We start from the raw sequence: 115,343 nt of genomic DNA, 5'->3' as shown, positions 1-115,343 counted from the left end.
TACAATGCGGAATGGGAATTAAACGTAAAAGGGTACTACTTGCTATGCATGTTCTTAATTATCATCACCAGTATCGCGACCCAAAAGGTGGTCAGGGACAATGCCGAGGATAAGGAGCTAAGAAACGAAAATCCAAAGCACCGCATGCGTAACACTCCCGCTTTCACAGGAATGGCAGTCGCAGGGTTGGTCATCGGATTCGCTATGTTTTTCATCGGTTTGTTTAACGCGCCGTTCGAACTGAACGTAAAAGGCTACTACATTGCCGTTATGCTGCTGATTTCCTACAGTGCGATCGGGGTACAAAAGGTGACCCGCGATAACGCCGAGGACAAAGAGATTTTGGATAATCAAAATATGAATGGCTAATATTTAATAGATATGTTAAACCCGCCTGCAACGATAGGCGGGTTTTTCCGCCTTCGGCACCATGTTGAATTGGCGGCGGCTTCCCGGGCTTGGGCAACGAAACATGAATCCTTTGGCATTCCCGCTGGAGATTAAAAAATGCTAAAATGGAATATAGTCCCAAATTAATGAGGGGCGAAGGAGGCTGAATGAATCATGGCACGTATTTTATTTATGAATGGCGGGGCGGAAGGACATGTGAACCCCACGGTAAGTGTCGTGCAGGAGCTGGTTCAGCGCGGAAATGAGGTCGTTTATTTCACAACGGAAAATTTCAGAGAGCGTCTGGAGAAGGTAGGGGCCGAGGTGCGGGCCTATGATTTTTTCCGTTTCTTCGAGGGATTCATGAGACCTGACAACCATATGCTCGGCAGAGTGGGCGGTATGCTGGAAGGGGCGGAGGCTCTCGTTCCCTTAGTCTTGGAGGAGGCCAAAGCCAAACCGTTCGATTATATCGTACACGACTCCATGTTCGGGGGCGGGCGGCTGATGGCTCATTTGCTGCAATTGCCGGCGATCAACTCCAGCACGTCTTTTGCGCAGACGGAAGCGCATTTTCACCGCTTTATAGAGCAGCTCGATGCTGCTTCTTCTTCCGGTTCGGCCGAACAGGCGCAAGCGGAATTCGACCGCTTGACGGCCAAGCTCCAGCACGACTATGGCTATGTTGTCCGCTCGCCTTATGAGGCGTTCTTCAACCCCGAGCCGATGACGATCGTATATACCTCCCGATTGTTCCAGCCGAGGGGAGAAGACTTCGACGACAGCTACAAATTTGTAGGCCCTTCCGTGTCTGCGCGTCTGCAGGCGGAGCCCGAGATGCCTGAGCTTGCGGGAAAATCGGTCATTTACATTTCGCTGGGGACGGCGTTCAACAAGGATATTGATTTTTACCGAAATTGTTTGAAAGCGTTCGGCGGTTCCGGCAATACGATCGTGATGTCGGTCGGTCGGGAGACCGAGATCGAGTCGCTCGGCGACATCCCGGACAATTTTATCGTCCGTCCTTATGTGCCTCAGCTTGAAGTGCTTCAGCACGCCCATTTATTCATTACCCACGGCGGTATGAACAGCACGAACGAAGGCTTGTCGCACGGGCTGCCGCTGGTGCTGGTCCCGCAAGGAGCCGATCAGCCGAAGGTGGCCGAACGTGTGGCCGAGCTCGGAGCGGGCGTTGCGCTTAATAAATCGGAGCTAACGGCCGAACTGCTGCGCGATACGGTGAACCGGGTGCTGGGGACGCCTTCCTACCGCGAAGCGGCGGCACGGGTCGGCCAATCGCTCTCGGGTGGCGGGGCCCGGGAAGCGGCGGACGAGATCGTGAAGTATATCTCGCAGGTAAAAGTAGGGTAAGACGCTGGAAGGAAGGGGGACTGTACTTATATGCAAAGGAGCTTCTCGGTTGTCACACGGGAAGCTCTTTTTTACTTTCCACTTCACGTGGAAGAGTTTTGAAGGTTTGGTAGAGGAACAGGGCCGAGCATGTTATAATCGACTCTATGGACTATGGATAGTGGTGGATGTTTTCGGACCACGGCGCAGCCTCCCGAAAGGGGGTGAGGCCGATGGTCATCCTTGTGGCGTTTTATGATGTGCTGCGTTGGATCGTGACGGTGCTAAGCCTTGTGTTTGGTATCCGTAAGCTCTACCGCTGGACGCGTCGTAAGTTTCGTAACAAGCGAAAACCCACCGTGTAATAGGTTGACCGCCTACGGTGGGTTTCGCTGAACTAAGATTTTGTTTTGGCGCGCCGTGGTGATCCACAGCCTTTCAGGTCCTAAGAGTCTTTACCGTTCGCAGCGGTGAAGGCTCTTTTTAGTATACGGATGAACTCGATTTTCTTATACAGTTAGCTTCAAAACTACATTGACGTTATCCTTATTTTATCACGGCATTTCACGTCATGCAACGTATAACTCCCTGTGTCTTGTGCTTCTCCGCTGTTATCGGGGAAGCTCCTTTTTTACGCTTCTTATTTGCCTTCAGGTTCATAGTCAATTAAGTCGGACAAAGTGCATTGGAAGGTATCGCACAGCTTAAATAACGTTTCTAGCTTTGTTGTCTCGATATTCGTTTCCCGGTATAGCTTATTGATCGAATTTCGACTGATTCCCGATAACCTCATTAAATCGGATATATCATCGATTCGATGCTCCGCCATGAGCTTTCTCAAGTTACATTTCAACACTTCACTCGCCCCCTATGGTTATATAATGACCTCGTGAGGTTAATTTCGTTGTGAAAGGAGGTTAATATGGTTAATTCAATAGGAAATTCCCTTCAACAATTCATTGGTCATCGTGTGAATGAAATTACGGAATATCTTATGGCAACAAATTCAACCTACAAAACGCTTTCAAATCAATGTACCCAACACTTTATACAAATACAAGAATACCTGCCAAGCGATCTTCAACAAACTATGTTGCAGTATGAAGAGACATTGCTCCTGCTTCAAGCCGTCATTGAAAATCATATTTATACACAGGGTTTAAAGGACGGGATAGATTTGCGCAGTTTGTTAAAATAAAGAATTATTCTTGAGCCGGAGGTTATGCCATGCTTGTCCCGCCATATGAAAACCCCTGTCTATCAAAGCATGGCAAGCCATAACTCCGATAGACAGGGGTTAAGTAAGTATTACCGCAGCCTCCGTACGCGCTCTTTGCGTAGCAAATAGACGAAATAGGGAGCGCCGATAATCGCGGTCATGATGCCGACCGGCACTTCCCGCGGAATCACGATGATGCGGCCGAGGCAGTCGCCGAGCAGCATCAGGTCGGCCCCGATAAGCGCGGCGAGCGGAATGAGCCACTGATGCCGGCCGCCAACGAGGCTGCGGGCCATATGCGGCGCGATCAGCCCGACGAACCCGATGGCTCCGACCGCCGATACGGAAATCCCGGCGAGAGCAACCGCCAACAGCAGGAGCCAGAAGCGCTGACGAACGACGTTTAAGCCGAGGGAAGCGCTCGTCTCATCCCCCAATTGAAACACATTCAGCTTCGCAAAGCTCCCCCAGGCGAGCGGCAGGAGCACGGCGATCCAAGGCAGGAGTGAGATTACCTCCCGCCAGCTCCGGCTCCACAAGCTGCCCGACATCCACAGCAGCGCCATGTTGACGTTGGTCGGGTGGGTCACGATCAAGTACTGGATGCCGGCCTGAAAGACGGCGCCGACGGCTACGCCGACCAGAGCCAGAGACGCGGGGCTTAGCGTCAATCTGCGGCTCAGCAGCATGAGGATAACAAAGGTCCCGATCGCTCCGGTGAAAGCCGCTGCCGGAATGACGTACCCTGGCGATTGAGGAAACAGGAAGATGACCGCCGCCGCCGACAATCCGGCGCCTTTCGTAATTCCGATCACGTCGGGACTGGCGAGCGGATTGCGGACCAGGCTTTGGAAAATGACGCCGCTGACCGCAAGCCCGAACCCTGCCAGAATGCCCACGATCACCCGCGGCAGCCGAACCTCATGAACGATAAAATAAAACGGACCGTTTGCGGACAGCAAGCTCGATCCGATATCCCGCACGGGAACGGAGACGGCTCCGACCGCAATGGATACCACAGCCAACAGGATCATGATCAGCAATGCGGCGCCAAGAGCGATACCTTTTCTCACCGGTGGGTCCCTCCTTTGCGCCGGGCCAAATAAACGAAGAATGGACCGCCGATCACTGCCGTGACAATGCCTACGGGGGATTCGAACGGAAACGCGATCATGCGGCTGAGCAGGTCGGCATAGACGAGCAGCGAGCCGCCAAGCAGCGCGGTGAGCGGTACGAGAACGCCCAGACGGCTGCCCACCAAGGCGCGGGCGATGTGGGGAACGATCAGGCAGACGAACCCGATCGGCCCGCATACCGCGACCGCCGATCCGGCCATGAGCAGGACGAGCAGTACGGCGATGCCTCGGACGATCGCGACCCGTTGACCTAATCCGGCGGCAATTTCATCGTCGATCAACAGCAGGCGGAAGGAAGGGAGCATGACGGCCAGTAGCATCGAACTGCCGAGGAAGAACGGCAGGATCATGCGTACTTCGGGCCATCCCGCCTGATTCACCGACCCGACGAGCCAGAAGATCATGCTCTCCGTCGAATACTGATTCAGGATAATGAGACCTTCCGTCAAGGACGCGAGCAGAAAATGAACCGTAATCCCCGCCAAAGCCAAGCGGACATACTGCTTATGCTCGTTGCCGGTCAACGACCAGACCAGCAGCGCCCCGGCCGCCGTTCCTGCAAAAGCGAACAGCATTGAGCCGATAATCGATAGCTCCGCGACCGCCAGCAATCCGAAGACGACAGCCAAGGACGCTCCGGCGTTAATGCCGAACACATGCGGGGACGCCAGCGGGTTTTTCGTGGCGAGCTGGGTCAGCAGCCCGGCCAACGCCAGCAGCATGCCTACGATGCATGCCGTCAGCGTGCGGGGCAGGCGCAGCGTTTGGATGTAGAGATGATTTTTGTCCTGGCCTTGATAGGTCAGCGCTTCATAGAGCGTGCGCCACGAGATGGAAGCCTGTCCCCATTTCAAGCTGAACAGCAGTCCTGCGGCCAAGATGAGAATCGAAATGGAAAAAAGGAAGAGCAGAAACCGGGTCCGGCTCTGCTGCTTCATGGGTTGGATAGTGCGATCCATTCAAGTTATTCTCCCAATTGCTTCACGATATCTTCCGCGATTTTCTCCGATCCGAGCATGCCTCGGGACAGCGACCAGTCGCGTCGTTCCACCGTAAACACTTTGTTGCCCGCGACGGCGTCGATTTTTTTCCATAGCGGGTTGCTCTCCCATTGATTCACGATCGTTACTTTATCCGTAGGCATCAGGAACAGCACTTGCGGGTTCGTTTCGACAAGCTGCTCCAAGGTCAGCTGCGGATAGGCGGCGTCGTTTTTGACGGGATCGGCGAAGCCGAGCATTTTTACAATGGAGCCGGTGTAAGAGTGGTCCGAATGGGCGAAGAAGCCTTTCGGATTCACGACAGCCGGGAGTACGGTCGATGCAGCGCGGCTGATCTTCTTCTTGGCCTGCTCCATTTTTGTCTGATGCTCCTGCAGGCGCTTTTTCCCTTCCTCTTCTTTGCCAACCGCTTTGGCTGCGATCATGTAGTTTTTCAGCATTTGGTCGTAATCGGCTTGAAAATCGTTCAGCACGAGAATCGGCGCGATGGCTTTCAGTTGGGTCAGCGCATTTTTGTGCTTGTTGATATCGACGATAATCAGGTCGGGCTTCAGCGAGCTGATCAATTCGATGTTCGGCTCGTAGCGGGACCCGACCGATGTATATTGTTTCAGCTGGCTTTTGACGGAGTCCATAAACAGCTCGGGCGTACCGTCGTCGGCAATCCCGACCGGCTGCACGCCAAGCGTCACCAGCATATCGGTGAAGCTGAAATCCATCGTCACGATGCGTTCGGGCTTCATCGGCAGGGTGACGGTTCCGGTCGCGTCCTCTACGGTGATTTTTTCGTCTTTGGGAGCAGCGGATTGTCCGCCGGCTTGGCCCGATTGAGCTTGATTCGAAGCCGGTTGGCCGCAAGCGGCAAGCGCGATGACGAAGACGAGCAGCAAGGTGGTGCGCAGAGTGCGGTTGATCCAAAGGTGCATGTTGCTATCCCCCATGATAATGATAATTATTCTCAACTTATTGTAGTCGCATCTTCATTCTTAGGCCATGTCCAATTTTAGGATGGGACATGTTATATTTTTAGATTTCGGACCGGTTTCGTTGAAAGGCCGTCGGGGAACAGCCCACTTCCTGCTTGAAAATGCGGCTGAAATGAAAATAGTCCGCGAAGCCGACCCGCTGCGCAATTTCTTTGGCGGGCAGACGGGTTTGCAGAAACATCTGCTGCGCCTTCCGGATACGGAGACGGCGCAAATAGTGGGTCATTGTCGTTCCGGTATGCTTTTTGAACAACACTGTGTAATGTCCGTCGCTCATTCCGGCCCGCTGGGCGAGCATCGGGAGCGTGAGCTTCAGCATATAGTGCTCGTTGATATAGGAGAGGGATTCCTTGATCGCGAGGTCGGACGACGGCTCCTCTTGTCTCATGTGCGTTTCGTACAGAAATATAAACAAGATCCGCTCCAGAATGAGACGCTTTCGGAACAGCTGCACGGCTTCCTCCTCTTCGGAGTCGGTGCGGATCTCCTCGGCGGTGCGGATGAGCTCGTCCAGCATGTATTTGATCTTCACTTCACTGTGCGTGCGAAGCGGGCCATGCAGCGTCCAGGCGCTATTTTCCGGGAATATGCGGTAGGTGATGACAAAGTACTCGGCCTCCTTCGTCTTCGGCACCTGAAGGTCGAAAGGGCTGTGCGCCGGATGGCAGGCGAAGCCCTGCGTGACGACGACCGGCTCTTGGCCTTGGGCTGACAAAGTAACGTGTCCGCGGAGGACAATGATGATCTTGTGGTTATCTGGGCCGCAGTCGATGAGCCGGGAAGCCGTAGAGGATTCGACGGATTCGAACACCGGAATCATCGCGGCAAGTTGTTGAAAATGCATAGAGACGCAGCCCTTTCCCGTCAAAGTTTATTTCGCAAAGCCGGCTACCCTTGATATTGACATATTTCTCAGGGGAGATACAAGTGGGGGAGGATGGAAGGTGGGGGACTTTCATGGTATAAAAAGTTAAGTACGATTATTTTGCTGACAAAGGAGAAAGACAAATGGATACGTCCATGTTTAAGCCAACATTCCATGTTGACGATACATCGGATAAAGACATTCATGCAGCGATGCGCCAAGCGCAGGCTAGTCTGGCTATCGAAGGGCTTGCAGTGCCAGGAGAGGGTCAGGAATTAGTCCGGAAGCGACTAAGGGGGGAGATTTCTCAAGCTGACTTCTTGAAGGCGGCTCTTGAGATCGCTACCCGTGAATGATTTCGTTCAATCCAGATGCACTAATTATTTATATAAGGTTAAAAATTAGTACGGTGAAGCAATCGAAAATAAGTCGATGTTAAAGGGATAGGCCGCCGATTTGGTAGGCCTTTTTTCGTTTTTGCCCCGATGGGATCTGAAGGGAGTTCATGAGCAATATCATTCATTAATATGGTTTATATTCAATATTAGGTATTTATAGCAAATAAATACCAAGCGTGCTACAATGAAATCGAACATCGGAGAACATGGAGGTATTGAAGACAGGGAGGATGAGGAATGAACGTAACGCCTTCAGGAACGTTTCCGCTGACGCAAGCGCAGAAGCGGATTTGGTTCATGCAAAAGATGCATCCCGATTCCGGTTTCATGAACTTTGGTTTGTCCGTTAAATTTTCGACGTGCGTTTCTCCCGAGTTGTTGAAGAAGGCCGTCGCCCAATTTATTTTGGAAAACGATTCCGTCCGGCTCTCGATCACAACCTCTGCTTCGGACGATCCCGGCATGCCTCGACAGTATATCAGCCCGGACGATCCTCCCGACATCCCGCTTCTTGATTTCCGCAACGAGCAGGCGCCCGATCAAGCGGCACGCCTGTGGATTGACGCTGCGACCAAACAGCCTTACCCGCTTGAAGCTTCCCGACTCTATGACTTTGCTCTCCTCCGCCTTTCCGACACCGAATCATGGTTGTATCTCAAATGCCATCATATCCTTGGAGACGGTACCGCTCTCGTACAAGCCGGGGCCGACGTCGTAGACCTTTATTTGTGCTTGGCCCGAGGGCAGGCACGGGATTTTCAAAAGAAGCCTTCCTATCTCGAAGCGATCGACCGGGAACACGCGTATCTGGAATCGGAACGGTATGCGCAGGACCGTCAATATTGGGACGACAAGTTCCGGACGCTGCCGGAACGGATTTCTTTGGCCCGGACCGGGAATCCGACAGGGAATATGGAAAGCGGCCGCTACGGGTTCTCGATCGACGGCAGCAGGAGGGCTCGCGTCGATGCTTTTTGCCTGGAATCGGGCGTCACGCCTTCAGCTTTCTTTCTTGCCCTTTTCTACGCCTATTTGTACCGGATGACGGGCCAAAGAGACATGGTGCTCGCCAGTATAACGGGGAATCGGACGAGCCCCCGGGACAAACACACCTTCGGCATGTTCGCGGGTGTGGCCGCTTTTCGCTACGAAGTCGATCCGCAGCATGCTTTTACATCTCATTGCCAAGCCTTTGCGAAAGCCTATACGCGCATGCTGCGCCACCAAAAATACCCCTACAATCAGCTCGTGGCCCGAACAAGAGAGCGTCATCCGAACGCAGGGGCGTTGTATCATATCGGGACGGAGTTTCAAGTGATGAATTTTCGCAAGGACGACGAGATCGGCGTAACGAGTGAAATTCATTTCAGCGGCTCGATCGCGGATGAGTTGCTTTTTCACGTTAAGGATCATAAGGATTCGGGCACGTACCGGCTGGATTTCGAATACCAGCGGGCGCTGTTCGGCGAAGACGAAATCGCGACGCATGGCGAGCGGTACATGAATCTGCTGGACGATGCGCTGTCCCATCCGGAGCGGACCGTGGCAGACCTGCGCCTTCTATTGGAAGTCGAGGAGAGGCGGATTTTGAACGATTTCAACCGGACGGAGCGGGATTTCGGGCCGCAGCGGACGTTTGTCGAGTTATTCGCCAGGCAGGTCCGGCGGACGCCCAATGCGGTTGCCGTCGAATTCGGCGGCGAACGCCTGACGTACCGCGAGCTGGAACAATGGACGCGCCGGCTGGCGCACGGCTTGCGAAGCCGGCGCGTGGCGGCGGAAAGCGTCGTCGCGGTGATGCTGCCCAAGGGGCCGGAGCTTATCGCGGCGATGATCGCGGTTCTTCGCGCAGGCGGAGCGTATTTGCCGGTCGATCCGGATTATCCGGCGGAACGGATCGCTTATATGTTGAACGATTCGCAGGCTCAATTCCTTATAACAAAAGGGGAGATCGGGCAAATCGTCGCAGGCAGGACATGTCAGGTCATTCCTGTTGAACCGAAGGAAGCGCAGGAAGGTGCGGCTGAAGAGCTTTCGGACATTCATTGGCCTTTCCCTGTAGAGAGCGATCTCGCATATATCATCTATACCTCCGGCTCCACCGGGCAGCCGAAGGGCGTCATGATCGAGCACCGGGGACTCGGCAACCTCATTCATGCGATGAAGGAGAGGCTGGAGCTGTCCGGCCGTACGAGAATCTTGCAGTTTTCGTCGTGCAGCTTCGACGCCTCCGTGGCGGAAATTTTCCCCGTGCTGTGCAGCGGGGGAACGCTTGTGGCAGACACCCGCGAGGCGATGCTGCCGGGCAAGCCGCTGGTCGAGTTGATCGGTCAAAAAGCCGTCAACGTGCTCATGCTTCCGGCATCCGTGCTCGCGATGCTGTCGGAAATCCCGGGCAGTGCCGCCGCCTTGCGGACATTGGAGACGGTCATCTCGGGAGGCGAGCCTTGTCCTTCCGAAGTGGCTGCCGCATGGAGCATCAACCGGCGCTTCATCAACGCCTACGGCCCGACGGAAGCGACGGTATGGGCAACCGATAGAACGTTCGACGGCGGCCGGTTGCCGCCGGATATCGGTCGGCCCCTTGCCAATACGCAGGTATATGTGCTGGACGAGAACCGGAAGCCGGTTCCGGTCGGCGTCACCGGCGAGATGTATATCGGCGGAGCGGGATTGGCCCGCGGGTATTGGAACCGTCCCGGGCTGACGGCCGAACGGTTCGTGGAGGTGGAGCTTGGCCTGGCTGAGCCGGGAGTCGTCCGTTTGTACCGTACGGGAGACTTGGCCCGCTATTTGCCGGACGGAAATTTGGAATATATCGGGCGAGCCGATCATCAGGTGAAAATTCGCGGCCACCGCATCGAGCTGGAAGAGATCGAAACCGTGCTCGGCCTGCACCCGGAAATCCGGCAAGCCGTGGTTGTCGTGCATGACGACGGTAGCGGCCGGCGGCTGGTTGCTTTTGCGGTCCCGGCGGCGGGCGGGACGGACAAGCCGCAAACGGCGGAATTGCGCGCCTACTTGCAGGAACGGCTTCCCGCATTTATGGTGCCGCATTTCGTCCGTGTGATCGACCGGCTGCCGCTGATGCCAAGCGGCAAAGCGGATCGGTCGGCTTTAAGCAAGCTCGGCTTTGAAGAGTCGGCCTCGATGGGAAGCGCAGCTCCGCTCAATCCGGCGGAAGAGGCGCTGACGCGGATCTGGAAAGAGGCGCTCGGCTTGTCGCGGGTCGGCGTTCAGGATCACTTTTTCGACTTGGGCGGGGATTCCTTCCGGCTGCTGCGCGTGCATCAGAGCGTCAGGGAGGCGCTGGACGATTCCGTGACCGTCGTCGACCTTTTCCGGTTTCCCACGATTCGTGCGCTGGCTGATCACTTGAACCGGAGCCGGGGGATAGCAGGGGAGGAAGAAGTGGCCGGAAGCGGCGGCAGAAGCACAAGTGCGTACCGCATGGCGTTCCAGCGAAAGGAAGAAATGGAAAGGCAGAAACGGCTTAGAAGACCGTTAAATTAAGTAGCGAAGAGAGCGGAATCGTTCTGGAGAAGCGTCAGCGGTCGCCTTTGTCTCCGGCTTCTACCCGCCTGAGGGGTTATTGAATCGAAGAATCCGGGGACAACAGCGATCGGAAGAACGATCCGCTCGTGCAGCGGCCTCTTATTCACCGGTCTCTTAAAAAGCAGGGAGGTAAAAGAACTTATGGAAGCGATTGCAAAAGACGCGGAACTGCGGGGAATTGCGATTATCGGGATGGCGGGACGATTTCCGGGAGCCGGGGATTTGGAGCAATTTTGGACTAATCTGCGAGACGGGCGGGAGTCAATTACCTCCTTCAAGGCGCCGGAGAAGAACCGGGTCCATGCCGCGGGGATTCTGGAGGCAGCGGCCGACTTCGATGCCGTCTTCTTCGGGATGACGCCGCGGGAAGCGGAAATGACGGACCCGCAGCACCGGTTGTTTCTGGAATGCGCCTACGAAGCCCTGGAGTCGGCGGGATATCCTCCGACGAGGTGCCCCGAACGGGTCGGGGTGTATGCGGGCAGCGGCCAGTCGGATTATCTCCAGCATGTGCTGAGCCATGACGAGCTTGTGGAATCGTTTGGGCCGTTCCAGATCGGTATCGGCAACCACCCGGACTTTCTCGCCACCCGCGTCTCGTACAAATTAAACCTGAGCGGCCCGAGCGTCGCGGTGCAAACGGCCTGCTCCAGCTCTTTGGTGGCCGTCCACATGGCGTGTCAGGCCTTGCTTACATATGAATGCGATATGGCGATCGCCGGAGGCGTGTCGGTCAAAGCGGACCAAACGGGGGGCTTCGACTACCAGGAAGGGGGCATTCTGTCGCCGGACGGGCGCTGCCGCGCGTTCGACGCCAAGTCCCAAGGCACGGCGGTCGGGAACGGAGCCGGGGCCGTCTTGCTGAAGCGGCTGGATGAAGCCGTGGCGGACGGGGATACGATTCTGGCCGTGATCCGCGGTTCGGCGGTCAATAACGACGGGGCGCAGAAGGTCGGCTATACCGCCCCGAGTGTGACGCGGCAGACCGAGGTCGTCAGGGAAGCGCTCGCCGTCTCGGAGATCGATCCGGCGACGATGACGTATATCGAGGCTCACGGCACCGGCACCGCGCTGGGCGATCCCGTCGAAGTGGCCGCCTTGACGGAGGCTTACCGCGAGACTACGAGCCGGACGCAGTACTGCGCCATCGGGTCGGTCAAAACGAACATCGGCCATCTGGACAGCGCCGCCGGGATTGCCGGACTGATCAAAACGGTGCTGTGCCTGCAAAATAAAATGCTGCCGCCGAGTCTGCACTATACGGAGCCGAATCCGAAAATCGATTTTGCGAACAGTCCTTTCTATGTGAACGACCGGCTCAGGGAGTGGAAGACGGACGGGCATCCCCGCCGGGCCGGGGTAAGCTCGTTCGGCATGGGCGGCACGAATGCGCATGTTGTGCTGGAGGAAGCGCCCTTAGTGGAAGCGGCACGGCATACGGAGGCCGGGGCCGGGCCGGGAACGGAGATGGGGGCCGCCGATTGGAACATTATCGTTTTGTCTGCCAAAACGGCCGCGGCCTTGCGGCGGAAGACGGAGCGGTTGATCGGCTATTTGCAAACGAACCGGGACGTTCCCTTACCCGATGTGGCCTATACGCTTGCCGCAGGCAGAGAAACGTTCGCCCGGCGGCTCGCGGTGGTCGGCCGCGATCACGGGACGGTCGCAGACGAATTAAAAGCGAAGCTCGCGGACCTGTCGTCACCGTCCGGCCGGAGCGCGGCGCAGGAGTTCGCGGACGGCGGCGAACCGTCGCTGGGCGTAACTTTTATGTTTACCGGACAGGGGGCGCAGCACATCTATATGGGTGCCGAGCTGTACGAATCCGCGCACGTGTATCGCGAGCAGGTGGACCGGTGCGCCGAACGGCTGCAACCGCTGCTCGGCCTGGATCTGCGCAATGTGCTGTATCCGCCTCCGTCCGAAGCGGAGGAAGCGGCTTCCCGGCTGCGCCAAACCGCCCTGACGCAGCCTGCGCTGTTCGTCCTCGAATATGCTTTAGCCAAGCAGTTGGAGGCTTGGGGAGTTCGCCCGCAGGCGATGATCGGCCACAGCATCGGCGAGTATGTGGCCGCTTGCTTGGCGGGAGTCATGACCTTGGACGATGCCTTGACCGCTGTTGCCGCTCGCGGAAGTCTGATGCAGGAGATGGACCGCGGGGCGATGCTGGCGATTGCGCTGTCCGAAGCGGAGGTGCGGGAGCTGTTGGCCGATGTGTCACCGGGGCTGTCCGTGGCTGCCGTGAACGGTCCGATGTCCTGCGTGGTATCGGGAACCTTCGAGGCGATCGAACGGCTGGAGCAGGCGCTCGCACGCAAGAACGCCGTATCGAAGCGTTTGGTGACCTCGCATGCTTATCATTCGGCGATGATGGAGCCGATGCTCGAACGGTTCGCCGGGGTCATGCGGGGGATCGCGCTGCATGCGCCGCAGCTTCCGTATGTCTCGAATGTGACGGGAACGTGGATTACGGCGGAGCAAGCGACGGACCCGATGTATTGGGTTCGGCATTTGCGGGACACCGTCCGCTTCGCAGACGGCATCCGCCTGCTGTCGGAAACGGGCCGGGCGGCCTTTCTGGAGATCGGCCCGGGGCAGTCGTTAACCTCGCTGGTCCGGCAGCAAGTCGCCCGGAGCGCGACTCACGGGGCGCTGGCGGTGAACGCGCTACCCCCGGCGGCAGCGGGCAAATCCGCGTATGCCAGCGTCCTTCAGGCGCTGGGCGAGCTGTGGTCCGCAGGCGCCGATATCGATTGCGCCGCATGGCATGAAGGGAAAGCGCGCAGGCGCGTGCCTATGCCGACGTATCCGTTCGAGCGCTACCGCTACTATTTGGAGAAAAAGGTTCCTGCCGATGCGGCCGCTGCCGTGGGACAGGTGCGCCAGGCGGACATGGCCGATTGGTTCTACGCTCCGGCATGGAAACAAACGTTCCTGCCTCCGCAGCCCCCGGCCTCCGGGGATGCAGCGTCGCACAAGCGGACGTATTTGCTGTTCCACGACCGGTATGGGCTGGCCGAAGCCTTGAGCGAGGGCTTGAAAAGCGAGGGGCACGATGTCGTCGCCGTGCTCGAAGGCGGCGGATTCCGGCAGGTGGAGGAGGATGTCTTTACGATCCATCCCGCACAAGGCCGGTCCTATGAGGAACTGCTGCATGCTTTGGCGGCACAGCAGCGTTTCCCGGACGCCGTCGTCCACCTATGGAACGTCGTCGAACCGGAATCGGAGGAGGAGGATGCCCCCGTCCCTATGGCACAGCGTTACGCCCGGTCGCAGCAGCTTGGGCTCTACAGCTTGATGCATTTAGCCCAAGCGATCGGCATGCAGGCGGCGGCGAAGCCAACGGAGCTGATCGTGCTAACCGGCAGCCTGCAATGGGTCGCCCATGAGCAGGTGCGCGGCCCGGAGCGGGCAACCTTGTTCGGGGCGCTGCGGGTCATTCCGCAGGAGTACGCGCACATTCGGGCACGCGCCGTCGACGTGAGTCTGACCGATCTTGCTTCGGCTTCCTCCGGGCGCTTGGTCCGGCAGCTGCTTCAGGAGATCGAGCATGGGGGAGAGGACTTTGTCGTTGTATACCGGGGGCTGCAGCGCTTCACGCAACTCTACGAAACGGTCAAGCTGCCGGAAGCCGATCCTGCGGACGCCGCCTTCCGCGACGGAGGCGTGTACCTGGTGACGGGGGCCACGAGCGAAATCGGCTTGCGGCTGTGCGAGGAAATCGCCCGGACGGCGAAGGTTTCTTTCGTGCTGATCGGGGAGGCATCGTTCCCGGGCGCCCGCGAGTGGGAGCATTACTTGCGGCATAACGGGGAGTCGGACGATACGGCCAAGATCATTAAGCGAATTCACGGTCTGGAACAAAATGGAATCCCCCTGCTCTACGCCAGCGCCGATCTGACGGATGAAGCCGGGCTGCGGGACATTGTGCGGGAAGCGGAGCGGCAGTTCGGCGCGATTCACGGCGTGCTGTTCGCTCAGGAGCCGTACGGCTCGGGCTTGATTCAGTTGGGCGACCGGGAACGGTCCGAACGGGTCATCGCGCCTCAGGTGCTCGGGCTGCTCACGTTGGAATCGCTGCTTCGCTCCCATCCGCTGGAGCTGATGATCGTGTTCTCACGCACCATCTCGTTTACCGGCGGCGTCGGACTGATGGATCAGTGCGCGTCCCATCAATTTGTCGATGCGTTCGCCAAGTGGCATGCGGCCACCGGAGGCCGGACCGTTTCCGTCAACTGGGGCATGTGGCAGGACGACGTTTGGGTCCGGAAGCAGACGGAGCTCCCGGCGGACGTCAAGGAGCATATGCTGCAAATGCAGGCGAAATTCGGCATTACCGGAGCGGAAGGGCTTGAGGCGATCCGGCGCATCGCGGCCAGCGGTCTGTCTCAAGCCGTCGTGTCCACGCAAAGCATTCACGATGCGGTGGGCAGCGGATGGCTGCATACCGCAGGCCACGCTGCCTCGGATAGCCGAAATAGCCGGACGGACACCGAGCACCGGGATGGCGAACCGTCTCAAGAGCCGCCGCAAACCGAGGCGGAGCACAAGATCGCGGCCATCTGGGAGACGCTGTTCGGGATTCCTGACATCGGCAGACAGCAGAGCTTTTTTGATCTGGGCGGCAACTCGCTGCTTTCGATCCAGCTTGTCGCCCGGATGCGCCAAGCGTTTCACGACGACATCCCGATGGATGTTATTTTCCAGTCGCCGACGATTGCCGAGCTGGCCGAGTCGATTGCGCAGACGCAGGTCAAGCCGGAGGAGCTGGACGAAATCGAACGCTTGCTCAGCGAAATCGAAAATATGCCGCAGGACGAGCTAATGCAGCTATTAAGCGGCGAGGGGTAAGGAGATGAGAAAATGAGCGGTATTCAAGATCGGCTGGCGGCGCTATCGCCCGAGCAGCGGGCGCTGCTGGAGCGGCGTCTCAAGCAGCAGGGGCTCGCGGCGCCGGATACGGCAAGCAGCGCGAAGCCCGGGCGGGGACCGGCTGCGGCGGAAGCGGCCTTTGTTCCAAAGCGCAGGCGCAGCGAAGCGACCATGGATTTCAGTTTGTTTTTCTTCTCTGGCGACGGCTCGACCATGGACCGACATAAATACGGGCTGCTGATGGAATGCGCAGCGTTTGCGGATCGGCACGGGTTCAAGGCGGTGTGGACGCCGGAGCGGCATTTTGAGGAGTTCGGTGGGCTGTACCCGAATCCGTCGGTGCTCAGCGCGGCGCTGGCGGCAGTCACCGAGCGGGTCGAGCTGCGGGCGGGGAGCGTCGTGCTCCCGCTGCACCACCCGGTCCGGTTCGTCGAGGAATGGTCGGTCGTGGACAACCTGTCGGACGGGCGCGTATCGGTCGCTTTTGCTACGGGCTGGCATCCCGCCGATTTTATCCTCGCCCCGATGCAGGACCCGGACTACTATGTCCGTCGCAAGGAAGAGCTGTTCAAATCGGTCGAACAGGTTCGGGCTTTATGGAGCGGGGAGGAGGTGCCTTTTACCGACGCCAGCGGGGCGGTGCACCGAATCAAGACGCTCCCCCGGCCAATCCAAAGCGAGCTGAACCTGTGGATCGCGACGAACGGCAATGAGGAGACGTACCGGCAAGCCGCCGAGATCGGAGCTGGCATCCTGACCGGCATTCTCGGGAACGGTTTTGCCGAGCTGGAGGGCAAGATCGAGCGGTACCGCGAAGCACTGCTGAGGCATGGCTACGATCCGCAGGCGAAAAAGGTCGCGGTCATGCTTCATACCTGCCTCGGGGAGAACGACGAAGCGGTTCGGGCGAAGGTGGAGCGGCCGCTGAAGGAATATCTCAAGACTTTTTTAAGCCAGCAAAGGCAAATTCTCGCCGACTACGACGGCATGACCGACGCGGACTTCGAGGCGATCGTATCCCGCGCTTTCGATAAATATTACCGCGAAAGCTCCCTGCTCGGAACGCCGGACAAGTGCGCGAAGCTGGTGGAGACGCTCCGCGACATCGGCGTCGGGGAGATTGCCTGCTTGATCGATTTTGGCGTGGACCGGGAGACGGTGATGGAAAGCTTGGCATTATTATCCGAATTGCAGCGGAAATTCGCTTTTGACAAGGAGCTGATCCCATGAAGAATCTGACCGACCGTATCCAATCGCTGACGCCGGAGCAGCGGGCGCTGTTCGAACAGCGGCTTAAGCAAAAAAACTTGAATGCGCAGCAGCTAAGCCCGAATCCGGCGGCCGCAGCGATTCCCCGGCGAAACCATACAGACCCGAGCCCGCTCTCCTTCGATCAGGAGCGGCTTTGGTTCTTTAACCGGATGCACCCTGAGTCGCATGCGTACAACGTGTACGGGGCCGCCCGTTTGAGAGGAAAGCTGCATCATGGGGCACTAGAGTACGGCATCAACGAAATCGTCAAGCGCCACGAGGCTTGGCGGACCGTATTCGGACGCGTCGATCCCGTGCAGACCGTGCTGCCCGAGCTCCGCGTCGGCGTTCCCGTCGTGGATCTGCGGGATATCCCAGAGGAAGAGCGGGAAGCCGTCGCCCAGCAGCTCATGCGCGAAGAGGTCCAGCAATTGTTCGATCTGGCAAAAGGGCCGCTCATCCGCTTCAAGCTGTTTACGCTGTCGGATACGGAATGGACGCTCGTCTTAACCATCCATCACATTGTTATCGACCGGCTCACCTTCTCGATCTTCTTCGAGGAACTGATGGCACATTACAAGGCCGCGCTTGCAGGCGTCCCCGCCGAGCTTCCGGAGCTGCCGATCCAGTACGCGGATTATGCCGAATGGCAGCGGAATTATTTGCAGGGCGAGATCCGGGAGAAGCTGCTTGCCTTCTGGAAGGAGCAGCTGAAGGATTGCGACTATGTCCTCGACATCCATACAGACTTCCCCCGGCCGCCCGCAATCACTTACCGGGGAGCGCGCGTCTTCCTCCGGTCGTCGAAGGAGATTTTGGACGGGCTGAAAGCGATCGCTAAGCGGGAAAACGCTTCGACCTTCATGATCGTGATGGTGGCGTTCAAGGCGCTGCTCTACCGGTATACCGGGCAGGCCGACATTCTGGTCGGGACTCCGCTCGCCAACCGCAACCGGATCGAGATGGAAAAAGTGATGGGCTACTTCCTGACGATGGGGACGCTGCGTTCGCATATGTCGGGGGAGATGAGCTTTATCGACCTGCTGCGGCAGGTGCGCGATACGGCCAGGGAGGTCTACAAGCATCAGGAGCTGCCGGTCGGTCTGCTGCTGGACGAGCTGCGGGTTCCGATCGATCCGAGCCGCAACCCGCTGGTGCAGGCGGTATTTGTGTATGTGGATGTGCCGGAGGAAAAGTTCGCGCTTCCCGGACTGGAAGCGGATATTCAGATGATCGACGGGGAGACGGCAAAATACGATGTCACCATCGGCCTAACCGAGACGGAAGACGGACTGGATGGCTTTCTCGAATATTCGCCGGATCTGTTCCGCCGGGAGACGTTCGAGCGCATGAGCCTGCATTGGGAAACCCTGCTGCAGAGCATCGTGCGCAATCCACAGCAATCCCTTCACGAGCTGGGGATGCTGTCGGACGAAGAACGGCATCAGCTCTTAGACGAGTGGAACGAGACGGCACAGCCGTTCCCGGACGATTCGTGCATTCATCGTCTGTTCGAGAGACAGGCCGAGCTTACGCCGGACGATCCGGCCGTCGTGTGCGGCGGCGAATCGATGACGTACCGGGAGCTGAACCGGCGCGCCAATCAGGTCGCCCATGCTTTGCGGAAGCGGGGAGTCGGCCGGGAGAAGGTCGTCGGCTTGATGATGGAGCGCTCGTTCGAAACGATTGTGGGCCTGCTCGGCATTCTGAAAGCGGGGGGCGCGTACGTCGCCATCGATCCGGCTTATCCGGCCGAGCGGATTCGCGCCATGATTGACGATTCGGGAATCGAAGTTCTGCTGATTCAGCCTAAGCTGGCGGATGCGGGAGCGGAGTCGGTCTCGGCGGTGCGTCATAAGCTCGTGCTTGACGGTGGCGCATGGCAATCGATTTCGGAGGAAAATGCGGACAATCCGCGCATCGAAGTGGATGCGGGCGATCTGGCCTATGTGATGTATACGTCGGGATCGACGGGCAAGCCGAAGTCGGTAGCGATCGAACACCGCAGCGTCTGCAACGCGGTGGAAGCGGCTATCGGGCTGTTCGGCTTGTCCAGAGGCAGCCGGATGCTGCAGTATGCGTCGACGACGTTCGATACGTCGGTCTTGGAGATTTTCGCGACGCTCGCTTCGGGTGCGGCACTCTGCCTTGTCAGCCCGGAAGCGACGGCGGGAGGCGAGGCGCTGCACCGGCTTCTGGAGGAGCAGCGGATTACGGCGATGGTGCTGACGCCGTCCGTCTTGTCCACGCTCACCCCGGAGCGGCTGCCCGATTCGCTGCGTATCGTAGGATCGGGCGGGGAAGCATGCACGCTCGACATCCGCGCGTGGCTGTCGGATTCCAGACGTTTGCTGAACCTATACGGCCCGACGGAGGCGACGATTTTTGCGACCGCTCACGAATTCGACGCGGACAGTCTATCTGCTTGCATCGGGCGTCCCGTCGCTAACACGCAAATTTATATTTTGGACGAGAGCTTGCAGCCCGTGCCCGTTGGCGTGCGCGGGGAAATGTATATCAGCGGAGCGGGTCTGGCCCGGGGCTACCGCAACAATCCCGAACTGACAGCCGAGCGGTTCGTGGATCATCCGTTTCGGACGGGCGAGGTCATGTACCGGACGGGCGACTTCGGCTGCCGACTGCCGGACGGAAGCGTCGAGTACCTTGGGCGGCGCGACGATCAGGTGAAGCTGAACGGCATCCGGATCGAAATGGGAGAGATCGAAGCCGCATTGAACGGGCATCCGGCGGTCAAAGAAGCCGCCGTTCTGGTCCGGCAGATCGCCTCTGCCCCCGCATCCGGCAAAGCTCTCTGCGCCTATTACGTCGCGGATCGGGAATTGGATGCTGCGGAGCTGCGCGCGCTGCTGTTGGGCCGGCTGCCCGCTTACATGGTCCCGGCTCATTACGTGGGGCTGGAAGCATTTCCGCTGACGTCCAGCGGCAAGCTGGACCGCAAGCGGCTCCCGGAGCCTGCAGCGGTAGGCGGTCCGGCAGCAGAGTTCGTCCCACCGGAAGGCGAGCTGGAAGAGCTAATGGCTTCCGTATGGCAGGAGGTGCTTGGAGCAGAAGCGGTCGGGCGAGAAGACAACTTTTTCCATCTCGGAGGAGATTCCATTAAGGCGATTCAGATCACATCGAGATTGTACCGCAGAGGCTGGGACCTGGAGATGAAGAAGATCTTTTTGACTCCGGTGCTGAAGGAGCTTTGCCTCGATCTCAAGCCGGCCGACGGGCAGGTGCAGATCTCGCAGGACGCCGTGGAAGGACCTATAGAGGATACGCCGATCGTCCGGTGGTTTTTCGACCGTGACTTCGCTTCTTCGGCCCATTGGAATTTGGCGGTGATGCTGCATTCGGAGAGCGCTTTGGACGAAACCGCCTTGAAGCGGGCGCTGGAAAAGCTGGCCGGGCATCATGACGTGCTGCGGTCCGTGGTGAGGGACGAAGGGGGCCACAAGCTGCTGTATAGCCGGGGACCAGCGGAGCAGCCGCTAATCGGTTTCGAGATCGTGGCTCTGGACGGCGGCGATTCGATGGAATCGGACGTTCTGGCGCACGCCAACCGGCTGCACGAGAGCATCGACTTAGTGAACGGTCCGCTGATGAAGACCGCCTTGTTCCGAACGCCGCAGGGGGATCATTTGCTGCTCGTCGCTCACCACTTGGTGATGGATTGGGTGTCGTGGCGAATTGTGCTGGAAGATTTGGAAGCGGCTTACGAGCAGGCGCTGACCCATGAGGGTGACATCGTCATGCCGTCCAAAACGCATTCGTTCCAAGCTTGGGCGGAAGCCGTGCAGCAGTACGCCCGGAGCGGCGAAGTACTGCGCGAGGCCGATTATTGGGCAGCCGTCGAGAGCACGCCGTGCGTGCCTGTACCAAAGGACTTCGAGGCGACGGGCAATCTGACGAAGGACGAAGCCCAAGCGATGTTCACACTGCCGCCCGAAGAAACGGAGCGGCTGCTGAAGCAGGTCCACCGCGCTTACCATACGGAAATCAACGATATTTTGCTGACCGCCTTGGGCTTGACCTTGAAGGAATGGATGAACACGAACCGGATCGTGATTCAACTGGAAGGACACGGCCGGGAGAACGTCGTCAAGGCTATGAACAGCACCCGCACGGTCGGCTGGTTTACGTCGCAGTTTCCGATTGTGCTGCCGATGGAGCCTACGGACGATTTGGGTTACCAGATCAAATCGGTCAAGGAGCATTTGCGGCAGCTGCCGAATCACGGGATCGGCTACGGCCTGTTGAAATATATTACGCCCCGGGAGAGCGTGCCGGGCTTGACGTTCACGCAGCAGCCGGACATCTGCTTCAACTATATCGGCCAGATCGATACCGATCTGCGCAAGCGGTGGTTCGGCCCGTCACCATGGCCGGTCGGCCGTCTGACAAGCCCGGAAGCCGAGCGAACGGCTTCGCTCTTCATCACGGGCTATGTGCAGGACCGGCGGCTTCATATCGCGATAGATTACAACCGTACGCATCACCGTCACGACACGATCGCCGCTTTGCTGGACAAGCTCCAAAGCCGCCTGCTGGACCTCATCCGCCACTGCGGGGAGCAAAACGCCGCCGAAGCCACGCCCAGCGACCTGGGCTATAACCGGCTGACGCTGCAAGAGCTGGACCAGCTCTACGATCTGGTCGATACGATCGAGTAGCCTTTTTTACGGCTGCGGCGCAACAGGAGGAACTGCCTATGAATTCCAAGGACAAAATCAAAAAAATCTACCCGCTGGCTCCTTCGCAAGAAGGGATGTATTATCTCTGGCTCTCGGATAAGGAGTCCCGGCAGTCTTTTGTACAGATCGAGGCGGTGCTGCGGGGAGAGCTCGACGTCTCCCGGCTGGAGCAAAGCATGGACGCCCTCGTGAAGCGCTACGATATCCTGAGAACGGTATTCGTGCACGACAATTTGCCGCGTCCGCTGCAGGTGGTGATGAAGGAGCGGAAATTCCGCCTGCATTTCGAGGACGTGTCGGAGCTGGCGAAGGAACGGCAGGAGGCGCATCTGCGCCAATGGAAGCAGGATAACAAGGCGCGGGGCTTCGACCTCAGTAAAGATCTTCTCGTTCGAATGGCCGTGTTCCGGACAGGTCCGCAGGAATACCTCTGGATCTGGTGCAACCACCATATCATTTTGGACGGCTGGTCGTTCTCCCGGGTGTTCAAGGAACTGCTTGACAATTACCGCCTGCTGCAAGACAAACGGGAGCCTGTGACCGTAGAAACCTCCCCTTACAGTCATTATCAGGAATGGCTGGAGAAACAGGACAAGAAAGCGGGAATCGCATATTGGCAAAAGACGTTGGCCGGATTGGAGCGCTCCCGGGGCGGTTTTCCTGTAATCGCACAGGCCCATTCTTCCGCTTCGGACCCTTCGGTCAAGCCTGTGGTCATGAACGTCAACGCGGAGCTGGGCCAAGCGCGGATGGACCGGCTTCAGCAGCTCGCCAGAGCCTGCCAGGCGACGATCAATTCGGTGTTTCAGGCGGCATGGGCGATCGTGCTGCGGCAGTACATGCAGAGCGACGACGTCGTGTTCGGCTCCATCGTGTCGGGACGGCCCGCCGAGGTGAAGGGGATCGAGGAGATGGTGGGACTTTTCCTCAATACGATCCCCGTCCGTATCCGGTTGGACCCCGGACAGCCCTTTGCCGAATGCCTCAAGCAGGTGCAGCGGCAAGCGCTGGAGTCGAAGGCGTACGATTTTGTCCCCTTGCAGGAGATGAATCAGGCGACCGATGTGAAGCATCGTCAACTGGATCATCTGATGATCTTCGAAAATTTCCCCTTCGACCGGAGGTACGTGGACAATGTCGAGTCGAAGGACGGCTTAGGCTTCGAGTTCGCGGATATTCGCGCCGAAGAGGAGACGGAGCAGTTCAATATCTACGTCTATCCGCAGGATGCCGCCATGAAGTTCAACTTCAATGCGTCGCTGTATGAGCCGTGGCTGATGGAGCAGCTTATGGACCAATTCATCGGCGTGCTGGATCAGATCATGGCGGACGAAACGGTGCCCGTTGACCGGATCGAAGTGCTGACGCCGGAGGATAAGCGGAAGCTTCTGGAAGGGTTTTTCCAGTCGGTCCGGTACGAGCAGGCGGATCGGACGCTTCATGCCTGCTTCGCGGATCAGGTCCGCAAAACGCCGGATCACCCGGCCTTGATCTGCGGCACTCGCACGCTGACGTACCGCGAGCTGCACGAGCGTTCCAATCAGCTGGCCCATGTGCTGCGGCGCAGAGGGGTGCAGCCTGACGACCGCATCGGCCTGCGCGCCGAACGTTCCGTGGAGATGATCGCGGGCATGCTGGGCATCCTGAAGGCGGGCGCGGCCTTCGTCCCGATCCCGCCGGACTATCCGGCCGACCGGCAAGCCTATATGATTGCCGACAGCGGCATGAAGCTGCTGCTGACGACTTCGCCGTTGGGGGAGGTTCCTTTTGCCGGGGAATGCATCGATCTCAGGGACCCGGAGCTTGACCACGCCGACCGTGAGGAGTTGTTGTCGCTTTCGGGGAGCCGCCATTTGGCTTATGTCATTTATACCTCCGGGACGACCGGGAAGCCGAAAGGCGTCCTGATCGAGCACCGGGGAGCGGTTAATACGGTTCTGGCCCGCCGGGCGGAATACCCGTTCGACGGGACGGCCCGGGTGCTTCAATTGTACTCGTATGCGTTCGACGCCTTCCTGTCCTGCCTGTTCACCCCGCTGCTGTCGGGCTCGACGGTAGTGCTGGTTACGGATGAGGAAGCTCGGAATCCGCTGGCGCTCCGCGACCATATTCGCGACCGGCAGGTGACGCATCTCGACTGCGTGCCCAGCGTGTATACGGCGCTGGTCGAATGTCTCGGCGAGGAGGACGCCAGTTCCCTGCGCGTGGTGACGTTGGGCGGGGAGCGGCTGCCTGCCAAGCTGGTGAAGTGGAGCAGGGAGCAGTTCCCGCATATCGAGCTGGTGGACGAATACGGTCCGACGGAGAATAGCATCGTGACGACGCTGGAGCGGAACGTCGTGCCGGAGCGACCCTTATCTATCGGGAAGCCGCTGCCGAACACCCGCGTCTATGTACTGAACGACGACCGCGGCTTGGTCCCGGTTGGCGTGAAGGGCGAGCTGTGGATCGCGGGCAGGGGACTGGCGAGAGGCTATCTGAATCTCCCGGAGCGGACGGCTGCGTCGTTCGCGGACGATCCGTTCCATCCCGGGGATTGCATGTACCGTTCGGGAGATCTGGCCCGCTGGCTGCCAGACGGACGGCTGGAATATTTGGGGAGAAAAGACGAGCAGGTCAAAATCCGGGGCTACCGCATCGAGCTCGGGGAGATCGAAAGCGTGCTTCGGAGTCATGAGCGGCTGAGCGAAGCGGCGGTGACGGCCTGGGACGGGGCGAGCGGCGACACCGTGCTGTGCGCCTATTACGTTTCTGCTGCGCCGGTCTCTGCGGAAGAGCTTAAGGCGTTTGCTGCGGTACGGTTGCCCGCTTTCATGGTGCCGTCTCACTATACGGAGCTTAGCGAGATGCCGCTATCGTCCAACGGCAAAATCGACCACCGGGCGCTGCCGCAGCCCGATGCGACGGCTCGGGAATCGGCGGAGGCGCGGGCACAGGCCGTCCCGAGCAATCCGTGGGAGCATCGGCTGGTGGCCGTGTGCAGGGAGATTTTGGAGAGGCCGGAGATCGGCGTCACGGACGATTTCTTCGAAGCGGGCGGCAGCTCGCTCCATGCGATGCTGCTCGTGTCGCGGGTTCAGCACGACTACCGGGCCGAGCTTCCGCTGCACGTCATTTTGGAATCGTCGACGATCCGGGGCATGGCCGCCTTTTTGATGGATAACAGCAAGGCGGAGCCGCAGCCCATTGTGCGCTTAAACAAAAAGGAGCGGCGCAAAACGCTTTTCTGCTTCCCGCCGATGGGCGGTCTCGGGATCGCGTACTATGAGTTCGCCAAGCAGATGGACGACTGCACGATCTATGCGCTGGATTATATCGATCATCCCGACCGGATGGAGCGCTATGTCAAGCTGATCTCCGCTGCGCAGAGGGAAGGCGATTATACGTTCTTGGGCTACTCCGCCGGAGGGAATCTGGCGTTCGAGGTGACCAAAGCGATGGAGGCGGCCGGGTACCGCGTGTCCGATGTGATCATGCTGGACGCTTACCGGAAGACCGAGCCGGAGCCCGTGACCGACGAAGACCTGCAAGCGATGTGGGAGAGGTATATCGCCACCCCCGTGATTCGCGAGTTCTATAAAAACTTTCGCATCAACGAACAAGATCTGGAGCGCTTGAAGCAATATTCGTTCTATATTTATTTGCTGGATAATATCGGCACGGTCCATGCCGACCTGCATGTCGTTCATTCCTCGCAGCCGGGGGACGAGCCTAGCCATTCGCCGAAGGATGAGGCCGAGCACCAGTACCTTACTTGGCAAGGGGCCACTTCGGGTCGGGTGGCGTATTATCAGGGCGTCGGGGGACACGAACGGATGCTGGACCCCGAGCATATGGATGCGAATGTGGAGATTATCAAGGGTATTTTGGGTTCGGCGGTTGTGCGGTAACGTGTAGGGCACGCTTGAAGGCTCGTATCGGGGGTTCGTTCCCGGTGCGGGTTTTCTTTTTACGGGGGCGCGGGCTACATGAGCCCGTTTTCCCGTAGGCTGAAATGCCTTCCGTCCGCGACAATAATATGGTCCAGCAGCTCGATGCCGAGGATTTCCCCGGCGTTCTTGAGATGATTTGTGACTGGGTATCTTCGGTCGACAGCATTGCAATTCGCGTGGATAATTATGGGCACGAGAGGGAGGGCCGTGCTGCTGAGGAGTGCGGTATTGAAACATTTCTGTTTTCTTTTAAGCAATCCCTCAAGGGCCATCGTAAACTTGTTATAGATAGTGTGAATATCTTAGTAAGTAACAGTGATGGTTTTCAAAGGAAAATTTAATTGAATAGAGGGATTAGTAATAGTAAGATATAGGAAATAATATCTATAGAAGGATGACGGCAAAGTGGCAAAGAGAGTATTTTATGCGTCCAAAGTCAATGTACATGCACACATTTTTTCACAAAATCTTGATGATATCATATCTATTCATATACCAAGGGTTATTAAAGAAGCTCCAAGTATTAAAATTGGATCTTATAATTGGTCCATTACCGATGTTAAAACTATATCGTATAATAATGATGTTTTCATTATAGGGAATCTGACCAAGTCTAAGCAGGTTAAGTTAAAGATGAGAGTAGGTGCTAGTACAGAAGATGTGACCACAGATTTTGAGGTTGCTAGAACCTCAATGTTTGTATATCACTCGTTAAGTGAAATACTTGTGCATGAAGTTAGCAGTTATATTGACGAAGTAGATTTTATTAATGTGTTTGAACGCTTGGTTGGCAGGGATCCATACGTTGGTGAAGTAAAAGTAATAACAATTCCTGAACCTCATAAAATTAGAACAGAAATGTTATCTATGCAGAAAATAAGTAGCGTTCATTTTCATCTAATTCACCCTAATCCTGGAAAAAAAGAATTTAATATTTATAACAGTCTAATCGATCAACATGATTTAAAAGAATTGGATTTAAGGATGGCTAATAGGGATGGTATGAATATTAAAGAAGATGCGGAAAAAGAAAACTTTACTGAAACAATTGAAAGTGGCATTGAACTCGTTGAAACCGGTTATGGTGCTGTAGATATAAAAGGGTTTGACGAGCATAAGATAAAAGGAAGAAGAAAGGATAAAATAGTAAGAAAACAGAGATCCTTTTTTTCAAAACGCTCAGTTAGGAGAATTATTGTAAACGAGTTTGGCGAAGAAACTCTAATGTCCCGCATACGAAGTTTTATAAATGATGTCAGAGCTAAAATAGTTAAGGATGATAAGGATGAACCCAACATCTCAATATAAATTGACCTATGAGCAAACAACTTTTTTGGGGTTACTTAGAATATATGGCTATAAAGTAGTGATCAATTGGTCTTTCTTTTGGGCTCTAATTTTTTCTGCATTACCAATGTCATATTCTATTTTCGTTAGTAAATCATTTACAGAAGATTTTAATACACTTTCCAAGGCATTAACCACGACTTTTCTTGCTGCATCTGCCGGTGTACTGGGGATAGTTATTGCTGCTTTAACGGTAACCTTAACTTTATTTCATAATTCACTTCTCTCAAAAATGTTAGAAACAAAGTTGCTTCATACATTTTTGTTCCCATATTGGTTCGCTGCTACATTATGGGGGTTAAGTATAGTAATCTGTACAGGTATTGTCATTTTAGATGTATTTAAGCTTACGGAGATTCTTCCATTCTGTTTTGTATTAGAATTGTTACTGTTTTTATTCGCAACATTTTTCACTATTAAGTTAACGGGTTTGATAATACGTCTAGCTTTACAACGATCTCAAATAAATAGCTGATCTTTAAGTAAAATTCTAGCAAGTAATGGAGACTGCTTCGTAGTGGCCAACTTTAGTGTCCACATAGGCCCAAGTGTACGATATTTTCGGGATCATTTTTTTAGCATCTTGTAGGACTGTCCTTATTCCAATAGCCCGCTATAAATCTAAATCTTACTTCTATGAATACCCAGAATGGATTGCCTTTCTTGGGGATCGTCTTTTTCAGTGTAAGGATTAAGCAGAACAAATTTCGTTAGCGGCGGCTTTCCAACCTCGATAAACATTCTGTTGAGGAAGACAGTGCTAGGCGAAAGCGTCGCTATAGGCATGGACAAAGCAGCATCACTTCAGCGATACCGCCAGACTAAAACCATCTTCATCAATCATGAGCTCGGACTCCCTGTAGCGATATGATAGGTTATGTATACTGATTTTTTGCACGGAGTGTAGTAAAGGTATAATTTCGTCAATGCTCTGCACGGTTGTTTCGTGAATTGATTCGTCTGGAAGTAGCCAAATTATTTTAATTTGGGGCTTTTTTCGGGTATGAAATTTAAAGATTATAACAACAATTAGTGAAATGAGACTCATGATTCCAAACCAGACAAGATAAATCATAGTACCATCTCCAATACAATTTTTTAAGGCATACAAAACTTGACGATACTTCAATATTATAAATAATAATTGAATTTTCGTCAAATTCATTTTGAAGAAAGTTCAAGTTTCGTATACTTGAACTCAGAGGTGGGGCCGATGACTTTCGGAGAGCGGTTAAAACAATCCAGAAATCGAAAGCAGATGACACAGGAGCAAGTATCCCAAAGAATCGGGATCGATTTTACCACAATATCCAAGTATGAAAATGATAGATCGCAACCCGATAACGAAGTGCTGCAGAAGCTTGCGCAATTGTATGGCGTGTCGATTGATTGGCTTTTGGTAGGAAGTTTGAATGAACCCGGGGACAAGAAAAAGATAAACCGACTGATAATTGACGGGGAACCGGAAGAGCTGACCGCAGATGAAGCCGGGCATTTGAAGGATAGTCTGGAAATGTATAGATTGCTCAAGGAAAAGCGAAGTAAAGATGCTAAAAATTGAAGATAAATGACATCATGATCGACTCGGCTTCAGAGAAGGTGGATACATGATGTCATTTTTAGTTTGGTGACGCAAAGCAACATATTTTTACTGGATTTATGTCCTCACCATTCATTTATATTAACGAAGCCATTATATAAAGAACAAAAAGGACGCGATCGGGTGCTGGATTTATTGAGTTTATTTTTAAAGATTACATAGAGATCAAAATACTGATGACAAAATCCAATGAGTACGAAGTGAAGGATTTGGTGGGTATTTGTTTTTATAAGGAGTTTCTGAAAATTCCATGGTTTAACCAGCCTCTGGCACAAAAGGTTATTGCGCATTTAAGATTATGCAGGGGAACCGTATCATAGGTGAGGCGAAATTTAGTGAAACAGATCGTCTCGTCATATATTCCCCCTGTTCCTTACCTACGTATTAAATGATAATTACTATAAAGCAAGCCCATACCTACGAAAATGGGAAACATTATCGTATTTGTATTACTGAGAAATATCTCTAAAGTTCGTTTTTTATTAGTAAATTTAATGTAAATCTATACGTCTTTTTTCGCCTTCCCTTTAGAGAAATTCGTAAATATGAGTTTAAGCAAAAACTACCTGTAAGAGTTTAACAACGAGGTGAAAGTAACTTTTATGCAAACTATAAATCAAAAAGTTGAAGTTATACTCCCAATTTTTTTCATCATTTCCAATTGATAAGGAATTCGATGAAATCATTAATCAAGCTATTGATGAGCTAGTATCTACAACTTTTTTATTTCCATTAGTGGTGGATGAATTGAAGATAAATGAAGTTAAAGTAAAGTTTAAGATATTGAATGACAATGATGAGAGAAGGAATTTGTTGAAGAAATCTGTTCGAAAAAGAATTATTATTTCAGCGTATACTGAATTGGGGATTATTGATAAACCGATTGAAGGAATAGAATGGAATGTCCCTTCCATTCATTTCTGGAGTAAAATTTCGGTTGATTATTTTGTTAAACGGATTTATGACTTCATAATTAGTATAAACATTGCCCGAGTTGGTTCTTTCCAAGTTGATCAAGGACTCATTTTTATTGACGATCAATTATATGATAAAACACAGATGATGATCAGTGATTTCTATTCAGTGTTTTTATTTACACAGAAAACAAGATGGCCAATTCTCGAAAACCTAGAAATCAACACTGTTTAGAACTGGATTACAGAAAAAGATGGTTTTCTAGATGGGGTGGGTGGTACCCCTGTTGAAAGGGCACTTTCAGCACTTACATATCTGTTTGGTACTAGTGGTGAATCTACTCAAGGAATAGATTTATTTTTTACAATGATAGCCTTAGAAGCACTTTATTGTTCGAGTAATAATGGAATTAAAGAACAATTGCTGGAAAAATCACAGGTTTTTTTAGGTGTCCAAAATGAATATAAGAAATTATTCAAAAGTATGTATGATTATAGATCAAAGTTTATACATGGAGGTTTAAATTTTCCTGGCAAATACCATCATTTTGATGCAAGTGACGATTTTGAAAAATTTACAAAAGAAACTAATGATGTTATCTTAATGGCTCAATCAGTATTAATCGCGACATTACAGCAACTCTCCAAACTAAATATGCATGAGCTAAATTTTAAGTATTCATTAGAAAAAAATTAATTATTATCAAAGTATTCAAGGCTATTAGCAGCTCAGGTATTTCAAAGGCTTTGAACCTTAAAGAGTGACCGAGAGTTCGTGGTGGCAAACAGTGATCGTGTCCGATTGCAGAATCAGATTATTTGATGACTTGATACTCGAATCGTTGCTAAAAGTGATAAAGAGTCTAACTTTGCTCTGCAAAATTGCATATACCATATACATTGATAAATTAATCATGCTTACTGTCTCATTATATGGAAGACCTGGGGCACTTACAGCGTCGCGGCCGACAACTAAAGCTGCCTTGAGGTTCTCGGGTTCATGAAGACAAGAATGTTATAATAGTACAAACTACTGGGAGAATCAAATGATGACAAATAAAGAATACAAAGAGCTCATAGAGACCAAATACGGCAAATCTTTGAAAGAAGTAATGTATGAACTATGTGTAGAAAGAGGTTTAGATCCATGGGAGGGATCTGAAGAATTAGGAGTGCCAAAGAAAACATTTGTTGCATGGAGAACTCAATTTCGCTTTGGCCCCGATCAGAGAAGATATGATCGAGCAGAGCAGATGCGGAATGAAACTGTTAATGAATATAAAAAGCAATTAGAAAATATAGATATTAGAAGGGAGTTTGTCTACGGAGGGCAGAAATCATTAAAAGGGTTTAGGGAGATGATTGAAAGGAAATTGGAATTGGAAAAGTTAAGAAGATCAAAAATGGAAGATACCGATTCGTTCGGGGATATGTCAGTAATGCTAAGAATAGGGATTTTTGAAGGCGTGATAGATTATTTAGATGAATATGAAAATATGGATAAGAGCATAGCAGAAAGTTTTTCACGGGACATAGAGATTTTGGAATTATTTCTAAATATGAAGATTTAAATGTAAGTGGTTTTATCAGAAGGGGATAGCCACACATTGATGAATAATTGTCTACTTTTTTGGGAGAGTTGAAATTTCTGCGAATTTAATAATAAGTTTGAGAGGTATTCCTGACCACTGCTCAGTTGTTTGAACCCTTGTCCATGCAAATAATGGACAGGGGTTTATTTACGTACTATTTTAAATTAATTATGTCAGTTCCTCGGTAACGTCTTCACGACGTTTTGATACTTCCGGAGGATATAGTGCAAAAGCAGTTTGTGCAGTTCCTTCAAGAGGAATTGCAAGTACCGATTGAAATGATAGAATTGGAAGTCCCCGTATCTTACTTTTTAGAAAATGCACGAGGAAGGCTAGACAAATTTGTTTATTGCCAAAATGAAGATCAATTACTTCCGGTTCTTATTATTGAATTAAAGTCTCAAAATGTCCAACTAACAGATGAAGTTTATGAGCAGTTTTTTTAAATATCATGATCTCATTTATGTAATGAAAATGTATTTTCTTTCATGCTCAAGAGCAAAGTAAGCGTGAAACCATGCACACCTTCAAAATAATAACAAAAGATTATGTTACATCCACAAACTCCCTCAGCATCACCCGTCGACGAATTGTGGTTTGCATTGCCACGGTTCGCTGCACCGAACTCCTTTCCGTGAATAAAGGCGCCTTTACTGAGGGGGACACAAATGAGGCGAAATTTCGGCGCGCGGCGCACGAAGTTTCGCCTTTGAAATGATATGTAGAACCATATCATAAGTAACGGCGAAAAATCGTATGTCGAGGAACAAAGACATGTAGAAGTGGTGGAGGAAGTTACTATAGAGATTACGTGACTAATTACCGCGGTTTTCCAAATTCATGGTATGATTGTGGTAAAAGTAATTTCTGTCTAAGAAATATTTATTATTTTTTGTGTAAGTGTCTTTCGCAAATAATACGTTATTCGGAAATTAATTTAATAGGGGGAGAATAGATGAGTAAACCAAAAAAAGATCAATTTCTCAATAATTATAACATCACTGAGGGAGAATTCTCTCGTACCAATTTAAAATGGGCTGAACTTTTAAAAATATATGACGATCATTTAAAAAATTATAGAATACAGGTTAATATTTCAAATTATATTTTTGAAACATTATCTGAACTTGAAAATGTACATTCAATAAGAAAGAGAATAAAAGATCCTGAACACTTAATGGAGAAGATAATACGAAAATCTTTAAGTAAGCCTGAGTCAGAGATATCTTTAGAGAATTATACTGAAAAAATTACAGACTTAATTGGAGTTCGTGTACTTCATCTATATAAAGATGACTGGTTAGAAATTCACAATAAAATTCTTAGTACTTGGAGTACGGTCGAGAAACCCACAGCAAACATACGCAGAGGAGATAACGAAGAAGTTTATCTTGAAAACGGTTGTGAGATAAAAGAACATCAATATGGTTATCGCTCAGTTCATTATTTAATAGAGTTTCCATATACTAAGGATTCTAAAATGATTGTAGAAATCCAAGTTAGAACTTTATTTGAAGAGGCATGGAGTGAAATAGACCATAAGATTCGTTATCCTTATGATATAGATAACCCAATTTTAGCAGGTTATTTAGTGGTATTTAATAGTTTAGCAGGTAGTGCCGATCAGATGGGGTCATTTATAAAAATATTAAAACAAGAGTTGGATCTGAGAAATCAACAAATTGAAGAAAAAGACATGATAATAAGAGAACTAAAAGAAGAGATTAATAAATCAAAGCTTGATAAACAAGATAAGGAAAGAATTAATAAGTCATTAAATAAAATTTTCATTGATAATTTTGATACAACCAAAATCACAAAGGCATTATCACAATCAATAATTTCCATGAATTCTCTAAACATAAACTCAGATTTATTTAAATTATCAACCGAAGTTGCAAACGCATTTAAGAAATTAAATAACATAAATATAAACCCAGCAACTATTGAAAACAATAAAAATACTAAAAATGAGATTGCAATAACAAGCGAAAAAAAAGAAGGCGAAGAAGAAAATTAACTTCCGATAACCCAGCAATTCATGCACCGGGTGTATGCCCTGATAAATTAATAATTAGGTTCCTTATACAAAACTATAAGGCCATTCTCAAGTAGGATGGCCTTATAATGTATTTAATTTTCACTTAAAATTAAACTATTACTTGCTGAGGTAGATTTTCGAATCTCATTTGAGCCCTCTTGATGGCTCTTTTCTTAGTTCAAATATTTAAGTTCTTTCCTTCATAGCCAGTATTTCAGACTCAGGCAGTCCCGAAGCTTTAGCGATAATAGAAATTTCCACACCATGTGCCAGAAGCTCTTTAGCCATTTCAAGAGCTTTCTTTCGTTCGCCGCGGGCTTCTCCTTCGGCCAATGCCCCTTCGATTATCGAAGCTTCGTCATGAAGGAACTTTTGTCTATCCTCATACAATCGGCGGGTTTCTGCATCCTGACTAAGAAACTCCAATGTATCCATGGCTTTCTTCAATACAGGTTCGTTCATCGTCAGCACCTCCCAATTGGATTTATCGGCACCTTTCAGAAATAGCAGCCAGTTCACCAGGCCTCCGCTCTCTACGGGAACGGCATGGTCATCTAGTTTTGGCAACTCTAGAAAGTGTAGTTCAATATCATCAACCAGCGGAATGCCCCTGCGCTCTTCCCGAAGATGGAATACACTATGATATTGCCGGTTGGGCAGGAACGAATAATTGAGAATGTTGATGGCAACACATTTTTTTAGCATTTTGTAGGATTGCCCATCTTGCAATTGCCCACTATAAAGCTTACGCCAATAAAACAGCGTTTGCATCTCGGTATCGTACTTATTGAACAACTGCATTTCTACATTGATCAGTTCGCCTTCTACCGTTTTGCCGCGAATATCCAGAATGGACTGCTTATCCCGGGGGGCATCTTTTTCGGTGTAGGGATTAAGCAGAACAATTTCCGTCAGCGGCAGTGGCACACTGTAGCCGAGGATGAATTGATTTTCAGAGCCAATCTGCACATTGTAACCCGGCTTGAACTGACCGTTTCGCATGTAATCCTCTTTCATCCGCATGAACGTGGCGTCTTTGTCGGTTTTACTGTAACTGTTACGATTCCCTAAAATTTCTTCGTGTCTTTCATGCTTTTGAAGGCGGGGGAGCAGGTCGTTTCGAAGGGTGCATAATGCTTTCTTCGGAGCGAAACCGGTTAATGGTCCGAAAGTCTGGATGTTGTCTGCCCGCGATTCACATAAACATGATATTCTCGCGGACGGCCTTAGTGATTTGGCGGGAGAGTAAATGCACTGCGTGTTAGGCATAAATGATAATTTTGGTGAGCATTTTCGGATGATAACTATCTCGCCCGCCTCTGGGGTAAGCTGCGTCGAAGATGGCGTCGTCAAGCCAATTCACGGCGGCATTCACAACGCGAACGAGGCGATTTTGGGGATGTCCTCCTCTAAGTCCATTGGCAAGCAAAATTGATCCATGGTATATTGAATGTACAAAGAAATCGTCTACTTTTGTAATGGTTGAATGGTACCTCCATTTTAACAAGGAACGGTTTCTTTTTGCATTCTTTGATACAAAAAAGGTGTCCCTCAGCCATTTTCATGGCTTTTGGGACACCCTCTTGGTTAATGGGTTTAGAAATCTCGCGCGAACTCAATTGCTTTTGGAACTTTAGCGTAAACTTTTTGCTGACTGTTATAGGAGGTATCATACATATAGCTGTCCCCATTATATACATGATAAACATCGGTTTTGTTGACAATCGTTGATCCTAAGTCATATTGAATAGCACCGTAGTAATCACGATGGTTAGGAACAGATTCCGGAGCCGTGTATACTTTTGTTGTTGAATATGTGTATTTGAACGAGCCACTTGCCTCACTTGTCCATGCGATATTAATGACTTTTTGAAGTTCAAAATCAACACTAGATTGGATTTTGAGGTTGGCACTAACCTCAACCGTTTTTGCAATTGTATTAGTACCGCCTCTAGGAACACTGCACAAGAATGTATCTTGTTCCCTTGGACCTACATTGAAATTACCGTCTTCAACGGTTTTATACGGCACTGAGTAGGTCGAGTATGCATATCTCTCTGTTATATTCCCTTGTGGAGTAATCCTGTCTGAGTCTTTCTTTGCTAATGCCTCATCAATAAATCTTACGGTAGCGTTATCTTGACCTTGGGGTTTGCCTACAACAACCGGTGCAGCCGAGCTTGCAACTTGCGAGCTTATCACAGCCCCCTTTTCGAAAATTGGATGAGCAGCAACAGGAGAAACAGCGAGTGTTAGAACTGCTAAAGAAGTGGCGATAACGGCAGGAATACGCTTAGGAGTCAAGTAGATTACCTCCCTAAAGGAATAATATGGTACAATTAACATAATATCATAAATGACTTAAAAATTTTATAAAATTTTCTTTAGGAGGAATATTATGGCTAATAAAGGTCTTGTATGGAATTTGATCATTTTGTTTTCTATTTTAGCCAGTACGATTATTATTACGGTTAAATTACAAGATAAACCTTACTTTACGGGAAGAAATCTGACTTCTGAAACCGGAACGCAATTGTTAACTCAAGAAGAACTTGTACAATACCTACATGTGACGAATGAAGACATCGAAAAAATAATATCGGAAGACAAATCATCAAGAAAACAAACAGGGCTTAGGGATGCTTATCAGTTCTTGCCCTATATTGAATTAAAGGGCAAAAGATTATTTCTAAAGAGCGAGGTTGATAAATGGTTAGAATATCTGTCCAAAAACAGGCCCATCTAACATTTTAATGGGCATCACACGAAAATTAACCTTAGGTTAAGCTATCTGGGGATAAACAAAGCTGGTAGAGTGAGGTCTGGTACAAACGCAGAACAGAGCAAGCGAATGCCAACGCATTATAGAACATGGCGACGATAGTAAGAGTTATATACAGGTCTTTAGCGTGTAGACAAGGCCTACCAACGGTTCTTCCAGCAGCTCTCCCCCCCAATGCGAAAAGGATCGAGGCAGCTGATGCGATTTCCAATCGCCAGTATGCCGGCAGTTGCCCTAGCTACATGAAAACTTGGCCCCTCCCTTGACCGGACTTACATCGGCTAGAAGATGTAAGTCCGGGCGAACCAACAAGCAGACTAAAACCATCATCATCAATCATGAGATCGGATTCCTTTGTAGCGATATGATAGGTTATGTATACGATATTTTGCACGGAGTGTAGTAAAGGTATAATTTCCTCAATGCTCTGTACGGTTGTTTCGTGGATTGATTCGTTGGGAAGTCATTTTTAGTTTGACGATGCGAAGCACCATATTATTGATTGTATTTATGTCCTCGTTACTCATTCATATTAACGAAGCCATTATATAAACAACAAAAAGGACACAACTCGCTTCAACGGGCTGTGTCCTTTTTGCTGTTTGAGCAGATTTTGCTGCGCGTGCATGAAAAGACGCAAGTCACACCCTCGAATCGTTGTCATAATAGAGCCCCAGATGGTAAGCTCGCATCAGGAGATTCTCAAAAATTTCCGGCCTTGAATCCAAGGTGTCGTATAATATCTCAACCTGGCTATTAGAGATTCCGCAGTAACTTGCGATTCCGATGTTCAGATGTTGGGAGAGCATCTTATCGTATTGTCTCTTCTCGAAGAGTTCTTTCGGAGCCGCTGCCAAACCAAGCCATAGTACTTTTTTATGATGCAATTTATTGGACCCGTACGCAAAACCATTATTCCATACCCGGTCGATATATCCCTTGAGCATAGCAGGCAGATTGAACCACCAGATCGGGAAAATATAGGCGAGTGCATCGTACTTCTTCATTCGTTCGATTTCGGCCTCAACCTCAGGCGAATAGGTCTTGTGATCGGACGACCAATCGGGTTCATCCGCTTCCCACAACACGGGATTAAAGCCGCTGCGATGCAGGTCCAGCATCTCCGTTTCGTGGCCCGCCTCAGCAAGTCCCTGTAGAAACCTGTCTGCAACAGAAAAGGTTAAGGAATTCACCCTGGGGTGCGATACAACGGTCAAGATTTTCATCGAGTTCACCTTCCATCTCTCAACTTTTACCTTCGAATGAGGTACGATGAAATTATCTCTTATGCAGGAAAAAAAGGGAAGAACGCACTTTTATGTTCTATAAGCACCAAAAAGTAATATAGGAACCAAAAAGTAACTATACCTAAAAACCAACGAGAGGATGGTTATCCCATGGAAAGGCAGATGACGCGGACGTTTAACATCCCCGCAGAAGCGACATTGGAGGTGTTAGGGGGGAAATGGAAACTGCTGATTTTATGTCATTTAAACTGCGGCCCCGGGCCGAAGAGAACGAGTGAATTAAAAAAGGCCATTCCCGAAATTACACAAAAAGTGTTAACTCAGCAGCTTCGGGAGTTGGAGGAAGACGGCATCATCATGAGAACGGTATATAATGAAGTGCCGCCGAAAGTGGTCTATGAACTGAGTGAATTAGGAATGTCGTTGAAATCCATATTAGACCAGTTGGGCGAGTGGGGCGAGCAATATATCCATCAGCGTGAATGGAAGTTCTCCTGCTCGGAACACTCCCAAAATGCTTAAAATCATGAAAAGACATGGAGGCCTAAACAGATGAACAACCTTGCTGATTTAGTAGACGCGATTATCAACGAACCTATGCTAAGTGAAAAAACGTATACCTATTTAATTTTAGGCACGGAGAATTCGTTTACGAGCGGATATTTTCCCATTTTCGAAAACGAAGTTTCCTATGATGGTCACACCACTGTTGCTCTTTTTGATAAGTATAGGAACGAAATTGTGGAACTCATGCTGGGAAAGGGCATTCTTTGTATCAAAGTCGACGCTGGCAAATTAGTTGAGCATGGCCTTGTGAACGATACGAATCCTGAGCTTTTTGATACGGACGCCTTTGAGTTAATCATTTACCAGAGATATGGGTTGGAACCGAAGGAAGAGGAAAGAAAAGAAATCTTACAGCAATCGTTAAAGGCCGAGAAAATTAAGAATACATTGGTGTTTGCGTGTTATATGAATGACATGGAGAAAATTAAAGAGCTGGTCACCCACGCGAGCAAATCCGATTTGGACAAAGTGCTTAAATATAGCGGCACTTCATTGCAGTTTTGCAGTAAACACGATAATTTGGAGGCATTTAGACTAGTGGCCGAGAAGGGGGCAAACGTAGGAAAACGTTCTCTGACTCAAACGCCTCTGGAAATTGCTTTTAAACACTCAAGCGATATTGTGAATTATATTCGTCTGGAATTTCCGGATGTTTATCAAAAAGAGGTGAATAAGAAGGGCTTCGGGATTGCTCTTCATTGTAGAGATGAAGCTCTGCTGGAAGACATTTTAAGGATGGGCTGTGAAGTGAACCAGGAAAAGAAGGCATTCCCTCCTTTACATAGCTTTGCGGATTTCAATAACATTGTGGGGATTAAATTCCTGCTGGATCACGGAGCTCATCTTGAAGGTAGAAATGAGTATAAACAAACCGCCTTGCATCGAGCGATTAGGAGGGAAAATGTTGCCGCGATTGAGGTGCTGTTAGAATATGGCGCGGACATTCATGCTACAGATCGAGATGGGAAGACAGCTGTGGATTTAGCTAGAGCATGTGTAAACAAAGCCATTCTTCATATGATGGGTTAACATGTTGGGAAGGAGCTGCCGCTGGCAGGCTCCTTTCGCATGTTTCGCCGATAGACCCGTAAAGCTGATCACAGATAGATCCTTCGGGCCTCCTCGTCGAAAAATTCGACTACATTCCCATACTCGGTAATATCTATACGGTTCTGCCTCATAATCTTCTGAATGAAGATGGCATCCGTAACGATATTATTGATGATCGTTTCGCACCATGACGGAGTGCCTTTAAAGTAATCCACCAAATCATGAATTTCATCAAACTTAAAATAAAGGATATAACAGACATAATTCTGAAGCAGCGTACGGAAACAATGCTCGCGATAGAGGTTAGAGCGATGGTCAGAGAGAAAATCTCTCATCATCCCGAATACGGTTGTTTTATTCTCGGAGTAGCTATGGATCAAATAATCGACATCATTGATCAGCCGTAATACATCTTCCAATCCTTCTTCCGGAGGCATGGCCAGCTTGGGCGATTTACCCTCTATTGCCTTTAACAGCTCCAGCGTGAGATGTTTGCAGGCATTTATTTCATGGGGAGCGATAACTAATTTATCTCTATACTTGTCGAGATGCTCGCTGTAGTAATCGTGGTATACAGAAAAATAATGCTCCATATGGATATTGGTTTTCGTATGAACCAAATCTTGCCCGCGGAATGAAAAGGAGTAGAGGGTCTCCTCATTCACCGGGTGAGTATAAAGGTAGAAAAAGAAGAAAAAGTTTCGTAATTGCTGCCTCTGTTCATCGTTCAAGCTGGTAGCATCCGACAATTGAGCTAACTGAAAAAAACAATAGCTTTTCATAAAATCATTCATTGCATTGTACGGATTGATCTTGATAATGGACATCGTCCTGTTGATCGTAAACAACAGATAATAGAGGATCAGTTCATCATAGACATCCAGATGTTCAAAAAAAGCCGAGAGCACAGGCTTCCAGTCCGGGTTTGCGATGTAATTCGGATCTTTCGGTTGTAATTCATCCGCCCACTCGATAAACGACTCATTTTCGCGACCGACAAAAAATAATTCTGCGCTATCGTCTTCACATAGGGAGTATTCATAGCAGTCCGTTTGAACGGACGGTAATCCCCTGTTGAATTTTAGATTCAGATATTCGTTATATAGCAATTGAAGCTTCATCAGACCTATCCTCGGTTCCTATAGGATTCAACTCGTGTTAACGTATGGGCGGGAAGTCTCTAGACCCGCTTTGGAAACATTCGACATCTAGCGGGGCATTCCTTCTCAGCCATTGATCGCCGAGCGTGCGAGGTGAAATCGACCCGATCAGCTGAACCTTAACACAAATTGGAGAGCGGAACTCCAGAAGCGTCAAAGAGGCCCGAGTACGTTCGAGTGTCTATTCGATCGTGCTCGGGCCTAAGAAGATATTCCTTAATTGAGATCAGGCAGCTCTGTTCGTGCATTTCGTCACCGGGGGCCGCATTCTTTGGATCAAGCCCATAAAGATGCCTCCCATGAGTAACATCACCGCGACAATCCAAGTATAGTACAGAGCCGAGCTTCCTTTATAATCGGTTAAGAGGAACGAGAAATCAAAGAGAATATTCGTTATTCCATGGGCCACAGCAGCAGGCCATACGGAGCCTGACTTCAGAGTCAACCATGCGAATATGAACGACATGCCGATGCATGCTAGCGGCATCAAGACAAGTGCCCCTAGCAACGGCGCGCCTTTAAAGGTAGCTCCCGTAAGGGTAACCCCAAAATGCCAGTATCCCCATACGATCCCCAGAATCACAATCCCCTTCACGGAACCGAAAGAAGCGATCATCCGGCTTTGCGCATACCCTCTCCAGCCCAACTCTTCGCCAAGCGCGAACAGGCAAGATTTCGCTACGACCACGAGGGTCGTGACGAGGAGATTCAGCGTGAAGCTGTCCGTTACAGCCATAAGCTTGTAATCCCCCCATCTGATGCTGCCCTCGAATAATAGAGCCGAGCCTGCGGTGGTAATGACAAACGTTAGGGCGGGGATGGCAGCCGCCATAATCAAATGATAGGGGCGGCAAAACCGTAAACCAAGCATTCCGGGCCGCGGCGCCTTGCCCAGCAAGGTGAATACCACGGCAGCCAAGCCTGGCACCCACATCATCAAGAGGATATTTGCGGGGGTGTAAGCCGCCCCGATCACCGCTTGCATCATGAAAGTAATCCCAAGCGTTATCCCCAGATAATAGACAATCGTTCGTTTAAGGGACATCATTATATCCTCCTAATCCTAGGAATAATGTACGGAAAGAAAGTTCCAATAGAACAAGTAAGCCGTATAAAGGAACGCAAGCACGGCGATCCCAACGTTTACGGTCTTCCATCGGTCAAGCTCCTTGGCAGTAAAGATTCGAATCAAGAAATAAACAGCCGCGGCCGACGAAATAAGAGGCATGGAAGCCACGACGACCTGATAGAACTGCGAGTATCCGTATAGAATCTCTCCATTCCCATAGATGAACTGGACAATGAAGAATATACTCTGAAGGAGGGCGATGATTGGAATGACGACAGAGATGCTGTGTGATTGCTTGCGCCATTGCCGTATCGCGTACCTCACGATCCATAGGAGCGGAATAAGCGTGAACAAAATGCCGGGTACCACATACAGCGCCAACAAGACAGATCCCGACTCAAAGGAAGCCGTGCGCGGGATGGAGAAGTTCATCGGCCCTGTCAGCGTCCATCTCCCCTGTTCTTTATGAAAGTACAGCTGTTCCTCCCCGCCGACTTCTTGGAAGAACCTTTCATCTACTTGGGTAAACTCTTTCCTGAGCATCTGTTGCCCGTCGTTCTGGAATAAGCCGGTCACCACTAAGGTTCGATCGTCTTTTGCTTCAACCGTATACGGTACGCTGCCCAGCAAGCGAAGTCCCTTGGCCCAGCCATGCTCCGCTGCCAAGTGCAGCTCGTATCGTCCTTCCAGTTCCTTGATCGCACTCCCTAAACTTTCAAGGGGAGAAAGTGGCTTGCGGGCTACTTTCGAGTCGATCGTTTGGGATATGGCATGAACGACTTTCCCGTGCATTTCCATCCCGCTATCTCCGGTGTTGGCGGTAATGAAGATACCGATCGAATGGGAAGGAATGAGCACCATCTTCGAATTAAATCCGTCAATTCCTCCATTCGCCCATAAGTAGGGAACTCCATTCACCGTCTCCGACCGAAAAAAACCATACCCAATCCCGTACATGCGTTCATGAGAAGAGAATTGCTTCGCATGCATCATCCGGACCGTCTCCGGTTTAAGCAAGGACTGACCGTGGAAATAGCCGTTGGACAAATGTGCGATCATGTAGGGGGCGAAGTCATTCGGCGTCATATTGACGGCGCCTCCTCCGGGAAAATGAATTCCGGAATAAGGAACCACTTGATAACCGTTGTCCGTATAGGCATAGCTCTTGGCCAACTTGGTCCGATCCTGCGGGAGATTCAAGCTCGCGCTGCTCATGCCGAGTGGCTGGAACAAGCGTTCCCGCAAGTAATCATTCAAGGGAAGTCCGGATACTTGTTCGATCACACTTCCCACAAGTCCTGACCCGACATTGCTGTAAAGGAATTTACTTCCCGGGGCAAACACCGGCGGCTGCCTCTCCAAATACGTCCGAACCGTATCCGTCGACCATTGCGGGATCAATCCTTGGCGATTATCTCTTTCATACATGCTTACATCCAGACCTGCCGTATGCGTGAGCAGGTGATGGAGTGTAATCGGTCCATAATTTCCATTAACCTGGTAATCCTTCAGGGCTGCATTGATATCGTTATGCAACGAGAGCTTTCCCTCCTCGACCAGCTGCATAGCAGCCGTAGCGGTGAAGGATTTGGTTAAGGAACCTAGCCGAAACACCGTGCTTGCCGGGTTAACGGGCACTTGTTGTTCCAGATCGGCGAAGCCATACCCTTTGCTATACATGATGCGTTCTCCTTGTGTAATGACAACCGCTGCGCCGGGAATATGAAGCTTGTTCATTTCCTCCTTCATGACAGGATCAATCAATTGTTCCAACACTTCTGCGGAGAACGGTGAAGCCTCGTTCGCATTCGCACGTGGCATGCACAATAGGAATAACAAGCAAGAAGCGAGTAGAGCGGCCAACCATTTCCGTGTATCCGACATATTCATCATCTTCACCTTTCGTTTTTAAGCGATGGATATCGCCAGGCTGTAGCGATAAGGCTGAGTATGAGGTCGAACCTGTCATTTTGGGAAGTTGTAAATTGTCATTCGTCTTCGTGATATCGCTTCGTGGAGGCGCATGCTATAATGGTTGACAGTTAAATCTGGAGATGAGGTGTTCATCCTGCTGACATTGGCCAACCGATGGGCATGGTTCGATTGGATCATTTTCACGATCCGCTTCTTGTGGTGGATCACGATTGTCATCGGGCTTGTTCGATTTCACGACCGTTTGCCGTACCCTGTAGGGGCGGTGCTGTTCGTTTCGGTTCTTGCGTTTGTTATTCCTTATTGGTTTTTCCGGTATTCCACCAGCGCTTATTTGATTGCTGAGATTGCGCTGAGCGGGAGCCTTTACATTGCTGTAAACTACTATTTTGAAGCGACCCAGTGGCAGTTTGTGATCATCGCTTTTGTCGTGGGATTCCATAGCACAGAACGAACATACCGTTGGACGGGGCCTGCTACGATTCTTCTTGTCCCCTTTCTCGCATGGAATACCGCTCGTCTGGATTTCGATAGTATTGCTTTTCAAGCCATCTTGTACCATTTGGGAATGTATGGGTTCGGATTCGGCTTTCAATTGTTGGTCCGTACGCAGAAGCAGAGCCTGATCATTAAGGAACAGAACCAAATTTTGGAGCAATATGCGAGTCGAGTGGAGCAAATAACGCTGCTTGAGGAGAGAGACAAGATATCCAGAGAGCTGCATGATACGATCGGACACACGATGACATCGCTAATTATGGGCATGGAGACGCTTCGGCCTCGTTTGCCCGATACCGAAGTGAATCGACTGGACACCCTGCTTCACATGGCGCGTCGCGGTTTGAATGAAACCAGGGGGATCGTTCACAATTGGGCGCAAACCACCGGGGAATCGTTAACGACCTTGGAGTCCTCGTTCCGCGAATTGATCGAGCAATTTCAGCAGTCAACCGGGGTGATCGTCAAGCTGCGCATCTACGGCAAGGAGTATGAATTAAGTCGGTCCCGGAAACTGCCCCTGTATCGCTGCTTGCAGGAAGCGTTGACCAATGCCGTGCGCCACGGCGGTGCTTCACTTATACAAGTGGGATTGTACTTTGAAGAAGCCCAAATCCGAATGCAGGTTGAAGATAACGGGAATGGGAACAAGGATATTGAATTCGGATTCGGGTTGCAATCGATGAAAGAGCGGCTTGAAGCCCTTGATGGACATTTATCTCTTCATTGTCTGGATGAAGGAGGCGTAGCGGTTATTTGCTGCCTGCCTCATCAGACGGTTCTTCCACAAGCAGCAAGCATTCGCATACTTCTCGTTGACGATCAGCCGATCATCAGAGAAAGCTTGCAGCTGATCTTACAACAACAGCAGGATATGCAAGTCGTTGGGCTCGCCGGAAACGGGCAGGAAGCGCTCGATATGATTCCAAACGTGAATCCCGATGTGGTGCTGCTGGACGTCCGAATGCCTGTATTGGACGGACCGAGTACGCTGCGAGCGATACGCGAACGATGGCCCGCCTTACGCGTCATTATGGTGACAACCATCGAAGAGGCTTCGCAGGCCACCGATACGCTCAAGAACGGCGCCAACGGTTATTTGTTGAAATCCGTTTCCCCTATCGAGTTAGTGGAGGCGATAAGGGTCGTCCACCAAGGGGAAACGCTGATTACCCAGTCCATCGCAGATGTCCTCTTCAAAGAGATGAAAGTGCAGCAGGAAGAACTGGATGGACTGCGTAAATTGCAAGGGCGCGTGTGCCCTTACGGGTTGACGGAGCGTGAGCGGGGAATTCTGGCATCCCTAGTGAAGGGGCTTCGCATAAAAGCGATTGCGGAAAAAATATTTCTTTCCGAAGGTACCGTTCGTAATTGCACTACGATGATTTATGCCAAGCTGGGCGTGAATAACCGGGAAGACGCGGTGAGGAAAGCGCAGGAGGAAGGACTTGTCGTTTAGACGGGTCATACGAATGAAGTGATTTGAGCGGCATCATGATCTACGCGGCTTCAGATAAGGCGGATCGTGATGTCGTTTTTACGCTGTCCAACAAATCTGCGCCAAACGGGTGATCTACGATGTACCGCGAGCTTCCGTCGGTTTGTTTCACGATAGACCGGCACAATAATGCTTGCACCTTACGTAACGTAAGGTTTTATAATGAAGCTACCGGTATAAAGCTAGCGCCAAAGAGTGGAGATGATGAATGAAGAGCTATTGGAAGATCGGAGACATCGCCAATCTGACGGGGCTTACCGTACGAACCTTGCGTTTTTATGATCAAATCGGGCTGTTCTCTCCGTCGGAACATACGGAATCCGGCCACAGGCTGTACAATGAATCGGACCTGTCGCGTTTGCACCAGATTTTATCGCTTAAAGAGCTGGGGTTATCTCTCGAAGAGATTAAATCGGTTTTGACCGGCAGGCAAATCAGTCCGCTTGAGATCGTCAACTTGCAGATCAACCGAGTCAAAGAGCAGATCAAGATGCAGCAGAAACTATTGGAGCAGCTCGAACACGTATCCAAGCTTATGCAGGGCAAGGCGCAATTAACGGTGGAAGATTTTACGAGCCTTCTGCAAGCGATGAAAATGTCATTTGAGAAGCTGGTCATTGAGCGGCAAACGATTTGGGAGCGAAACCTGGATCTGTTGGGGGACTTTCTTGCCGAGGAGACAATGCCGAAACCTAAGGAGGAAAATCAATGAATGAACGATTTGTTAAGCATGCGACCTTCGCCGTCGAGCGGACTTATGCCGCCTCGCCGGAGCGGGTTTACCAAGCCTGGGCTGACCCGGTTGCCAAAGCGAAGTGGTTTTCAAAGCCGGAGATCTTCGACTTTCGGGTTGGCGGGCGCGAGTACAGCAGCGGCGGGCCGCCGGAAGGGCCGGTCTTTACGTTCGACGCCAGTTACCAGGAAATTGTTCCGGAGCAGCGCATTGTCTATACGTACACCCTCGATTCTGGCAGCACACGCGTCTCCGTCTCGAATACAACGGTCGAACTGATCAAGCTGGAAGGCGGAACGAAACTCATTTTTACGGAGCAAGGGGCATTCTTTGACGGACACGATACACCGGAAATACGGGAGCACGGTACCAATCTCATGCTGGACGCGCTCGGTAAGGCCTTTGAAGAGGGGAATGATCATGAGCATGGGGAAAAATGAACTTATTTCCATACGCGAGTTCGATGTACCGCAGGAGCTTGTATTTCGGGCTTGGACAACCCCTGATTTGCTCGCTCGTTGGTGGGGGCCGCATGGCTTCACGAATACATTTCACGAGTGCGATATCCGGCCGGGCGGCACGTGGCGACTCACCATGCATGGACCGGACGGTACGGATTACCCGAACCATAACGTCTTTGTTGAGATCGTACCGTTTGAGCGGATCGTGATTGACCATCTATCCGGTCACGAATTTCGGTTAACGGGTACTTTCGAGAACCTGGAAGGCCGTACCAAAGTTACGTTCCGTCAGCTTTTCAAGCTAACCGAGGAATTCGAACAAGTCAAGACTTTCTGTATGGAAGCTAACGAACAGAACCTCGACCGGTTAGGCAGGGTGCTGGAAGAAATGACCTCCTAGCTATGCGATGGGATGAATTAAAAATATCGCCGTTCACACCTCTGTCGGAGTTGGACGGCGATATTTTTATGCTCTTTCGTTCAGCGCGGCTGACGGTTTCAACTGACTTTCCTCTTGCTTATTCGCCACGTAACTATGCAAAATCATGCCGAGAACGACTACAATCATCCCGCACCAGGATAAAAGCGAAGGCAGGGGGATCGACAAAAACAGCAGCTCCCCGGCTAAGGCGAACAGGACTTCCATCGACTGCGTGGCTTCGACCGAAGCCAGCTTCCGCATATTTCCCCGCACCATATCCGTTGCTTTGAAGAAGAGGACGGTGGCCGCGACGCCGGAAAACAGGGCGACCAGCAACGCTTGAAAGCTCTGCTCCTTGCTCGGCAAGCCTACGGTAGACAAGCCGTACAAGGAAAGGACCAGCCAGAATGGCAGACTTGCCATCGTCATGCCCAATACCCTCTGAAACGTATCCAAACGCCCTTCGCAGAGCTCCATCATTTTCCTATTGCCCAAGGGATAGGCGAACGACGCGATCAGCACAGGGATGACTCCGAGCAATAGGTTTTCCAAGGAAAGGCTTTTGGCATGTTCGATCTGCATGAGAATAATCCCTATCAGGATGAGGAGCGACATGACTAGGCCCTTAACGGGAATTTTCCCCCGGGCTTGCATAGGTCCCTTGTCGGTAGAGATCGTCTCCCAAAATAACGGCGCAAGCAAAGTGCCCGAGATAATCGTAACTTGCCATGTGCCGGCAATCAGCCAGCCGGGGGAATACGCGGCTGCGAAGCATAAGGGAGCATAGAACAACCCGAATCCCACCGTGCCCCACCATAGCCACGTTCCGGGTTGTTTTCTCATTTCCGCGAAGAGCGGGCGCAGGTTTTTCCGAGCCAGTACGACGCCCAGGAGCAGCGGAACCATGAAGAGATAGCGCAGCGCGGCGCTCCAAATCCAACTCCCGCCGGACAGCTCCATCGAAGCATTGAGAACAAAGGTAAAAGCAAAAAAGAAGGCCGAGCCTATACCGATCAAAATGGGCTTCAACAAGGGTCACCTCGGTTCCGTGGATTGGGTCAGCAGCTCGCCAAGACTTAGCCAGTTTTCTTCGACAAGACGGGCAGCCTTTTCACACTCCCCATTGCGGCAGGCGGCCATAATGTGATTGTGCTGCTCCACGGAATTCAACCCTTTCAGAGTATTGAATTGGGAAATCTCCAGTCGTTGAATTTTGGGGATGCTGCGTTCTAATGCCAGAACGATCTCCGGGTTCCCCGCCGCGTCCAAGAACACCTTGTGAAAATGCGCATCCGCCTCGATAGCCTGAATCACGTCGCCTTGTTCAATCGCAAGCTGTAAGGCGTTATTGCTTGCCTCTAGCGCTTGAAGATCCGTTTCCTTCAAAACAGGACATGCGAGTCTTGTAGCCAAAGCATGCAAGACTGCGACTACCGTAAACGCGTGCTTCGCCTCCGTTACATGTAATGGAGCGACGTAAGTGGACGATCCCGGGAGGGATGCGACCAGACCTTCATCTTCGAGCCTTTTAAGCGCTTCCCTGACCGGCGTGCGGCTGATGCCAAATTTCTCCGCCAATTCTTTGTCGCTCAAGCGTTCTCCGGGATGCAGTTCCAAGGTGATAATCCACTTTTTTAACGTTTGATAGACTTCATCTCTAAACGACAGCCGTTGAATGGGTTGAATCTGATCTTTTTTCATAAAACCAATATATCGGATATTGGTTTATCGGGCAATATTTATTTGTGATCTGGTAAGGATCGGCGATTTATCAGCAAAACTAATAAAAGCTATAAAATCCTTTTAATTGATCCGTTTACCCTGCTGTGATAGGTTGGAGATAAGATAAAATTAATTATATAAGAATACTAGGAATTATTTTCATCCTATGCGAGGTGCATATTGTTGATATTACAGGTGATGAACAGCCCTTTTAATCAAGAGCAGGTGGAGCTTCTCAACCGCTTGCTGCCTACGCTGACGGAAGTGCAGAAGATTTGGCTGAGCGGCTATTTGACGGCTCTGCACAAAACCGAAGCCTCGGCGGCTGCGCCGGTCGTGAACCAACCGGTCCTCTCGAAGGAGGTCACGGTGCTGTTCGGGTCCCAGACCGGAAACAGCCAGAAGCTGGCCAAGAAGCTGAGCGAAAAGCTGAAGGAACAGGGCCTCCAGCCGACGCTTTCCTCCATGAGCGATTTCAAACCGAATACGTTAAAGAAGGTTGAAAACCTACTCATTCTGGTGAGCACGCACGGGGAAGGCGAGCCGCCGGATAATGCGCTGTCTTTCTATGAATTTCTGCACAGCAAGCGAGCGCCGCAATTGGAAGGCTTGCGTTTTTCCGTATTGGCTTTGGGGGACACTTCGTATGAATTTTTCTGTCAGACGGGCAAGGACTTCGACAAGCGCCTGGAAGAGCTCGGGGGCAAAAGGCTTACCGCACGCGTCGACTGCGATGTCGATTTTGAGGATTCCGCGGCGGAGTGGATGGAGCGTGTCCTGGCTTCTCTGAACGAGACCCCGGCGGCCCCGTCCTCCGCAAGCGGCGGCGGTGCAGCTGTCCGGAGCGAGACGCAGCTGACGGAATATTCGAGATCGAACCCGTTTCAAGCCGCGGTGCTTGAAAATTTGAATCTGAACGGCCGCGGATCGGACCGGGAAACGCGTCACCTGGAGATTTCGCTGGAAGGGTCCAATCTCCAGTACGAGCCGGGCGATAGCTTGGGCGTGTATCCGAAGAATCATCCCGGACTTGTCGATGAACTGATTCAGGCGTTGGATTTGAACCGGGAGGAGCTCGTTCCGGTCGATAAAAACGGCAACGAGCGCCCGCTGCTTGAAGCTTTGACCGGCTATTATGAAATTACGGTTCTGACCAAGCCGCTGTTGGAGCAAGCGGCAGCTCTGTTCCCGGACAGCGGTCTGCAGGAGCTGCTTGCGCCGGGACGAGAGCAGGAGCTTCGAGCGTATATCAAAAATCGGGATTTGTTGGATCTGGTGCAGGATTATCAGCTGAAGGGAGTATCGGGCAAGGAGTTTGTATCGATTCTTCGCAAGCTGCCGCCGCGCCTGTATTCGATTTCCAGCAGTCCGAAGGCGTACCCGGACGAGGTGCATCTCACGGTCCGGAAGGTGCAATACGAAGCGCACGGACGAGAGCGATACGGCGTATGCTCGGCCTATATTGCGGACCATCTGGAACTGGGCGATTCGCTGCCGGTATTTATCCAGCAGAATCCGAACTTCAAGCTTCCGCAAAATCCGGATACGCCGGTTATCATGATCGGACCCGGCACAGGCGCTGCTCCATTCCGGGCGTTCCTGGGCGAACGGGAAGAAACCGGGGCGCAGGGCAAGACGTGGCTGTTTTTCGGCGACCGCCATTTCTCCACGGATTTCCTTTATCAGGTCGAGTGGCAGCGCTGGCTGAAAGATGGCGTGCTGACCCGCATGGATGTCGCGTTCTCCCGCGATACGGATGAGAAGGTCTATGTGCAGCACCGCCTTCTCGAACACGGCAAGGAATTGTATCAATGGCTGGAGGAAGGTGCCGCCATCTACGTGTGCGGAGACGAAAAGCATATGGCGCATGACGTTCATGCCGCTCTCGTCACCATTATCGAGCGGGAGGGCGGGCTTAGCTCAGAGGCTGCCGCGGAGTATTTGGCACGATTGCAACAGGACAAACGTTATCAGCGAGATGTCTACTGAGTTCAGGCTCAAAGATAACGAGAGGGGATAGGAACATGAGCGAAAACAATTTACTTTCACCGAACAGTGCGCCTCATAGCGATGTAGAGGAGATCAAGAAGCGAAGCGACTACCTGCGGGGATCTCTTGCGGACACGCTCACGGACAGAATCACGGGCTCCATTCCCGAGGACGATAACCGCCTGATGAAATTTCACGGAAGCTATATGCAGGACGACCGGGATCTTCGCAACGAGCGGAATAAACAAAAGCTGGAGCCGGCCTACCAGTTCATGGTGCGCGTGAGGGCTGCCGGTGGGGTCGTTACGCCGGAGCAATGGCTGATGATGGACCGGATCGCGCAGCAATATGCAAACGGAACGATTCGTCTCACGACCCGTCAGTCGTTCCAGCTTCACGGCGTGATCAAGTGGAACATGAAGCATCTCATCAAGGAAGTCAACGAGGCGCTGTTAAGCACGCTTGCGGCATGCGGGGACGTCAATCGTAACGTGATGTGCAATCCGAACCCGTACGTTTCCGAAATCCACGAGCAGGTGTACGAATGGGCCCAGAAGATCAGCCATCATCTTGATCCGCGAACCAGGGCCTACCATGAAATTTGGCTGGATGAAGAGAAGGTCATCGACAGCCGCGAGGGTGAAGAGCAAGAACCGATATATGGGCCGGTTTATTTGCCGCGCAAGTTCAAGATCGGAATTGCCGTGCCGCCTTCCAACGACGTCGATGTCTTCTCCCAGGATCTTGGCTTGATCGCGATTCATGAGCAAGGACGGCTGCTGGGCTTCAACGTGGCTGTCGGCGGAGGCATGGGGATGACCCACGGTGATTCGCAAACGTATCCGCAGCTGGCCCGGGTGATCGGTTTTGTCACGCCGGAGCAGGTCGTCGACTTGGCCGAAAAAACGGTTACGATCCAAAGGGATTACGGAGACCGTTCGGTACGAAAGCATGCCCGGTTCAAGTACACGATCGACGACCGCGGCTTGGAATGGTTTATCGACGAGCTTCACCAGCGCTTGGGATGGAAGCTGGAGGAAGCACGCCCTTATCATTTTGACCATAATGGAGACCGTTACGGCTGGGTGAAGGGAAGCAACGGCAAATGGCATTTCACCCTCTTTATTCAGAACGGCCGGGTGAAGGACGAGGACAATTACCCGTTGATGTCCGGCTTACGGGAAATTGCCAAAGTGCACAACGGGGATTTCCGTCTGACGCCGAATCAGAACCTGATCATAGGTAATGTGTCAACTCAGAAGAAGAAAAAAATCGAGGAAATCATTAAGGCATACGGGCTGACCGACGGGATTCAATATTCCGCGCTGCGCAGAAACTCGATGGCCTGTGTTGCCTTGCCGACCTGTGGGTTGGCGATGGCCGAATCGGAGCGCTATTTGCCTACGCTGCTGGACAAGATCGAATCGATCTTGGATGAGGCGGGACTGCGCGAAGAGGAGATTGTCATTCGGATGACCGGCTGTCCGAACGGCTGCGCCCGTCCCGCGCTTGCGGAGCTTTCCTTTATCGGCAAGGCACCGGGGAGATACAACATGTATTTGGGCGGCGGCTTCTCCGGCAACCGGCTCAATAAAATGTACCGCGAAAATATTGACGAGACGCAGATTCTTGCGGAACTGCGGCCCATCTTGAACCGCTATGCGAAGGAACGCGAGGAAGGCGAGCATTTCGGCGACTTCACGATTCGCGCCGGGTACGTCAAAGAAGTTCGTTCGGGGCTTGATTTTCACGAGTAAGAGCAAACGGAATAGTCTTATATGACAAATCGAATGAGCTGCCCTTGAAGTAGATTTCTACTGATGGGACAGCTCTTCTTTATGGATCGGTCTCTGCATTGACATATCTGTATTTCTATATATAATGAAATAATAACCCGGCAAACATGGTTAATTTCTACGCACTGGAGGATTTTCCATGTATGCTGCTTTTGCTTTTACATCTAAAAAGATAGATATCACGATATACAAATGCATGTCGTAAAAAATGGGACGCAAGGCAAAATAATAAAATGAAATGAGGAAGACCATATGTCTGCAAATAAGACGAACAAACGATTGAGCGATATCCCCTTCTCCGTGCTCGATTTGTCTCCTATCGTCGCCGGGGGAACTCCTGCCGAATCTTTTCGCAACACGCTGGACCTTGCCCGGCATGTGGAGAAGTGGGGCTATAACCGCTACTGGCTGGCAGAGCACCATAATATGCCTTTTATCGCCAGCTCCGCTACTTCCGTTGTGATCGCTCATGTGGCGGCCGGTACATCAACGATCCGGGTGGGCTCGGGCGGGATCATGCTTCCCAACCATTCGCCTCTGGTGATCGCTGAGCATTTCGGGACGCTTGAATCCCTGTTCCCGGGACGCATTGACCTGGGTCTCGGGCGCGCGCCCGGCACGGATCAGCGAACCGCATACGCGCTGCGCCGCGACATTCGGAGCGGAGGCGAGGATTTCCCCGACCAATTGGACGAGCTGCGGGCTTATTTCGACCCTTCGTTGGCCTCAGGCCCGAGGCATGTGAGGGCGATCCCGGGAGAGGGCCTAACGATTCCGATCTGGCTGCTCGGCTCCAGCGGCTTCAGCGCTCAATTGGCCGGTCAGCTCGGTCTGCCGTTTGCTTACGCCAGTCACTTTTCGCCCACCAACACCGTGCCGGCGATGGAATTATATCGTCGTTCGTTCCAGCCTTCGAAAGTGCTGGAGAAGCCGTATGCGATGGTTGGCGTCAACGTCATTGCCGCGGATACGGATGAAGAAGCGGAACGTCTGGGCACGACATTGCAGCAGCAATTCCTCAACCTGATCCGGGGCCATGAAGCGCCGCTGCAGCCGCCTGTGGACAGCATGGACGGCCTATGGAGCGAGCACGAAAAGCAAGCCTTGCAGCAGCAGCTTGGTTCCTCCATTTTCGGCAGTCGGGAAACGGTGAAAGAAAAGCTGCAAGCCTTTCTGAACGCTACCCAAGCGGACGAAATCATGGTCGTCGGCCACGTGTTTGATCATCAGGCGCGCCTGCGTTCTTACGAAATCGTCGCCGATCTTATGAAATCGTAACCCATTGTACAAACCTAACAAGGCTTCGCGAGATGATTTTATCATTCGCGAAGCCGCCGTTGTTCCCAAAGATGCTGCCCTCGATGGAAGAATGGAAAGGCGACAAATGCCAGAAGCATGAGGATCGCGAATAGGACAGGACCTTGCCCGAAGCCTAATACGCTCAGTAAAATACCGCCAATCCAAGCGCACACACTCTGCCCGATAAATGCCAATCCGCTGGCGCCATAATAGGCCCCTCTCAAATGCTCCGGCGCAATTTCACCGATAAGCACGTCTCCAATGACAAAACATAAAATTTCGCCCGTCGTAAAAACGACCATCGACAAGGCCAGCATCGAGATATTGTCAAAAACCCCAAACCCGAACAGACCCAATCCGAATAACAGGCACCCGGCTTTCAACGCCGTTAACGAAGAGAAGCGCTTCATCAGCTTGGCAAGCGGATATTGCAATACCAATACGGAGAGCGTATTGATCACGAAAAGAAACGAATACGCTTCGATCCGGTCATGACCAATAAATTGCGATAAGGTGGTATCCAAGTGGGAATAGGCACCTGCGACAAATACATTACCCAGAAGAAAATAGAGGAATATTTTATCGGTGAAAATAATTCGTGCCATTTGCTTCATCGTGATCGATGCTGATTTCTCATGAAGCTGTTGCTTGAACGTGACCATGAAAAACACCAAGACCATGGCGTAAATAAAGAAAATCACAGCACTTGCGAAAAACGGCAATAGTGATGAAGAACTGCCTGCGCCAAGCTTCAAGCCTGCTAACGGTCCTATAGCTCCTCCCAGATTGATGGCAAAATATCTCGCATTAAAGGCGTCGGCACGTTGTTCGGAAGGAGTGACGTCAGCGAGCAGGGCTCTGGCGGTCGGTTCGAAAACACTGCGGCAGAGACCGTTGATCGCACTCAATAAGAAGAACGCCCAAGTTTCGGCGGCAAAGGCGAAGCCTATCAAGACAAGACTCCAGGCGGCCATCGAAGAAATCATAACCGGATATCTGCCCATACGATCCGATAATGCTCCTCCGACAAAGCTGCTTAAGGTTCCGGCCAACAAGCTTACGGCTAAAATGGCCCCAACGGTTGCCGGATCGATTCCCTTGAATTTCCCTAAATAAATGCCCAGAAATGGAAGTGTCATGAAAAATCCTGTGCGCGACAGGAAGGTTCCGATAATGACTCCCCATGCTACCGGATGAAACCGGGGCAGGTGTAACCGCTTTTTTAAGATCATGTTCATCCTCTTCATCACCCTCTGCTGTTTCGTTTTCCTAAATTTCAGTATAGCTATCAAAAAAGGGATAAAAAGAGTATGATTTGATTAAATCACTTCACCTTTTTAATGAGAAATGAGGTTCCCTATGTTGACGGTTCCGCATTTTTTAGAGCTGCGCCAATATTTTAACAACCACGAAGTCGGTAAGCCCTTCTCGGTTACGGTCGACAAGCTTGCCGGGATATGGTACTGTACGCCTCGCTACGCTAAGCTGATTGTCCACAAGCTTTGCGAGCTGGGCTGGATTGAGTGGAAAGCCGGGCGGGGCCGCGGTCATACTTCCGTGTTGACCTTACTTACGGATTCGGGTGAAATTCTCCTACGGGAAGTTAAGCTTAAGATGGAACAGGGGAATGTCAAGGAAGCGATGGAACTGATGAATCGTTTCGGGGCGACCGCTGTCAAAGAGCAGTTCATGGACTGGCTGTCGGAAGGAATGGGTTTTTCCACACAGGCCGTTTCGAATAAGCTGCAGGATACGCTGCGTTTTCCTGTGTACCGTTCGATTTTAACGCTTGACCCCGGACTGATTTATTATGATTTCGATGCTCACATGGTAGGCCAGTTGTTCAATACGTTGGTTGAATACGATCAGGAAAGCCGAACCGTCACACCTTGTATCGCACATTCCTGGGAAAGCAGCGTCGATGCCAGAGAATGGACGTTCCATTTGAAAAAAAGCGTCATGTTCCATCACGGACGGGAGCTGACTGCTCACGATGTCGTTTTTTCCCTGGATCGGCTTCGCTTGAACCCTGAACGATTCGAATCGAGCTGGATGTTTCAAGACATCGAGCAGATCGATGCCATGGACCATAAAACGGTACGCATCCGTTTGAAAGAACCGAATTATTTGTTTCTGCGGTTTCTTTCCACCATTCCCGCAAGTATTGTTCCCGAAGAGATCGTCCGGGCAGGCGAAGCGGAATTTGGGAAAAAACCGGCAGGAACAGGCCCTTTTCGAATGGTTCGTCTCAATGAGGGCATCTGTATTTTGGAGGCATTTCCCGCACATTTTCAAGGCAGACCGCACCTGGATCGCGTCGAGGTTCTCATTTTCCCTGAAATGGAAACCGGAAGCTTAAAGGAGCCTGACTGGACCTCGGTTATGATTTCGCACGGGGATGCCTCCAAAGTGCAGCGGGATGCCTTGTTAAAAGGGAACAGCGAGTGGCTTGCTATGGAAACGTTGTTCTGCTGCTGCAGTTTGCTTGTATTTAACCAGCGGAAGACCGGTCCGCAAAACCATCCGAAATTCCGGCAAGCTCTTCATCATATCATCGATAGAGAACAGATGATTGCCGAGTTGGGGGGCGACCGGGTGTTTCCCGCGCAAGGATTCCGCCCATACCGTCCGGTCTCCGGCAAGACAATGGAGGAAAGTTCCAGTGCAAGTCGCTCGGAAATTTTGGCTATGTTGAAGGCAAGCGGCTATCAGGGGGAAGCGTTCCGTTTGCTTACGACCGAATATCACGAGGAAGACGCCGTTTGGATTCGGGAGCGCTGCGAGTCATTTGGAATCCATATGGAAATCGAAATTACAGATCCGTCCGAATTTGCGGTTCACCCTTCTTTGCCGCAGCATGACTGTCTATTGTTTGGGAACATCTTTAGCGATGACGAGGTAGGCGAGCTGGAGATGTATCTGCAAAAAAATTACTTCTTGTGTGCGTTTGACGAGCCCATGACGGAGGCGGTAAAAAAAGCGGCCGTATCTGTTTTTCGCGAATCCGACGAGAACGAACGCCAGCGCAAACTGGCGGATGTGGAAAATCTGATATGGCAGACCTATTCCGTCCTGTACCTTGTCCAAAAGAAAAGCAATACTTCGTTTCATAAATCGGTTCGCGGAGTTACCATAAATGCCTCAGGCTGGCTTGATTTTCATAAGATTTGGTTTCATCCCCATGTTTCGTCTTGAGCAAGAATTAAGCAGGCCGATCCTCCACGCTGCAAGAGAGCGGAGGAATCGGCCTGCTTCTTTGTTAGGCTTGCGCCTGGTTCCCGCTTTCCAGCGCCGCCAGCAGCCGGGCGTACGTCGGTGCGAGCGCCCGCAGCGCGGCCGCGGCGGCCGCGTCGTCACCGGTGACCAGCGGGTGCTGCATCGAGCCGATGATTCGCGCCCGCTCGGCTGCGATCTGCGCGGCTTCGGCGTACCCGACGCGCGCCAGGCAGGTCGCGGCATCTGCGGCGCGGCGCGCGCCGACCCGGACCGCGAAGTGAATCAGATGGTCGCGCAGCTCCCTGTCGCAGCCGCGCTCGATGAGTGCCGCGAGCCCTTCAGCGGCTTCGCCGTTGCCAAGGGTGCCCGGCGGCATGCTGTGATCGCCCTCCATCGACAGCCAGCGGATCGCGGCGGGGATCGACGCTCTTATGGCATCTGCCTCGGACACTTCCGCGATCCGGGTGAAGCCGGTGCGCATCGTGTACGGATCGCCGTAGCTGAGCGTCTCGGCTCGCCAGGCCGTCATGAAGTCGCTCAGCGGCAGCGAAGCGTACGGATAGCCCTGCGGGTCGTGCATGAGCACGCGTTCGTCGTCAACTTCGAGAACGACGACGTAATGGTCGGCGCCGATCGGTCCGGTCATGCCCGGTTGATGCCGCAGATGCCCCATTTCCAGCGGACCGATCCACACCGGGCCGTCCGACAGGGACGCTTTGAGACGGGCGAGGGCCTCGTCGGCGTCGCCGCCTTTGGTCACCGTGGACGTCCAGCCCAGGGCGGCCAGCGCGTCGTCGAAGCCTGCCTCGGGGTCCCAGCCGTACGGATCGAAGAACGGCAGCGTGCCGCCGATCAGCTGCATCCCGAACGGGCTGCCGGTAGCGAACTCGATCACGGCCGGAGAGGGCGAGTCCGCGCCGAACATCATCGCGAAGGAGTTGGCGTAGCAGTACGGGCCGGAGCCCGTGTAGGTAACGTGCGCAAGCGCCTTTTGAGTAACCATCGTAAGATCTTTGCCTCCTTTGGATAGTTGCGACTTTAAGGCTTCACCGGGATGTACAAATCGATTTGGGTTTGTTCATCTTCCGGCCCGGTAAACCGTTCGTCGTATACTTCGAGGTCCATGCCTTGCGACGGCTCCAGACTGTGCAGGGGCAGCCACTTGCTGTAAATTAACTCCATTGTCTCTCCAAGACGGCTCAGACTGCCGGTGTGGGTAAACACGGCATAGGTCTGTTCCGGCACCGCGAATGTCATCATGCCGTTCGGAATGTGCTCTCCCGTCGTCTCATAGCCGGCAATATACGAGAAATCTCCGTTCGAACCGGGGATGCAGACGCCATATGAGATGTCCGGCTGCAATTTCCCCTGAATCTCATCCTCCCGCGGTACGAATCGGTCCCACAATTGGGGAATGCCGCCTTCGCTGCTTTTGTTGTTCCACTCCATCCCGACAACGGTAAAAGCGGCTTTTTTCACCAGCTTCGGTTCCATGTTCGTTCCTCCCGTAACGGAAATATAGTCGACCATGCGCTGAACCGCAGCCAGAAGCTTTTGTTGGCGCCCAATTTCGTCACGAATGCTGTCTGCGTGCTCCAAGAGGATCGGCTTCAGCTTTTCGGCGTCCCCCAGCGTCCCGTTTCGTTTGAGCTCCCGTATGATCTCGATACTGAGCCCCATGGAGCGCAGAAACAAAATTCGGCGCAGCTCGGGCAGCTGCTCGGGCGAGTAGAAGCGATATTGGTTTTCCTCGCCGACTTTGACGGGCGTGAACAAGCCGACGGCATCATAGTGTCTGAGCGTTTTGGCGGACACGTTAAAAATGCGCGCCAGTTGCCCAACGGTAAGCATGGCGGATTCTCCTTTCTCACTGGTCTGATCCCATCCTACAAGATTGCCGCAGGGGCAAGGTCAAGACTTTATTTCCTATTGTCCGGAACGACAAAGGACACGGTGGTTCCTTCGTTCAGCTTGCTGCGAATGGACAAACCTAGACCGTACAATTGGGTCAGGCGCCGGTTCGTATTGGAAAGTCCGATTCCGCGCTTGCTTTTGGCCGCCGGATTCAATAGCTGCTCGACCTTGTCCGGCTCCATGCCCTTGCCGTCATCCGCGACTTCAATATGGATGCCCCCCTCCTGTCGGGCAATCCGGATACGAAGCGTCCCGCCTTTGTGTTGACTGAGAAGCCCGTGCTTAACGGCATTTTCGACCAGCGGCTGGATCGAAAGCGGGGGGAGAAGCAAGTCGATGCCCGGGTCGACCTCCCACAAGACCGACAGCCTGCTGCCGAACCGCTCTTGTTCAACAAACAAGTAGGCTTCCACAAGCTCCAGCTCGTGGGACAGCTCTACAAGCTTTCCCGTATTGAGAAAATCAAAGCTAATCCGCAAAAAGGACGCGAACGCATCGCCGAGCTGGCGCATTTTTTCCGTGTCGATCTCGCTCAGCGCCATAATGGAATTCAGCGTATTGAACAGAAAATGAGGATGAATTTGCGCCTGCAGATAGGCGGCTTCCATACGTAACCGTTCTTGGATGGATTGCTTCAGCGTGATCAGCGCCCTGATCCGGTATTGCAGCTCCAGCGCGTCGACCGGCTTGGTCACGTAATCGTTGGCACCCGACTTGAAGCCGGTATAGATGTCGGCAGGCTGACTGCGTGCGGTCAGCAGCAGTACCGGAAGCTCGGATAAGGAATACTGCTCCCTTACCTTCTGCGTCAACTCGTAGCCGGACATCTGCGGCATCATGACATCGGCAATCAGCAGATCCCATTGCTGCGTACCCAGCAGCTCCAGCACCTCGCGGGCGGAATGAGCGGTCGTGATCCGGTACGGCTCCGATGAAAGGATGCCAACAAGCACATTCAAGTTGACGGGATCGTCATCCACGGCCAAAATATTCGCTTTCCCATCATCCTCAAGCGGCGGGACAAGGACGGAAGCAGCCAATTCGCCGATGGAGGCATCCGAAGCCATTACCGCGGCACGCACGTTTTCCGCTGCGTCCCAGATCAGTGGAGGCTGAAGCGGATTTTGCGGCGGCGACGGGAGAAGCGGCGACACGTTAGCTAACGGCAGGTCGAAGCTGAACACGGAGCCCTTCCCAAGCTCGGAGTGGACGGTCAACGCGCCGCCGTGCAATTCGACCAGCTGCTTGCATATGCTTAACCCAAGTCCGATGCCCCGGCCGTCGCTAATGCCATAAGATCCTTGTTCATAAGGGAGAAATACCCTCGCTTGGGTCTCCTTGTCCATCCCGACCCCAGTGTCGGAGATATGGATCACGGCGTGCCCTTCCCGGGTCTCGGCGGACACAGAAATGGTTCCTTCCTCCGTGTATTTGAGGGCGTTATGCACCAGATTGTATATAATTTGCACGAGTCTTTTCTCATCGGCCATGACCGGCGGCATCGATTCCGCAATGTCCATATGCAGTCGGACAGGCTTGCCCTCAAGCATATATTGAAGCATGCCGATGACGCCGGGCACGACGGATTGAATGTGCAGAGGCTCTTGCTGCAGCACGATGCGGTGCTCCTGGAGCCGTGCGACATCGAGAAGATCGCCGAGCATATGCGACATGCGGCGGCTGATGGTAATCAGCAGCTCCATGTCTTTCAGGCTGCGCTCGTTCAGCTTCGTTTTTTCTTTGGTCACGACACTCTGCGCGATATTGATAATGCCGTGGAGCGGCGTTCTCAGCTCGTGCGACGTATTGGCCAGAAACTGATCCTTCAGCTTGTCGGCTTTCCTTAACTGATCGTTGAGGGCGGCGTTTTCCCTGGCGTTGCGGAAATATTGTTTAAACCAGTAGGCCGAAAAGCCGATAATCGCCGCAATAATATCGATCGGATAGTAAACGGGAGTATAGGAGCTCCTCAGGCTCCAGAGAAAACTCGACATAATACCGACCGCGGACATCACCAAAAAGACGCCGTCCTTGACGGCATGCTTCCCGAAGATCATCGTTCCTGCCGTATAAGCAAACCAGACGAAGGGGAGCAAATAGAAGCAAGCAAATATCCCCAAGTCAACCGATCCATTCACCCATGCCGCATTGGCAGCGAACAGAAATCCCGTATAAGCAAGGAGTACCGCGCTGAGTACCCGCAAACCGGCGCTCTTCGGAGGAGCCGAAGAGAACCTTCGAAAGAGTAGAAGCATGAAATACGAATGCCACAGGAGGGCGATCAATCGGATCTTCAGCGCCCATGTATAGTTGATCGGCAGCCAGAGCAAGAGCAGGTTATCATGACCGGTCGTAATGGAAATTCCGGTTGCCAGCGTCAGGAGAAAGACAATGACCAACGTCCGTTCATGCGGGTTAAACGTATAAAGGATAAGGGCATACATCCCGTGAAGCATCAGAACGATAAACGTAACCAGTTGAAACCCGATGGAATACCAGCGCGTATAGTCGATCGCCGCTTGGGAGCCAAAGTAAATGGGGCGTAAGATCCCACCGTTATAAGGGTCGTCGAAATTCGCCACCCGGATAAGCAATTCAAGCTCTGTGGCCCCCATTGTATCGTAGGAGGCCGTGTAGGAGACGTTTTCGGGCGTATACTCATGCGCATGTTCGGCAGGCTTTCCGATATTGGACTCAACCTGCCCATTGATTTCCACACTGGATGAGGCCTGTATGCCGCGCAACCAAAAAGCAATAGGCTGCTTCAGCGGGTCGACCAAAATGCGCAGCCGATACGTTCCGTACCCATACGAGTGATCCGAGCCGTTCGTTAACTGGCTGCTCCAATCTCCCGGAACCTGAATCGGGCGAAGTTCGTCTTCCGCCAAAGCTGCGTCCCGGTGATATACTAATTTTCCGGGGTAGAACTGCCACTCGCCATCCAAGGAGATGGTAGGGGATTGATCCAAGTCCACACCGCGCAAATCGAGCACGCCATGGACGGGGCGAGGGTGCTCCAAGGTGGGGAACATTTCGGTCCAAGTCCAGCGCAGGCCGAGGAGAATGCCGAGAAATAATATAATAGTCGCTATATACTTAGGCGTGGTGTTATTTTTCATTTGCATCATACGGAGAAGTTCGACGGAACTTGGCGTATTCCTGTTTAATACGGCCGGTGAAGTGGGCTCCTAGTATCAGGAAATGTATAATAAAAGAGAGAATGATACGATGAAGGGGGTTGTCTTGGATGAAGGGCATAGGAATCGAACAATATGGCGGTGTCGATGAATTGCGAACCATTGAATTGCCGGCAAAGCAGCTTGGACCCGACGATTTGTTGGTTAGCATTCAGGCGAGCGGTGTGAATCCGGTAGATTGGAAGGTGCGAGAGGGCAAGCTAAAGCAAGACTTCGCGTTTGAACTTCCTCTGATTTTGGGATGGGATGCGGCTGGAACGGTCATGGCTGCAGGAGCCAACGTACAAGATTTCCACGTCGGGGACGATGTGTTTTTCCGCCCGTTGTTCGATCGTTTCGGGACTTACGCAGATGAAATCACAGTTCCTGCCTCTATCGTATCGAAGATGCCCAAGGGTATATCTTATATGGAAGCTGCATCTCTCCCGTTAGCCGGTCTCACAGCTCTGCAGGCCATCGAGGAGGTCGGACAGGCCGGGCCGGAAACCCGTGTCCTGATTTTGGCGGGCAGCGGAGGCGTCGGGTCCCTTGCCATCCAAATGGCGAAAGCGCGGGGCGCATATGTAGCAGCCACTACCAGCATGCGGAACGCTGAGTTTGTACGTGAATTGGGAGCGGACGAAGTGTTGACCTATGACACGGGGAGCATTCAGTCTTCGCTACAGTTTGATTTCCTGTTTGATACCATAGGCGGCTCCGCTTATGGAGATGCCGTGAAATGGATGAAGCCGGGCGGGGTCGTGGCTACGATTATCAGCAGCAGAGATGCCATACGTACGGATGTTGCCGATGCTCTCGAACAAGACCTGCGCCTTCGGACGGAATTTGTGTTTACCCGGCCGGACGGGAAAAATATGAATCGACTTCGTGAGCTTGTGGAAGAAGGGAAAGTGAAGCCTCTCATCTCGGAAGTCTATCCGATGACCGTAGATGGAGTAAGGAAAGCCCAGCTTGCCAGCCAGACCGGACGAACGCGCGGCAAGATTGTGTTAAGTCGAGAATTTTCCCAGTGACGATTGTGTTGTATAGTCGCAAGAAACCGGCATCGCGTCCTCGAATCAAGGGCGCGATGCCGGTTTTAAACTTAACGGCCAAACTCCTTATTGAGTATTTTATCGTGAGCCGGATACACATCCGGGCCTACCGCGTTGATGCACGTTACCATAATATGCTTCCCGTCTAGAGTTCCGAAGGCTCTCGATTCAAATCCGTAAGTACCGCCAGAATGCCCCCAATAGGACTGCCCGTCCGGTGTTTTTAATTCAAAAATCCCTAGTCCAAATTTACCTAAAGGCGAATCTACTGTTGTGGTCATCTGCTTCATCATCTCTTCATTTAGAAGCTTTCCGCCCAACAACGCACTAAAGAAGGTGGTCAAGTCTTTGACTGATGAAACCATATCTCCGGCTGCATTTGCAAATGATTGATTGATTTCTGTTAAATCATACAAACGACCCGATCTGTCCATATTGTATCCTGTAGCATGGTTGCCCGGAATATCGTGACTACTTTCCATTACGAATGTCTCTGTCATCCCGAGCGGTTCGATGAACCGTTTCCGGATCTGCTCCGCGTACGTATCCCCGGTTGCCTTCTGAATAATTTGACCGGCCAGCACGGTATTGGTGTTGGAATAGTTCCAGCCCTCCCCTGGCGCAAATACAGGCGGCTTTGCAAGTCCCAAGCCGATAAGCTCGTCGACGGTATAGTAACGGAATGGATTTTGAGGAATGGTAATATCTCGAAAGTCAAGATCTGTATAGGACGCAATCCCGCTAGTATGGTTCAATAACTGACGAATCGTTATTTTGTTGCCGTCATACCCATTGCCCTTTACGACTCCCGGCAGCCATTTTTCGACCGTATCGTCCAGGTTCAATGTTTTTTCCTCAGCCAACTGCAATACAACGGCAGCGGTAAACGCCTTTGTGATGCTTCCAATACGGAATGAAAAATCCGGCTCCACCGGGCGTGGTACTTCGTAACTGGCTGTACCTGTAGCGTAGGACCAGCGTTCCCCGTCCTGCAGTCCGCCAGCGATGACACTTGGGACTTTTTTGGAGGTTACCACCTCATCCATGACGCGTTTGACTTCTTCCAGATGCTTGCTTTTCTTTTCCTTCTCCGGGAGTTCTTTTTGGGGTTTTATTGCGAATTCCGTCGCTAGAATATCGTTGATCTGCTTCTCCGCATCGCTCACCACATTGATGTTTATCGAGATGACATGTTGACCGTCTTCCGTTCCGCCTCCAAAGTTGGTAAATCCGGGAATACCTCCGCCATGCCCCCATACGACGGTACCGTCAGGCAGCTTTGTTGCGAATATGCCAAGTCCGTACTTTCCCCATGGGGAGTCGACTGTGTTGGTCAGCATTTCCTTTTTCATCTCCGGCGTCAACAGCTTTCCGCCCAATAAGGCGCGGAAAAACGTCGTGATATCTTGTCCTGTCGAGATCATTTCCCCGGCAGCGTTAGCCCACGACGGGTTAAGCGCAGTAATATCTACTAATTTATCTCCGGTATCCAGGTAGCCGCGGGCATGTTTTTTCGGAAAATCCGGCGAACTGCCGGGGAGGATCGTTTCTTTAAGTTGAAGCGGTTCAATGATTCGTTTCTTAATCTGCTGGGCATAGGTTTCCCCGGTGACCTTCTGGATAATGAGCCCCATAATAACCGTATTCGCGTTCGAATATTGAAAACCCGTTACCGGCTTCTGCTTCAAAGCACGGGCAATTAACTGTTCGGCTGTATAAACTTCGCCCGGATTTGTGACTAAATTCGTCCTTAATTCCGGAGTCAAGTAGTCCGGGAGACCGCTTGTATGATTTAACAATTGACGAATCTTAATGTTATTGCCGTCGAATCCATTGCCCTGCACGAGTCCCGGCAGCCATTTCTCCACCGTATCGTCGAGACTTAGCTTCTTCTCGCCGGCAAGCATCAAGGCAACTGTAGCGACAAACGTCTTCGTTGTACTTCCGATCCGGAAAGAGAAGTCGCCGTCCACCTTATGATTCCTTTCGATATTCGCTTCGCCGGAAGCATAGGACCAGCTCGCATCCCCTTTCTTCACGTTAACGATAACACCTGGAATATTTTTGGTATTGGCGGCTTTATCGATAGCTTGTTGGGTTGGCGTTTTAACCGCTGCTTGTACCACGTTTGCCGCGTGTAGAGTGCCATAAGCAGGGAAGACCAGCGTACCCGCCAATATGGCTGTTAATGTAAGTGCAGCCCCTTTTTGAATGATGAATGATTTCATAACGCATCGCTCCTATTAGTTTGGAATGTTGTATTGCTTCACCCCCTAACTTTATCTCCGAGGTTGTTAAATTGGACAGTGACGAAACCGCCAAGCTTCTAAATGACATCGTACTTGGCCCTGTCATATTTACCGTATGACAAACTGTCAACTGTCTTATGTGACGTGCTTGCTACGGTCAAATTCTAAATGTTCCCTCCCTTCTGTGGCTTGACGAATCGGGAAGATATGGTGCATGATAGGTCTGAATATCCGGAACTGTTCTTACTTATAAAAAAGGCAAGCAGGTGTACCTGATCCGTGTTATCCATACTAAAAAAATGGTTTTTGTATGATTGGGTGGTTCTTGCTATACGGACCACTTGGCTCGCCATTATCGTCATCTCCGGTTTCATCAACCCGTCAATGATCATAACGCCGTTGTGGATTGTAGGGATGCTTGCTCTCTTGGTTTATGTCATTCCGCCAATCGTTCAATATCGGAAAAGAAGCTGGTATCTGGCCGTCGAAGTTTTATTTGCTGGATTCTTCCACTTGTATTTGGCGTATGCAGCGCCGGGGTTGCTATGGTCTTTCGTTTTATTCGCGGTAATTATAGGCTTGGCCAGCAGTCGGCGAACGTACGTGTGGACGGGTATCCCTTGCGGCCTCGTTTTTCCGGCATTGAACGGGTGGCTCGCCGATCGGCTCCCCTACGAGTTTATGTTTAGCTGCAGCTTTGGTTTCGCCATCGGCTTCGCGTTTAGTATATTAATTCAGTCCCATAAACAAGCCCAAATCATTCAAGAGCAGAAGCAATTGCTGGAGCGGCACATTACACAAATCGAGGAGCTTACGCTGATGGAGGAGCGCCATCGGCTGTCACATGAGCTGCATGACACGATTGGCCATGCGCTAACCTCGCTGATCGTCGGCGTTGAATCACTCCGCTCATCTGTACCTGCTGTACAGATTGAACGGATCGATTCCCTTGTCGGCATCGCACAGCGCAGTCTGAATGATATCCGAAACCATCTGCACCAGCTTTCTCATGGCCCGTTAAACCATTCGTTAAGCGAATCGCTGCTGCAATTAACCGAAGAATTCAGGAAGTCTACAGGGGTAACGGTCAGCTTCCGCGTGATCGGCAACGAGACACTCGTGCTGCAGAAAATGAACTTTTGCTTATATCGCTGTCTGCAAGAATCGCTCACCAACGCGGTTCGCCACGGTCAAGCGAGCGCGGTATCCGTTCAGATGCATTTCGATAGTCACCAACTTCGGTTACAAATCGAAGACAACGGCATCGGCACGGATTCCATCCGGTTTGGATTCGGTCTAAATGGGATAAAGGAGCGGCTTGAGCAACTTCACGGCACGCTGTCCGTTCATTCACAATTAGGACAAGGAACCGTCGTCATATGTAATATTCCTTTGCAGGCAGCGCCTGTGCATGGTCATATCCGGCTGCTGATTGTTGACGATCAGTCGATCATTGCCGACAGCTTGCAGCATATTTTAGAGAAGCATGCTGATTTTATCATCGTCGGTACGGCCGGGGACGGGCACGAGGCATTGGAACATTGCGAGCGATCCCGGCCGGATATCGTGCTCATGGATATTCGGATGCAAGGGATGAACGGACTTGAAGCCTTGCTTGAGATGAAACAACGCTGGCCTGACATGAAGGTTGTGCTCATGACGACGTTTGAGGATTCCATACAGGCGGCAACCGCACTGGAGCACGGGGCGGAAGGCTATATGCTGAAGTCGCTTCATCCGCGAGAATTGACCGAAGCCTTGAAGCTCATCTATAGCGGGGGAACGTGGATCGATCAGTCAATCGCCACGCGTGTATTCGAAGAGATGAAGCGCCAGCGTGAGCAGCTGGAGAAGTACAGCCCGCAGCAAGAGAACTATCCGTACGGGCTTACGAAGCGGGAGATGGAGATTTTACAGCATCTGTCGGACGGACTGCGCTACAAGTCCATCGCCGCCAAGCTGTTTTTATCGGAGGGAACGGTACGCAATTATTGCTCGACTCTCTACTCGAAGCTCGGTGTCAGCAACCGTGAAGAAGCGATTGAATTAGCGCGAGTGGAGAATATCGTATAAACGCCTGTTCCTGACAATGGAGGGAAAGGCTTATAGAAGAGTGGAAGCCGTCGCAGTAGCGGCGGCTCAAGCTTGTTGAGAAAGTGGTCTAAGCAAAAATAGAGAAACATACGTAGGTGGGGTATCCACTGGAGAAGCGATAGCGGCCGCCTTTGTCTTCGGGAAATGTCCGCTATTAAGCGGCTTCCAATCAAATTTCCCGAAGACAAGAGTGGTCGGAAGTGGATACCCCACCCCTTCGTTACCTCTATAATCCCGTTTGACCACTTTCTCAACACTCTGAAGCCGTCGCAGTAGCGACGGCTCTTTTATATAGTACACTCAGGTGTAGGCTGGCCTCTTGTGCAGGGGAGCGCGTGCTAGAAAGGACTCATGCCGAGCGTGTTCAGCTTCTCGCCGGTAATGTCGACGCCCATTTTTGTCGTAATGTCGCGATAATGACCGACCCGGCGGCCGATCCGGTTGTCGGTTTCGTCTTTATTGCCCTCCAGATTGCCGTTGATGATCATGATCGTAATCCCGAAGCCCGGCGGGGTAAGCCCTTTGGCAATGTCCTCCGCCGAAGGCGTCCAATTGCCAACCATGACGTCGTGGGCCGACGGCTTCGGCGGCTGTGGGGTCATCCAGAACAGGATCGCGGTCATAAAGCCCAATTTGCCGTCGCTCGTGATGAGCTCCGGCTGCTGGAGCAGCGTGTTTTTATTGCCGTATATAATGCCGCTGAACAAGCCGTAGTTGTAGTTCCAGCTCAGCTGGATCGGCCCGCGTCCATGATACGATTTGCCCGCGACCGGCGGGTAATCGGCATGCGTCTGCACATAGCCGATGTTGGTGCTGTTGATGTACGCCACTTCCTCGTTCCAGAACAAGCCCCAACGAAGCTCGCCGCCGGGCGCCGTCGCCCAGCCTCCGCCCGTTTCATGCGCAATATTGGCGAGGAAGGCCGCCAACTCGCGCTTACGGTTCGCGGCAGTGCCTTCTTTGAGGAATGAACCGAAATCGACGGTTTTGGAGACGATCGGTACCGTCAAGTTCCACGAAGCGTTGAAATCGGCATTTTGATAGATGAGCGTTTCCGTCTTCGCCGCCTTGTCCAGTCGGAATATACGATGGTTCCAAGTCGCTCCCTGCCGGTATTCGAGCTTGTACTTGATGTTCGCCACCTCGGATACGGCGGCAATCAGGTTGTTGTAAGAATAATAGTCTCCTTGCCCCGGTTTGTAGTAGGGCTTGGAAGCGGCGAACGTATGCCATTCCGGCGAGCCGATGCGGATCGGGAACAGCGCCTCATATTCTGCCTGCGGCAGTGCGCTCTGCACGGCGGCAACGGCATTGGCCGGCGAATATTGCGGATCGATGCCGCCCCAGATCGACGCAATTTGCGAATCGGTCAGAACGCGGCTTTGGCCGACGTTCAGACCGCCCAGCGACGTCTTTACTTTGATGCTGGAGCTTGCCGTCGTATTGTTAGCGCCATCCCTCGCGGCAACGTAATACGTGTATTCGGTATCCTGCTGCAGCCCTGTGTCGGTGTAGGTCAACGTGGAAGCATTGGCCGAGGAGCCGACCTTCGTCCCGTTGCGGTAAATATCGTAGCCGGCTACAGCGATGTTATCCGTAGCCGCAGTCCAAGTCAATGTGATCGTGTCCGCGGTCTGTCCTGCCGATGCAAGATTCGTCGGTGCCGTCGGCGGAGTAGCATCATTGCCACCGCCTGTGTCGGGTCCAACCAGTTGCCACGGCGAGCTTGACGGATCGCCTGTGCCCGGCGTATCGCCTTGCGTCCACCATTTGGCCCGATAGATCTTCCCGTTGTAGCTGACCTCATTGCCGGCCACGTACACTTGAGTGGCGACCCAAGGCGAGGCGGCTAAGGCCGCTTGCTGTCCGGCATCGGCGGAAACGATAGTTGTAACCGGTTCCAAAGGTGCGAGCGCCAACAGGGCGGACAGCGCGGCGACGCTTACCTGCACCGCTTTCTTGCGGTTGAACTTAGGTTTCATAATTAACCTCCTATTACGATTGGATTAATTTCACTTTCTAGTATATGAAATACAAAATATATTATATATAGATATAATTTACTATTTATCTCAAAGATTCCCCTAAGCATCGGGCTCCGTCGACAAATGGGGCAGCCCTTCACACTTCAAGTGCCAATTTGATAGAATCAAAATGTAGTTTGCTTTAGTAAATCTTACATAGGGAGTACGTGGAGGAACATTCGACCGTCTTTGAAAATATTTTTTTGGGATGTGTCGATGGGGTCGGGATTCGTTCGTCGTATAAATAGAAGCCAAATTCGAGAGGCCTAATTCGGGTCTCTGAGCCAAAAAAAGGAGGAGAATCACCCATGAGATTCATGATGATTGTAAAGGCTACAAAAGACTCCGAAGCAGGCGTTATGCCAAGCCAGGAGCTCGTTGACGCGATGATGAAGTATAACGAGGAATTGGTGAAGGCCGGCGTGCTGCTGGCCGCGGAAGGACTTCACGCCAGTTCGAACGGGATTCGTATTTCCTACCCGGAGCCCGGCGGCAAGCCCAAGGTCGTCGACGGCCCGTTCACCGAGTCGAAGGAGCTGATCGCCGGATTCACGCTCATCGAGGTGAAGTCGAGGGAAGAGGCGATTGAATGGGCGATGCGTATGCCGGACCCGCACGGTAACGGCGAGGGGGTCATTGAGCTGCGTCAGGTGATCGAGACGACGGAGTTGACCGAGGACCCGGATTCCTTGGCTCTGCATGCCATGATCCGGGAGCAAGGGAAGCCGGAGCAATCGTGAAGCCGTCCTCGACCCATCGCACGATCGATGCCATCTGGAGAATCGAATCGGCCAAAATCATCGCGGGCCTCGCACGAATCGTACGGGATGTCGGTGTGGCCGAAGATCTCGCGCAGGATGCGCTTGTCATCGCGCTTGAGAAGTGGCCGGAAACGGGAATACCGGACAACCCGGGGGCTTGGCTCATGACGACCGCGAAGCGCCGGGCGTTGGATTGGCTGCGCAGGAAGCAGTTGCTCGGGCGGAAGTACGAAGAGCTGGGCCGCGAGATGGAGTCCCGGCACGAAGACGACTTCGACGCGGTGATGGACGGCGATATCAGCGACGATTTATTGCGCCTGATCTTCACGACCTGCCATCCGGTGCTTTCGTCCGAGGCGCGTGTGGCGCTCACACTGCGGCTGCTGGGAGGACTGACCACCGTAGAAATCGCGCATGCGTTCTTCGTTCCGGAGCCAACCGTCGCCCAGCGGATCGTTCGGGCCAAAAGGACCCTTGCGGCCGCGCGCGTACCCTTCGAGGTGCCTCAGGGGGCCGAGCTTAAGGCTCGGCTCCAGTCGGTGTACGAGGTCATTTATCTTATGTTCAACGAGGGCTATTCTGCGACTTCCGGGGAGAACTGGATTCGTCCGGTACTCTGCGGGGAGGCGCTGCGACTCGGACGGATTCTCGCGGAAATCGTCCCTGGCGAGTCAGAGGTTCACGGTCTGGTCGCGCTTATGGAAATTCAGTCTTCGCGGTTTAAGACGCGGGTAAGTCCAACGGGAGAGCCGATCCTCCTCATGGATCAAAACCGGGCGCTATGGGATCATCTCCTGATCCGCCGCGGTCTGACCGCCTTGCAGCGCGCCGAACGGATCGGCGGGATGCTTGGCCCGTACGCGCTGCAGGCCTCGATTGCGGCGTGTCATGCGCGAGCCCGTACGTCGGAGGAGACCGATTGGGTGCGTATCTCCGCGCTGTATGAAGCGCTGTGTCAAGTAGCGCCATCCCCCGTCGTCGAGTTGAACCGCGCCGTTGCGCTCGCGATGGCGTTTGGCCCGGAGGTGGGGCTGGAGATCGTCGATGCGCTGGCATCGGAGCCGTCGTTGAAAGGTTATCATCTACTGCCGAGCGTTCGCGGCGATTTCTTGTTCAAGCTGGGCCGATTAAAAGAGGCCTGCGAGGAGTTCAAGCGTGCCGCATCTCTGACCCATAACGCGCGCGAGCAGGCGCTGCTTCTGGGGCGCGCCTCCGATTGTATTGCGGGTACGGAAGATGGCCGTCTTTAGAGATGAGCGATTCTTTTTTTTAAAAATATTTTGCGATCGTGTCGATTTCGTCGAATCCCGATCGTCGTATGAATAAAGGCCGGTTTTCAACATTCCATTTTGTACTCCGGCACAACCAATCACTGGAAGGATGCTGCATATGAAAGCCAATCTAACCCCATTCATTTCTTCGGAGAATGCCAGAGCGCAAGCCGAATTTTATTCGCAGGCGCTTGGCGGAGAGATTCAATCCACGATCACGTTCGGCGAAATCCCCGGTACACCGGAGGAACATAAAGACAAAGTGATGTACATGGCGATGACGGTGGCTGGAGGGAATGTTTTGTTCATGTCCGACTCCTTCGGACCGGTAAGCAAGAACGGCGGAATCGCGATGGCGCTGTCGTTCGGCGATGAAGCCGAAGCGCGGGAAGCCTATGCCAATTTAGGAAAGGGCGGTACGGACAAATATCCGTTCGCTTTGCAGCCTTGGGGCGCGTATTACGGCGAGGTCGTTGACAAGTTCGGAATCACTTGGCAGATTGTGAAGCAGGGACAATAAAGGGGGAAAATAGGATGAGTCAGGAAGTTATCGAATTTATTAACGCAATCAAAGAACCGTGGCAGGCGGAAATGTCCACACGTCTCCGCGAGATGATCCTTCAAACGATACCGGACGTTCAAGAGCGCATCCAATACAAGAAGCCTCACTTCTTGAAAAACGGCAAGTACGCGGCCGTGATCTCGACGTCGAAGGATGCGGTCAGCTTTACGATTTTCAATCCCGGCGGAATTGAATTCCCCGAAGCCCAGTTTGACGGCCCTCCCGAGAGAAAAACGATCAAACTCCGCAGCGGACAAGCGGTGGATTACGATCAATTAGCATCGCTGTTAAGTCAAGCTTCCGCTTCCTTATAGCCGAATCCGTGCAAGCATCGAGCAAAGAGGCTGTCAAGATGACAGCCCCATAGTGTAGAGAAAGTAGGTTTTTACAAAAATAGAGATACATATGGAGGTGGGGTATCCACTGGAGAAGCGATAGCGGCCGCCTTTGTCTTCGGGAAATGTCCGCTAACAAGCGGCTTCCAATCAAATTTCCCGAGGACCCGGGGTCCCCGCAAAGTAATCGGACTAAGCTTCCTTGATTCAACTTCACTTTGCGGGGTGGAGCAGCGATCGGAAGTGGATACCCCACCTCCTCGTACACCTCTATAACTTTTGGCTTAGCTTGCAAAACTAACCTAGTGAGCCCCTTTATATTCCTTGAATATCGGATTATGGCCGCAAACCATAAGTCCCTGCCCCCAATTCACGTGAACTTCCTCCGTCGGCAAATCCTCGGGATCGCGGTATTGGACCAGCACGTTCCTTCTCGGCCGTGCGCTTCGATTGACGTCGGAGCCGTGAATCGTCAAGTAATTGAAGAACAGAACATCTCCCGCACTTGCCGGGCAAGGCGTACCCGATGAGATCGGATACTCTTTATGGTTCAGATAGTGGGCTCCTACGTGCGGCATCGGGCCGTTTTTATGAGTCCCGGGAATGACGCACAGACAGCCGTTTTCCATGTCGGAATCGTCCAGGTGGATACTTGCCGCGATCATCGAATGATTCGCATGCGGAAAATACGGGTAATCCTGGTGCATCGGGAACGCTGCGCCTTTTTCCGGGGGCTTGACCAGCATCTTCGAATGGTGGACTTGTACATTTGGGCCAATCAATCTGGATAGCACGGCCGCCATGTTAGGATGGCAGAGCGCCCGGGTAAATACCGCGTCATGATAATGCACATCGTGGAAGCCCTTTAATACGAGCTTCTTCAACTGCTCCGGCGGCAAATAATCGCCTTGCCACGTATCGCTTCGATCGAACTTCGATTTGGCCGCACGGTCGATAATCGCATCCGTTGCGGTTCGCATCGCTTCTACTTCCTCGCTGTTGAATACGCCTTTCACCAACAAATATCCGTTTTGATGATAAAAATCAACTTGCTCCTGGGTAATCATCCTGTCAGCCTCCCCTACATTGATGGATCGCCATCCATGATGTTATTGTAGAGAGAAACCGGCTGGTTGTATTTGATCAAATCAGTCATGTCATTGCACTTTTCGGACATCCATGCCAAGGGGGAGCCGGACCATGTTCGACCATCCGCATAAAATTCAAGCCTATTTAAACGAAATTGTCCCGCATCTTCGGAACCCATCCGCCTCCTTCACCATCCATTACTGGGGAATCGATCCCGCTCATTTTGACAATCCTGTGCATCAGCATTCCTTCTTTGAAATCTGCTATGTCCGGGAAGGAGAGGGAATGTACATGGACGGTGACGATCTCTTTCCCCTGCGCAAGGAGACGTTATTTATATCGCGCCCGGGCATCCGTCACCAAATTCGCAGTAAAAGAGGGATGTTTCTCCTGTACGTCGCTTTCGAAGTCGACGAAGAGAACACGGACCCTGCCATTATCCGGCAATTTCGGCAGCTTGCGGTTGTCGATCGTATTTTGATCACCGATGCGTACGCGAATCCCACGACCCTAATCTGGACCGCACTTCTGAAGCATTTGCAAGAACCGGTCCCCATAACAGAGCACTACGTGAAGAGCGCTGCTCTATCGTTATTATTCTCTTTCTGTTCCGCCTTTCAAGCTGAAGCTCCGTCTGCGGGCCTCGGCATTTCCGGCTATAAGCCAGCCGCCTACGCGTTGAACCGGGCGATCCGTTTCGTGAAAGACAACCTTTCGCACTCGATGACGTTGGCGGAAGTGGCCGATTATCTTCATCTTTCCAGTCGCCATTTGTCCCGGTTGTTTCAACAGGAGCTCGGAATGAGCTATATCCACTTCGTTCAACAAGAAAAAATGCGCCGCGCCGTGCATTTATTGAAGCATACCGACTTATCCTTGATCGAAATTGCCGAGAAATCCGGATTTTCCAGCATTCATTACTTCACAAGGTCGTTTTCCCACAAAATAGGAATGCCCCCCGGCAAATACCGGGAGGCTATACATGAAAAGAAAGCTTCGGAATGATGGTACGGGGCCGTACCCTATTCGTTACACCAATGTCGTACCGCCGTCCACGACAACGATCTGTCCGGTGGAATGTCTCTCGCGCATCAAATACAGGAACGCCTCTGCTGCATCTTCCGATTCGCCTATCCGGCCAAGCGGCAGGGATTTTCCGGCGGTTTCAAACATCGCGTTGCGGTCCGCTTCGGGAATGCCGCTCCACATCTCGGTACGCATCAGCCCGAAGCGAACGGCGTTGACCCGAAGTGGGCTGAGCTCGACGGCGAGCGCTTTGGTCAGCGCCTCGACAGCGCCGCAAACGCTGCCTGCGACCGTGCAGCCCTTCTGCGGCCGGACGCCCGCCGTACCGGAAGCGAGCGTGATCGAGCCGCCTGGCCGGATGTTCACGCTGCTGTATTTTGCGGCCATGAGCGCGCCCCAGTAACGCAGGTTGAACATTTGACGCGCTGCATCCATGTCCACTTCGCCAAGAGTGGCGAGCTGCAGCGGATCGCCAGCCGTGAACACCAGGTGATCGAATTCGCCAATGCGGCTGAAAAAGTCGCGTACCTGCGCCTCGTTCGTCAGATCGACCGCATGCCCTTCGGCGCCTTGAGGCAGACGTGAGACCGCCGCGTCCACTTTCTCTTTACGGCTGGATACGACGACGACGGACGCCCCTTCATGCGCTGCGGCTTCGGTTGTCGCAAATCCCATTCCGGACGTTCCTCCGAGGATGATGACACGTTTTCCTTTTAATGTGCTTCGGCGTTCGTTTTGTTCCGGTTTTATCATAGGTTTTGATCTCCTTTTGAATTAGGGTAATGGCACCGCCCGGGATTTGCGGATTAGCTGCTTGACCGCGTTTCCTTCTTCACCGGGGGCGATGAGTCGATTATAATTAGTTTTATCACTGGCAAACAGGTCTGCATTTGTAGTACTATTCGGAATACTAGTCGTACGGATACTGCTATAAATTCTATCAGGATACGGAGTGGTATCATCGTGATGAATAACGAAAGAAGACGGAAAGAGCTGGCGGATTTCCTCCGGACTCGCCGCTTGCGTTTATCTCCGCAGGAATTGGGGCTGCAGGTGGACACCTCGCGCCGCCGCACGCCGGGGCTGAGACGGGAAGAAGTGGCGAGCTTATCCGGCATTTCCTTGCCATGGTACACTGCGCTGGAGCAAGGGCGGGATATTCAAGTGTCGGAGCAAGTGCTGGAAAGCTTGGTGCGGACGCTGCGGCTGAGCAAGGACGAGCGCAACCATCTTCGCGTCTTGGCGAACCATTTCACCATATCCAGAGGGACGGAGAATGCAACCCTGTCTCCTTCCCTTCAACAAATACTCGACAGGCTGGGAACTTACCCGGCGTATATCATCGACAAGCACTGGAACTTGCTCGCTTGGAACAAAATTACCAGTTCTCTTTGCGGCGACTTTAACCGGATGGCAGAGATCGAGCGCAATATTCTTTGGCGCGCCTTCACGATAGAACATGAAAAGAAACGCATTGTCAACTGGGACAACGTCGCCACCTCGATGCTGGCGCATTTCAGAAGCCGCTACGCCATGTATATGAACGATTCGTGGTACCAGGAATTGGTCTGCAGGTTATGGGACCGGAGCGAGGAGTTCAGGCTGATGTGGGGACGCCATGACGTTTCCGGAAGTCTGGAAGGGGATAAAGTGATCCGGCACCCCAAAGCAGGCTTGCTGACATTTCGTTACAATACGTTTCCTCTCTCGGAAAATAGCGACTTTCTGATGCGGGTGTACACGCCTGTCGAACCCGTTGGAACGGATCGGCAGCTGCAGGAGCTGCTGTACAAGTCTTGTTGAGGTAAAGTATAATAAAACCAATATCGTGGAAATGGTGGGATACGTGCAGTGATGATGATGGCTGTGTTCCTGACAGAAGTTAACGGTTAAATCTTAACCGAATACGCATGAGCGTGACCGAGGCACTCTGCCGGATGAGGCAGGGCTGCTTTCCCGTGCGTCCGCTTGTGTACTCCTGTTATGAACCCGATCATCACCGTCTATGCATGAATCGATGAGGCAAGGCTGCTTTGGCGTGTCTTGTTTCCGTATTCTTACGCATAGGAAGCCGTGGATGGACAATGTTCATCTGCGGCTTTTTTTGGTTTTTCGTGCTATACAATCCAATAACTCAAGCGAGAAAGGCGGAATGACAATGCGTTCATTCAAACCGGAAATGAATATCGAAGAGGCTCTTGGCTATTTGCGGCAAATCGAAGGGGAGGGCGTTTCCGACGTGACTCCGATTGACATGGGAGAGCTGAGCAAGGTGTACAGCTACACGAAAAATGGCCAGGAGCTGGTCATTCATTTTAAAAACGACCCGGAGACGCTGAAGAAGGTCAAGTTTATTTCGGACCAATATGCCTCTTGCGGGGTACCGATGCCCCGAATCTTCGAAGTCGGAACCTGCGGCGGCGCCCATTATTCGATTGCGGAAAAAGTGGCGGGGACCCCGATCATCTCCCAGGCCGGACCGGATATCCGCGGCGTTCTGCCCGATCTGGTCCGCCAGTTTACACGGATGAACCAAATCCGGGTGGAGCCATGTTCAGGCTTCGGATGGATCAGGCCTTCGGGAGAGGGTTCGGCTAAGACGTGGGCGGAATTTCTGGCATCGACTTTTGATGTGGAGCAGGAAGGATTTTATCATGGCTGGACGTCCCTTTTTGAAACGAGCTTTCTGGAGAAAGACGTATTCGATCGGATCTATGCCGCGATGATGGAACGAATCGGCTATGCGCCTGAGGAGCGGTATCTGGTTCACGGGGATTTCCATTTCGGGAATATGTTATCGATGAATCATGCCGTAACCGGTATTGTCGATTGGGAGATGGCGATGTACGGGGATTTTATGTTCGACTTGGCCGTCCTGCATGTGTGGGCACCGATAGCGCAATTTCCGCAGAGAGTCCGCGAGGTATGGACGGAAGAAGGGCACTCGATCCCCTATTTCGAAGAGAGATTGCTCGGGTACCAGCTCTTCAAAGGCTTGGACGGCTTACGGTTTTACGCGAAGAAGGGAGACAGGCCTGCCTACGATTTCATGAAAAATCATCTCTTTGCTTTGTTAGAACAAGCCGAATAACGATGGCCGGAGGCAATTCGGCGGGACCTGCCGCGCCGAACGTGGCGCTGCAGGTTTTCGGTTTGTCGGCCACAATTTGACAAACACCTTTTACGTTTGTAATATTAGTGGGCGGCCGCTTTCTTTTACGAGTGTAATACAACAAGTGCAAAAGGAGGTGAAACATATGCAGTGCATTCCGAAAATTTCCGAATCGGAGTGGGAAATCATGAAGGTGATCTGGGGGAGCAACCCGATAACCGCCGAGCAAATCGTGCTTCAATTGCCTGCCGACATCGAGTGGAGCGACCAGACGGTCCGGACCTTTATTAACCGGCTGTTGAAGAAGAAAGCGATCGGATTCGAGAAATCCGGAAGAAGCTATCACTACTACCCCCTGGTATCCGAGCAGGAATGCGTCCGGGCGGAGAGTCAGTCTTTTTTGAAAAGGGTATTCGGCGGAGCTGCGGACCTTATGGTTACCAATTTTCTGGAAGATGGACATTTGTCGGACAAAGAGATCGAGCAGCTTCAGAAGATTCTTATGGAGAAACAGGAGAAGAAGGATCGTCACCCCAAGACATGACGGAGCCGCGAAAATCATTTCATTGAGGTAAACCATGGAGATACTATGCGAGATTTTTATAGGACTGTGGTATTCCACCTTGGCGGCGAGCGCGGTTGCGCTGTTGGTCATGGCGATTCTGGCACTGTTTCGCCACCGTATCAGCGCCCGTATCCGGCATGCGCTGTGGCTCATCGTGCTGGTGCGCTTGCTGCTGCCTGTTTTTCCGGATAGTCCTGTCAGCTTGTTTCATATGCTGCACTTCGGCGCAGACATAAAAAAAGCTGTTTCCCTGATCATCCCATTAACGGAAAAAGAGAATAACCCGTCTGCGGAACGATCCCGGAACAGCCAAGAGAAAGAATATGTTCAGAACGATTATAGCATGATTCGTCCGGAAGAGGACACCGTTCCGGATGCCCGATTGCCGGCTGGGATAGAAGACTCGGCTCATTTTTCCCATCCCTGGGGACTAAAAATCATTGCAGCCGTATGGCTTGCCGGAACCATTGCGCTCTTAACCTACTTGTTCGTCTACATGCAGAAGATGCGCAGAAGATTCAAGACGCTTACGCTCGTCACCGATCCCCGGATCTTGTCCGTCGTCGACGATTGCCGCAGGAAATTCGGCATTAAGCGGCCGATCCCGGTATACACGGGGAGCTATGCGAGAAGTCCTTATATTTCCGGGCTGTTTCGCCCGTGGATTTATTTTCCTGAAGGCATCGACAAGGAGTTAAGCATACAGCAGCTTACCCATGTGTTCTCGCATGAGCTGGCTCACCATAAACGGAAGGATGTGACCTGGAACATGCTGGGAAGCTTCGTTCTGGCAGTCCATTGGATCAATCCGGTGGTGTGGATGAGCATCAAGAGAATGAAGGCTGACAGAGAGCTTGCATGCGATGCCTGCGTATTGGAGGTTCTGGGCGAAGCCGAGGCCGTCCCGTACGGCATGACGATTATAGGTTTTTTAAAACGCTTTTCGGTTCGGCGCCATCAGCCGAATTTGCTGTATTTTGACGGGTCGACGAATACGAATCAACTTGTAAGGAGGATTGAAATGGTCAAATCGTTCAGAGCAGGTTCCTATAAATTGTCTGCGGCTGCCGTCCTGGGCGTCGTTCTTCTGAGCGCAGCGACGCTGACCAATGCGGCTGCGTCGGCAGCAGGCGACGGTGTGGTACAAGCTCCCGCAACCGCAACCGTCCAGACAGAGGACCGGATTTTGTTTGATTCTTCTTCCCGAAGCTACGACAATTTGGAAAAGGCTGCCAAGGTGGCCGACTTCAAGTTCAAGGCTCTGTCGGCTTTGCCGGAGGGCTACAAATTCTACGGGATCGCGCTTCGTTCCAAAACCAAGGATGAAGCCAAGTTAACCAAGGCGGAAGTAATTTATGTTCTTCGCGTAGGGGAAAAGCACTACGGCAGCTTTAGGCTGCTAATCGATTCCAGCGGCACCAGCTTGGACGAAGCTTATACGGAGTTCGAGCAGCGGCAAAAAAAGACGGCGGTACGGGAAACTGAAATCAGGAAAGAGCCTATGACCCTTTATGGAATGCAAGCCTATAAAGCCATCGTCACTACGAAAGTCAATACGAAGCAGCACGAGGGCTGGCGCTATTTCTGGTTGGACGGCGGGGTTCTGTATCAGTTTGACGGGGGCGATCTTTCGGATCAAGAGCAACTGGCCATTATCGCTTCCATGAAATATCCCGATCAAGAGATGTACAAAACCCAAGTGAACTTGGATCTGCTCAACGTAGGAATTTACGATACCGGCGATCTGCGGCGGACGGCGGAGCTCATCGGATTTACGCCCAAGTTTTCGCAGCAAACGGCTGGGCAGTTTAAAATGTCGGGCGCATCCATGGTACAAAAGCTATATTTTGGGTATCCGGACAACGCCGATGACAAGAAGAGCAAGCTCTTGAACATAGGATACAATCGGACGGATGAGCAGGGCAATATACAAGGCTTTTCTTTCATGCAAATCAAAAACGGCACGATGTACGAAGATATGAAGAAGAACGGGAACGCCGCTTTTTACCGCATCGATGGAAAGAAGCATACGGCACCGGTCAGTCCGATGGTTTTGGGAGGACGAGAGGTGCTCAGAACGGCGAAATACAAGATCGACGGGGAATTAAGCAGACCGGATGAGATTGATTTTGTCAGCTATTACTGGAAAGAGGGCGATGTGTGCTTCCAAGTCGTCTTCAAGGGAGAAGGACTGCCGCAGGAGGAGATCGTTATTGATTTGATGAACGAAAAAGTGGCGGATTTGAACAATATTTAAATAGTGCGAAAAGAAATTATGCAGGCAGATGCCTTGCATAATTTCTTTTTTTTGTAGGCGCAGATTCAGTGTGCCTGTCTCAATCCAACGTTTTATTTCCATTATGACATCATATTTACCCCAACTATTTCATACCATGGGGGTAGAATGACGTTTCATCGTAAGTCCCTTTGTCTGTGCAAAGGAGAGATATTATGAGGTTCGAGTTGACGGAAGAGCAGGAAATGATCTGTGACGTGGTGCGCGATTTTGTCGCCAGGGAAGTGGAAACGAAGGCTGAGCAGTTGGACGAAGCGGAAGCGTTCGACCGCAAGCTGTTCGACCGGATGGCGACGCTGGGCTTTACCGGCTTGCCTTGGCCCGAATCGGACGGCGGGGCCGGGGGAGGGTTTGCAAGCTACGTCCCGCTGCTGGAGCAGTTGGCGGGAGGGAGCGCTTCACTGGGGGCGGCGCTGTGGACGCATGTTCAGCTTGTGACGTGGCCGGTGTACAGGTTCGGGCAAAATAGCGCAGCGAAGCATTTGCGGGCACTGATCGAGGGCCGGAAGCTGGGGGCTGGGGCGCTTCCTCCGTGGCCCGGAGGGCTTCCGCCGCTTGCCTTTACACTGACGGCGAAGCCGGATGGGGACGGGTACGTTCTCGACGGGACGCAGGAGTTCGTTTTCAATGGCAAAGAAGCCGATTTATTCTTGGTTTATGCGAATGTGGAAGGCAAAGGCGAAGGCGAGGATGAATCCGAACGAACCGCCGCATTTCTCGTTGAACGGGAGATGGCCGGTTTGCAGGTACGGCCCGTCACCCAAGCTCTTGGCCTACGCTCCTCCGGTATGGCCCACTTGGCCTTCGATCGCTGCCGCATTTCCGGGGGACAGCTGATTGGCCGTGTCGGACAAGGGGCCACCATCGCCGGGGAGACATGGGCCAGCGCTCGGTACGGCTTGGCTGCGCTGGCGGCGGGGATTACCCAAGGCGCTTTGAAGGCGTCGCTGGCTTACGCCAAGGAGCGGACGCAGTTCGGCAAGCCGATTGCACGGCATCAGGCGGTGGCGTTCATGCTGGCCGAGATGAGTGCGGCTGCCGAGGCTTCAAGTCTGCTTGCCCGCCAGGCCGCGTGGAATGAGGACAAGGGGCTGGCCTATGCCGGGCCGTCCGCCCGGGCGCTTGCTTTTGCAACCGAAGCTGCCATGGAATCGACGACGAATGCGGTGCAGATCCTCGGGGGCTACGGTTATATGAAGGAGTATCGCGTCGAGCGGTACATGCGCGATGCCAAAGCGGTGCATATGGTCAAAGGCATGGACGTATGGGCCGGAAGCGGATGACCTTTTGAAGCTGGAAGGCAGGAAGAGTGAAGCTAACGAGCAGCCATTTCTTATGATCACGCGGCTTTCTTGCGGAAAGCCCGGAAGGAGAAGCGATGAGAGAATCGGTGATTGTCGGGGGAGCCCGCACGGCTTTCGGGAAATTCGGCGGCGCCTTGAAAAGTAAGCAGGCCGTCGAGCTCGGTGGCATCGCCATCGAAGGGGCTTTGGACAGAGCAAAGGTGGCTCCCTCCGAAGTCGATGAGGTCATTATGGGTATGGTGCTGCAGGGCGGCGCCGGACAAATCCCATCGCGTCAGGCGGCGCGGTTGGCCGGATTGGACTGGAACGTGCAGACGGAGACGGTCAACAAGGTATGCGCCTCCGGCATGCGCAGCATTACGCTGGCTGACCAAATCATCCGGGCCGGCGATGCCGAAACGATCGTAGCCGGCGGGATGGAAAGCATGAGCAACGCGCCGTATGTGGCGGCGGATGCGCGCTGGGGCTGCCGCCTTGGGGACAAGAAAGTGACGGACCTGATGCTGCGAGACGGGCTGCACTGTGCTTTTCAGCATGTCCATATGGGAGAGTACGCCGAAAGAATCGTTACCGAGAAAGGCATCAGCCGCCAGCTTCAGGACGAATGGGCGCTGCGGAGCCATAAACGTGCCATAGAGGCCATCCGGCAAGGGCTGTTCAAGGACGAGATCGTGCCCGTCGCTTGCGGGGCGGGCTCTTACGCGGATGTCGATACGGATGAAGCCCCGCGCGCCGATACGAGTGCGGAGAAGCTCGCCAAGCTGTCGTCTGCCTTTGTGCAGGGAGGCACCGTGACCGCTGGCAATGCTTCGGGCATTAGCGACGGCGCTGCCGCGCTAGTGGTGATGTCCGAGGAAAAAGCGGTCCGCGAGCGCTACTCGCCGCTTGCGTCCATTATCGGGCACACGGCCGTTGCCGCCGAAGCGCCTTATTATACGATAACGCCCGGGCTCGTCATTCAAAAGCTGCTGCAAAAAACAGGAAAATCCTTACGGGAGATTGACTTGTTCGAAGTCAACGAAGCGTTCGCAGCGGTCGTTCTTGCCAGCGGCGGCCTCGTCGGCTGGGACGAGGAGAAGGTCAACATTAACGGCGGCGCGATCGCACTTGGGCATCCGATCGGGGCCAGTGGGGCAAGGATCGTTCTGACCTTGATCCATGCGCTGAGACGCCGTGGGGGCGGGCTCGGAATCGCGGCCATTTGCAGCGGAGGCGGACAAGGGGATGCGATTTTGCTTCGGGTGGACGAATAAGGAGGGGTGACGGCTGATGGAGCTGTGCTTCACGGACGAACAAGAGCGCTTCCGGAGCAAGGTGCGCGAATACGCCGTTAGCCGGATCGCTCCGTCCGTCCCAGCCATGGAGGAGTCCGACGCTTTTCCGCGTGCGCTCTTCAACGAAATGGGCGGCTGCGGCCTTCTGGGGCTGCCGATTCCCCGGGAATGGGGCGGAAGCGGCGCGGATTTGGTTTCATATATGATCGCCATCGAGGAAATATCCAAAGCGAGTGCCACCGTTGGCGTTATTCTGTCCGTCCACACTTCGGTAGCGACCTTGCCTATATTGTATTACGGGACGGAGGAGCAAAAAGCGAAATACCTTCCAAGATTGGCCTCGGGGGAATGGCTCGGGGCGTTCGCCCTGACGGAGTCGCATGCCGGCTCTGATGCGGCCAGGATCAGGACGTCCGCCGTTTGGGACGGGACAGACTATATCCTGAACGGATCGAAGGTGTTCATTACGAACGCGGGCGAAGCGGACGTGTATATCGTTTTTGCCGCGACCGGCCCGGGACAGGGGGCCTCCGGGGTTAGTGCCTTTATTGTCGAAAAAGCTTCGCCCGGTTTCCGCATAGAGAAAAAGGAAAAGAAGATGGGGCTGCGCGGCTCCAATACGTGTGAGCTGACCTTTGACCAGGTCCGTCTTCCCGCCGCACAGCGGCTGGGGCAGGAAGGACAGGGGTTCGTCTTGGCCAAGTCGATTCTGGACGGGGGAAGGATCGGCATCGGCGCACAGGCGCTCGGGATTGCCAGAGCCGCCTTGGAGCATACCGAGCTTTTGGTGAAAGCGCGGTATGCGAAAGAGCGGCAGCGTGCGATGGAGCCCGTGCTGACGGAGCTGGCGGCCCGGGTCGAAGCCGCAAGCCTGCTCGTATACCGGGCTGCCTGGCTGCGGCAGAATGGCAAGCCTTGTACAAAGGAAGCTTCTATGGCCAAAATGTTCGCCAGCGATACCGCGATGTCAGTAACGACGGATGCGCTGCAACTGCTTGGCGGCAGCGGATGGACGAACGAGCATCCGTTGGAGCGATTGTTCCGCGATGCGAAGGTGACGCAAATTTACGAGGGGACCAACCAGATTCACCGGATCGTCATTTCCAACGAGCTGTTGAAGTCGTAAGCGGCGGAAGTTGTCTGGTAAAAATAAAGTTCCTAGACCGGCTCTGCCGAAAGCAGGGATTGAACAACGGATTCGATTTCGGACGGTTCCGTCGTCGTTTCGTATCTGGCGCAGATCTGACCGTTACGATCAATCAGAAACTTCGAGAAATTCCACTTGATGCCGTCGCCGGCGTAGATTTCCGGATACTTTTGCTGCACAAAATCCTGCATCCACTGGCCGTTCGGGGTATGGATATCGAAGCCTTGAAAAGGGGCTTGCTGCGTCAGATATTCAAATAAAGGATGAGCGGACGGCCCTCTGACTTCTATTTTTTCAAACAAAGGAAACGCCACTCCAAAGCTGCTTTTGCAGTATTCTTTTATTTCCGAGCTGCTGCCCGGCTCTTTGTCGTTGAATTGGTTGCAAGGAAATCCGAGAATTTCGAACCCTTCTTGATGGTAGCTTTCGTAAAGTTCTTGAAGACCCGCGAATTGCCGAGAATAACTGCACTTGCTCGCCGTGTTGACAATAAGGAGAACTTTTCCACGGTAAATAGACAAATCAACTGGCTTGCCATCCATTGAGTTTACCTTGAAATCATAAACAGACATAGGATCGTTCCTCCTTTAATTACGGTATTTAGGATGAATTCATGATATAGCAATCAGTTCTATTGGTCTAATATATAATGAAAATAATTTTTATAGGTAAAAACAATCAGAGAGTTTTGATCGTTCCGGAGCGGAGCGGGCACATGCTGCCTGCTGCCTGCAATCAAACTTACATCTTATGTCATGTATGCATCCGGATTCGTTTTCCGGTTATGTGCTTCGATTTTTCGCTGTGAGGAGAGACTGTTTTGGAAACTGCGCGTGTATATCGAACAAAGCACAAGGCCAGGTTTGTTACCGCTTCCGCATTGTTTGACGGTCATGACGTCTCCATTAACGTGATGCGCCGGATATTGCAGGCCAGCGGAGCGGAGGTCATTCATCTGGGCCACAACCGTTCCGTAAACGAGGTTGTGCAGGCGGCGATCCAGGAGGATGTGCAGGGCATCGCCATTTCTTCCTACCAAGGCGGGCACGTCGAATATTTCCAGTACGTGATCGATCTGTTGAAGGAGAGGGGCGCAAGCCATATCCGGGTATACGGGGGCGGAGGCGGCGTCATCATCCCTTCCGAAATGAAGCGGCTGCACGACTGTGGCGTTGCCCGCATTTTCTCGCCGGAGGATGGAAGAAAGCTGGGGCTGCAAGGCATGATCAATGTGATGCTGGAGGAATGCGATTTTTCGACGGTTGCGGGCTACGTGCCTGATCTTGAGGAGTTGAAGCAGGGGAATCACCGCGCGATCGCGCAAAGCATCACGGCCGCCGAGAGCTTGAGCAGCGGGGCTGTTCCTTCGGGCTCCGGGCTGCATGCCGCGTTCGAGCAAATGAAGGAATGGCCGTCCGACGCTCCTGTCGTCGGCATCACCGGTACGGGCGGTGCGGGAAAAAGCTCACTCACGGACGAACTGGTCCGCCGTTTCCTGCGGCATTATCCCGACAAGAGCGTCGCCATTCTGTCCATCGACCCGACCAAGCAACGGACGGGCGGCGCTTTGCTGGGAGACCGTATCCGCATGAATGCGGTGCATTCGGACCGTGTCTATATGCGGAGCTTGGCGACGCGCAATTCGGGCAAGGAGCTGTCGCAGGCGATCCGCGAAGCGTTGGCGGTGGTTAAGGCGGCGGGCTTCGATTGGATTCTGGTGGAAACGAGCGGGATCGGTCAAGGGGACTACCAGATTACGGAAATCTCCGATGTGACGCTGTATGTCATGACCAGCGAATTCGGCGCGCCTTCACAGCTGGAGAAAATCGAGATGCTCGATTACGCCGATTTGGTCGCGATCAATAAGTTTGAGCGAAGGGGCTCGGAGGATGCGCTGCGCGAGGTGAAAAAGCAGGTGCAGCGAAGCCGCGGATGGTTCGAGCAGCCCTACGACACGATGCCGGTGTACGGGACAATCGCGAGCCAGTTTAACGATGCCGGGGTCAACAGGCTGTTTACGGCGCTTATCTCCGAGATGAACCGCAAATGCGGCGGCTGCTGGCCGGTTCCGGATTTTTCAGAGGAGAAAAGCTTCAAGAAGCAGGTCATCATTCCCGGAGACCGGATCCGGTACTTGGGGGAGATCGTGCAGACCGTCCGCAGCTACAAGGCTTTCGTCGACAAGGAAGCGGAATTTGCGCGCGCCTGCTACCAAATCGAAGGAACGATGCAAGCGCTGAAGCGGGAGCGTGCGTCGGAGGACAGCATCGCCATGCTGCAGGAGCTGAAAGAGAAGTACGAGCAGCGTCTGCATCCGGAGACCCGGACTCTCTTGGCCCGCTGGCCGGAGTTGCGCAGCCGCTATGCCGGCACGCAACTGGTCACCAAGGTCCGGGGCAAAGAGATCGTCACCGAGCTTGCGACCACAAGCTTGTCCGGGCTGAAGATTCCCAAGGTATGCTTGCCCGGCTTCCACGACTGGGGCGATCTGGTAAGCTGGCAGTACCGCGAGAATGTCCCGGGAACGTTCCCTTACACGGCCGGTGTGTTTCCTTTTAAACGGACGGAGGAGGACCCGAAGCGTCAATTCGCGGGCGAGGGAACCCCGGAGCGGACGAACCTCCGGTTCCATTACTTGTCGAAAAACGATCCGGCCAAACGACTCAGCACCGCCTTCGATTCGGTCACGCTGTACGGCGAGGACCCCGACTACCGGCCCGATATTTATGGCAAAATCGGGGAGAGCGGCGTCAGCATCTGCACCTTGGACGATATGAAGAAGCTGTACGCCGGCTTCGATTTATGTCATCCGCTGACCTCGGTCTCGATGACGATCAACGGTCCGGCGGCCATCATTCTGGCGATGTTCATGAATACGGCGATCGACGGCCGAGTGGACCAATTCCGTCAGCAGCAAGGGAGGGAGCCGTCCGGCGAGGAAAGGCAGCAGCTCGTCAAGGAAGCGCTGAAGCAGGTTCGTGGAACCGTGCAGGCGGATATTTTGAAGGAGGACCAGGGGCAGAATACGTGCATCTTTTCCACCGAATTCGCGCTGCGGATGATGGGCGATATCCAGCAATATTTTATCGATCACGAGGTGCGGAATTATTACTCCGTATCGATCTCCGGCTACCATATTGCGGAGGCCGGGGCGAATCCGATCTCGCAGCTCGCCTTCACCTTGGCGAACGGGTTCACGTATGTCGAATACTACTTGTCCCGGGGCATGCACATCGACGATTTTGCGCCGAACCTGTCATTCTTTTTCAGCAACGGGCTCGATCCCGAATATACCGTGATCGGCCGGGTGGCCAGGCGGATCTGGGCCACAGTAATGCGGGAGAAATACAAGGCGAACGAGCGCAGCCAGAAGCTGAAGTACCACGTCCAAACCTCGGGCAGGTCGCTGCATGCGCAGGAAATCGATTTTAACGATATCCGCACGACCCTGCAGGCGCTGCTTGCGATCATGGACAACTGCAATTCGCTGCATACGAACTCCTACGACGAGGCGATCACGACGCCGACGGAGGATTCGGTGCGCCGGGCCATGGCCATTCAATTAATCATCACGAAAGAACTCGGACTCGCCAAAAGCGAAAATATGCTCCAAGGCTCCTTCGTGATCGAAGAGCTGACGGATCTGGTGGAGGAAGTCGTCCTGCTTGAGCTGGAGCGCATCAGCGACCGGGGCGGCGTGCTCGGGGCGATGGAATCGCAGTACCAGCGCGGAAAAATTCAGGATGAGTCGATTCTGTACGAGACGAAAAAGCACAACGGCGAGCTCCCGATCATCGGCGTAAACACCTTCCAGAATCCGAACCCGCCGACGGACGATCTGCCAATTCCGATGGCCCGTGCCACGACGGAGGAGAAGGAGCAGCAGATTGCCAATCTGCGCGCTTTTCAAGCGAAGCATCAAGACGAGGCTCCGGCCGCCTTGGCGAGACTCCAGCAGACAGCTTTGGACGGGGGCAACATTTTTGCCGAGCTGATGGAAACCGTCAAAACCGCCAGCTTGGGGCAAATTACACATGCGCTTTACCGAGTAGGCGGGCAGTACCGCCGGAATATGTGATCGCTACGGGGAGCGGCAGGGATCTGACGTGTCCGATCATCAACTATCCGCGGGCGGCTCTGATGACGTTCGAATCTATCGTGAGCCGTCCCGTCGTTGTCGGTAAGATGATCGCGGTGAGATTCGTTGCGAATCTATGTCTATCGCTCGACCATCGCATCCTGGACGGCATCATCTGCGGCAAATTCATGCAGCAGGTCAAGCCGGCGTCTGGAATGCTGCGATTCGGACAGCCTGATTTATTGAATGACATAAATGATATATAATGGAAATATATTACTCTTTAAAAGAAGAATCGGAGGTGTAGAGCATGGCTATCCAGACGGTTATGGTCATTGGCGCAGGACAGATGGGCAGCGGCATTGCCCAGGTCGCCGCAGCGTCAGGCTTGAACGTTCTGCTGCACGATATTGCCGAAGTGTCCCTTCATCAGGGCATCGCCCGGCTGACGAAAAGTCTTGGCCGGAGCGTAGAGAAAGGAAAGCTTGCCGAGGAAGAGAAAACAAGCATTATGGCGCGGATTCTTCCTTGTGCTCAACTGGATCGAGCGGCTCAGGCCGATCTGGTCATTGAAGCGATTATTGAAAGCATGGAGCATAAAACGACGCTGTTCAAGCGATTGGACGACCTGTGCCGGCCGCATACGATCCTAGCGACCAATACGTCCTCGCTCCCGATTACGGAGATCGCCGCCGTGACGGGACGGCCTTCGCAGGTGATCGGCATGCACTTCATGAATCCGGTTCCGGTGATGCCATTGGTCGAAATCATCCGGGGTCTGGAAACCTCCGACGAGGTATTCGGGCAAATCCGCGATTTGGCGGAGCGCATGGGGAAGACGCCTGTCGAGGTGAACGATTTTCCCGGCTTCGTATCGAACCGCATCCTGATGCCGATGATCAACGAGGCGATTTATACCGTCTACGAAGGCGTTGCGGCTCCGGAGGCGGTGGACAAGGTGATGAAGCTGGGAATGAACCATCCGATGGGACCGTTGGAGCTGGCCGATTTCATCGGGCTGGATACGTGCCTGTCCATTATGGAGATTCTTCACCACGGCTTCGGAGACGGCAAATACCGTCCATGCCCCCTGCTGCGCAAATACGTCAAGGCCGGCCGGCTCGGCCGCAAAACGGGCAGAGGCTTTTATACCTACGATTCATCCTTGTAACGCATTCCCTAAACCGCAGCTTTCTCTTATAATAGAGGCAGATAGGAGACTTGACCAAGGAGAGGAAGCAGAAGATGAAGCTGCGGTTTGAAGGGAATTTAAACGTTTTATTGCCGGGAATTCGCGAATTGTCGCAGGAGCTTCGGATGATTGAGGCGGAAGACGGCATCGTCGTCCGGGTCGAGCCGTCGTCCGGCGAGCTGGAAGTCGGTATGGAGCAGGGAAAGGCCTACATTCGCTACGGTCAAAAGCATCAGTTCTTTCGCGGGCTTGGGCTTCTCGTGCAGCACGGTCTGCATGGAGAGCCGTTTCATCTTCGGGAGCAGCAGCAGTTCGACACGATCGGGCCGATGTTCGATTTGTCCCGCAATGCGGTATTGACGCTCGACGGCTTCAAATTCATGCTTCGCAAGATGGCTTTAATGGGATTAAACAGCGTCATGCTGTATTTGGAGGATACGTACGAAATTGGTGAAGAGCCTTATTTCGGCTATATGCGCGGCCGGTACACACAAGCGGAGCTGAAGGAAATTGACGACTACGCCGACCAATTCGGCATCGAGGCGTTCCCGAGCATCCAAACCTTGGCGCATCTGGAAGAGTTCCTGAAGTGGGAGCCGGTGAAGCACTACAAGGATACGAAAGGCGCGCTGCTGGTCGGGGACGAGCAGACGGACCGGTTGGTCGAAAATATGATCGAGGCCGCCAGCGCCCCGTTCCGCAGCCGCAAAATCCACATCGGCATGGACGAGGCGGAAGAGCTCGGCCGGGGCAAATATTTGGACCGCAACGGCTACACAAGCCGGTTCGAGATTATGATTGCGCATCTGGACAAAGTGCTGGACATGACGCGCCGCCGCGGCCTGAAAGCCATGATGTGGAGCGATATGTTCCTGAAGCTCGCTTCGCAGAACGGCAGCGATTACTATGACAAGGATACGCAGATTCCGGAGGAGATGGCCCGCCGCATTCCGAAAGATGTGGACATGGTTTACTGGGATTATAACCATATGGAGCAGGAGGACTACGAGAACCTCATCGCCAAGCACCGTCCGCTCGGTTGCAATCTGGTATTTGCCGGCGCTGTCTGGGTATTTAATACGTTCGGGGTCAATTACGGCTTGTCGCTAAATGCCTCCGACGCCGCTCTGCAGGTGTGCAAAAGAGAAGGTATCCGCGAGGTCTATGCGACCATGTGGGGCGACGACGGCATGGAGAGCAATCCTTTTGCGGCGCTGCTTGGTCTGCAGCTCTACGCGGAGCACGCATACTCGGAAGCGAAGCCGGATCAGGAGAAGCTGGCGGAGCGGGTCAAGTTCTGCACCGGCATCGAGGCCGACGCCTTCCTGACGTTCAAGGATTTGGACGAGGTGCCCGGCTCCGAGCCGAACAACCGGATGCAGAGCAATCCTTCGAAGTTTTTGCTGTACCAGGACGTGCTGCTCGGATTGTTCGACAAGCAGATCGAAGGACTGGACCTGTCCGCGCATTATGCGAAGGTGGAACAGGACATCCACAGCCGGCGTGTCAAGGAAGCCGAGCTGGATTACTTGTTCGAGGTGCCGGAGAAGCTGTGCGGCGTGCTGAAGCGGAAGAGCGAGATCGGCATCGAGCTCAAGCGGGCGTACGACGCCAAGGATACGGGGACGCTGTGGCGCATTGCGACGGAAGTGCTGCCGGAGATTGCGGAAGCGGTACGGGAGCTGCGGGCCGCCCATCGCGCCCAGTGGCTGCGAATGTTCAAGCCGTTCGGCTGGGAAGTCATCGATATCCGCTACGGCGGGGTCGTCAACCGGCTGGACACGGCTTCGTTAAGGCTGCTTGATTATGTGGAGGGCAGAATCGGGCAGATCGAAGAACTGGAGCAGGAGCGGCTCGTGTACAGCTCGTCCAACCGGTTCAACAACCGCGGCGTGGGCTGGTGCAGCTATTATTACCGGATGGCGTCGCCCAATGTCTTTTTCCACGTGATGAATCCTTTCTAATCCGGAATGAAGCAAGGGAAGTGCTCGCTGCTATAGCGGGGCTTCCCTTTTTGACTTCCTGCGTTAAAGATTACCGATGTTAAAAATCGCACAGCTTATCGAAGGTGCCGAACAGCTTATCCACGTCCACTTCGACTCCCGCAGCAGACAACTGCTGCCGTACCCCGCTGAGCAGGTCTTCCAGCACCGTATAAATTTCCTCGCGCTCCACCGTTTCGATAAAGCCGCTGCTTCGGTCCATTTTGTTGAACGCTTCGGTGTAACCGGACACTAGCGTGTCCAGCGCGGACTCCGCCTCGGCTGCCGTCATGCCGCCGCCCTGGATTTGTTCCGGTAACGCCGATATGGCCGCCAGTGTTTTTTTGTACAGATTCATCGCTTTCTTGGCTTGGGCGGCCGTGATGTGCTCTCGTCCGTCCCAGTCGCGGAACGGGTTATTGAGATTTTCGGCCAGCCATTCGGGCTTGCGTGGCTTGGTGATGGACAGGTCCAGACCTTTGGGTACTTCTTTTTTGTATTTGTCTTTAATCGCTTTGGCGGCGTCTGCGGGCAGGCTGGTCATCCACAGCCACGTAAGGTTCGGCAGCCGGTCCGGACCGGGAAATTCTTCGCCGGAGAAACCGAACATATCGTAGGTGCTGAATACGCTAAGGTTCGTTAAATGTTCGAGCTGTTGAAGATTAACGACATTGCCGGGTTTGCCCCATAGACGCATCTCCTTCAGCTCAGGGTAACTCTGGACGACCGGTCCCAGATCCAGCTCCTTCGCCTGTGTCATGTGCAGCCCCGACAAACGTTCCAGACCGCAAACCGGCGGAACGTTATCCGTAAAGGCTGCCGTCAGCCATTGGCCGCCGTCTTCGGCATGGATTTTCAGCTTAGGTGAAGGGGTGCCCGTTAGAGATAGAAAGGTCAGCCCTTTATTTAAAAACAGCTCCTCCACTCCGTCCGCCTGAAGGATCAGGCGCTCTAATCTGCTGCCTCGGAGGTCGATCGACGTACAGCCGTGATTGTCCAGCTGCAGCTCGTAAATAAACGGATTGTCGTTAACAAACGGCAGCAGTGATTCATAGGGACGGTCGGCGGCGATGCGCGTCAGGCAGGGCAGCTGTTCCAGCACGGACAAATCGGAGAACTCCCGGAGCGCGACGTGATTGACCCCGCTGGCCGAGCGGGCCAGTTGTATGTTGCCTACGACAACCGGCGTATTGTCCTTTGCCGCTTCCTTGAACGAACGGCGCCGATCTTCGGGAATGCTCCGCCACTTCAATTGGTTGACCGTACTTTTGCCTGTATGCCAACCGCCGCTGTAGCTGTTTGTTTTTTCGGTGACGAGCGGAGACCGGTTTCCCGCCAAAATGTAATGTTTGGGGACCAGCGCAGTGACATACGAATGATCAAGCTGGTTGTTCCAGAAGTAATAATCGCAGTACAGGGGCTTCATCTTGTCGAGCTCTTCTTCCGTAGGCAGCTTGTCCCCGGTCCAGTCAAGCTCCAGTACGGCGGCTAGCGGCCTAGCCTTTTCCTCTTCGATCCGGGTAACCTGACAGGCGGCGTAGCGCTGTAGTTGTTCGACATACACGCAATATATATCTCCGATATTCGGCTTCAATTCAATCATCCTTTCCATTCGGTAAACGGTAAGTTTAGACGAGAAATGTATCATTAGGGAGAGGTCTTACAGGTTTCTTCTTTTATATCGGCCATCAGCCGGGAAAATTTATCGGCTTCTTCAAAGTGAGGGAAATGTGCGGACTCCTCGAACCAGACGAACTGCTTTTTCGGAGCAAGGAGCTTTTCGTAATACCGGTAAGCCATCTCCGAGGGCGTCATATAGTCGTATCTCCCCATGGTCAGATAGACCGGCACCTTTAGTTCCGGGACCGTTTCGAATAAATTCGTATTTTCCGTTTGAGGCCGGATGGCGCGCAGCGACAACGCGTTTCCCTGGGCCAACCGAATTCCGTCCAAGAGGGTATATTCCGGCGAGAACAAGATGCCTTTGATCAGATCGGCATTCGAGTCGATTTGTCGCTCGGAGCCGCCGAAGGCGGTCACCCACTTCCGTTCCAGCGTCGTATCTTTGCGGGGATTTGCATAGGGAGGGGAGCCGATGGATCGCAGGGCTTGGATCGCTTCTTCGTTACTGCGGGCCTCTGCCTCGCGAAGGGCGAATTCATAAGAAAGCCTCTCGCCTTCCGGGGAATTGGCCACTTGCCCGATCCCGATGTATGCATAATAATCGTCCGGGTATTTTTGAACCGTCCATATCCCGAGAAGGCTCCCCCACGAATGCCCGACAAGGAAAATTTTCGGTTGGTTGAATGTTTTACGCAAATAGTTGGTTAATTCGTGCGTGTCTTCAACGAGCTTATCGACCTGCAAATCGTCCTCGGTCATTCCCCACCGATACGATTTCCCCGAGCCGCGTTGATCCCAGTTAACTACCGTAAATTGATTTTCCAGCTCCTGTTGATATTTCCGCGCATATGCAATTTGCGGATAGCCCGGTCCGCCGTGCAAGAACAGTAGAATCGGATTCCGCTTGTCGCGGCCGCGAACAAGGATGGTTTGCTCCATTCCGCCCAGCGTCACTTGTTCAAGAACGGCCACACTGCTTGGAACAACGTCGTCATGATGGTCCCGGATCAAGGGAGTCCGTGCCGGCACTAGGGACGCGATCACGAGGAGAGCGAGAAGGCCTAGTCCCAGTTGAAGCTTTCTACGCTTGCCAATAACTTGCAGGATGGAAATCACCTCCTGAACCTTTTTTATCGATAGTATGTATGAGGCCATTCAAGCGACACAAGCAAAAACGCCAGCCTTTTGAGGCTGGCGTCAGAGTGTTGAGAAAGTGGTCAAACGGGATTATAGAGGTAACGAAGGGGTGGGGTATCCACTTCCGACCACTCTTGTCTTCGGGAAATTTGATTGGAAGCCGCTTAATAGCGGACATTTCCCGAAGACAAAGGCGGCCGCTACCGCTTCTCCAGTGGATACCCCACCTACGTATGTTTCTCTATTTTTGCTTAGACCACTTTCTCAACAAGCTCACGCCAGCCTTTTGAGGCTGGCGGTATCCATATTGAATTTTCCGGAAATCAGTGTCCAATGACCCCTGAATGATGCAGCTGCTTGGAATACTTGCCCAAGAAGGACGTGAGCGTCGGCTTGAATATATAACCTATAACCAAAAATGCGAAGAAAAATCCGACCAACGTCCAGACATCCCTCATCAGCGTCGGGTAGCTTACCCCGGCGAGCGCTTCCCGCAGCCCGCTGATCGCATAGGTAAACGGCAGCATCGAATGAATCGTTTGGAAGAACGCCGGTGTCACCTGAATCGGGAACGTGCCCCCCGAGCCGGCGAGCTGGAGCACCAGCAGGACAACGCCCATCGATTTGCCGATATTGTTAAAGAGCGTGACCAGCGTGTACACGATCATGGAAAAGACAACACAATAAAACAGCGTGAGTCCGATGAACAATCCGGCCTCCTGAATGTGGATCTTCAGCAAAAAGATATCCCCAAGCGCTACGATAAGTCCCTGCAGCACGGATAAGGTCGCAAACAATAGGTATTTGCCCAGGTACTCTTCGTGCGAGGTAAAGCTGAAATCCGCCGGCTGGAACTTGACGGTGAGCAAAGATGTGAGAAGCAGGGAACCGACCCACAAGCACAGCGTCGTATAGAAAGGGGTCATGCCTGCCCCATAGTTGGCGATCGGGAATAACGGGTGCGTGCTCATCGTCACCGGAAGAGCAAGGAAGTTGCTGTCTGCGATGCCGCGGTTTTGCAGCAGCTTGATCATGTCCTTGACATCAACCGTGCTGTCGATTTTTTGGAAGACCGCCGTCAGGTCGCTCAGGCGCTGCTGAAGGTCCGGCACGCGCTCTTTGAAATTCCGGATATCGTCTACCGCCACTTTGCCTCCGGATGACATGCTCGTCATCAAATCCTTTGCTGCGGCCAAATCCTCCTGCGTGTTGCCAAGAATCACGTTTACATCGGCGAGAAGAAGGGAGCCTTTTTGCAGATAGGATTCTGTTTTCGGAAACAGGGTCTGGTCGAGTGCAAGCGACAGTTTGCCGATATCTCCCGCAATCGAGAAGTTCATTCGGGCCAGATCCGGCAGCAACTTTTCCAGATTGTGGTTATCTGCGATGTTCTTCCGGAGATCGGCCGTTTTGCCCTTCCACTCCTCCAGCCGTTGAGCCAGTTTCTTCAAATCCTTGCTAAGCTGAAACGAGCCTTTAGCGGAGGATTGGGCCAACGAGTTGGCATTTTTGAGAATTCTGTTCATCATGTCGCTAATGATCTCGATGTTTTGGGACAGCTTGCCGTCCAAGTCCGATTTTTGATAGGCCAGCGTCGTGCTTAAATTCCTGGTAAACGAACTGATCCCGGCAGACAGCTGCCGCATTTTTTCCAGATTGTCGCGGAGAATGGCAAATGTCCGGATGTTCAGGGCTTCATCGAGCGGAGCCAGCAGCGCATTGACGGCAGCTTGGAATTTGGTGATTTTATCCAGAAGCCGGTCGTTGATCGGCTGCAGCTTATTTAAAATATTTTCCGCCGCATTAACATCCTTGATCTTTGCTTTTAAGTCTAACAGGAGTATCCGGAACTGGTTCAGTTCGACTGCAATGTCGCTCGCCATCGCAAGGGTCTCTTCGGGCACCGTTACGCCCGCTTTTTCCAACTGCTCCGACGTATCCTTCACCCGCTCCTGCAGTTGATCGAGATCCGTGACGGCATTGTCGAGCTGGGTGAGCACCTCCGGCTTATACACCGTCAGCTGGTTGTTCACGTCCTCGGTCGTCTCGGTTAATCGGTTGAAAATCGTCTGAAGCCGATACAGGTTCTCTTTCACATCCGGCGCGATTTCTTTTAAATCGTCGCTGGTTTTATACATATCCTTGCTTAATCCGTCGTTCAGCTCAATGAGCTTGCCGAGCGTATCCTGAACCGCTGGAACATGCTCCGCCGTCTTATCCACCTGGGTAAAACCGTTCTCTGCCCGGTTCAGCATCTCATCCAGATTTTGATTCAGCTTCGGCATATTTTCATTCAGGGTGTAAAGCAAATTTTTGTATTTTTCGATTTGCGGGTACTGCTGATCCAGCTCGGCGCCGGCTTTATTCAGGGTTTCGAACACTTTTCCCGTCACCGTTTCGATAAAGGAGGTGCTGATCTCCCGTTGGATCGTCGAGGCGCCCGCATCCGTCATTTTCGAGGCAATAGCATTTTCTTTTTCGTTCACATAATATTCCAGCTCCGGCTTGACCGGCTGGTCGCTAAGCATCGTGCTCATTTTCAGCGAAAAATCGTCGGGAATCACAATGGTGGCGTACACCTCGCCGTTTTCCGCCTTGGCTATGCCTTCGTCTTTCGTATTATAGAAGGTCCAGCCGAGCTTCTCATTCTGCTGCAGCGAGTGAATGATTTCGTCTCCGATATTAAAGGTAAGCCCTTTGAGCGTGCCGCCTTTGTCGTTATTGACGACCCCGACCTTGATGCCCTTCGTATTGGCGTAAGGGTCCCAGGAAGCATAAATGTTAATCCAAGCGTAAAGCGACGGCAAAAGAATGAGTCCGCAGACCACCGTCAAGGTGACCCAATTCGTAACAATACGCCGGATGTCGTAAGTATATATGCGCAAAACCGTCCGTAGAGAAACTTTTCGCATCGTTTTCTGTACCTTTCACTGTGCCAGGAGAACAAGCTCCCTATATTTTTACGTATAGTATAGTATTATACAACATTCCTGGTGCATTTGAAGCGATATAATTAGGAAGAATTCTCCGTGTGGTGATTATTTGCTCTATTTTTTTCAAGAAAAAACGCCAACCTCGAAAGGCTGGCGTTCGTATCCGAAGGCGGATCACATCGGTTTCAAGGCGTGAATCTCTTCTTCCGTTAATCCGGTTGCTTTAACGATCAATGGAATATCGAGGCCCATCGACAGCATGTTTTTGGCGACTTCGATTTTTCCCTCTAATATTCCTTTGGCTTTTCCTTCCGTTTTCGCGCCTTCAATCATCGAAGCTTCGTCGTGCAAATATTTTTGCCTTGCTTCGTACAGCCTACGGGCTTCGGCGTCCTGACTCAGGAATTCGAGCGTCGTCATCGCCTTCTTCAATGTCGGATCGTTCATGGCCAGCACCTCCCAGTTGGATTTATTTACGCCTTTCAGGAACAACAGCCAGTTGACTAGGCCGTCTTCCATCGGAACGGCGCGATCGTCAAGCTTCGGCAGCTCGATAAAGTGCACCTCAATGTCATCGATCAGGGGAATCAGCGTATGATCCTCCCGCAGGTGAAAAACGCTGTGGTAACGATCGTTGGGCAGGAATGCAAAGTTTAAAATATTGATCGTGACGCACTTCTTCAAGGCTTTGTAGGTCTGCCCCTCTTGAAGCTGATTGGAGTAACGTTTCCCCCAATAGTACAAGGTGCGCTTTTCGTTGTCATATTTGTTGAACAGCTGCATTTCGACATTAATCAGCTTGCCCTCGGCAGTTTTGGCCCAGATGTCAAAGATGGATTGCTTGTCGTATGGAGCATCTTTCTCGGTGTAAGGATTGAGCAGCACGATCTCGGTCAGCGGCGGCTCGCCCGCCTCCATGAACGTATGATTCAGAAAGGCCAGCAGCACATCTTTATTCTCTTCGCTGCCGAAAATTCGTTTAAACACAAAGTCGTTCCGCGGGTCCAGCAGTTCCGTCATCCAGATCATCTCCAATCACTAACATTATACCACGCTGCTATTTCGTTAGACACCCGAATCGGCCGCGCTCTTTTTGGACTTTGGCAGCATACACTACTCCCATAGGAGGTGGAGCGGATATGCCGTCCAAAACAAGCATTCGGGCAGGCTTTGTCATTTTCGACGATGCCGGCAGGGTTCTTCTGGTTCGTCATGCGGACGGAAAAAGGAAATGGGGGCTGCCGGGAGGCCGGCAAAGAGAGGGAGAGGCGGCATGGGAAACCGCCATCCGCGAGTGCCAGGAAGAAATCCAGGTGGCGATGCACCCCGCCGATTTTACGCTGTCGGGCATCTATTATTTATCCGGGCGTAACGCCTATGTTTTTGACTTTAAAGTTACGGAATGGGAGGGGACGCCCGTACCGGACGGGAAAGAAATCGCCGAAGTCGGATTTTTCTTGGTAGATAAGCTCCCTGCACCCATCTCCAAGTTTACCGTGCAAAGGATAAGAGACGCCGCCCGCAATCAAGGGGATGTCCTCTTGCGGAAGCAGCAAGTCAAGTCGGAGCCGACTACGGCCAACAGGGCCGATTATCGATTGTCCGAATCGGATGTTTAGCGAAAAGGAGCTCCGCCATGGCCTCATGATGGAGCTTTTTTTCATGCTTTAACCTTAGATGTGCTTCCTCCAATGCTCCTGCCTGCGCAGGGCTTGTCCGGGTCATTTACAGTATCTTAACTTGACCCTCCACCCCTTTAGACCTATATTTATGACAAATGTACACGACAAGAACAAATGTAAAAAGCGATGGAAAACGACAACTTGAGGTGAGGGCATTGCAGGTAACGATTTTAGGCTACTGGGGAGGGTATCCCTCTGCCGGCGGAGCAACTGCGGGATACTTGGTCACAACGGACGAGGGGCAGATTTTGCTGGATTGCGGAAGCGGGGTGATGAGCCGGCTTCCTTACCATACGAGTGTCGAACGGCTGTCCGGCGTCATTCTGTCCCACTTGCATCACGATCATATGGCGGATATCGGGATATTGCAATACGCCGCCGTCGGAGCTCTCCGCACGAACCGGATGAGCGAGAAGCTCAAGCTCTTCGCACCGGAAGAGCCGTCGGATATGCTCGTTAAGCTGCAAGGTCCGCATTCGGACATCACGCCGATCCGCCCAGATTTGAAAGTCCGGCTCGCGGGCGCGGACATCGAATTCGTCCCTGTCGAGCATACGATTTCCTGTTTTGCGGTCAAAATCACGTACAAAGGCAAGGTCCTCGTCTATTCGGGCGATACCTCTTATTGCGAATCGTTGATTGAGCTGGCCAGGGACGCGGATATTTTTCTGTGTGAAGCGACGATCTGCGAAGGCAGCTACCACACGACGGGACAAGGACATATGGATGCCGGTCAAGCGGCCGCGATTGCCGAAAAAGCACGCGTGAAGAAGCTGGTGCTCGTGCATCTGCCCAGCGACGGGAATTTCGAGCTGATGAAGCAAACGGCAAGCGCCGTCTTCGGCGGCCCGGTGTTTCTGCCCGACTCGGCCAGTATGTACACGGTCTAACCTACACATTGAAACGGAGCGAAGCCATGTATCGACTACTCGCCTTGGATATGGACGGCACGCTGCTGAACCGCAGCAAAATCATCACGCCTGCCGTTTGCGACGCCTTGCAAGCGGCGATTCGAGAGGGGGTGAACGTCACCATCGCTTCGGGGCGCTTCCCCGCATCGGTCTGGCTCCACGCCCGGCATGTAGGGATGAACGGCTGCTTGATTGCTTTCAACGGCGCAGCCATCCTGGATGCGGAATTCGGCAAACGGGTGCACGGCTTTCCGATCCCGCCAGATGCGGCAAGACGTATCGCGGAGCTGGCGGCTGAAGCGGGTGCATATGTACATTTTTACGGCTACCGGACGCTGTTTGTCGAGCGAATGAACGAGATGAACGCGAGTTGGCCGCTGGCTAATGTCGTCATCGATCCGGACAAGCCGTTGACCTATGAGAACTATCGGGAGCAAGCCGACCGCATTCAAGTGAAGCAGGTGGGCCGTCTGGCCGCCTTCGCCGAAGAGGCGTCCGAGCCGCTGTACAAAGCGACGATCATTAGCGAGGACCCCGAATTGCTGGTCAGGCTATACGACGAGCTGCGGTCGTGGAACGAATTGGCATTGACGAAAACCGGACAGCGGCGCTTCGATATCAATGCGGCCGGCGTCAGCAAGCGAACGGCGCTAGAGACGCTATGCCGGATGTACGGGATGCATGCGGCCGAAGTCGTGGCGATCGGCGATTACGATAATGATGTGGACATGCTCCAGTGGGCGGGACTCGGCATTGCGATGGCGAACAGCAGCGACTGTGTGAAGCGGGCCGCGGACACGGTGACGGCAAGCAACGAGGAGGACGGCGTGGCCGAAGCGGTTCGGCGTTACCTTTTATCCTGAGTTATCAGATCGGTTCATGTGGTGTTTATAAAGGTTGCCATTCAAATTAACAGCCGTTTGACAAATGCTCTATATACTACACATATACACATACCAAATACATCGCGTAGGGAGAGAATGAGGTTGTTGAAAAAAGGTTCTTTACTGATGAGCTTGACGGCATTACTCGTATTCAGCGGTTGCGGCACAAGCGGACAACCGGCGGCTAATCAAGGGGCGCAGCCCGGTTCGAAGCAGGAGCCTGCCAAGCAAGAGACGAACGCGCCATCGGGCAAGCTTACGTTCTATACGTCCCAGCCGGAAGACGATGTCTCCAAGCTCGTCTCGGCTTTCAATAAGAAATATCCGGATGTGAAGGTGGAAAGCTTCCGTTCCGGCACCGAAGAAGTCACCGCGAAGCTGCAAGCGGAGAATCAAGCCGGCAAAGTGCAAGCCGACGTTCTCCTGCTGGCCGACGCCGTGACGTTCGAAGGCTTGAAAAAGCAAAATCTGCTCGCTTCCTATAAATCGCCCGAGCTGGCGAAAGTCCCGAAAGATCTCGTCGATCCGGACGGCGCCTATTCCGGTACGAAAGTGATGGCCACCGTGCTCGCGGTCAACACCCAAAAGGTAAAAACGCCGCCGACGTCCTGGAAGGCGCTCGCCGCGGCTGAGAGCAAGGATGCCGCCATCATGCCGAGCCCGCTGTACTCCGGCGCAGCAGCGTATAACGTCGGCGTTCTCTCCCGTACGGACGGCTTCGGCTGGGATTTCTTCAAGAGCTTGAAGTCCAACAACGTCGCGGTCGTCAAAGGAAATGGCGCCGTGCTGAACGCCGTAGCCGGTGGGGAGAAATCGTACGGCATGGTGGTCGATTATCTCGTCGCCCGCGAGAAGGCGAAGGGCTCCCCGGTCGAATTGGTGTATCCTTCGGAGGGCGTTCCGGTCATTACCGAGCCGATCGGCATTTTGAAAAATGCGGCCAACGAAAAAGCGGCCCAAGCGTTCGTGGACTTCGTTCTGTCCGAGGATGGTCAAAAGCTCGCTTCCAGCATCGGGTATACGCCGATCCGCGAAGGCGTCGAAGCCCCGAAAGGACTGAAAAGCATCAATCAATTTAAAGTCATTTCTTCGGAGATTTCCAAATTGGCGGAGGCCCGCGAAGCGGATAAGAAACAGTTCACCTCCGTCTTCGGGCAATAAGAAGCGGAGCGCATAGTCTATGATCGATTCCAAACAGATTCGGCTTGAACGGACCCATGAGGAGAAAGGGGACAAGTCCGTCCCCTTGTCCTTTCCTTCCTTTCTATTGAAACGAGTGCTTGTAGGCGTTGCCCTTATTCTTCTGCTCGTCTTCTTTGTCCTGCCGATCGGCAAGCTGATCGTTTTAAGCATGCAGGGCAGCGCCGGTCCGACGCTTGCGCACTACTCGGAAATGCTGCAGCAGAGCCGCCTGTGGAAGACGTTAAACGATACGTTCGTGATCGTGGCCGGTTCCTCTCTCGTCTCGATTGCGCTCGGCGTGCTGGCGGCTTGGCTGATGGCCTACAGCGACATCAAGCACAAGAAAACGCTGCACATGGCGATGCTGCTTTCTTTTATACTGCCGTCATATGTCTTGACGCTGTCCTGGTCTTCCTTCATGGGCAGCCAAGGGCTTGCGGCCAGCCTGTTGCATCTGGTGAACCCGGATGCCAAGCCGTGGAGCATGTACAGCTACGGCGGCATTATTTTCGTCATGGGAATTCATCATTTTCCGCTTGTGTATTTGCTGACCGTGGACGTGCTGAAAAAAATCCCGCGCGATCTGGAGTGGGCGACAAGAGCCAGCGGGGCCGGAAGATGGAAAACGTTCCGTCTGGTCACCCTTCCATTGGCTTTGCCCGGCTTGACGGCCGGTGGTCTGCTGGCGTTCCTGGCCTCGCTCGACAACTTCGGTATCCCTGCGTTCCTGGGCATTCCGAAGCAGATTTCCGTGCTTAGCACACTCATTTACGAAGAGATTATCGGCTTCGGCCCGTCCGCCTTCTCCCGCGGCGCCGCTTTATCCGTCATGCTGGGCGTGATTGCCATCATCGGCACACTGCTGCAATGGCTCGCGGTCCGCAAAATTAAAGCGGCCGATACGGTCGTCGTCGATAATAGCCCGCGTTTTGCGCTTGGGAAGCACCGGACTTGGGTCACCGCAGCCGTATGGGCGTTTCTCGCAGTCATCACGATCGTGCCGCTCGTGTCCATGATTGCCCTTTCTTTGAAAAAGGCGTACGGGCTTCCGTTTCAACCGGCGAATTTGACGCTGTCGAACTATAAATACATTTTGCTCGAAAACGAAAAGGTATGGCAGTCAATCCAGAACAGTCTGACGCTATCGGCAACGACGCTAGTCATTTGTCTCGTGTTCGGCTCCTTGCTTGCTTATGTGCGGGTGCGCAAGCCGTCGTGGCTGACCAAATCGGCGGAGCTTGCCGTGGCCCTGCCTTATACGCTGCCCGGGATCGTGTTCGGCCTAGCGATGATCTTCGCGTGGATGCAGCCGATTCCCGGCTGGAATCCCGGCATTTACGGCTCGATCCGCATTTTGTTTATCGCGTATGTGTGCCGGTTCATGATTTTGCAGGTGCGGGCGGGCATTACGGCTTTCACGCAAATCGATCCTTCGATGGAGGAGGCGGCGCATATTTTCGGCGCGGGATTTTGGAAAAAGTGGGCCTTCGTCCTGCTTCCATTGCTGCTGCCCGGGCTGCTGAGCGGCGCATTCCTCGTCTTCCTGACGGCGTTCACGGAGCTTACGGTGTCCGCGCTCTTATGGTCGACCGGCTCGCAGACGATCGGCGTGACAATATTCGGCTTCGAGCAAGCCGGCAATACGCTGTATTCTACCGCATTGTCCAGCCTGATCGTCCTTTTGATTATGGTGGGGATGGGGCTTCTGCATTTGATTCGGAAGTTCTCAGCCCAAAAAGGAGTCCAGTCTTCATGAGCATTCAATTAGTGGAAGTCAGCAAAACGTTCGGAGCCTTTCAGGCGCTAAAGCCATTGAATTTAACGATAGAAAAAGGCGAGTTCGTCGCCATTCTCGGTCCTTCCGGCTGCGGCAAAACGACGCTGCTGCGCATGCTCGCGGGCTTCGAGCAGCCGACCGCCGGGGAGATCCGAATGAACCGGACGACGGTCGCGAAGCCGGGCTTCAGCCTGCCGCCGGAGAAGCGGAGAATCGGCATGGTGTTTCAGGCTTTTGCCCTGTGGCCGCATATGAATGTGACGGAGCATATCCGGTTTCCGATCCGCCATCATAAGGAAACTCCGTCGTATATTCGCGAGAGGGAGCAGGAACGGATTGCGAGCGTGCTCCAGATGGTCGGCTTGGCGCAGCACGGCGACCGCATGCCGCACGAGCTGTCCGGCGGGCAGAAGCAGCGGGTGGCGATTGCCCGTGCGATTGCGGCGGAGCCGTCGCTGCTGCTGATGGACGAGCCGCTCAGCAGCTTGGATGCGATGCTGCGCATGGATATGCGCCGCGAGATTCAAGCGATTCACCGCCAGACCGGAACGGCCATCGTGTACGTGACGCACGATCAGGGCGAAGCGCTCGCCATGGCCGACCGAATCGTCGTGATGAAGGACGGATGCATCGAGCAGATCGGGACGCCGCAGGACATTTACTTGCGCCCGGAAACCGAATTTGTCGCGAAGTTCGTGTCGAAGGCCAACATGGTCCGTGGACGCTGGAACCGCGACAGCTTTGTGCCGATAGGCTCGGACGGTACCGTTCAGTGGCAGGGCGGCCGTGTCGCCGATTATTTCAAGTCGTGCGGCATGTACCCGGTCCGGCCCGATCAGTTCAAGCTCGGTTCTTTGGAGCAAGCCGGGATTACGGGAGAAGTGATGAACGTGCAGTTTCAAGGAAAAGAATTTCATTACCATGTCCGGTCCGAGGACGGTCAATGGGAGATCAGCTCGCCGCTGCCATTTCAACTGCACGAGAAGGTCTCTCTCCATTTACCGGCGGAAGAACAGCTATAGAATTTTACTGCACCGAGGTGTTGATGTGACCCGAACGCGAAGCATGATTTTTTTTGATATCGACGGGACCTTGCTGGATCATGACAAGCGGCTGCCTGCTTCCGCGAAGGAAGCCATCCTTGCGCTGAAGGAGGCGGGGCATGAGGTCGCTTTTGCGACAGGCCGCTCTCCATTCATGCTTGAGCCTTTGCGCCGCGAGCTCGGCATCGATTCCTTCGTCGGCTTCAACGGCCAATATGTGATGCTGCACGGCAAGCTGATTTATACCAATCCGATTCCGACGGAGGTCATCCGTTCGTTATCCGAATACGCGCTGCAGCAAGGTCATCCGCTCGTTTATTTGGACGATGAAGGCATGAGAAGCAGCAGCAGGCGTCATCCGTACGTCGAGGAAAGCATCGGGACGCTGCAGTATCCCCATCCCGAATACGATCCGCATTTTTACGCGGACCGGGACATTTATCAAACGATGCTGTTCTGCACCGAGCAGGACGAATCCGGCTACATCGAGCGGTTCCGGAAGCTGGACTTTGTCCGTTGGCACCGGCTGTCCATGGATGTGCTTCCCTTCGGCGGCTCCAAAGCGCAGGGCATTGAGCGGTTCATCGATAGGCTCGGCTTCAGGCGAGAGCAGGTGTACGCCTTCGGCGACAACCTGAACGATCTGGAGATGCTTCGATATGTCGGCCACAGCGTGGCGATGGGGAACTCGCCGGAATCCGTGAAAAAAGTGGCGCGTTATATTACAAAGGATGTCGGTCATGACGGTATTGCGTATGGGCTTGGGCTTGTGGGCTTGTTGTAGGCAGTATATATAGAAGAAACCTTCAATCCGCTTTCGCGGGTTGAAGGTTTCTTCTTTGTATGGATATGGGAATAACATGGCAGCCGAGTCAGCCTTTCCTTACCCGATACTTATGGAAAAAGCCGCGGATTTCCTTCCATTCCCGGTACACCCGGTAAGGCTTGCTGGCGACCCTGGCCGGAAGCGTGAGCAGAAACTGACTGACATGACGCCTGTACTCTTCGGTCATTCGGGCGGGCTTGGTGCGGATTCTGGTAAACAGCTCGTCGTACAGCTCGTGCGAAAGATCGATCTGCATGGAAAGCCGCCGATGGCATGCCTGACACTCAATCTCGGAGATCCGTTTGTTCAGGTAACTGATCACATGATCCTGCTCTTGCTTGCAATCATTACAGTGCAGAAAAGTTTCAAGCCGGGTTTCTTTCATGAGGCTCCCTCCGTTGCCGGTTCGTTCGGCTGCGATCAAGGTTCTATTTTAACTTCGCGGCGAGGCTGGATGCGGTCGGCTCGTCGGTGATCAGCACATGCACGTACTTGCCTTTCAGCGCAGCAAGGATGCTGTCCACCTTGTGTAGTCCGACCGCGATGGCGATTACCAGCTTTACGGCTTTCAGATGCTCCAGCTCGATGCCGATCACTTTATTGTTGATAGGGTGGTTGCAAAGGGCCCCGTCTTGATCAATAAAGCGGGAATTAATATCGGCCACCGCGTTCAAGGCCTTCAATTGCAGCAGCACCTCTTGGTTCAAGTAGCCGATTTGTTCCATGGTCGACAGGGCAAACGGATTCCCGATGCCGACCAGTGCCAGATCGATTTGCTTGCCCTCCTCCAGAACGGAAGAAATGTTCGGCAGCTCGACGATTTTATCCCGCAGCTCCTCGGTTTCCACCACCGCAGGAGCATACAGCGATTCGCATTTTACGCCCAGTTTCTTGGACAGCTCGTACGCAATTTGGTTAGAATGAATTTCGGTCTTGTCGTTGCCCATCCCGCCGACAAGCGGAACGATCTTGAGGTTCTCTTTCTTTTCAAAAGGAAATTCTTTCACGACGTGGAACAGCGTCGTTCCCCACGATACGCCGATGCGCTCGGCCTGCTTCATCGCCTTGAGCACAAAGCCGGCCGCCGCTTTGCCGACCGTGCTGTAGACCAGCTCCTGCTTCAAGTCGCGCGTAGGCACAACGATCGCTTGCTTGAGGTCGAAGGCCGCTTCGATTTCCTTCTCCAGATCGCCGGTTTCCAGCGTATCGTCATGAATGAGAATTTCCACGACGCCTTCGTCGCGTCCCTTCTGGAGCAGCTTGGAGACGGCGGGCCGTGAAATGCCGAATTTCACCGCAATTTTTTCCTGGGTCCAAGCTTCAAAATAATACAGCTTCGCGATTTTCACGATGAGCTTTTTTTCCTCGGAATTTAACATGAACGACCGCCTAACATTTGTTCTCACCTCATACATTTGTAGTAACTATAAGGGCAATCCGGCGTAGGGTCAAGTTAAGAATCCGTAAAACTCGTCCTTCAACTCGGCTGCCCCGAGCTTAACGGGCATTTACTTTTTTTAACTTTACTTCCGGTAACAAACTTGTCTTTTGGATCTAATTATGGTAAGCTTAAGTTAATCATAAAGTTGACCTGTGAATTCACATATTGTAAAGGGTTATCATTTGTGTGATGGAACCTTTTTCAATATGTGAATTTTTTATTTCTTTGAAGGATAAAAAATACATGTTAAACAAATTTTGGAGGTCATACGATGCAAACAGGTACAGTAAAATGGTTTAATGCCGACAAGGGTTTTGGCTTTATCGAAACGGAAGGCGGCGGCGACGTATTCGTGCATTTCAGCGCGATTACAGGTGACGGCTTCAAATCGTTGGATGAAGGCCAGCGTGTCACATTCAATGTGGTACAAGGCAACCGCGGACCGCAAGCCGAAAATGTTGTAAAGCTGTAATGTAAGCCCAAGCAAACTGCCCTTAACTTGTGTTGAGGGCAGTTTTTTTAGGATCAAGGGTTTTTAAATCAAGGGAGGGGTTAACTGTGAACTTTCAAAAGAAATCGTTAGAGGATATCCCTGAGGAAAACACGACGATCTGGTCTTGCAGCAAGGAAGGATGTAAGGGCTGGATGCGGGACAACTTTGCGTTCGAGGATGTGCCGGTATGCCGGCAGTGCCACTCCCCGATGGTTCGTAGTGTGAAGATGCTGCCCTTGCTGGTCAATCCGAATGGCGACCTGAAGTCGCTCAAGAAAGGCATACAAATCTCGTAGCCCGCGACCGCATGTCCATACATGCAGGCTTTCCTCAAGAGCTGAAGATCCGAACGGTCACGGCTCCCTTTCCCATCGTTTTAAGAACAAGGACGACCTTTTTAGGTGGTCCTTGTTTTCTTTGTGCTCATCGTTTTAGCGGTTGAAGATACCCAATGGAAAGCATGAAAAAAGCTACCGACAATGGCTGTCAGCAGCGGTAGCTCACCGCCTTTTAAGGCGGGCTGGAATTATAGAACCGGCTCGCCCGGCCGGTCCAGACGGTATAAATTCCGATAGCGCGGATAGCGCTCCATGAGTTCGGCGTGCGTGCCCCTCATTTCGACGCGGCCGTTTTCCATAAATATCATTTCGTCCATTTGCTCGGCTCCGACGAGATGGTGCGTAACCCAAATCAAGGATTTGTCCCGCAGCGTATCGAAAATCGTGGCCAGCAAGTCCCGCTCCGTGCGGGGGTCGAGGCCGACCGTCGGCTCGTCGAGCAGCACGACCGGGGTGTTCTGCAGCAGGATGCGCGCAAGCGCGATCCGCTGACGTTCGCCGCCTGAAAAGCGCAGCCCCGTTTCGTGCATGGGTGTCCGATAGCCTGCAGGCAGCGATTCGATCAGGGCGTCCAGCTTGACGAGCTTGGCGGCCAGGCGGATGTCCTCGTCCGAGGCTTCGGATTTCCCGAGCCGGATATTGTTCGCCACCGAAGTATCGAACAGGTGCGGACTCTGGTTCAAGACCGAGATGACGCCGGAGATGCCATCGCCAAGCGAATGTGCCGGCATACCGTTCACCGTAACTTGCCCTTCCGTAGGGACGAGCGCCCCCTGAATGAGCTTCAGCAACGTCGATTTGCCTGCGCCGCTGCGGCCAATGATCGCGATCTTCTTTCCTTGCGGAAGATCCAGAGATACGCGGTCGATTTCTCGCCGGCTTCCAGGCTCGTACTGATAGCACGCGCTATCGACTTGAAGATGCGCTGTCGTGCAGACCGCCGCGGCCTTACGGTCGTCTTGCACCGGGGCAGGGGCGTTGCCGACCTGCTCACCAATCCCCGACAACCGGTTCAGCGACTCCCGGTACTGCGGCAGCTTCTCCACGGCCTCCGAAAGGGGGAGGAACACATCCGCCACCGGGAACACGACGAGCACGAAGGCGGCGATCAAGGTCGCGGCGATTTGCTGGTCGGCCGCTTGCTGGCCCGCCCAGTAGATCATAGAGACGATCATCAAGCCGACCACCCCTTGGGCGATCGCATTTCTGCGCCGCGTCCAATCGCTCGTTCGCCGCTCCACTCCCGCCATTTCCGCTTCGTCCGTTTCGTAGCTTTGAATAAAGCTTGCCGCTCTCCCGCTGACGACCCAGTCGTTCATCCCGAGCACCGCATCGGTCAGCTTCCGATACAGGCCGCCGCGCTGCCGCTTGATCAGCGTATGGTTCTTCCGCGTGACCGCTAAGGAAGCGACAGGCAGCAAGAGGCCGAGAATTAACAAATAAACGGCAATCAGCAGCGCGAACCTTCCGTCGAAGCAGCCCAGCGCCGCAACCGACAACACGAACACGATGAAAGCGGCCGCGCCCGGAAACACGATGCGCAGATAAACGTTTTGCAGATGCTCGATATCGTCGGCCAGCACGCCGAGCATGTCGCCCGTGCGGAAGCGGGAGCGGATGAACAGCGCCTGCGGTTCGAGCAGCCGGTACAGCCGGACGCGCAAGTGCGAGATCATACGCAGGATCGTATCGTGTCCGACAAGACGTTCGACGTAGTGCACGACCGCCCGGCTCGTCCCGAAGGTTCGGACCAAGACGATGGGGACATAGACCATCAAGATGTTTTCCGGCCGCAGTGCCGACTTGGAGATGAGATAGCCGGAAGTGAACATCAGGGAAGCGGCGCACCCGGCCGTTAACGCCCCTAATGCCACAATCGCCGCGAACCGCCAGTAAAAGGCCCGCGACTCCGGGCGCAGCCAAGCTTCCCGCTTCATGATATCCCCTCCCGCTGCGATGTGATCAATTCATAGTAAATCCCTTTGTTCGCCAATAATTCCTCGTGTGTGCCGGTTTCGGCGATACGCCCTTGATCGAGGACGATGATCCAGTCCATATTCGGCATCCAGTGCAAGCGGTGGGTCGCCAGAAACACCAGCTTATTCTCGAACAAGGAAAGCATCGTCTCTTTAAGCTCGTACTCCGTCTCGATGTCTAGATGGGCGGTCGGCTCATCGAGCAGCATCACCGGCCGCCGGCTTAGAAAAGCGCGGGCCAGGGCGACACGCTGCTCTTGCCCGCCGCTCAGCGGCCGCCCGCCATTGCCCACGATTTCTTCGCTGCCGCCCGGCAAGCCGGCGACGAGCTCGGCAAGTCCGGCCGCGGCAATCGCCCGGTCGACTTCTTCCTGCGGCGCGTCCGGAGCGTAGAAGCGGACATTGTCCGCCAAAGAGCCGTGGAACAAATACGGATGCTGCGGAATGTACGTCGTTTGGCTAAGCCAGGCCTCTGCGTGCATGGAGCCAACCTTGGAGCCGTCAAGTTCAATATTCCCGGCCGTCGGATGCAGAAAACCGCCCAGCACGTCGATCAGCGTCGATTTCCCTGCGCCGCTTTCGCCGACGATGCCGATTTTCCGCAAGCCCCGGATTCGCCCGGACACGTTCTGCAGCGATGACGGTGCTTCCGGTTCATGCTGCACCTGAATCCGGGAAAGCGTCAGCTCGCTGTCGCTGCCCCAGATGAACGAAGCCGGAAGCTCGGGCGCGGCTTTGGTCCCGGACGGCCGATCCAGAATCGCCCGGATCGCCTCACCGGCTTCTTTGCCGTTCAAGGTGGCATGGTAATCGGCCCCCGCCAAGCGGACGGGGAGGAAATACTCCGGCGCCAAAACAAGCACCGTGAGCCCCGTTACCAACATGAGGTCGCCGTTCACCAGCCGCAGGCCCAAACTGACGGCTACCGAGGCGACGGACAGCATGGTGAAGAAATCGAGCGCAAACGACGACAAGAATGCCACGCGCAAGGTGCGCATCGTCGCCGAGCGGTATTTGTCGCTCACCCGCCCGATCGTCTCACTGTGCGAGCTGCTGCGGCCGAGCACCTTCAGCGTCTCCAGCCCGCGGAGCGAATCGACAAAATGATTCGACAAGACGCGGTAAGACTGCCACTGCTGCTGCATTTGCTTGCGCGCGGCGAGTCCGATCAAGATCATGAACGCAATGAGAATCGGCATCGTAACGAGCAGAATGACGCCCGATACGGCATCGAGCCAGAACACGTACGCCAGCACGACCGCAGGGATTACCCCCGCGGAAGGCATGCGAGGAATCACCAGTTCGAGAAAGGTGCGGAACCGCGAGATGCCGTCCAGCACCAGCGTAACCAGATTGCCCGTGCCTTCCGTTTTGGCGAACCTGGGCCCGAGCTCGAACAGCTTCTCCATCAGTTGCTTGCGCAAGCTTGCGCCCGTCTTTTCGGCATAGCGATACGCGATCTTTTGCTGGACGAGTCCCGTCGCCTGACGGAGCAGAAATGCGAGCAGAAACAGCAGCGTGCTTCCTGTCAGCTCCTGCAGCGGCGTATCGGCAAACAGGGCGGAGACGACCTCCGCCAGCCATACCGCCTGACCCAGGATGGCGGCGCTCTGCACCAAAGTCAGCAAGGTCATGAGGACGAGAACCGGCTTGATTCCTTGATAACCGAGCAGCGCCTTTCCCATGTTAGTACTCCAGATGCTGCTTTTCGTGCACGCGCTTGTGGAAGACGAAGTAGCTCCAGATTTGATAGCCGAGCACGAAAGGAAGCAGGCCTAAAGCGACATACGTCATCACGGTTAACGAATACGGACCGGAAGCGGCATTGTGGATCGTCAGGTTAAACGCGCTGTCGATGGAGCTGATCATCACCCTTGGAAACAGTCCGATGAATACGGCAACGATCGCCAGAGCGATCACGGCTCCCGTCATGCCGAACGCCCAGCCGTCCTTCTTTTTGGCGTTAAAGGCACCGGCCAGTACGAACGCGGCGACCCCGGCAACGGCCATGACCGTCAAAATTGCGCCGCGGACCTGGAATACGTCCGTCATCGCATAGGTCATCGCCCCGAATACCGCGAGCAGCCCTGCAAGCGGGATCAGCAGCCGGCCGCCGAGCGCGCGCGCCCGTTCCTGCAAGTCTCCCGTCGTCCGCAGCGTCGTGAACATCAGGCCGTGCACGAGGCACAGCACCGTGACCGTCACTCCGCCGATGACGCTGTAGACGTTCACGATATCGAACAATCCGGCGCGCATTTCCATCTGCCCGTCGATCGGCAAGCCTTTCAGCAGGCAGGCGAAGACGACCCCGAGCAGGAACGGAGGCAGCAAGCTGCCCATGAAGATAACGCCGTCCCAGGTCTTTTTCCAGCGTCGGCTGTCGACCTTGCCGCGAAACTCGAAGGCGACTCCGCGGCCGATCAAGGCTAGCAGAAGAACGACAAGCGGCGTATTGAAGCCGCTGAACAGCGTGGCGTACCAATTGGGGAAAGCCGCGAACATCGCGCCGCCCGCGGTCAGCAGCCAGACTTCGTTCGCATCCCAGAACGGGCCGATCGAATTAATGAGTACGCGGCGCTGTCCGTCGGTTTTGCCCAGCAGCGACGCAGACATGCCCACCCCGAAATCGAAGCCCTCCAGAAAGAAGAAGCCGACGAACAGAACCGCTACAAGAATAAACCAAAGCTCATTTAGAGAAAGCATGTTGTCCCTCCCTGTCGAATGGATCGTCCGCATGCGCGATTTCGGCATGATCGACGGCATTCGGCCCTTTTTTGATCACTCGGATGAATAAGTAGGCCATGACGATAGCGAGCACCGTATAGGCGGCGGTGAATGAGATCAGCGAGAACAGCACCTGCCCGGCGCTGACGCTCGGGGACACCCCGTCCTCGGTACGCATAAGCCCGAATACGGCCCACGGCTGACGGCCGATCTCCGTCATAATCCAGCCCGAGGTGTTGGCGATGAACGGCATGGAGATCCCCCACACCATCGCGTGCAGGAACCACTTGCCCGCTTGCTCCAGCTTGTTGCGGGCCGCGAGATGACAGCCGTACAGGCCCAGCAGAATCATGACTGTGCCGGCCGCTACCATAATGCGGAAGCTCCAGAACGTCGTGCGCACCGGCGGAATGTAGTTGCCCGGACCGTACTTTTGCTCGTATTCCGCTTGAAGATTTTTCATCCCCGGCACGCTGCCGGAAAACTTGCTGTACGACAAATAGCTGAGCAGATACGGCACTTTGATTTCCATCGTATTCTGCTGCTTCACCGGATCGATGAACGCCGTGACCGTCCAGGGCGCAGGATCGCTGCTCGTTTCCCACAGACCTTCGCTGGCCGCCATTTTCATCGGCTGGGTAGCAACCAGATACTGCGCCTGCTGGTGGCCGAACAGCGCGACGGCGACGGAGGAGATCAAGGCGATCACGATCGCGAGTTGAAACGACTTTTTGAAGAAAGACACGTCTTGACGCTTCAGCAGCTTCCAGGCGCTGATCCCGGCCACCAAGAAGGAGCCGGTCAGAAAAGCGCCGAACACCGTATGCGGGAATTCCCACCACAGCTGGCCGTTCGTGATCAGAGCGAGGAAGTCGTTCATTTCCGCTCGCCCGTTATTGACCGCGAAGCCTACCGGACGCTGCATGAAGGAGTTCGCCGCAAGAATCCAGAACGCCGACAACGTCGTACCGATGGACACCAGCCAGATGCAGGCCAGATGGACCTTCTTCGACAGCCGTTCCCATCCGAAAATCCACAAGCCGATAAACGTCGATTCCATGAAGAACGCCAGCAAAGCCTCGATGGCCAGCGGAGCGCCGAAAACGTCCCCGACAAACCGCGAATAATTCGACCAGTTCATGCCGAACTGAAATTCCTGCAAAATCCCGGTGACCACGCCGACGGCGAAATTGATCAGAAACAATTTGCCCCAGAACTTGGCCATCCGTTTATATTCTTCCTGACCTTTGACTACGTACATCGTCTCCATAATCGCAATCATCAGCGCTAATCCGATCGAGATGGGCACGAAAATAAAGTGAAAAATCGTCGTTGCGGAAAATTGTATGCGCGAGAGCATCACTACATCCATGGGATTCCTGTTCCACCTTTCTCCTGAACCTGTTGTTTTGGCAAACCGTCACGGATCGTTGTGAGGATTGTCATGGTCTATCTCTATTGTGAGGAAAGCTTGTCCCGGAATATATGATCTAGATCACAGTGATCCCGAGAATTCGTTTGTGAAAAATCGAACTTTTGAACTATTTTGGAACATTTCCCGATTCATTTTCAGACATGCTATAATTTAGGGATCGTAGCGTAGGAACGGCAGCAGGGGGTGGGACGAATGATTGGAAGCGTATACCGGAGATACATTAAAAACAACTTGTTCATGAAGCTGCTGCTTTCGTTTGCCCTCATTACGATTCTGACCATCATCACGCTCTCGTACCTGATGTATCACGTGATGTCGCAATCTGTCGTACAGCGGGAGATGGACAACCAGAAGAAGGCGATGGAAAGCGTAAACGCATTTTTGAGCGAAAAATACGAGTCGGTGCAATCGATGGTGCTTGGCGTATACCGCGATCCGAGGCTGGTTGCGGACATCTCGTATTTCCTGCAGCATGATTTTCGGGATTATATCGAGCACGGTTTGAACCGATATTATGAAGAAGATGTCGCTCCGTACGGCTTGTCCTATTTTGCCAACCGGCTTGAGGACGATCCGGATATCCGGAATCTGATGCTGTACAGCGCGGAGAAGCAGTCCTTGTATGTGTATAACCGACAAAAATCGGCGAAGCTTCATGTGACCAATGCCGTCCACTCGTATGTCCCGGACGCGATGGCGCTGGACAACAAGAACGTCTCCGTCCCCAATCCGTGGGTACGCAAGGAAATCGATCAATGGGACCCCCGGCTGTTTGCCGTCCGGGCGGTCATGAACGACAAAAATTCGCTGAAATATATCGGGCAGCTTTTGATCTATTTCGATTCCGACGGCATTTGGAAGTCGCTGGCCAGCTACAAAGAGACGCTCAAGGGGACCATTCTCGTGCTGACCCCGGACGGCAATGTGATTTTCGATTCCTCGGGCACGTATTACGGCAAGTCTTATCCTTATATGAACCAAATTCAGCAGGAGACGGGCATGCTGGAGCAGGAATCGTATATTACGACGCTGGCGCAAAACCAGGCGGGCTACGTCGTGGTCGGTACGATTCCGAAGCAGGAGATCGCGGCCGCTTCCCAGGGCTGGAGACGGACGATCATCATCGCCAGCGTGCTGGGTATTCTGATTGCCATCCTGTTTCCGTCGCTCGTCGTGATCAATTTCGCCAAGCGGACGAACAAAATTATCCGATTTATGAAAAAGGTAGAGACCGGAGACCTGACCTCGCGCATCATCGAGCCGAAGGAAGACGAGCTGGGCCAAATTTCCCGCAGCTTCAACGATATGCTGGACGAGCTGAACCGCTATATCGAGCGGGTGTACAAAGCGGAAATCCGGCAAAAGCATACGGAATTCGCGGCGCTTCAGGCGAGGGTTAATCCGCATTTTCTATATAACACGCTCGAAGTGATCCGGATGCGGGCGATCTCCCAGGGCGCGCATGACGTAGGCGAGATGATTTTCAGCCTGTCGGCGCTGTTCCGCAACGTGGTGCAGCAGAAGGCCGTCTATACGCTCAAGGACGAGCTGGAGGCGTGCCGTCTGTATTTGGAGCTGTTCCGTATCCGGTATAAAGATCGATTTACTTACGCCATCGAATGCGACCGGGAGCTGTATGGGATTCCCGTCGTCAAAATGTTCCTCCAGCCGATCATCGAAAACTACATCGTTCACGGCATTGAGTCGGACCGGGACGATAACCGCGCCGTCATCCGGTTCTCCCGGGAGAACGGGACGATTCGCGTCCGGGTGGAGGACAACGGCAGTGGGATCGAGCCGCAGCGGCTTGAGGAAATCAAGGAAGCGCTCGGAGCGCCCGAAGAGA

General features: G+C 53.0%; 90 protein-coding genes and 2 pseudogenes (2 of these 92 cut by a window edge). 59 read left to right on the top strand and 33 right to left on the bottom strand.

Annotated elements, in window-relative coordinates:
* The 3 genes from QMG93_RS01800 to QMG93_RS01790 form a co-directional block, all read left to right on the top strand.
* Nucleotides 1-369: the 3' portion of a YiaA/YiaB family inner membrane protein gene (locus QMG93_RS01800; RefSeq protein ID WP_281933181.1), read on the top strand. Its footprint begins 96 nt before the window's first position; 369 of the gene's 465 nt are visible here — the last part of the coding sequence; its start codon lies off the left edge, out of view; its stop codon occupies nt 367-369.
* 195 nt (nt 370-564) lie between these two features.
* The gene (locus QMG93_RS01795; RefSeq protein ID WP_281933180.1) at nt 565-1,761 is read left to right on the top strand and encodes a macrolide family glycosyltransferase; all 1,197 of its coding nucleotides are present in this window, start codon (nt 565-567) and stop codon (nt 1,759-1,761) included.
* 212 nt (nt 1,762-1,973) lie between these two features.
* Nucleotides 1,974-2,105, top strand: a complete 132-nt coding sequence (locus QMG93_RS01790) for a hypothetical protein (RefSeq protein WP_281933179.1) — start codon at nt 1,974-1,976, stop codon at nt 2,103-2,105.
* 275 nt (nt 2,106-2,380) lie between these two features.
* Here the strand turns inward: QMG93_RS01790 and QMG93_RS01785 are convergent, their stop codons facing one another.
* Nucleotides 2,381-2,596 (bottom strand): helix-turn-helix domain-containing protein, encoded by a 216-nt coding sequence (locus QMG93_RS01785; protein WP_281933178.1) that lies wholly within the window; start codon nt 2,594-2,596, stop codon nt 2,381-2,383.
* Between the two features lie 66 nt (nt 2,597-2,662).
* On the opposite strand from QMG93_RS01785, the gene QMG93_RS01780 reads away from it, so the two are divergent.
* Nucleotides 2,663-2,938 (top strand): hypothetical protein, encoded by a 276-nt coding sequence (locus QMG93_RS01780; protein ID WP_281933177.1) that lies wholly within the window; start codon nt 2,663-2,665, stop codon nt 2,936-2,938.
* Between the two features lie 110 nt (nt 2,939-3,048).
* Here the strand turns inward: QMG93_RS01780 and QMG93_RS01775 are convergent, their stop codons facing one another.
* The 4 genes from QMG93_RS01775 to QMG93_RS01760 all read right to left on the bottom strand — a co-directional run bounded on the left by QMG93_RS01775 (nt 3,049) and on the right by QMG93_RS01760 (nt 6,926).
* Nucleotides 3,049-4,032 carry a FecCD family ABC transporter permease gene (locus QMG93_RS01775; RefSeq protein WP_281933176.1) on the bottom strand — a complete coding sequence of 328 codons (984 nt, stop codon included), beginning with the start codon at nt 4,030-4,032 and terminating at the stop codon, nt 3,049-3,051.
* The gene (locus tag QMG93_RS01770) at nt 4,029-5,054 is read right to left on the bottom strand and encodes a FecCD family ABC transporter permease (RefSeq protein WP_281933175.1); all 1,026 of its coding nucleotides are present in this window, start codon (nt 5,052-5,054) and stop codon (nt 4,029-4,031) included. Before QMG93_RS01770 ends, QMG93_RS01775 begins: the two co-directional genes overlap by 4 nt.
* Before the next feature lie 5 nt (nt 5,055-5,059).
* Nucleotides 5,060-6,022 (bottom strand): ABC transporter substrate-binding protein, encoded by a 963-nt coding sequence (locus QMG93_RS01765; RefSeq protein ID WP_281933174.1) that lies wholly within the window; start codon nt 6,020-6,022, stop codon nt 5,060-5,062.
* A gap of 100 nt (nt 6,023-6,122) precedes the next feature.
* Nucleotides 6,123-6,926 carry an AraC family transcriptional regulator gene (locus tag QMG93_RS01760; RefSeq protein ID WP_281933173.1) on the bottom strand — a complete coding sequence of 268 codons (804 nt, stop codon included), beginning with the start codon at nt 6,924-6,926 and terminating at the stop codon, nt 6,123-6,125.
* A 164-nt stretch (nt 6,927-7,090) separates the two neighbouring features.
* On the opposite strand from QMG93_RS01760, the gene QMG93_RS01755 reads away from it, so the two are divergent.
* From QMG93_RS01755 to QMG93_RS01730, 6 genes are all read left to right on the top strand, one after another.
* Nucleotides 7,091-7,303, top strand: a complete 213-nt coding sequence (locus QMG93_RS01755) for an antitoxin VbhA family protein (RefSeq protein WP_281933172.1) — start codon at nt 7,091-7,093, stop codon at nt 7,301-7,303.
* Between the two features lie 279 nt (nt 7,304-7,582).
* On the top strand, nt 7,583-10,858 hold the full coding sequence (locus QMG93_RS01750) for a non-ribosomal peptide synthetase (protein WP_281933171.1): 3,276 nt from the start codon (nt 7,583-7,585) through the stop codon (nt 10,856-10,858).
* Between the two features lie 183 nt (nt 10,859-11,041).
* Complete coding sequence (locus QMG93_RS01745; RefSeq protein WP_281933170.1) at nt 11,042-15,751, top strand: type I polyketide synthase; 4,710 nt, start codon at nt 11,042-11,044, stop codon at nt 15,749-15,751.
* Between the two features lie 12 nt (nt 15,752-15,763).
* Complete coding sequence (locus tag QMG93_RS01740) at nt 15,764-17,002, top strand: MupA/Atu3671 family FMN-dependent luciferase-like monooxygenase (RefSeq protein WP_281933169.1); 1,239 nt, start codon at nt 15,764-15,766, stop codon at nt 17,000-17,002.
* Nucleotides 16,999-21,699 (top strand): non-ribosomal peptide synthetase, encoded by a 4,701-nt coding sequence (locus tag QMG93_RS01735; RefSeq protein ID WP_281933168.1) that lies wholly within the window; start codon nt 16,999-17,001, stop codon nt 21,697-21,699. Before QMG93_RS01740 ends, QMG93_RS01735 begins: the two co-directional genes overlap by 4 nt.
* Nucleotides 21,700-21,737: 38 nt before the next feature.
* On the top strand, nt 21,738-25,610 hold the full coding sequence (locus QMG93_RS01730; protein ID WP_281933167.1) for a non-ribosomal peptide synthetase: 3,873 nt from the start codon (nt 21,738-21,740) through the stop codon (nt 25,608-25,610).
* A 74-nt stretch (nt 25,611-25,684) separates the two neighbouring features.
* On the opposite strand, the gene QMG93_RS01725 is transcribed toward QMG93_RS01730, so the two are convergent.
* On the bottom strand, nt 25,685-25,747 hold the full coding sequence (locus QMG93_RS01725; protein WP_331488635.1) for a hypothetical protein: 63 nt from the start codon (nt 25,745-25,747) through the stop codon (nt 25,685-25,687).
* On the opposite strand from QMG93_RS01725, the gene QMG93_RS01720 reads away from it, so the two are divergent.
* The 9 genes from QMG93_RS01720 (at nt 25,739) to QMG93_RS01680 (ending at nt 33,125) form a co-directional block, all read left to right on the top strand.
* Nucleotides 25,739-25,993 carry a hypothetical protein gene (locus QMG93_RS01720; RefSeq protein WP_281933288.1) on the top strand — a complete coding sequence of 85 codons (255 nt, stop codon included), beginning with the start codon at nt 25,739-25,741 and terminating at the stop codon, nt 25,991-25,993. The genes QMG93_RS01725 and QMG93_RS01720 overlap by 9 nt on opposite strands.
* A 64-nt stretch (nt 25,994-26,057) precedes the next feature.
* Complete coding sequence (locus QMG93_RS01715) at nt 26,058-26,960, top strand: hypothetical protein (protein WP_281933166.1); 903 nt, start codon at nt 26,058-26,060, stop codon at nt 26,958-26,960.
* On the top strand, nt 26,938-27,474 hold the full coding sequence (locus QMG93_RS01710) for a hypothetical protein (protein WP_281933165.1): 537 nt from the start codon (nt 26,938-26,940) through the stop codon (nt 27,472-27,474). The genes QMG93_RS01715 and QMG93_RS01710 overlap by 23 nt, the downstream gene beginning before the upstream one ends.
* Nucleotides 27,475-28,212: 738 nt before the next feature.
* Nucleotides 28,213-28,560, top strand: coding sequence for a helix-turn-helix domain-containing protein (locus QMG93_RS01705; RefSeq protein WP_281933164.1), 348 nt, complete (start codon nt 28,213-28,215; stop codon nt 28,558-28,560).
* A gap of 852 nt (nt 28,561-29,412) precedes the next feature.
* A complete protein-coding gene (locus QMG93_RS01700) occupies nt 29,413-29,748 on the top strand; it encodes a hypothetical protein (RefSeq protein WP_281933163.1) in 336 nt (111 codons plus the stop codon).
* A gap of 36 nt (nt 29,749-29,784) precedes the next feature.
* A complete protein-coding gene (locus QMG93_RS01695) occupies nt 29,785-30,210 on the top strand; it encodes a HEPN domain-containing protein (protein WP_281933162.1) in 426 nt (141 codons plus the stop codon).
* A gap of 349 nt (nt 30,211-30,559) precedes the next feature.
* Nucleotides 30,560-31,084, top strand: coding sequence for a hypothetical protein (locus QMG93_RS01690; RefSeq protein ID WP_281933161.1), 525 nt, complete (start codon nt 30,560-30,562; stop codon nt 31,082-31,084).
* Between the two features lie 245 nt (nt 31,085-31,329).
* The gene (locus QMG93_RS01685) at nt 31,330-31,551 is read left to right on the top strand and encodes a type I restriction enzyme HsdR N-terminal domain-containing protein (RefSeq protein WP_281933160.1); all 222 of its coding nucleotides are present in this window, start codon (nt 31,330-31,332) and stop codon (nt 31,549-31,551) included.
* A 509-nt stretch (nt 31,552-32,060) separates the two neighbouring features.
* A complete protein-coding gene (locus QMG93_RS01680; protein ID WP_281933159.1) occupies nt 32,061-33,125 on the top strand; it encodes a GTP pyrophosphokinase in 1,065 nt (354 codons plus the stop codon).
* 207 nt (nt 33,126-33,332) lie between these two features.
* On the opposite strand, the pseudogene QMG93_RS01675 reads toward QMG93_RS01680, so the two are convergent.
* A pseudogene (locus QMG93_RS01675) lies at nt 33,333-34,064 on the bottom strand (Rpn family recombination-promoting nuclease/putative transposase); the annotation flags it as partial.
* Between the two features lie 379 nt (nt 34,065-34,443).
* On the opposite strand from QMG93_RS01675, the gene QMG93_RS01665 reads away from it, so the two are divergent.
* Nucleotides 34,444-34,581 carry a hypothetical protein gene (locus tag QMG93_RS01665; RefSeq protein ID WP_281933287.1) on the top strand — a complete coding sequence of 46 codons (138 nt, stop codon included), beginning with the start codon at nt 34,444-34,446 and terminating at the stop codon, nt 34,579-34,581.
* A gap of 161 nt (nt 34,582-34,742) precedes the next feature.
* On the opposite strand, the gene QMG93_RS01660 is transcribed toward QMG93_RS01665, so the two are convergent.
* Nucleotides 34,743-35,450 (bottom strand): hypothetical protein, encoded by a 708-nt coding sequence (locus QMG93_RS01660; RefSeq protein WP_281933158.1) that lies wholly within the window; start codon nt 35,448-35,450, stop codon nt 34,743-34,745.
* Nucleotides 35,451-35,544: 94 nt separating this feature from the next.
* On the opposite strand from QMG93_RS01660, the gene QMG93_RS01655 reads away from it, so the two are divergent.
* Entirely contained in the window at nt 35,545-35,892 is a 348-nt protein-coding gene (locus QMG93_RS01655) for a hypothetical protein (RefSeq protein WP_281933157.1), read from the top strand.
* A 677-nt stretch (nt 35,893-36,569) separates the two neighbouring features.
* Here the strand turns inward: QMG93_RS01655 and QMG93_RS01650 are convergent.
* Nucleotides 36,570-37,154: an NAD(P)H oxidoreductase gene (locus QMG93_RS01650; protein WP_281933156.1), complete on the bottom strand. Its 585-nt coding sequence runs from the start codon at nt 37,152-37,154 to the stop codon at nt 36,570-36,572.
* 171 nt (nt 37,155-37,325) lie between these two features.
* On the opposite strand from QMG93_RS01650, the gene QMG93_RS01645 reads away from it, so the two are divergent.
* Nucleotides 37,326-37,697, top strand: a complete 372-nt coding sequence (locus tag QMG93_RS01645) for a winged helix-turn-helix transcriptional regulator (protein ID WP_281933155.1) — start codon at nt 37,326-37,328, stop codon at nt 37,695-37,697.
* 30 nt (nt 37,698-37,727) lie between these two features.
* On the top strand, nt 37,728-38,771 hold the full coding sequence (locus QMG93_RS01640) for an ankyrin repeat domain-containing protein (RefSeq protein ID WP_281933154.1): 1,044 nt from the start codon (nt 37,728-37,730) through the stop codon (nt 38,769-38,771).
* Between the two features lie 68 nt (nt 38,772-38,839).
* Here the strand turns inward: QMG93_RS01640 and QMG93_RS01635 are convergent, their stop codons facing one another.
* From QMG93_RS01635 to QMG93_RS01625, 3 genes are all read right to left on the bottom strand, one after another.
* Nucleotides 38,840-39,913: a hypothetical protein gene (locus QMG93_RS01635; RefSeq protein ID WP_281933153.1), complete on the bottom strand. Its 1,074-nt coding sequence runs from the start codon at nt 39,911-39,913 to the stop codon at nt 38,840-38,842.
* A 265-nt stretch (nt 39,914-40,178) separates the two neighbouring features.
* Nucleotides 40,179-41,000, bottom strand: coding sequence for a CPBP family intramembrane glutamic endopeptidase (locus QMG93_RS01630; protein ID WP_281933152.1), 822 nt, complete (start codon nt 40,998-41,000; stop codon nt 40,179-40,181).
* A gap of 15 nt (nt 41,001-41,015) precedes the next feature.
* Entirely contained in the window at nt 41,016-42,905 is a 1,890-nt protein-coding gene (locus QMG93_RS01625; RefSeq protein ID WP_281933151.1) for a serine hydrolase domain-containing protein, read from the bottom strand.
* 151 nt (nt 42,906-43,056) lie between these two features.
* On the opposite strand from QMG93_RS01625, the gene QMG93_RS01620 reads away from it, so the two are divergent.
* From QMG93_RS01620 to QMG93_RS01605, 4 genes are all read left to right on the top strand, one after another.
* Nucleotides 43,057-44,910 carry a hybrid sensor histidine kinase/response regulator transcription factor gene (locus QMG93_RS01620; protein WP_281933150.1) on the top strand — a complete coding sequence of 618 codons (1,854 nt, stop codon included), beginning with the start codon at nt 43,057-43,059 and terminating at the stop codon, nt 44,908-44,910.
* Nucleotides 44,911-45,157: 247 nt separating this feature from the next.
* Nucleotides 45,158-45,661, top strand: a complete 504-nt coding sequence (locus QMG93_RS01615; RefSeq protein ID WP_281933149.1) for a MerR family transcriptional regulator — start codon at nt 45,158-45,160, stop codon at nt 45,659-45,661.
* Nucleotides 45,658-46,122 carry an SRPBCC family protein gene (locus tag QMG93_RS01610; RefSeq protein WP_281933148.1) on the top strand — a complete coding sequence of 155 codons (465 nt, stop codon included), beginning with the start codon at nt 45,658-45,660 and terminating at the stop codon, nt 46,120-46,122. The genes QMG93_RS01615 and QMG93_RS01610 overlap by 4 nt, the downstream gene beginning before the upstream one ends.
* Nucleotides 46,103-46,543 carry an SRPBCC family protein gene (locus tag QMG93_RS01605; RefSeq protein WP_281933147.1) on the top strand — a complete coding sequence of 147 codons (441 nt, stop codon included), beginning with the start codon at nt 46,103-46,105 and terminating at the stop codon, nt 46,541-46,543. The genes QMG93_RS01610 and QMG93_RS01605 overlap by 20 nt, the downstream gene beginning before the upstream one ends.
* A 66-nt stretch (nt 46,544-46,609) precedes the next feature.
* On the opposite strand, the gene QMG93_RS01600 is transcribed toward QMG93_RS01605, so the two are convergent.
* Nucleotides 46,610-47,593, bottom strand: coding sequence for a multidrug resistance efflux transporter family protein (locus QMG93_RS01600; protein WP_281933146.1), 984 nt, complete (start codon nt 47,591-47,593; stop codon nt 46,610-46,612).
* 6 nt (nt 47,594-47,599) lie between these two features.
* Entirely contained in the window at nt 47,600-48,265 is a 666-nt protein-coding gene (locus tag QMG93_RS01595) for a GntR family transcriptional regulator (RefSeq protein WP_281933145.1), read from the bottom strand.
* A 204-nt stretch (nt 48,266-48,469) separates the two neighbouring features.
* On the opposite strand from QMG93_RS01595, the gene QMG93_RS01590 reads away from it, so the two are divergent.
* The 3 genes from QMG93_RS01590 to QMG93_RS01580 all read left to right on the top strand — a co-directional run bounded on the left by QMG93_RS01590 (nt 48,470) and on the right by QMG93_RS01580 (nt 53,349).
* Nucleotides 48,470-50,275 carry an assimilatory sulfite reductase (NADPH) flavoprotein subunit gene (locus QMG93_RS01590; RefSeq protein WP_281933276.1) on the top strand — a complete coding sequence of 602 codons (1,806 nt, stop codon included), beginning with the start codon at nt 48,470-48,472 and terminating at the stop codon, nt 50,273-50,275.
* A gap of 35 nt (nt 50,276-50,310) precedes the next feature.
* On the top strand, nt 50,311-52,032 hold the full coding sequence (gene cysI / locus QMG93_RS01585; RefSeq protein ID WP_281933144.1) for an assimilatory sulfite reductase (NADPH) hemoprotein subunit: 1,722 nt from the start codon (nt 50,311-50,313) through the stop codon (nt 52,030-52,032).
* Nucleotides 52,033-52,323: 291 nt separating this feature from the next.
* The gene (locus QMG93_RS01580) at nt 52,324-53,349 is read left to right on the top strand and encodes an LLM class flavin-dependent oxidoreductase (RefSeq protein ID WP_281933143.1); all 1,026 of its coding nucleotides are present in this window, start codon (nt 52,324-52,326) and stop codon (nt 53,347-53,349) included.
* Between the two features lie 41 nt (nt 53,350-53,390).
* On the opposite strand, the gene QMG93_RS01575 is transcribed toward QMG93_RS01580, so the two are convergent.
* The gene (locus QMG93_RS01575; protein ID WP_281933142.1) at nt 53,391-54,608 is read right to left on the bottom strand and encodes an MDR family MFS transporter; all 1,218 of its coding nucleotides are present in this window, start codon (nt 54,606-54,608) and stop codon (nt 53,391-53,393) included.
* Between the two features lie 121 nt (nt 54,609-54,729).
* On the opposite strand from QMG93_RS01575, the gene QMG93_RS01570 reads away from it, so the two are divergent.
* Nucleotides 54,730-56,565, top strand: a complete 1,836-nt coding sequence (locus QMG93_RS01570; RefSeq protein WP_281933141.1) for an SgrR family transcriptional regulator — start codon at nt 54,730-54,732, stop codon at nt 56,563-56,565.
* 64 nt (nt 56,566-56,629) lie between these two features.
* Here the strand turns inward: QMG93_RS01570 and QMG93_RS01565 are convergent, their stop codons facing one another.
* From QMG93_RS01565 to QMG93_RS01555, 3 genes are all read right to left on the bottom strand, one after another.
* Nucleotides 56,630-57,589: a hypothetical protein gene (locus QMG93_RS01565; protein WP_281933140.1), complete on the bottom strand. Its 960-nt coding sequence runs from the start codon at nt 57,587-57,589 to the stop codon at nt 56,630-56,632.
* Nucleotides 57,590-57,624: 35 nt separating this feature from the next.
* A complete protein-coding gene (locus tag QMG93_RS01560) occupies nt 57,625-58,437 on the bottom strand; it encodes a MerR family transcriptional regulator (protein ID WP_281933139.1) in 813 nt (270 codons plus the stop codon).
* Nucleotides 58,438-58,505: 68 nt separating this feature from the next.
* On the bottom strand, nt 58,506-61,625 hold the full coding sequence (locus tag QMG93_RS01555) for an ATP-binding protein (RefSeq protein ID WP_281933275.1): 3,120 nt from the start codon (nt 61,623-61,625) through the stop codon (nt 58,506-58,508).
* Nucleotides 61,626-61,747: 122 nt separating this feature from the next.
* Between QMG93_RS01555 and QMG93_RS01550 the strand changes: the two genes are divergently transcribed.
* Complete coding sequence (locus tag QMG93_RS01550) at nt 61,748-62,710, top strand: NADP-dependent oxidoreductase (RefSeq protein ID WP_281933138.1); 963 nt, start codon at nt 61,748-61,750, stop codon at nt 62,708-62,710.
* 71 nt (nt 62,711-62,781) lie between these two features.
* Here QMG93_RS01550 and QMG93_RS01545 read toward each other — a convergent pair whose 3' ends face one another.
* The gene (locus QMG93_RS01545) at nt 62,782-64,959 is read right to left on the bottom strand and encodes a serine hydrolase domain-containing protein (RefSeq protein ID WP_281933137.1); all 2,178 of its coding nucleotides are present in this window, start codon (nt 64,957-64,959) and stop codon (nt 62,782-62,784) included.
* Between the two features lie 300 nt (nt 64,960-65,259).
* Here QMG93_RS01545 and QMG93_RS01540 point away from each other — a divergent pair, with 300 nt between their 5' ends.
* The gene (locus QMG93_RS01540) at nt 65,260-67,053 is read left to right on the top strand and encodes a hybrid sensor histidine kinase/response regulator transcription factor (RefSeq protein WP_281933136.1); all 1,794 of its coding nucleotides are present in this window, start codon (nt 65,260-65,262) and stop codon (nt 67,051-67,053) included.
* A gap of 359 nt (nt 67,054-67,412) precedes the next feature.
* On the opposite strand, the gene QMG93_RS01535 is transcribed toward QMG93_RS01540, so the two are convergent.
* Complete coding sequence (locus QMG93_RS01535) at nt 67,413-69,056, bottom strand: glycoside hydrolase family 19 protein (protein WP_281933135.1); 1,644 nt, start codon at nt 69,054-69,056, stop codon at nt 67,413-67,415.
* Between the two features lie 350 nt (nt 69,057-69,406).
* Here QMG93_RS01535 and QMG93_RS01530 point away from each other — a divergent pair, with 350 nt between their 5' ends.
* The 4 genes from QMG93_RS01530 (at nt 69,407) to QMG93_RS01515 (ending at nt 72,006) form a co-directional block, all read left to right on the top strand.
* Nucleotides 69,407-69,838 carry a YciI family protein gene (locus QMG93_RS01530; protein WP_281933134.1) on the top strand — a complete coding sequence of 144 codons (432 nt, stop codon included), beginning with the start codon at nt 69,407-69,409 and terminating at the stop codon, nt 69,836-69,838.
* Entirely contained in the window at nt 69,835-71,109 is a 1,275-nt protein-coding gene (locus tag QMG93_RS01525; RefSeq protein WP_281933133.1) for an RNA polymerase sigma factor, read from the top strand. Before QMG93_RS01530 ends, QMG93_RS01525 begins: the two co-directional genes overlap by 4 nt.
* Nucleotides 71,110-71,248: 139 nt before the next feature.
* The gene (locus tag QMG93_RS01520; protein ID WP_281933132.1) at nt 71,249-71,650 is read left to right on the top strand and encodes a VOC family protein; all 402 of its coding nucleotides are present in this window, start codon (nt 71,249-71,251) and stop codon (nt 71,648-71,650) included.
* Nucleotides 71,651-71,664: 14 nt separating this feature from the next.
* Complete coding sequence (locus tag QMG93_RS01515; RefSeq protein ID WP_281933131.1) at nt 71,665-72,006, top strand: DUF1801 domain-containing protein; 342 nt, start codon at nt 71,665-71,667, stop codon at nt 72,004-72,006.
* Between the two features lie 323 nt (nt 72,007-72,329).
* Here QMG93_RS01515 and QMG93_RS01510 read toward each other — a convergent pair whose 3' ends face one another.
* Entirely contained in the window at nt 72,330-73,094 is a 765-nt protein-coding gene (locus QMG93_RS01510; RefSeq protein WP_281933130.1) for a phytanoyl-CoA dioxygenase family protein, read from the bottom strand.
* Nucleotides 73,095-73,227: 133 nt separating this feature from the next.
* Between QMG93_RS01510 and QMG93_RS01505 the strand changes: the two genes are divergently transcribed.
* Entirely contained in the window at nt 73,228-74,121 is an 894-nt protein-coding gene (locus QMG93_RS01505; protein ID WP_281933129.1) for an AraC family transcriptional regulator, read from the top strand.
* Nucleotides 74,122-74,145: 24 nt separating this feature from the next.
* On the opposite strand, the gene QMG93_RS01500 is transcribed toward QMG93_RS01505, so the two are convergent.
* Nucleotides 74,146-74,895, bottom strand: a complete 750-nt coding sequence (locus QMG93_RS01500) for an SDR family oxidoreductase (RefSeq protein WP_281933128.1) — start codon at nt 74,893-74,895, stop codon at nt 74,146-74,148.
* A 213-nt stretch (nt 74,896-75,108) separates the two neighbouring features.
* On the opposite strand from QMG93_RS01500, the gene QMG93_RS01495 reads away from it, so the two are divergent.
* The 7 genes from QMG93_RS01495 (at nt 75,109) to QMG93_RS01465 (ending at nt 83,819) form a co-directional block, all read left to right on the top strand.
* Entirely contained in the window at nt 75,109-75,945 is an 837-nt protein-coding gene (locus QMG93_RS01495; protein WP_281933274.1) for a helix-turn-helix transcriptional regulator, read from the top strand.
* Nucleotides 75,946-76,300: 355 nt separating this feature from the next.
* Entirely contained in the window at nt 76,301-77,233 is a 933-nt protein-coding gene (locus QMG93_RS01490) for a phosphotransferase family protein (protein WP_281933127.1), read from the top strand.
* 166 nt (nt 77,234-77,399) lie between these two features.
* A complete protein-coding gene (locus QMG93_RS01485; RefSeq protein ID WP_281933126.1) occupies nt 77,400-77,798 on the top strand; it encodes a BlaI/MecI/CopY family transcriptional regulator in 399 nt (132 codons plus the stop codon).
* Between the two features lie 34 nt (nt 77,799-77,832).
* Nucleotides 77,833-80,076 (top strand): M56 family metallopeptidase, encoded by a 2,244-nt coding sequence (locus QMG93_RS01480; protein ID WP_281933125.1) that lies wholly within the window; start codon nt 77,833-77,835, stop codon nt 80,074-80,076.
* A 194-nt stretch (nt 80,077-80,270) separates the two neighbouring features.
* Nucleotides 80,271-81,398, top strand: coding sequence for an acyl-CoA dehydrogenase family protein (locus QMG93_RS01475; RefSeq protein ID WP_281933124.1), 1,128 nt, complete (start codon nt 80,271-80,273; stop codon nt 81,396-81,398).
* Between the two features lie 95 nt (nt 81,399-81,493).
* Nucleotides 81,494-82,672: an acetyl-CoA C-acetyltransferase gene (locus tag QMG93_RS01470; RefSeq protein WP_281933123.1), complete on the top strand. Its 1,179-nt coding sequence runs from the start codon at nt 81,494-81,496 to the stop codon at nt 82,670-82,672.
* Between the two features lie 16 nt (nt 82,673-82,688).
* Nucleotides 82,689-83,819, top strand: coding sequence for an acyl-CoA dehydrogenase family protein (locus QMG93_RS01465; protein ID WP_281933122.1), 1,131 nt, complete (start codon nt 82,689-82,691; stop codon nt 83,817-83,819).
* A 32-nt stretch (nt 83,820-83,851) separates the two neighbouring features.
* On the opposite strand, the gene QMG93_RS01460 is transcribed toward QMG93_RS01465, so the two are convergent.
* Nucleotides 83,852-84,412, bottom strand: a complete 561-nt coding sequence (locus QMG93_RS01460) for a glutathione peroxidase (RefSeq protein ID WP_281933121.1) — start codon at nt 84,410-84,412, stop codon at nt 83,852-83,854.
* Nucleotides 84,413-84,660: 248 nt separating this feature from the next.
* Here QMG93_RS01460 and icmF point away from each other — a divergent pair, with 248 nt between their 5' ends.
* From icmF to QMG93_RS01440, 4 genes and pseudogenes are all read left to right on the top strand, one after another.
* Nucleotides 84,661-87,918 carry a fused isobutyryl-CoA mutase/GTPase IcmF gene (gene icmF / locus QMG93_RS01455; RefSeq protein WP_281933120.1) on the top strand — a complete coding sequence of 1,086 codons (3,258 nt, stop codon included), beginning with the start codon at nt 84,661-84,663 and terminating at the stop codon, nt 87,916-87,918.
* Between the two features lie 5 nt (nt 87,919-87,923).
* A pseudogene (locus QMG93_RS01450) lies at nt 87,924-88,184 on the top strand (2-oxo acid dehydrogenase subunit E2); the annotation flags it as partial.
* Nucleotides 88,185-88,228: 44 nt separating this feature from the next.
* A complete protein-coding gene (locus QMG93_RS01445; RefSeq protein WP_281933119.1) occupies nt 88,229-89,089 on the top strand; it encodes a 3-hydroxybutyryl-CoA dehydrogenase in 861 nt (286 codons plus the stop codon).
* Nucleotides 89,090-89,163: 74 nt separating this feature from the next.
* Complete coding sequence (locus QMG93_RS01440) at nt 89,164-91,074, top strand: beta-N-acetylhexosaminidase (protein WP_281933118.1); 1,911 nt, start codon at nt 89,164-89,166, stop codon at nt 91,072-91,074.
* 79 nt (nt 91,075-91,153) lie between these two features.
* On the opposite strand, the gene QMG93_RS01435 is transcribed toward QMG93_RS01440, so the two are convergent.
* From QMG93_RS01435 to QMG93_RS01420, 4 genes are all read right to left on the bottom strand, one after another.
* Nucleotides 91,154-92,656, bottom strand: coding sequence for a hypothetical protein (locus tag QMG93_RS01435; RefSeq protein ID WP_281933117.1), 1,503 nt, complete (start codon nt 92,654-92,656; stop codon nt 91,154-91,156).
* Nucleotides 92,657-92,739: 83 nt separating this feature from the next.
* A complete protein-coding gene (locus QMG93_RS01430; protein WP_281933116.1) occupies nt 92,740-93,831 on the bottom strand; it encodes an alpha/beta fold hydrolase in 1,092 nt (363 codons plus the stop codon).
* A gap of 344 nt (nt 93,832-94,175) precedes the next feature.
* Nucleotides 94,176-96,764 (bottom strand): YhgE/Pip domain-containing protein, encoded by a 2,589-nt coding sequence (locus QMG93_RS01425; protein WP_281933115.1) that lies wholly within the window; start codon nt 96,762-96,764, stop codon nt 94,176-94,178.
* 195 nt (nt 96,765-96,959) lie between these two features.
* A complete protein-coding gene (locus QMG93_RS01420; RefSeq protein ID WP_281933114.1) occupies nt 96,960-97,805 on the bottom strand; it encodes an Rpn family recombination-promoting nuclease/putative transposase in 846 nt (281 codons plus the stop codon).
* A gap of 119 nt (nt 97,806-97,924) precedes the next feature.
* Here QMG93_RS01420 and QMG93_RS01415 point away from each other — a divergent pair, with 119 nt between their 5' ends.
* The 7 genes from QMG93_RS01415 (at nt 97,925) to QMG93_RS01385 (ending at nt 105,048) form a co-directional block, all read left to right on the top strand.
* Nucleotides 97,925-98,404, top strand: a complete 480-nt coding sequence (locus QMG93_RS01415) for an NUDIX domain-containing protein (RefSeq protein ID WP_281933113.1) — start codon at nt 97,925-97,927, stop codon at nt 98,402-98,404.
* Nucleotides 98,405-98,622: 218 nt separating this feature from the next.
* Entirely contained in the window at nt 98,623-99,357 is a 735-nt protein-coding gene (locus QMG93_RS01410) for an MBL fold metallo-hydrolase (RefSeq protein WP_281933112.1), read from the top strand.
* Nucleotides 99,358-99,383: 26 nt separating this feature from the next.
* Nucleotides 99,384-100,241, top strand: a complete 858-nt coding sequence (locus QMG93_RS01405) for a Cof-type HAD-IIB family hydrolase (protein WP_281933111.1) — start codon at nt 99,384-99,386, stop codon at nt 100,239-100,241.
* A 117-nt stretch (nt 100,242-100,358) separates the two neighbouring features.
* Nucleotides 100,359-101,423, top strand: coding sequence for an ABC transporter substrate-binding protein (locus QMG93_RS01400; protein ID WP_281933110.1), 1,065 nt, complete (start codon nt 100,359-100,361; stop codon nt 101,421-101,423).
* Nucleotides 101,424-101,442: 19 nt separating this feature from the next.
* Nucleotides 101,443-103,200 (top strand): ABC transporter permease, encoded by a 1,758-nt coding sequence (locus QMG93_RS01395; protein WP_281933109.1) that lies wholly within the window; start codon nt 101,443-101,445, stop codon nt 103,198-103,200.
* Nucleotides 103,197-104,243: an ABC transporter ATP-binding protein gene (locus tag QMG93_RS01390; protein ID WP_281933108.1), complete on the top strand. Its 1,047-nt coding sequence runs from the start codon at nt 103,197-103,199 to the stop codon at nt 104,241-104,243. Before QMG93_RS01395 ends, QMG93_RS01390 begins: the two co-directional genes overlap by 4 nt.
* Before the next feature lie 43 nt (nt 104,244-104,286).
* Nucleotides 104,287-105,048 carry a Cof-type HAD-IIB family hydrolase gene (locus tag QMG93_RS01385; protein WP_281933273.1) on the top strand — a complete coding sequence of 254 codons (762 nt, stop codon included), beginning with the start codon at nt 104,287-104,289 and terminating at the stop codon, nt 105,046-105,048.
* Between the two features lie 88 nt (nt 105,049-105,136).
* Here QMG93_RS01385 and QMG93_RS01380 read toward each other — a convergent pair whose 3' ends face one another.
* On the bottom strand, nt 105,137-105,475 hold the full coding sequence (locus tag QMG93_RS01380) for a bh protein (protein WP_281933107.1): 339 nt from the start codon (nt 105,473-105,475) through the stop codon (nt 105,137-105,139).
* A gap of 43 nt (nt 105,476-105,518) precedes the next feature.
* Nucleotides 105,519-106,469 carry a sugar-binding transcriptional regulator gene (locus tag QMG93_RS01375; protein ID WP_281933106.1) on the bottom strand — a complete coding sequence of 317 codons (951 nt, stop codon included), beginning with the start codon at nt 106,467-106,469 and terminating at the stop codon, nt 105,519-105,521.
* Between the two features lie 333 nt (nt 106,470-106,802).
* Between QMG93_RS01375 and QMG93_RS01370 the strand changes: the two genes are divergently transcribed.
* Together QMG93_RS01370 and QMG93_RS01365 are read left to right on the top strand one after the other, a co-directional pair.
* Nucleotides 106,803-107,003, top strand: a complete 201-nt coding sequence (locus QMG93_RS01370; RefSeq protein WP_010494372.1) for a cold-shock protein — start codon at nt 106,803-106,805, stop codon at nt 107,001-107,003.
* An 86-nt stretch (nt 107,004-107,089) separates the two neighbouring features.
* Nucleotides 107,090-107,320 carry a cold-shock protein gene (locus QMG93_RS01365; protein WP_090670294.1) on the top strand — a complete coding sequence of 77 codons (231 nt, stop codon included), beginning with the start codon at nt 107,090-107,092 and terminating at the stop codon, nt 107,318-107,320.
* Nucleotides 107,321-107,550: 230 nt separating this feature from the next.
* On the opposite strand, the gene cydC is transcribed toward QMG93_RS01365, so the two are convergent.
* The 4 genes from cydC to QMG93_RS01345 are packed head-to-tail and all read right to left on the bottom strand — an operon-like array spanning nt 107,551 to nt 113,434.
* Nucleotides 107,551-109,299 carry a thiol reductant ABC exporter subunit CydC gene (cydC, locus tag QMG93_RS01360; RefSeq protein ID WP_281933105.1) on the bottom strand — a complete coding sequence of 583 codons (1,749 nt, stop codon included), beginning with the start codon at nt 109,297-109,299 and terminating at the stop codon, nt 107,551-107,553.
* The gene (gene cydD, locus QMG93_RS01355; RefSeq protein ID WP_281933104.1) at nt 109,296-111,023 is read right to left on the bottom strand and encodes a thiol reductant ABC exporter subunit CydD; all 1,728 of its coding nucleotides are present in this window, start codon (nt 111,021-111,023) and stop codon (nt 109,296-109,298) included. The genes cydC and cydD overlap by 4 nt, the downstream gene beginning before the upstream one ends.
* Before the next feature lies 1 nt (nt 111,024).
* Nucleotides 111,025-112,041, bottom strand: coding sequence for a cytochrome d ubiquinol oxidase subunit II (gene cydB, locus QMG93_RS01350; RefSeq protein WP_281933103.1), 1,017 nt, complete (start codon nt 112,039-112,041; stop codon nt 111,025-111,027).
* Nucleotides 112,025-113,434, bottom strand: a complete 1,410-nt coding sequence (locus QMG93_RS01345; protein ID WP_281933102.1) for a cytochrome ubiquinol oxidase subunit I — start codon at nt 113,432-113,434, stop codon at nt 112,025-112,027. Before QMG93_RS01345 ends, cydB begins: the two co-directional genes overlap by 17 nt.
* Before the next feature lie 255 nt (nt 113,435-113,689).
* On the opposite strand from QMG93_RS01345, the gene QMG93_RS01340 reads away from it, so the two are divergent.
* On the top strand, nt 113,690-115,343 hold the 5' portion of the coding sequence (locus tag QMG93_RS01340; protein ID WP_281933101.1) for a sensor histidine kinase. Its footprint extends 155 nt past the window's final position; only the first 1,654 of its 1,809 coding nucleotides appear in the window; its start codon is at nt 113,690-113,692; its stop codon lies beyond the right edge, outside the window.

Origin of the sequence: Paenibacillus tyrphae (assembly GCF_027925525.1) — a bacterium.
Taxonomy (GTDB): domain Bacteria; phylum Bacillota; class Bacilli; order Paenibacillales; family NBRC-103111; genus Paenibacillus_G; species Paenibacillus_G tyrfis_B.
The sequence above is the reverse complement of the archived record's forward strand: the minus strand, read 5'-3'. Positions and strand labels throughout refer to the sequence as shown.

What these genes read in the sequence shown, in the direction of transcription:
- QMG93_RS01795 (WP_281933180.1), top strand. Translation starts at nt 565, where the DNA reads ATGGCACGTATTTTATTTATGAATGGCGGGGCGGAAGGACATGTGAAC.
- QMG93_RS01790 (WP_281933179.1), top strand. Translation starts at nt 1,974, where the DNA reads ATGGTCATCCTTGTGGCGTTTTATGATGTGCTGCGTTGGATCGTGACG.
- QMG93_RS01780 (WP_281933177.1), top strand. Translation starts at nt 2,663, where the DNA reads ATGGTTAATTCAATAGGAAATTCCCTTCAACAATTCATTGGTCATCGT.
- QMG93_RS01770 (WP_281933175.1), bottom strand. Translation starts at nt 5,054, where the DNA reads ATGGATCGCACTATCCAACCCATGAAGCAGCAGAGCCGGACCCGGTTT.
- QMG93_RS01765 (WP_281933174.1), bottom strand. Translation starts at nt 6,022, where the DNA reads ATGCACCTTTGGATCAACCGCACTCTGCGCACCACCTTGCTGCTCGTC.
- QMG93_RS01760 (WP_281933173.1), bottom strand. Translation starts at nt 6,926, where the DNA reads ATGCATTTTCAACAACTTGCCGCGATGATTCCGGTGTTCGAATCCGTC.
- QMG93_RS01755 (WP_281933172.1), top strand. Translation starts at nt 7,091, where the DNA reads ATGGATACGTCCATGTTTAAGCCAACATTCCATGTTGACGATACATCG.
- QMG93_RS01750 (WP_281933171.1), top strand. Translation starts at nt 7,583, where the DNA reads ATGAACGTAACGCCTTCAGGAACGTTTCCGCTGACGCAAGCGCAGAAG.
- QMG93_RS01745 (WP_281933170.1), top strand. Translation starts at nt 11,042, where the DNA reads ATGGAAGCGATTGCAAAAGACGCGGAACTGCGGGGAATTGCGATTATC.
- QMG93_RS01740 (WP_281933169.1), top strand. Translation starts at nt 15,764, where the DNA reads ATGAGCGGTATTCAAGATCGGCTGGCGGCGCTATCGCCCGAGCAGCGG.
- QMG93_RS01735 (WP_281933168.1), top strand. Translation starts at nt 16,999, where the DNA reads ATGAAGAATCTGACCGACCGTATCCAATCGCTGACGCCGGAGCAGCGG.
- QMG93_RS01730 (WP_281933167.1), top strand. Translation starts at nt 21,738, where the DNA reads ATGAATTCCAAGGACAAAATCAAAAAAATCTACCCGCTGGCTCCTTCG.
- QMG93_RS01720 (WP_281933288.1), top strand. Translation starts at nt 25,739, where the DNA reads ATGGTCCAGCAGCTCGATGCCGAGGATTTCCCCGGCGTTCTTGAGATG.
- QMG93_RS01710 (WP_281933165.1), top strand. Translation starts at nt 26,938, where the DNA reads ATGAACCCAACATCTCAATATAAATTGACCTATGAGCAAACAACTTTT.
- QMG93_RS01705 (WP_281933164.1), top strand. Translation starts at nt 28,213, where the DNA reads ATGACTTTCGGAGAGCGGTTAAAACAATCCAGAAATCGAAAGCAGATG.
- QMG93_RS01690 (WP_281933161.1), top strand. Translation starts at nt 30,560, where the DNA reads ATGATGACAAATAAAGAATACAAAGAGCTCATAGAGACCAAATACGGC.
- QMG93_RS01680 (WP_281933159.1), top strand. Translation starts at nt 32,061, where the DNA reads ATGAGTAAACCAAAAAAAGATCAATTTCTCAATAATTATAACATCACT.
- QMG93_RS01665 (WP_281933287.1), top strand. Translation starts at nt 34,444, where the DNA reads ATGATAACTATCTCGCCCGCCTCTGGGGTAAGCTGCGTCGAAGATGGC.
- QMG93_RS01655 (WP_281933157.1), top strand. Translation starts at nt 35,545, where the DNA reads ATGGCTAATAAAGGTCTTGTATGGAATTTGATCATTTTGTTTTCTATT.
- QMG93_RS01650 (WP_281933156.1), bottom strand. Translation starts at nt 37,154, where the DNA reads ATGAAAATCTTGACCGTTGTATCGCACCCCAGGGTGAATTCCTTAACC.
- QMG93_RS01645 (WP_281933155.1), top strand. Translation starts at nt 37,326, where the DNA reads ATGGAAAGGCAGATGACGCGGACGTTTAACATCCCCGCAGAAGCGACA.
- QMG93_RS01640 (WP_281933154.1), top strand. Translation starts at nt 37,728, where the DNA reads ATGAACAACCTTGCTGATTTAGTAGACGCGATTATCAACGAACCTATG.
- QMG93_RS01635 (WP_281933153.1), bottom strand. Translation starts at nt 39,913, where the DNA reads ATGAAGCTTCAATTGCTATATAACGAATATCTGAATCTAAAATTCAAC.
- QMG93_RS01630 (WP_281933152.1), bottom strand. Translation starts at nt 41,000, where the DNA reads ATGATGTCCCTTAAACGAACGATTGTCTATTATCTGGGGATAACGCTT.
- QMG93_RS01625 (WP_281933151.1), bottom strand. Translation starts at nt 42,905, where the DNA reads ATGTCGGATACACGGAAATGGTTGGCCGCTCTACTCGCTTCTTGCTTG.
- QMG93_RS01615 (WP_281933149.1), top strand. Translation starts at nt 45,158, where the DNA reads ATGAAGAGCTATTGGAAGATCGGAGACATCGCCAATCTGACGGGGCTT.
- QMG93_RS01610 (WP_281933148.1), top strand. Translation starts at nt 45,658, where the DNA reads ATGAATGAACGATTTGTTAAGCATGCGACCTTCGCCGTCGAGCGGACT.
- QMG93_RS01605 (WP_281933147.1), top strand. Translation starts at nt 46,103, where the DNA reads ATGAGCATGGGGAAAAATGAACTTATTTCCATACGCGAGTTCGATGTA.
- QMG93_RS01595 (WP_281933145.1), bottom strand. Translation starts at nt 48,265, where the DNA reads ATGAAAAAAGATCAGATTCAACCCATTCAACGGCTGTCGTTTAGAGAT.
- cysI (WP_281933144.1), top strand. Translation starts at nt 50,311, where the DNA reads ATGAGCGAAAACAATTTACTTTCACCGAACAGTGCGCCTCATAGCGAT.
- QMG93_RS01580 (WP_281933143.1), top strand. Translation starts at nt 52,324, where the DNA reads ATGTCTGCAAATAAGACGAACAAACGATTGAGCGATATCCCCTTCTCC.
- QMG93_RS01575 (WP_281933142.1), bottom strand. Translation starts at nt 54,608, where the DNA reads ATGAACATGATCTTAAAAAAGCGGTTACACCTGCCCCGGTTTCATCCG.
- QMG93_RS01570 (WP_281933141.1), top strand. Translation starts at nt 54,730, where the DNA reads ATGTTGACGGTTCCGCATTTTTTAGAGCTGCGCCAATATTTTAACAAC.
- QMG93_RS01565 (WP_281933140.1), bottom strand. Translation starts at nt 57,589, where the DNA reads ATGGTTACTCAAAAGGCGCTTGCGCACGTTACCTACACGGGCTCCGGC.
- QMG93_RS01560 (WP_281933139.1), bottom strand. Translation starts at nt 58,437, where the DNA reads ATGCTTACCGTTGGGCAACTGGCGCGCATTTTTAACGTGTCCGCCAAA.
- QMG93_RS01555 (WP_281933275.1), bottom strand. Translation starts at nt 61,625, where the DNA reads ATGCAAATGAAAAATAACACCACGCCTAAGTATATAGCGACTATTATA.
- QMG93_RS01550 (WP_281933138.1), top strand. Translation starts at nt 61,748, where the DNA reads ATGAAGGGCATAGGAATCGAACAATATGGCGGTGTCGATGAATTGCGA.
- QMG93_RS01545 (WP_281933137.1), bottom strand. Translation starts at nt 64,959, where the DNA reads ATGAAATCATTCATCATTCAAAAAGGGGCTGCACTTACATTAACAGCC.
- QMG93_RS01535 (WP_281933135.1), bottom strand. Translation starts at nt 69,056, where the DNA reads ATGAAACCTAAGTTCAACCGCAAGAAAGCGGTGCAGGTAAGCGTCGCC.
- QMG93_RS01530 (WP_281933134.1), top strand. Translation starts at nt 69,407, where the DNA reads ATGAGATTCATGATGATTGTAAAGGCTACAAAAGACTCCGAAGCAGGC.
- QMG93_RS01520 (WP_281933132.1), top strand. Translation starts at nt 71,249, where the DNA reads ATGAAAGCCAATCTAACCCCATTCATTTCTTCGGAGAATGCCAGAGCG.
- QMG93_RS01515 (WP_281933131.1), top strand. Translation starts at nt 71,665, where the DNA reads ATGAGTCAGGAAGTTATCGAATTTATTAACGCAATCAAAGAACCGTGG.
- QMG93_RS01510 (WP_281933130.1), bottom strand. Translation starts at nt 73,094, where the DNA reads ATGATTACCCAGGAGCAAGTTGATTTTTATCATCAAAACGGATATTTG.
- QMG93_RS01505 (WP_281933129.1), top strand. Translation starts at nt 73,228, where the DNA reads ATGTTCGACCATCCGCATAAAATTCAAGCCTATTTAAACGAAATTGTC.
- QMG93_RS01500 (WP_281933128.1), bottom strand. Translation starts at nt 74,895, where the DNA reads ATGATAAAACCGGAACAAAACGAACGCCGAAGCACATTAAAAGGAAAA.
- QMG93_RS01495 (WP_281933274.1), top strand. Translation starts at nt 75,109, where the DNA reads ATGAATAACGAAAGAAGACGGAAAGAGCTGGCGGATTTCCTCCGGACT.
- QMG93_RS01490 (WP_281933127.1), top strand. Translation starts at nt 76,301, where the DNA reads ATGCGTTCATTCAAACCGGAAATGAATATCGAAGAGGCTCTTGGCTAT.
- QMG93_RS01485 (WP_281933126.1), top strand. Translation starts at nt 77,400, where the DNA reads ATGCAGTGCATTCCGAAAATTTCCGAATCGGAGTGGGAAATCATGAAG.
- QMG93_RS01480 (WP_281933125.1), top strand. Translation starts at nt 77,833, where the DNA reads ATGGAGATACTATGCGAGATTTTTATAGGACTGTGGTATTCCACCTTG.
- QMG93_RS01475 (WP_281933124.1), top strand. Translation starts at nt 80,271, where the DNA reads ATGAGGTTCGAGTTGACGGAAGAGCAGGAAATGATCTGTGACGTGGTG.
- QMG93_RS01470 (WP_281933123.1), top strand. Translation starts at nt 81,494, where the DNA reads ATGAGAGAATCGGTGATTGTCGGGGGAGCCCGCACGGCTTTCGGGAAA.
- QMG93_RS01465 (WP_281933122.1), top strand. Translation starts at nt 82,689, where the DNA reads ATGGAGCTGTGCTTCACGGACGAACAAGAGCGCTTCCGGAGCAAGGTG.
- QMG93_RS01460 (WP_281933121.1), bottom strand. Translation starts at nt 84,412, where the DNA reads ATGTCTGTTTATGATTTCAAGGTAAACTCAATGGATGGCAAGCCAGTT.
- QMG93_RS01445 (WP_281933119.1), top strand. Translation starts at nt 88,229, where the DNA reads ATGGCTATCCAGACGGTTATGGTCATTGGCGCAGGACAGATGGGCAGC.
- QMG93_RS01440 (WP_281933118.1), top strand. Translation starts at nt 89,164, where the DNA reads ATGAAGCTGCGGTTTGAAGGGAATTTAAACGTTTTATTGCCGGGAATT.
- QMG93_RS01425 (WP_281933115.1), bottom strand. Translation starts at nt 96,764, where the DNA reads ATGCGAAAAGTTTCTCTACGGACGGTTTTGCGCATATATACTTACGAC.
- QMG93_RS01420 (WP_281933114.1), bottom strand. Translation starts at nt 97,805, where the DNA reads ATGACGGAACTGCTGGACCCGCGGAACGACTTTGTGTTTAAACGAATT.
- QMG93_RS01415 (WP_281933113.1), top strand. Translation starts at nt 97,925, where the DNA reads ATGCCGTCCAAAACAAGCATTCGGGCAGGCTTTGTCATTTTCGACGAT.
- QMG93_RS01405 (WP_281933111.1), top strand. Translation starts at nt 99,384, where the DNA reads ATGTATCGACTACTCGCCTTGGATATGGACGGCACGCTGCTGAACCGC.
- QMG93_RS01400 (WP_281933110.1), top strand. Translation starts at nt 100,359, where the DNA reads ATGAGGTTGTTGAAAAAAGGTTCTTTACTGATGAGCTTGACGGCATTA.
- QMG93_RS01395 (WP_281933109.1), top strand. Translation starts at nt 101,443, where the DNA reads ATGATCGATTCCAAACAGATTCGGCTTGAACGGACCCATGAGGAGAAA.
- QMG93_RS01390 (WP_281933108.1), top strand. Translation starts at nt 103,197, where the DNA reads ATGAGCATTCAATTAGTGGAAGTCAGCAAAACGTTCGGAGCCTTTCAG.
- QMG93_RS01385 (WP_281933273.1), top strand. Translation starts at nt 104,287, where the DNA reads ATGATTTTTTTTGATATCGACGGGACCTTGCTGGATCATGACAAGCGG.
- QMG93_RS01380 (WP_281933107.1), bottom strand. Translation starts at nt 105,475, where the DNA reads ATGAAAGAAACCCGGCTTGAAACTTTTCTGCACTGTAATGATTGCAAG.
- QMG93_RS01375 (WP_281933106.1), bottom strand. Translation starts at nt 106,469, where the DNA reads ATGTTAAATTCCGAGGAAAAAAAGCTCATCGTGAAAATCGCGAAGCTG.
- QMG93_RS01370 (WP_010494372.1), top strand. Translation starts at nt 106,803, where the DNA reads ATGCAAACAGGTACAGTAAAATGGTTTAATGCCGACAAGGGTTTTGGC.
- cydC (WP_281933105.1), bottom strand. Translation starts at nt 109,299, where the DNA reads ATGAAGCGGGAAGCTTGGCTGCGCCCGGAGTCGCGGGCCTTTTACTGG.
- cydD (WP_281933104.1), bottom strand. Translation starts at nt 111,023, where the DNA reads ATGGGAAAGGCGCTGCTCGGTTATCAAGGAATCAAGCCGGTTCTCGTC.
- cydB (WP_281933103.1), bottom strand. Translation starts at nt 112,041, where the DNA reads ATGCTTTCTCTAAATGAGCTTTGGTTTATTCTTGTAGCGGTTCTGTTC.
- QMG93_RS01345 (WP_281933102.1), bottom strand. Translation starts at nt 113,434, where the DNA reads ATGGATGTAGTGATGCTCTCGCGCATACAATTTTCCGCAACGACGATT.